Origin of the sequence: Arthrobacter sp. IK3, assembly GCF_051337705.1 — a bacterium.
GTDB lineage: Bacteria > Actinomycetota > Actinomycetes > Actinomycetales > Micrococcaceae > Arthrobacter_B > Arthrobacter_B koreensis.
This window is the reverse complement of the sequence record NZ_JBPPSW010000003.1, coordinates 216,894-320,830: the sequence shown is the minus strand read 5'-3', so window position 1 is coordinate 320,830 and position 103,937 is coordinate 216,894. Positions and strand designations below refer to the sequence as shown.

Here is a 103,937-nt window from a genome sequence, read left to right as displayed (position 1 = left end):
CCGGCCGGCCGGATGTGCCGCGCTTCCTACGCTATGACTTTGCCCAGCGATGTCGCGGCGTCCTGGACGTGGATGTTGCCCAGGTCCAGGGGCTCAACGGATTTCAGCGTGAGAGGAGCCGGATTACCGGGGGTCTCCCAGATGCCAAGGACCGCCCAGTGCGGCCGGTGAAACGACCACCACTTGACCCCGGCCCATTTCCTTTGGCCGGCGGTATCTCTCTGGTTGAAGACTCTCAGGGCCCAGGCCTGGCTGGCCGGACGGTTGCGCCCCACCACCTCGGTGGGCCTGATTCCCAGATCGAGAAGGTTTTGGGCACTGTCCAAATCCAGCAGGCCGAGTCCGTCCGGAACTTCGAAGGTTGCCAGGGCACGCCTGGATCCCGGAACGAACGGTGCATCAAACATGTCTGCCGTCCAGGTCCTGTGATCTCCGAATACCTCGGCAACGGCCCCGGAGGGGTTGAGGGCCAGATACCAGAGATCGTAGGCTCCCGGGTTGTCCAGGCGGCCCCTGCCCTGCGGCTTATGAAGGTAGAGGGGATGCCCCGGCTGTCCGGCCCTTGCAGAGGAAAGGTAGGGAAAGATCCTGTACGCGAGCATGCCTAGCCGAACGCACCGGACTGGGCGGCGTCGAGTGCATCTACGACTTCCGAGGAACCGCGGGTCCTGAGCACGTCAATGGGGCGGGCTCCGTCGAGGTAGGAGTTGGATCCCTGCAGCCATTCGATGGCGGCTTTAGGCTTCCACAGCATCAGGGCACGGGCCATCACATGGTCGAGATCAACCAGGGCCCTACCGGTTTCCGGGCCGGGAGTCTCAATCCCGTTCATCCACCGGGACGGTTGGCTGGAGCTGACCCCCAGAATGCGTGCGAGCTCCGCACCGCTGCCGAGGGCGTCAATCAGCAGCTTCGTGCGCAGCTGGGCATTGCCAAGCTTGGCGCTGTCCTTGAGCGCGGGCGCTGAACTCTTGCGGACCCTTGAAGTCTTGGGTTTCGGCAGCGTTGCTGAAGATGTCATGACTCAACTCTACGCCCAACAAAATTCTTGGGCAACGGCGTTGACGGTCATCCTGCCGGCACCTCTACGGCCTGACGTCCCGAAGCACTCTCTCCTGGACGGTGACTTCCCACGTTCCGCCCGGCGACTGGATCACCAGCGCGTACCCGCCGGCCGGGAGGACTGCAGTGATCTTGCCTGTGCACGCCTCGAAGCAGGCGAAGAGCGGTTTGGTCTCCTCCGGCACCAGGGCTGTGCCTTCCGGGACCAGATAGGCGAACCCCGGACCGCCGAGCGTGTAGTTGAACGTTACGCCGTCGCCGGTGACGGTGAATTCTCCGGTCATGGTCTCCCCGGCCTCGCCCGAGAATTCGGCCAGGTCCTCCCACACCTGCTGCTGGGGTGGCGGTGCGATGGTGGAGGTGATGTCTTCGGCTGCCTCCCGGGCAAGGGGAGCCGCGGCCAGAGCTGCACCCGCACCGGCGGATGACACGACGAGGAGTGACAGGGCTGCGGCGGCGGCACGGTGCGTGCGCTTTCCCGCCATGGCATGGCCGTCACGGTCCAGGGCACGGCCGAAGGCGATGCTGAACTGGTCAGCGGCCCACCAGATGCCGGCACCGCCGAGTGTGAGCGCTTTCAGGGCTCCGGTGGCGTACTTCCTGCGGTGGAAGCGGTCGGCGCCAAACGGCCCGAGCAGGACACTCAGCAGCCAGTTGGTCCGGAAGTCCTTCAGATCGGCCACAGGCACAGGGAATGGGCCGAACTCCGCGGCCATGGAGACCCGCTGCTTTGGCTTTGGTGGATTCGGGACGTTCGGGTGCGCCTCAGGGGCCTGTTCCAAGGCGATGGGCTTCCCGGCTGCCCGGGCCTCGCGCAGCTCCCGCCGTGTGGGCAGGTGAGCCTGGGCAGTGCCCCTGTCAGGCATGCTGATGCGCAGCGGCAGTGATGGAAGGGGTGGAAGGGGTGGCGCTTCGCAGCGGTTGCGCCCTCTGGGCCGCACAGGGACCGAGGTCACGTGCTGGCGCGGGGATGGTTCAAGTCTGTGTTGGGAGGTCATGTCCGGCCTGGGATGAGGGGGCCCTGTTGCCCGCGGGTCCCATGTGTGCGGCAGCCCCGGGGTTTGTCACCGGCCGGGCCTGCCGCACACCGCGGATGCCTACCTGTACGTCTCGCAGAATGACTTCATGGCAATGGGCGCTGCAGCAACGTCCGCGTGCCACTGCTGATAGCCGTCCAGGCTTCGTCGTCCTGCCATGAAATCGTTCTTGGTGTTAAGGATCGGCTGAATGACTTCCTGCAGCCCGTCCGTGACAGCCCAGTCGCCGGATTCCTCAATGAGCTCCATGCCCGGGGCCGGGCCTGACTGCCACTGCTGATTCCATGCCGATGCCAAGTCCATGTCGAAGTCGCCATAGCCCTCACTGTTCAGGGCCTTCATGAATTCTTCGAAGCGGGGGTCCGCCATGGCATCCAGCTGCCAGTCGTAATACTCCTCGACGCCCGGCTGCTGGCACGCTCCCACTGCCCACTTGATCCGCGGTGCGTCAGAGGGAGGTGCAGGATCTCCCCCTTCGTTCAGTTTCTCGGGAACAGTGTTCTCGTGGGTAATGAACCATTTCTGGCCTGTGCCCGAGGTAACGACGGCGAGGAAGCCTTTGCCTTCGTTAGTTGTGGTGACCTCCGTCTTCTCCGGCTCCACCCCTGAAAGGAGTCCGGCGCCCTCCAGCCCTTCGAGATCCTTGAACTTCTGCCCGTCCTTGGCGTAGGTGACGCCCTGGGCGGTGTTGATGGCCATGAGGTCCTGTTTTGCGGCATGGTCCTGGGCGAAGGGTATGACCCCAAAGATGGCCGTCAGGACGCCCGCCGCAAGAATTCCTACGACGACGACGCCGGTAATGATCGAAGGCAGGTCGAACGCGCCTGAGCTTGAGCGAAGCGCTGCGGGATACCGGGTGCTGATAGACGATGGCATGGGGTCCTTGGGAGGTGAGGCGGCGGCTTACCCTCTTCCATGCGCAGATAATTGATAAGTTGGCGCGCCGTGCCCTACAACGAACAACCGCAATGTCATCCGGACACAGAAACAGACCGCCTGCGCAGTGCAGACGGCCTGTTGGGGCTGCGTGATCGGGTGGCCTACTGCGGCGCAGGCTGCTGGGGTGCCGGGCGGTTCGGAGTGAAAGACAGGACGCTCAGCGCCCCGACCGTGATGGCCAGCATGAGGGAGATGAGGATGCCCGGCATCCAGTGAATGAACATGATGACAAAAGCAGCGAGCACGTTGATCCCCGCAGCTCCGAGCAGCATCATCGGCAGAGGTTTGGATGTTTCCCGGTGCTTGACGATAACCGTGATGGACAGAACCGTCATGGCCACTGAGCCGATAAAGGTCAGGAACAGCATCAACGCGAAAAGTGACCCGACAATGTCGTAGAGGCGGTCGATGATGACGATTAGCAGGAACAGGTTCCAGGCACTTCCGGCGATGCCCGTGGCCCCGGCTGCGATGCGCAGGCTCGAAGCTGGGCCTTTTGGCGGCCGGACGCTGTAGGGCTGCTGGTACTGCCACGGCGCACCTGGCGGCACCTGGGCATAAGGCTGCTGCTGCTGCTGCTGCTGCTGGCCGTAGCCGGGCTGTGGCTGGTACGGATAGGGCTGCTGGTAGGGGTAGGGCTGCTGCGGCTGCTGGTACTGGGGGTGCTGAGGCGCAGGGCTGGGCTGCATGCCCGGCTGAACGTACACGGCGCGCTGGCCAGGCTGCAGGTAGACGACGTCAGGATCCTGCTGAGGCTGCGGCGGTGGCGGTGGTTGTGCCGGCTGCTGCGGCTGGTCGTCGGCGCTGGTGTCCATGGTTGCCCCCTCGTGAATCAAAACGGCACACAGCCGTCGTTACGATCAGAGCTTACACAGCAGCTGCCCCCGTTCAGGCGCAGGTCAGGTCTGGACCGTCATATCCGAATTCCATGAGGTCGTTTCCGTCCGAGAAGACACAGGAGGCCGGCACTTCGGCGCTGATGACGGGCCAGTCATTGCCTTCGTTATCGTCCTGGATGGCGTGCTGCCGTGCGTACTGCTCCGACAGTGTCACCCAGTCGGACCGGTTGATCCTGTCCAGGCCTGCAGGCAGTGCACGGTACACGCGCACCGTGGCATTTGGCGTTTCCCTCGCAGCGGTCAGCTGGGCAAGGGTTTCCGCGTCCGTTTCACCGCTGCCGTACCACTCCGGGTGCTCGTACACGTCCTCCGGGAAGACTCTGGTCAGCTCCGAGATGGCCGAGCTGTACCCGTCATCGGCCGGCGCCCGGTGGGATCCCTGGTAGGAGAGGGATACTGCCGCCTCGGAATGGCTCGAAGCTGCGAACTGACCGCCGCTGCTGATTCCTGCAGGTATGCGGCTTGGTACTTGGGTGCTCATACCGCATCTGTGTGCGGCTGCCGGGTCAGGCCGCGCGCGGGACCCCAAACTGGCCCAGCACTTCATTCAGGCGCTGGACGCGGCCGGCATCCTGGATTTCATCGGCTGTTTCGAGCCACTGCGCCAGCTTCTTCTCCAGTCCTCCCGTGTATTCGAACTCGGGGAGCCGCCCTTCCTTGCCGATGAACTTCCGGAGGTCTTCGAACCACCCGTCCCACCGGCTTTCGGCCGCCTTGGGAAGCCCCTCGAGTGCGGAGACACAGGCAGCGATGTCGGACCCGTAGTGCCCCGGCTTGCCGCTGAAGGTGCCCTTGATCCATGACGCCTTCAGGTACATCAGAGAGTCACGGCGCCAGTTCGGCAGACGCCCCGAAGACTCGATGAATTCCAGGACTTCGCGTGCTTCAGCACTGGCCTTCACTGCGGACTGGGGCGGGTACTTCTCACGCAAAGCCAGGATGCGGCCGCGGATCATCCGGGTTTCGGCCGTCTCCCTGGGGTTGTGCCGGCGGTTCACATGCCGGTACGACCAGCAGCCGAGGTGGACTTCGAGCTTGTCTGCCTCCGTGGTTCCCCGGGGGATGTCCATGCGCGGCAGCCGGCGGTGCTCAGCGCACCAGGCTTCGAGCTTCTCCAGCTCCGGAAGCGGCGGCAGACGCACCACAGTGGTCGCCCCGGGAATGGATTCCAGGACAGTGAGCGCTTCATGGGACAGCTCTCCGACCTTGCGCTGGTGCCGCAGGTTGCGCAGGACGCCGTAGAGATCGCGTTCGTTGACGTTGCGGTTAAGGGGCAGGCGGCCGTGCCTGTCGTAGAACGCGCGGATCCTCCGGGCAGACATCAGGCCCTTTGGCTTGAAGCCTCTGCGGCGCGCCCCCTCTGCCCGGCGCCTGTTGTACGTTTCGGTGCGTGCCGCCTGCATGGAGGCAAACGCTGCTGCCTCCGCAGGGTTCCGGTCCTTGCGGCGCAGATACAGGTAGATGCCGTGCAGGCGCCGCTCCTCTTCGTCCGGAGTTACTGCGGAGGGCACCATGCCTGTCCTGTTGATCCAGGCAATGTAGGCGGCGGCGCGTTCGTCAGGCGTGAGTCGGGGCATGGTTGCCATGTGTGCGGCATCTGCCCGGTCTTTACCCGCCTTCAGCTATTCGCAGCCGATACCGTCACCGTCACGGTCCAGCTTTTTGGCGTAGCCGGGGTCCCCGACGCGGATGGGTGCAGCACCGGCGGCCCGCACGGCAGCGCAGTTCGCATAGGCGACGGCCCCGCTTTCCGGTGCCGGAGCCTGAATGGGCGCAGGGAGTACTTCGGCGGCTGCCGCGGTGCTGCGCGCGGGTCCGGCATGGGCGGCCGGCTCGTTCGGGCACCCGGCGAGAACACGGGCGATCGCATCGTGCTCAGCCTGGGTCATCCAGAGACCGTACTTGGCCTTGACCGAGGTCTGCCGTGCCACGTACTCGCACCGGAATCCCTTGTTGGGCGGAAGCCAGGTTGCTGCGTCGCTGTCCGACTTGGAGCCGTTGGCCGGGCCGTCGGCTGCCAGCAGGTTCAGTGGGTCGTTTGCCAGGGCCAGACGGTCTGCTGCACTGAGCTGCTGCGCGCCTTTCTGCCAGGCATCGGAAAGTGCGACGACGTGGTCGATCTGGACTGCGGAGCTGGTCTTGGTTCCGCGGATGAAGCTGATGGTCGTCCCGGTGTAGGGATCCGCAAGAGTGCCGGTGGCCACTACGCAGCGGCCGTCGCGGAAAGTGATGCCGGTCAGGTCACGCTGAAGGATCTCGTTTCGCTCATCGCAGCCGTCTCCGTCCATATCCGGCCATGCGGACCCGAACATGTCACGGGAGTACCCGGTCTTTGGGGCACGGCCCTTGATGGCGATCGTTTCCAGCTGGGCGAGGGCGCTACCTGCTGCTGCTGCTGCTGCTGCCGTGTCGCGGCTGGGAGCCTCCGGGGCAGGTGCTGGTGCCGGCGCTCCGGGAACCGGTGCAGCCTCGACGGGAGCTGGAGCTGCCGGTTCGGGGGCTGCGGGTGCAGGGGTCGCCTCCAGCGGTGCCGGAACCTGGCAGGCGGTGAGGGCGAAGGCCAGCAGCGGCAGGGTGATGCCGGATAGGATTCGGGTGCGCAGCATCTGCGGAGTCGTCATGACCCCTATGTATGCGGCAGGGTGCCTTACCAGCTTCGGGACCCGGCAGGCGCAGCTTTGTCTCTACTGCCCAGTAGGATGGGCGGGTCGCTGTCACTCGCGGCGGCACAAAACAAGTACGAGGATATGAAGAATGAAAAAGTGGGGGATGGCAGCAGCGGTTTTCGCCGCAAGCTCGCTGGTACTGACAGGCTGCGGCTCGTCCGCAGACACGACATCCGGACAGGCACCTGAACCGTCCGAAACGGCGCCTCCTGCCAACGGCGGCACGTACGCGACCGTGGAGGAACTGAAGGACGCCTTCGTCGAAGCCGGAGGATCCTGCCCGGAATTCAGCCAGAACAATGGGGTCACGCTCGCTGCCGAGTCGGCAGACTGCTCCGGCAGCGTCGTTCTTTCCACATTCCTGTCGAGCAGCTCCATTGACCAGCTCATCCAGAACAACAAGGAAATGTTCGCTGACATCGACATTGAGCTGAACTCCTGGCTGGTCGGAGAAAACTGGGTTATCAACGCCCCAGACGCCGAAGATCTGCGCGAGAAGCTCGGTGGGACGGTCGTCAGCTGGTAGCACCCTTGAACCTCAGGAAGGCCCCGTTCCGGCATCGTCCGGTGCGGGGTCTTCGCCGTTCCTAGGGCCGCTTCCAGCCTGTGGCTTCGTGGAACCTGTCGTCGAAGAACGGCAGTGTGGACCGGGTGAAGGCAGCGGTCAGGTGGTTGGTGTCCATGTAGACGTACACGTTGCCAATGACGGGCGGGCAGGTACTGTCCGGGCAGACCGTATCGGTCAGGTCCATGAAGGCCATGCCGGGAACCTGGGCGCCCAGCTCCTCGACCGGTGAAACCGCAGCCAGCTTGTCGGCCAGGAGCGTGTTGCACCCAGCACCGTCCACGCCCTCTTCCTTGATGCAGGTGATCATGTCGAAGGCGAAGCGCGGGGTGTCCCTGATGCCGACGACCTGGATCCCGGCCTCCTGCAGCTGTGATGCTGCATCCGCAAGACCGTGGACTGCGTGCTCTTCCGGGGCTTCCGGCTGGGCCGCGGTGGCAACAGTGAAGACCACATCGGGCTTCTGCTCGAGCGCATAGTTCAGGGCCGCGGTGTTGAAGTCGACGCAGTCCTGGGCCCTTCCTTCGCTGCCGGTGCCGAACTGGCAGGCGCCCTTGAAAAGGAAGACGACGTCGTATCCGTACTTTTCGGCCAATAGGGTCAGGGGGCCGCTCCACTGCTGGGTGTGCGAGTTGCCGATCGCAAGGATCCGCTTGGCACCGTCCCCGCCTTCCAGATGCTGGCAGTTCTCCGCAGCCGTCTCGTTGCCGACAGGCTTCAAGTCCTCTTCGCATTTGGGCCCCACCTGGACCCACTGGTCTCCAAGCTCATCCAGGGAGGGGGTCACCGGCGCTGCAGGGTCACCAGCCGGAGGAGCCTCCGGCAGCAGGGCGAGGGCGCCGGGATTGTCTTTCTGTTCCTGCGTGAATATGCCGCCGCGGGCCTTGGCTTCAGCAAGTTCACGGGCGTGCGCGGCGGCCGCTGCCTCAGCCTCGATGCGGTTCGCGTACTGCCATCCTGCAGCCGGCGCTGCGACGAGGGCGGCAAGGACCAGGATGGCCACGGCCTGCCCGGGCTTCTTCTTCATAAACCCGAGGCTGAGCACCGGCCGTTCAACCAGACGGGTGGTGAGCCAGGCCAGGATGAGCGAGAGGCCAATGACGGCGCTGCCGCCGGGAAGGCCCACTGCTTCGCGCCCCCTCCAGGCCATGTAGATGACCAGGACCGGCCAGTGCCAGAGATAGAGGGCGTAGGAGATGCCGCCGAGACCGACGACGGGCTTCCAGGAAAGGAACCTGTCGACACCGATGCGGCTCCCTGTGTTGCCGGCGATGATAATGAGTGCCGCAGCCAGCAGCGGCCACAGGGCGATGTAGCCGGGGAAGCTGCCTTCGACGTCGATGAGGAATCCCGCGCTGAGCATCGCAGCGACCCCTGTCCAGCCGGCGGCCACCGCTGCAGGCTTCGGGAGGCGGACGTAGGGCAGGACCACGGCAAGGAGGGTGCCGAGCGCGAATTCCCACAGCCGTGCCCGGGTGTCGAAGTAGGCGAAGGACTGGGTCGTTGCCGTTGCGTGAACTGAGTAGGCGAGGGACCCGGCGAAGACCAGCCCGAACGCGACGGTCACGGCGGTGCGGTAGCGGAGCCGGAAGATCCGGCCGGCCAGTGCGGCCACAGCAAAGAGCAGCGGCCAGAGAATGAACACCTGCCCCTGGACCGAAAGGGACCAGAAATGCTGAAGCGGGCTGGCCCCGGAGTGGTCGCTGGCGTAGTAGTCCACAGCTTCAGCGGCCAGGAACCAGTTCTGGAAGTACCCCAGGCTGGACCAGACCTGCTCCAGGACTGCGTCCCAGCGCTGCTTCGGAAGGAAGATCCAGGTGGCGGCCAGCGTCCCCAGCAGTGCCACCACTGCTGCCGGAAGAAGCCGGCTGAATGTGCGGGTCCAGTACGATCCCAGCTTCAGCCCGGTCCCGGCCTCGCCCTTTCGGAGGAAGGAGAGCGTCATGAGGAACGCGGAGATCAGCAGGAAGATGTCCACCCCGCCTGATACCCGGTCGAACCAGACGTGGTAGGCGACAACCATCAGAACGGCCAGGGCACGCAGCCCCTGCACTTCCGGACGGTGTCCGGTGGCCGCCGGAGCCCTGCGGCGCCCCCTTGCCTTGGACAGGTCAGAGGTCTTGGCCGTGGTCAGGTCGCTCACGCAGGGGGTCCTTCAGGTAGGTGCCGGCCGGGATTCGGGCCATTTGTTTCTATGCACCCGAACTTCCGACGGCGCCTTGGCCGCGCGCGTCCTTAAACGAAATAGCCCCGCCGGCTAGGGCAGGGCTATTTCAAAAAGAGGAAGATCTTCCCCGGGGTTTGCAGCTGAGGCCGGTTACTGCTCTGCGTCGGGGCCGGGCTGGGCTGCAGCCTTTCGACGCTTGGCGAGGAACGCTGCGCCGCCAGCCAGGATCAGGGCAACACCGGCAATCCAGAGGATCATCGGGGCCGCCCCCTGGCTTTCCTCCTCTGCGTCCTGGGCTTCCGGAGCTTCCGTGGCTGCCGGAGCCTGCGGGCCATTGCCTGCGGTCGTGCCTTGGGACGGGGATGCCTCAGGTGCCGGGGCTTCAGTCGCAAGGGTCTGTTCGTATGCGTCGGCGGTGAGCACCTCCTTGATGGATTCTGCCGGAACGAACATCGGCTCGAAGTCCATGCCGCCGCCTCCATTCATCCAGAACCGGTCCACTGCCCGCCATTCGCTTCCGTCGTCTGCAGTGAACGGCTCGGTGATCCGGAACATGATGTCATCGCCGTTCTCGTAGACGACCTCGCTGATGGTGTAGGTGTCCTCGGTGCGCAGCTCGGTGCCGGGGGCCGTGGCCGTGTAGACCGGAGCCTCCTTGAAGGAAGCGTAGGAGGTGAGGTCGCTGGCGCTGACCGGCGGCACCTCGATCTGGCCGGGGGCTGCAGCCGCAGCGCCGGCCGGGGCGAGCAGTGCAGCAGCCCCCAGTACGGAAGTTAGGAGAAAGCGGACTGTCGTTTTCATCGAGACTCATTTCAGACGGTGCGGTGGTGTCGCGGACCGCCCGCTGCCCAGTGCCTGCGGGCCGTCCAGCCTCACAGCTTATCTGCTGGCTTCCCGTGGCCGCGCGAGGCCGGCGTGGGGCGTGGCCGGACAGCTGCCGCACACATAGGGAATATGAACATCGACTCCCAGACCCAGCAGGATGAAGATCCCGGCTTCCGGCCGCTCCCGTCCACACCGGCGGAGATTCATGACGCCGCAGGTGTAGTGCGCGGCCTGCGCTTGAGGGGCATGACGTGGAAGGCAATCTCGGAGGAGACCGGGTTCAGCCGTGTCGATTCGATGCGCCTCGTACACGACCTGTTCACGCTGACCGACGCGGCCCGCGAAGCGAGCGGGCACAGCACTTCCGCCATGGGCTGGGGCGGCAGGCTCTCTGCATAGGCTGCCGACACCCCGGCCAACAGCCGCCGACATCCTGCCGACGAAAACCGGGGGTCATGTCGGCAGTGGAAATCCCCGGGAATAAAGGGGAGAAAGGGGGGGCCTCCATATATAACCAACTAAACCAACAAGTTAAGAGAGTTATATATATAAGGGCCCCATGTGTTTCTCCCTCTCTCCATTTACTTATATGGACATCCTCTATAGGCGTTCTCCCCCTGTCGTCAGCGTTGGTCTTGTCGGCGCTGAGCGCGAAATCCCCGGAATTCCGGGCCAAAACAGGGGTAGGACAGCACTGGGTATGTCGGCAGGAGGGGGTAAACCGGTCGCCGGATCGTCGGCAGAGAGCCCTCAAACGATGCAAATCGCTGGCTTTGCTGCCCCGAAACAGGTTTCCCGGCTCCCTAGCGCGCCTCCCGCTGGGCTTCGGCGTCCTCAGCCGTCAGCTCGTCCAGGACGCCCTTCAGCCTCCGTGCTTCGCTGCTCCAGCGCTCGGCTTCCTCCGTGTTGCCGCTCTTCGCCGCCTTCACGCTCCTGGCATCAGCCCTGACAGAGTCCCTTCGGGCATCCTGAATGGCGGTCTTCCGGCGCCTGGCAGCCTCCCACCTCGGCCGCTCGGCGGCAATGACCGCGTCCTTGTTCTCCCGGGCCCAGGCGACGGCACCGCTGGAGTCGGTGAAGACTCCGTCGTCCTGTGCTGCCAGCGAAGCCCTGATGATCCATCCCCATTCCTGCCCCCGCGGGATGCCGGCTGCGGCAAGGTCCTCGCCCCGCAGGATAGCCGGAGCAACGTTCAGGCCCTCGGCTACCTTGAGCCAGGGGCCTGAGACTGGTGCCTTGGCTCCCGGGCCACGGCCGGCAAGGTCAGCATCAACGACACGGGCCCAGTCCTGGATCCCCGGTCCGTCCCCCTTCTCCCCTGCCAGGTCCCGCATGAGACGCCGTACAGCAGACGGTGTAGGAGCTCCGTGGAAGGACGTGTGGCGCATGTGCTCACGGATCAGCGGCAGAACCTTGGCGCGCGTTTCGGCCGGGGCACCCACCGACTTGAGGAACTCTTCAGCCGGGGCCACGCCGCCTTCTGCATGGCCGTGGCTGGTGATGCCGCAGTCCGGGTGTTCCTGGTGGTTCCCGGGCTTGCCGACGTCGTGCAGCAGGGCAGCAAGGACCGCTGTCCGACGGTCCTCGGCATCCAGCCCATCCCGTTCCGCCGCTGCCGCTGCAGCGTCTGCTGTGAGCCCCAGATGCACATCAACCGGCCCTTCCGGATGCCAGAGCGGATCCTGCGGCCAGCCGCGGACGTCCGCCAGGGCGGGGAAGCTGTCGGCGATGCCCGTCTGGTAGAGCGCTTCCAGTCCTTTGGAGGGCCTGCGTCCAAGCGTGACCAGCTTGTTGAATTCCTTCCAGAGCCGTTCCCTGGGCAGCTGGGTAATGGTGTCTTTCATGGAGCGGCACAACTCGAGAGTCTCCGGGGCGATGTCCAGGTCGAACCGGGCACTGAACTGGGCAGCGCGCAGCGGCCTCAGCGGGTCGTCAGGGAAGGTCTCTGCCCGCGTGTGGCGCAGGACCCTCTCCTCCAGGTCCCGGCGCCCGCCAAACGGGTCAATGAGCTCACCGCTGTACGGATCCCAGCCCATGGAGTTCATGGTGTAGTCCCGGCGGGCGAAGGCTTCATCCAGGGTGATCCCGGGGTCGATTTCGATGCTGAAGCCGCGGTGCCCCTCCCCGGTTTTGGAGTCCCTGCGCGGCAGCGAGACATCGAACATCTGTCCGTTGATCCGGGTCGTCAGCACGCCGAACGAGGCGCCTACTTCGTGCACATCTCCCGGAACAGCCTCACGGAGGGCGTCCGCACTGATGCCGTGGACTTCGATGTCGACGTCCTTGAAGACGATCTCTTCGCCTGTTTCAGCAGAGAGGAGTGCATCGCGGACCGATCCTCCGACAATGAGCGGGCGTCCGCCGGCTGCGCGGCACGCGTCCAGAACTTCCCAGGTTTCAGGAGTCAGGTCCATGAGCCCGTGGATGAAGGTGCGGTGCAGGCTGAGCCCGGGTTCGGTGTGGGCCGCGGCCGCGTACTGGCCGCCGGCCGGTATCCCTGCTGGCTGCCGTCTGGGTGGTGTATTCACGCCCGTTCTGTGTGCGGCTGTGCCGTCCTGCGCCCAGATGCCGGGCGCTGCGCGGAATGGAGCCGCGCCGTACACAGGTAGGTCACCCCGGCCCCGCGGATGTAGAGCTCTCCGCCGGGCCGGGCCTTCAAGTCCAGGCTCACCCCAGTGCGCGGATGAAGGTGTTTGCTGTGAAGACCCAGCTAAGGGCTGTGACCGCGGCGAAGGCCAGGAGCCAGACGGGTGAGGGGATCATGGTCCGCCGGAACAGGATGTAGGCATCGGAGCTTTCCAGCTCTTCCCGGCGCCTGAAGTGCACGTTGATGACCTTGCCCAGGTCCCGCACGGCTCCGACCAGCATTGCTGTGCCCAGGACCAGGGTGGTGTGGCCGAGGAAGACAGGGCCGGCGAACAGGAGCAGGAGCACCGACGCTGCAAGTACGCCGCCGAGTATGAGCAGCCCTTCAGCGTTGCGAATGAGCAGGAGCGTCAGCATGAGCAGCACACAGCTCACCGACAGGGCTGCCTGGGACCACCCGTTGAGGGCTGCCCAGGTCAGGGCCGCACCCACGACGGCCGGCGCGGGGTAGCCCCAGAACGCTGACCAGACCGCACGGAGTCCGCCCGGGCCGTAGGTGGTGGTCGTGCCGCCGTGGTTGAGGTGGAGCTTGATTCCGGTGACGACCTGGAAGGTCATGAGGGCTGCTGCTGCGTGTCCCAGTTCGTGGATCACGGTGGTGAACATCCCGAAGTACTTCCAGGTGCGCTTTGGCACGGCCAGTGCGGCTGCCCCGAGCAGGACCAGGATCACCTCCAGCACCGTTACGTCCGGCACTGCCGAGCGCGCGAAGCCGGAGGTGATCCGGTCCGCAAGAAAGCTGAAGGTTTCGGTCATGCCCGAACGAGGCTGACATAGCCGCGGCGGTCCCGGTTGATGATGTATTCAGTGCCCCGGATGATGACGTGGTCTCCGTCCTCGACCCGGATCTCTTCGCGCGGGGTCTGCTTGTGCGCGGTCAGTGCGACGTCGTTGATGTTCATCCAGGCGACAGGGCCGTTGACGCGGGGGCCGCCTTCTGCGATGCGGTGGTAGCTGCCTTCTTCCCAGCCCCCAACACTGTAGGTGTGGAACAGATCCGTGCCGCGGTGGTTGCGGTAGAACATTGCCAGCTGCGGTCCCTGGAAGTGGTCCTGGCCGAAGATGGCCTGCGGAATCCCGGCGTTGGGCTCTCCGTCCTCGTAGGTGTAGGGCTCCTTGTCCTCGATGAGGAGCAGTTCATCCAGGTTCAGCGGTGTCTTGGAATCAGTCATCGTTCTCGTCCTTCGCAGTGTGCAGGGTGTGCGGGGTTCCGCTTCCGACCACTATGTGTGCGGCAGAACGTCGACCTGTGCGCACCTGCACCGTGCGTGTGCGGTGAGAAGGGACTGCTGATCCGTACACATGGGAGTACCTGACCGCTCATCCGAAGGAAGCCCCATGCCGCAAATACCCCCACTCCCCCAGCCGGCGAAGTCCGTGCCCGAGGAAGCCACGGTGGAGGAGCTTCGAGCCCGTGTCCTTGAGCTGGAGGAACTGGCCTTTCGCCGCGGCCGCGGCCTCCATGTCCTGCACCGGCATCTCGTCACAGGCGGGACGGACCACGCGATCCTTCTCGGCGTCGTGGAGAACACCCTGACCGGCACCAGTCCGGCAAGCGTCGCCGAGGCAGAGGCCCTGATCGGCGCGCACTGACGAGGACACGCAAAAAGCCCCGGAGTCCGTTCACTCCGGGGCTTTTGCCTTAGCCACCTCAACGATTGGGACCCTGCTTAGGGTCGTCGCGCAACCGCTTGCCCCCCAACAAGCGGTGACACGGGGGTGGGTGGTCCCGGGTCCGGTTTCCCGGGTCCGGGACCACCCGTACGGCTTGCTTTTCCCGGGGGTACTCAGCGTGCTGTGGTTTTCGATGTATGGCTTGCCGAGCTTTGAAGACTGCGGCGTGCTGTGGGTAAAACACTAGGTCTGCCGTCGGAAGGGCGGCAAGGCACGCAGGAAAGAAGCGGATTGTGACGCTACGGAATACCCAACAAGCCCCCGGACAGCTAATATCCGGGGGCTTTTGCTGGGGTTGTTGCCAGCTGCTCAGGCTGCAGCTGCTGTTTCGGCGGACTCTTCCCGCCCCCAGACGATAGGGCTGACGGCTTCGGCAGGTACCCGCTGGTGACGGCGTGCCATGAACGCCTCAAGGCCGCTGACGGTGTTCTTCAGGCGGACAGCCTCCGGCACACGGCGCCGGCGTGCTTCCGGATCCTCCTCGTAGAATCCGGTGAGGTCTTCGCCGTCGATTCCGTACTCCTGGTCCTTGGCATCGTGCATGGGGTGAACTGTCTTCCTTTCAAGCAGGTGGGGCCGACGGGCTGCGGTGGTGTTGGGCTGGATGCAGGACTTGCACTGGCCGGAGTGTCCCCAGGCGACGGTGCCGGGGGCATCCTTCTTCAGGACACCGCGGGCACGCATGGGGCGGGAGCAGTTGCTGCATTTCGCGCCGTTTTCGAGATTCTGGCTCATGAGCGGACTCCCTTCGTTTCGATAGCTGAGATGAGGGATGCGATGGGCATCCGTCCTGCCGGGATCCGCCCGGCTGCAGGAACTCCGCGGCTGCGGCGTCCGGATTCGATGTCGTTGCGCAGCCCGTTGAGGTAGGCGATGCGGCCCTGGCTGATGAACCGGTCTTCCGGGTCCTTCCCTGCGGCCTCGTAGTCACAGATCCGGCACAGGCAGTTGCCCCAGTTCGGTGCGGTGCCGGGGTACTGGGAGGCATCTGCTCCTTCAGGCCGCAGCGCACGCCCGCAGGAGCAGAAGGTGACTCCGGAGAATTCAGCGTCCTCCGTCTCCGCTTCGCTGTTCAGGCCGGCGCCTTCGATGAGGGAAAGGATGGTCATGGGGGTGTCCTAATGCTTCTCGGACCAGGGGGTGCTGGCCAGGATGGTGAGGGTGTTGCGGGCCAGCTCACCGAAGGTGTCCATGGCGTGAGCCTGCCGGCGAAGGCAGCTGCGGGCCGTACGGCACTTCTGGTCATGCAGTCCCGTTGCCAGCGAGAGGACAGTCGCATCATCGAGGGCGACATAGATGACGGCCGCTTCGGCGGTGATGTTCTGCGTCGTGTCTTCGGTGTGCATGGTGTTCTCCCTACTGGTTTGGCTGGGTTCTTATGTCCCCTATGTGTGCGGCCGGTACCGGGTTTCTCACCGCCGGGCAAAGAAGAGCAGCCTGCCCGGAAAACCGGACAGGCTGCCTTGGTAACGGTCAGGTGCTAGTCGTCGCTGCGGAGGATCGACAGGAGGCGGAGGATCTCCATGTACAGCCAGACGAGGGTGACCATCAGACCGAACGCGGACGTCCAGGAGTGCTTCTCGTCTGCGCCGCTGCTGATGGCGTGCTCCACCTCTGTGAAGTCGACGATGAGGGCGAAGCCGGCCATTGCGATCGCTACGGCGCCGATGACCGCGCCCAGGGGTATGCCCAGGACTTCGATGCCGTCCAGGCCCCACTGGTTCTGCAGGACCCCTGTGGCCATCAGGATGAGGTTGATCAGACTGTAGACGATGAGCCCGATCATGGCGTAGATCAGGAAGCGAACTGATTTCGGGGTGGCGCGCACTGTGCCGGAACGGAACAGGAACAGGGCCACCATGAACACTGCAAGGGTGCCGATGACAGCCTGAACGGCGACGCCGGGGTACCGTGCATCAAGCGTTCCCGAGATGGCGCCGAGCGCAAGCCCCTGGAAGCCGGAATAGGCCAGGACGAGGGGCGGGGACACCTTCTTCTTGAAGATGTTGACCAGGCCAAGGGCGAAGCCGACCAGTGTCCCGACAAGGTAGAGGCCCGGGTTCAGCCAGCCGAAGACCGCGCCGACGGCCAGGATGGCCAGGCAGGCCAGGGTCTTCCTGAAGACGTCGTCATAGGTCATGGTGCGGCCGGGTGCACTGCCTGCGGCAGTCCCGAAGTCGGCGGTGCGGAAGACGGGGTTTCCGCCTGTTTTGCTCAAGGTTTCTCCAGTGGATCAAGTCGGCATCCGGCCGCCGGGCCAGGGCGTGAGTGCCCGGGCACTTTATATGTGTGCGGCGGCCGGTTCCGACGTCACCGGGCTAGATGGGACCCGGGATCGAAAACGTCGTCGTAGTAGATCTCGAATTTCAGGTCCGGGTCATGGAATCCTTCGACGGCCTGCGTCCCGACGGGCCCGGTCCTGTTGGTGGTCCTTACGCGGGATCCTTCCTGCAGGATGTCCGGCAGCTCGGATTCGAATTCTTCCAGGCCCTGGCCGAGGTCATCGCGCCGGGACTTGGTCATGTCAGCATCCACGATGAACGAGTACGGGGTATCCGGGTGAGGGTGGCCAATGGATTCACCCCTGATGGTTGAGGCGTAGGTGTAGCCAACCAAGCTGGCGAACCTGTGCCGGTCATCCTCGGTGAGCGGGCGGTTAGCCTGGATGCGCATGGCGTACGGGGTGCCGGCAAAGACTCCGTCCCGGCGCCGGTGGAAGACGGTCCCCGCCTCGTCCATAACCTTGTCGAATACCTCCCCGGCCTGCAGCCGCGGGTCAGCGCTGCTCACCGGAGTGTCGACTCCGTCGGGAAGCAAGCGGGAGGCCAGTTCTGCCAGTTCCTCATCCGTGGCGAAGGTGCCGTCGCCTTCGTTGAGGTAGTCCATCGGGCGGGCGGCAGCCACCCGGGCCAGGGCATTGGCTTCCTCGGTCCTGCCAGCGTCACGCAGCTCCTTTTCCAGGGTGGTGACTGTCCTGGCGTCCTCTGCCCCGTAGCCGCGGTCGCGGTGCAGGATCCTGTCGGCGGCCTTTTCGATGCTTCGGTCGGTGAAGTCCAGGTCAGCGTTGAGGACGTCGATGAGTTCATCGGTCTGCTCGACGCTTAGCCGGCCGTTGAGGCCGTAAACGCGGAGCCTCTCCCGGACATACGCGGGGTTGACCGTTGGCCGGCCGAGTGCGACCGGTGATTCGGAGTGGGAGGTGCCGGCGAACTGGCCTCCGGCGGGGATGCCTTCAGGCTGCCGCTTCTGGGTAATGGGTGTCATGCATGTTCTGTGTGCGGCTGGGTGCACGAAAAGACGCCCTGCTCGAAAGCAGGGCGTCTTGGGCTGGGTTGCGTGGCTCGGCTACTGCTCGCCGGTGCCGCTGCTGAAGATCAGCGAGGTCAGGCTGCCGAACACCAGGTCAAGGCCGGTGATGATCAGGATCATGATCACCACGAAGGCGAGCACGATGCCGGTCATCTTGAAGAGCTCACCGCGGGTGGGCTTGACCACCTTGCGGAGCTCTGCGATGACCTGCCGGATGTAGAGGATGACTGCACCGAAGAATCCGCGCTTCTTCCCGCCGGACGGTGCACCAATCCGGGCGGGCTGTTCGTCGGCTGTCAGGGTCTGGGTCATGCGGGAACAGTTCCTTGCTTTCGGGGCTTGCCGGCGCGCCGGTTGGCTGCGCAGGCCTCTCGGGACCTATGTGTACGGCAGCGCGGGTGTTTCTCTCCGGCTGGCCGAGCTCCTATGCTGCGCGGAGTCCGTCGCTGTGTCCGAGTTCAGGGAGTTCGAAGCAGACGAAGCGGAGCCACGGATCTGTCTCGCTCTCGGGCCGGAGTGCCTCCACCAGGTCGAGGCTGCAGCGTTCCAGGAACGACACGTAACGGAACCACGCGTCTGATCCGGCCTCGGGCGCCACCGCTTCCAGGAGTCCGGTGATGGACTCGTCCAGGGGGTTCTCGCTGTCACCTTCGAAGGAGCGCAGCAGTTTCCCTGAGCTGTCGAAGACGGCTGCACTGTGGGCACGGACGCCTTCTTCAAACTCCTCGGGCACCATGTCCAGGCGGACGGCCGCAGGCTCCAGTGCCAGCACCTTGCGGGCGAGGAGGGCCCGGGTGATGGCACGGACCATTTTCTGGGCTTCCAGCAGGGCCGCGCTGTTCTGTTCGAGCAGCACGGTCAGAGCATTAATGACTGGGTCGTTCATGGTGTTCACGCGAGCCCCTCCTTCTGCATTGCGATGAGGGCGCGCTCCGCCTTCGTCAGGATGGCGGTGAGCTCTTCAGGGTCCGGACCGGGGTGTTCACCGGAGGCAGCCTTCGCGGCTCGGGCGCTGATCAGGTCTGCTGCAGCCTTCATGGCGGCATGGATCTCTGCCTCCATTCCGAGGTGGCGTGCCGAGCCCCAGGTAACAACCTGTTCCATGGTGTCCTCGTCGACCTCCTCGAACTCACCGACGAACTGCTCGTAGTCGCAGCGTCCAGTCGAGGGGTTGTCCGTGAAGATGCTGATAGTCCCGGCGCCTTCAACCGACAGATCGGTCGTGACGGCGCAGTCATCGCTGATTCTGAGCTTCAGCCGGGGTTCGGGGAGAGAGGCGGGCCAGCCGTCGGGAGCCGGGCTGGCTGCGGAGGTGGTCTTCTGCTGGTCTGTCATGGGTTCCATGTGTACGGCAGTGCCCCCGGCGCTCTACACGGCAGGCAGCTGCATTGTGGGTCGATTGATAATGTATGAATTGCCGATTCCTATAAATCCTCAGCAAACTGATAGCGTTGAACTCATGGCTCAGAAGACGATTGTTACCCTGATTGATGACATCGACGGATCCTCAGCGGATGAAACAGTTCATTTCTCCCTTGATGACGTCAAATACGAGATCGACCTGACCTCCGGACATGCACAGGAACTCCGGGATTCGCTGGCTCAATACGTCAGCGCAGCACGTAAAAAGCACTCCAGGGTCGGCCGGCCTCCGAAGCCGAAGCCTGTCCAGACTGGCCCAACCGCCTCAGAAGTCAGGGCATGGGCCCAGAAGAAGAACATTGATGTCAATCCGTTTGGGCGTGTCTCCAAGGACGTTATTGACGCCTACAATGCTGCCCACTAGCCGGCACACCGGATTGACCGGATACGGCCGGCAAATGGAATCTATTCACTGGCCGTATTCACGTATCAAGGCATTTTGAGAATAAATCAACAAGCCCTGGGAATCGCAGGGGCGGCATGAGTTTCGACAGATTCAGGGCCGCGTTTTCAGCAGCTCCGTCAGCCGGGTGATAAGCAGTTCAGCTGCATCCGGATGCTCTTCGGGGTCCCTCAGCGTGGGTGCCACATTCAACTGGATGCCGTCACCGCCGCGGCTCTGGATGTAGGAACGGATGGTCTGCGGCGAGGGCGGGTTGAACCGTCCGCCCGCAACCACACGGAAGTCGGGGAAGGCATCTCCAATGGCTTCGGCCAGCCCCATGGCTGCTTCCGAGGGCCTGGGGCTAAACCCGATGAAGATGTCCGCTTTCGCGTCCTGCGGCGCCGCGCGCAGGTCGATGACGAACTGGTGCAGGTCCAGGCCGGCGTCCAGGGCCTTGCGGAACCGGTCGTGCCTGTTCTCCCACGCTGTCCATTCAGAGATGACACCGTCTGCTGCCAGCCAGCTCTGCCCGGCCTTTGTTGCCAGCATCTGGGCCATCGCTCCGGTGTAGCGGTCTGCACCCCGCGGACGCCCGTCGATCATCCTGTTCGAGGAGTGCGGCGCTGCCAGGAGATACCGGCCGCGGCCGGCATGCTGGCGGATCCTGTCCGGCATGTCGCCGTTGTAGAAATGCCGTGCGAACTTCATTTCCATGCGGGCGTATTCCTCGATCAGTTTCATACCCGGGAGCATGCGTAGAGAATCCGCTGACCGCGGTATGGGACTTCCGCCAACAGAGAAGGGGCCGCCCGGATGAACAGCCCCTTCTCTGAATTCAGGTCACGCGGCCGCTTCTGCTGACCGCTCGGCGGTAGACGCCAGGTAATGCTCCACGTCCTGGGCCGCAACGCAGCCTGAGGCTGCTGCTGTGATCGCCTGGCGGTAGATGGGATCCACGACGTCGCCGGCAGCGAATACACCCGGCAGCGATGTCAGGGAGCTGCGCCCCTGCACGGCGATCGTTCCGGTCCGCGGGTCGATGCCGAGCTGGTCTGCAACCAGGGCCGTACGCGGGTTGTTGCCGATCGCCACGAAGAGCCCCTGGGCATCAAGAGTCTTTCTCTCGCCGGAGACCATGATCGACAGGTCGGTGACGGTCCGCGCACCGTGGACTTCCAGGACCTCTGCGTCGTAGATGAAGGTGATGGCGGGGTGGCTCTTTGCGCGGGCGGCCATGACCTTCGACGCCTTCAGGGCTCCTCCCCGCACAAGGACGGTGACCGAGGAGGCGAACTTGGTCAGGAAGAGCGCCTCTTCCATTGCCGAGTCTCCGCCTCCGACGACAACGACGTCCTTGCCGCTGAAGAATGACCCGTCGCAGGTGGCGCAGTAGCTGACACCGCGGCCGGAGAGTTCAGTCTCTCCCGGCACGCCCAGAGTGCGGTAAGCGGACCCGGTAGCCAGGATGACGGTCCGGGCTTCATAGGCTGCCCCGTCCTCGGCGATGACCTTCTTGATGTCACCGGACAGGTCCACCGACTCGACATCCTCAAAGAGGATCTGTGCACCAAAGCGCTCTGCCTGGGCCTCCATCTTCTCCATGAGGTCCGGTCCCATGATCCCTGCGGGGAAGCCGGGGAAGTTTTCGACCTCAGTCGTCTTCATGAGTTCGCCGCCGGCTTCAAGCAAACCTGCCAGTACCAGGGGCCTGAGGTTCGCACGTGCGGCGTAGATCGCTGCCGTGTATCCGGCCGGTCCGGAGCCGATGATGATGACGTCATGGATTGTGTTCATACTGCTGCTTTCGAAGTGGTGTGGGGCTGGCCGGTCGTTGGCGGTCAGCGGTGGGTGTTGATCCAGGACCGGCTCATGGGCGGCAGCTCATAGTCCTCTTCCGGCTGCAGTTCCGGGTGCGGGTAATCAGCCCCTGTATCGTCGGGATCCAGCGCTCCGAGGACTTCCAGGGCGTTGTCCGCCTCGCTGTCGGGGATGCCGCCGTCCAGGAGGCGGGTGCTGATGTGGACTTTCGTCGCTTCTGTCTGGTCGTTCCGGGCCATGGGGGCTCCCTGGAGGTCGCAGCTGGGGGCAGCCGGAGGGAACTTCCCTCTCTACCTTCTATGCGTCCGGGGCGCTGACGGCAGACCGGCCGGCCGGGGAGCTTTCGGACCGGCCGGTTGCCGGACTAGTCGTTCCAGAATTTGCCGGTGCTGTAGCGCGGTTCAGGTTCTACGCCGCGGTGCAGGAGCCTGCGCGCCAGACGCCGGACAGCACGGTGTGTGAACCGTTCTGATGCGTACCGGATTACATACCGCTTGCGTTTGCTTTTCATCGCCGGAGCCTGTCCACGGCTGCCAGTATCTCCTCCGCAGCTGCTGCGGCGCTTTTCCCGGCAAATGTCACGACGGCCACATCACGTACCGGCATGATTTCAATGCCGTCAGCGGTGACGCAGGCAGCCAGGTCGGGGTGTGTCCCTTTGCCGATGCGGTCCCCCAGGGGGGATGACGCGTCGCCGGTTTCTGCTTCGGCGTAGGTAAGTCCGAGGCGTGAGAGTTCGGGGATGATGTCGTTGAAGCTTGCCATGAGTGGCCTTTCCTGATGGGCGGTAGCTAGGTTCCTGTGGGTTCCGGTTTGTCTGCGTACTTCCAGATCAGCTCTGACTCGTCGGGGATGGTCTCCCACCATGATTCGATCGTTCCGTCCCGCAGTTCGCCGCGGCCCTGGTGTAAATACTGGAGCATTCCGTCTCCGACGAGGGTGTCCTTATCGCAGAACGCTTCGTCCGGATCCTGGGGGTGGCGGCAGATCATCTCCGGAGCGAACCAGCCGTCGTCAAGGTAGAAGCGGACTTCGTGCAGGTGCCGCGGCCGGCGGTCTGCGGCTATGTCGCCGAAGAGACCGGTGAGGCGCACCGGTGCCGACGACGGGGCATCGGGGACCGGCGGCAGTGCGGCTGCCGGCGCCGGAGCATCTGCATAGTCCCACCAGAGCTGCGCAGCGCCTGGCTCCCCGGCCCACCAGGACTTGACGGTTCCGGAGCGCAGGGGAACTTTTCCGCCCAGGTGGGTTTCCATGAACTCGTCCGCCTTCAGGGATTCGAAGAGCGGCTTGTCGCAGGGAACGGCGGCATCCGCGGCGTGCAGGCACTCCAGTTCGATCGTGAGCCCCTTGTCGAACATCCAGGTGACACGGTGCAGCTGGATGTTCGTTTCAGGGCCGGAGGGGGTTTCCGGCATTTCGGAAGGCGGTGTGGCCTGCATGGCGCTAGGCGTTCAGGCGCAGCGGCTGGTGGACAGGATTTGTACTGAAGCGCCGGAGGGTTTCGCGGTGAACGGCTTCCCAGTCGATTTCGGGTTCCTCGTCCATGAGGTCCCACAGCAGTTCCGCGTCCTCAGCGTCGCTGCGCGGCCAGGATTCGATAACACCGGTCTGCCGGTGGTCCGGGTTCCGTTCGCCCTGGAACCCGGAAGGGAGGATGGCGGCGTCCGCTTCCACGTAGGTCTTGAAGCAGCCGAACGGGTCTTTCACCGGACCGTGCATGCATGTCAGGACCGGCTGAGCGACGTCGCGGGCATCGTTGAACCAGACAAGGACGTGGTGTTCGCGCAGTTCAGGGGACGGACGCTCTGACCTGGGCTGAATTGTGGCTTCCATGCTCCCTATGTGTGCGGAGCAGGGCAGGGATCTCACCGCGCGCTGGATCCCGCAGGCAAAGAGAAAGCCCGGGCCCTTCGGCATGGAGCCAGGGTCCCGGGCCTGCCGTGCCTATTCTCCGACTGCGTCCTGGAAGAAGTGACGGTTGGCGCCGGCCACCTCCAGGAGCTGGGCACCGGTGAGGTAGGGGCGGGTGAACTCTTCCCATTCACCGACGTACATCGTCCACTCTCCGTCGACCAGTACCGGCCAGGCGCGGCGCACCCGGTTCAGCTTGGTGCCGGTCTCCCCGGTTACCGGATTGACCGAGGTGTAGTGCAGGACGGTGCAGTTGTGAATGGTCTCGGACTTATCTTCATCGCGGCGCAGGAACTCTTCGTCGCTCCAGCGTTCCAGCACCAGGCGGGTGGCCCACATGAACTCTCCGTGGGTGACCATCAGGACGTTCTCCGCGGCATTCTCGCGGTGCAGGGTGCTCAGGATGTTCCGTACCCGGTTCTCTGCCACGTTGGCGATGGACTCACCGGCCGGCGGCGCCCAGTAGAGGGGGTCACTGTCGCGGTATGCCTTGTTCTGCGCGTAGCGGCGGGCGAACTCCTGCTTGGACATGGAACCGATCTCGCCCCAGGAACGCTCCCGGATGACGCGGTTCTCCTCCCACAGCCGGTCCGGGTCGATATGTCCGGCCGTTTCGCGTGTACGGGTGTAGGTGGAAGTGATGGCACGGTCGAATTCGATGCCCTGCCCGGCGAGCCAGGCACCTGCTGTCCGGGCCTGCTGCACACCCTGTGCAGTGAGGCGCCATGAGCGGTCCGGAACCGTTGTGGTCTCCTCTGTGTAGAGGCTCTGGTCTCCTGCCTTGGAAGCCTTCTGCATGATGTTGGCTTCGCTCTGTCCGTGGCGGACGAGGACGAGGTTCCGTGGCATGACCATGAGTTGCTCCTTGGTGAGGTAACGCAGCGTTTTCGCTGTCACATTCTATGTGTGCGGCAGGCGGTGACTCCCTGCCCAGCCGGCTACCCCCAGGTGACTGCGCGGCCGCGCTCCGCGGCGAACAGGGCGATGGCTTCCAGCTGCGGAAGGCGTTCGCGCACGTACCGGGCACGGCTGTCCTGCCTGCTGGAGACAGCTGCTGTCCTGACGGCCCGAAGGAATTCACCGGCATCGGCCGAGCCGCACTCTTCACGCGGCAGTCCGGCGGCGCCAAGGATGGCGTAGGCGCTGGAGCCGGAGACTTTCAGCGCCGGAGCGTCCTCTCCGGTGACCGGGGCCGGGGACATGGTTCCAGCCCCGGAGGTGCAGTACTCGTCACCGCAGACGGCAAGAGAACCTGCATGCCCGCGCTGTGAAACCACGGAGCACAGTTCCGAGTAAGCCTCTTCACCGGTGGCGAAGATGTGGGCAGTTACGCCGTTGGGGTGGCCGCAGGTGAAGGCGAACCGCTCGATGTCGCTGGCCTTGAATTCAGGCTGGAAGCTGATGCCCATGGTGACTGTCCCTTCTACATGCAGCCCCTGGCGGTCTGCGCTCAGGTCCTATGTGTGCGGACGCAGGACGGGGTCTCACCGGGGCTTCAGCCGATCCAGATGGCCCGGGCGGGTCTGAGCTGCAGGAGGCTGTAGGGTGCAAGGAACGAGCCCAGGTGCCGGACCAGTCCGGTGACCTGAGGCGGCACGGCGGGGACGATCCTGCTGGCGGCTTCCTCGACGGATGCGTATGCCGGGGTGGTTTCCCCCTCGAACTTCACCCGCAGGGATGCCTGGTTCGCGCGCTCGGAGCCGCGGCGGGTCACTGCGTCGCCTGCGGGCCCTGTCAGCGTCCTGCCTGTCACGGCGTCCATCCAGAGATGGGAGAAGCCGTAGGGATTCGAACGGGTGTAGGTGATGGTGCTCTCGACGTCGTCTTCGGCGAACGCACAGTCCAGGTCGTCGTCCATGCGGCACCAGTCTTTGAGGTAGGCCGGCGGGATGAGCAGCAGGGTGCCTCCGTTCAGCTGCGGTACGTGGCGGACACAGCTCTCCAGGCGAAGGTGCCTGAAGGTGTCCATGGAGTCCGCCTCGTACAGCAGGTCATCAGCGGCTCGCTCGTCGTGGGTTCTCCCTGCGAGGCTGCGAAGCCAGCCTGCGTGGTCCCCGAGTGTGAGCCTGCTCAGATCGGAGTCCCGGTCCAGCGGGTCGGCAGTCAGGGGCAGGGCCCAGCCGATGGCTTTATGCAGGTGGTCACCCACGGTATCTCTCCATTCCGGGGCTGCCTTTTGCCGCCCTCCGTTCCCTATGTGTGCGGACCAGGGGCTTTTTATCCCCGGCGCAGGGCAGGGCGCACATGAAACTGCCCCGTCCGCTTGGACGGGGCAGTTTGGTTGAGGCACTGAGGGGACTTGAACCCCCAAACTCCGGTTTTGCAGACCGACGGCTTTGCCAATTCGCCTACAGTGCCAGGTTCCACTGCTTCCGCGGTGGGTTGTGGAGATGGGGGGAGTTGAACCCCCGTCCATCCTCCGGCTCCAGACTCTTCTACGGGTGTAGTCCGCCTTGTGCTTATCGACCCGGCTGCGTCACGGCGGACAGCGGCGTAACCCGGTCTAGCTGCTGGTACGAACGGCTGCCCGCAGCGCTGCAGCCGTTCAGGACTCCTTTTGCTGATGCCTATCCTGCGGCCGAGTTCCGGTTGCCTGGTGCAGGATGAGACAGACCACGCTTAGGTCCCGGCCGGGTTAAACGGCGAGGGCGTAGTCGGAGCGAGTTGCGGACTTGGCATCTCTTGGGTGCCCGGACTGTTTAGCCAGATGACCGTGCGTTTCTGGACCCGCTTCTTTCTGAATGCACCGGAGGATGTCGAAACCCGTCATCCCCTGGTTGCCCAGCCCCGAAGGGTCAGGCGGTGAACGTCTACCAACCCGGATGACACATGGCGCACCCCTTTCTGTAGCCGATCGCAGGCCCAGCGGGAGTCGAACCCGCATCTCATCCCTTTCGGGTGACGGCATACCGTTAGCCTCATGAGCCTTGGCGGCCGCTTCCGCCCCGAACAGCAGTCACAGCCTGTACCGCGTTGATGTCCCGGAACGGCACCGGGCTTCAATCTCGAACTACGCACCCCGCGGGGCCGTTCGACGGGCGAAGAACCCGGCCGGGCTCCGCTCGGGAAGCACCTGCACTACCCATGTGTGCGGCAACTGGTGAGAATGTCTCCGCGGCCGGCTGTGTACCGTCAGTCCCGAGACGGGCCTGCCCTACCGGTCCTTCAGCTGGGGGACCGGCACCTGCACGGTAGTCGACTTTCCGGACGGCTTGTAAGTGATAGTCACGCCCTGCCTGTGCCCGGGTGCCTGCAGCCGCACACAGAGGTGCATGATCAACTCCAACGAAAAGCAGGCCCGGGACCGTATCGGCCGGTTCGCTGAAACTGTCCACGCCGAGTCGCCCGTCAACCTCATTCCCCTTCCCAACCCTCTGCGTGACGCGGACGGCACCGAGTGGGACACCGACGGCGATGAGTACACCAACAAGCTTGTCTCGATGGCTGACGGGGTCCGTATCGAGATCTCCAAGGACATCCGCAGCGAGGACTACAACCTGGACGTTGTGGACTACCGCGGCAGCCGGCCGGTGAGCCTGGCCCGGGACGTTGTCGACTCTGCCGAAGCCGGCAAGGAACGCGGCAAGCAGCTGCGCACCCGTGCCCTGCAGTACGAGCACAACAAGCTGGAGATCGGCGCCCAGTCCCCGTGGGGCACCATCGAGAACCATGACGTGCTGGCCCCGGGCATTGATGACGTGTGGACGGCCGGCCACGGCGGTTACAAGCTCTCCCGGAAGCGCCAGGCAGAGGTTCATCCGGCATGGAGGAGGGCCGATTCTTGGTACGAGCAGGACTGTGCTTGGAGCGTGGCTGCGGTCACCCACTACAAGGACCTTTCCCGGCTGAAGTTCGAGGACGCCCACAGTGAAGCCCGGCGCTACTTTCCCGACGAGTACACCGCGGTCGTCGGCAAGGATCCGGAGCGTTACGGGCTCACCGAGTTCAGACCCATCACTGCCGAAGAGTCAGACATCATCGCCGCACGTGAATTCCTGGCACCGCGCGCTGAGACCCATGACCGGATGCTTCGTCTGGACCTCGAGCCGGAGGGGTACCCGGGAATGGTGGCAGTCGACCTGTCGGACATCCCCGCGGACGGCAAGGTCAACGACGAGAACCCCCTGAACCCGCGCACCGTGCTGGTCCCTGAAGATGACTGGAAGGACATGGCCCCGGCCTGGACGGAGCGCCGGACGCTCCCGAAGGTGGAAGGCCTGCAGGTCCTCAAGAAGGCGTCCTAGGGTATGCAAAAGGGGCGGGAAGTCATCTTCCGGCCCCTTTTTGTTCCCCACGGAGGTGCGCTAGTAGCGCCTCCCCCGCCCCGGCACGAACCGTACGCTCTCATGGAGTTCGACGGCATCGGTTATCGCCTGGAGGATCTCCCCGCCCAGGGCCGCTCCGGCATCGCCGTAGCGCTCCTCTGCCGCAGCTACAACGGCTTCGACTGCTTCCAGGGCCCGCGCCAGGTCCACCGTGTCGCTGTAGAGCGTCCGGCGGGAAGGATCGTTAGGGTCGCTGCAGGTCACCCGATGGGAGCGCTCCCCCGCGGCAAGCATCTCCCGGACGCGGTCCATGCCCTTCACCTCAGTGGCTGCACTCTCACCCTGCATGGCTACCTGGTGCCGGTATGCCCGAAGCCGCCTTCGCCGCGGACGGACTCGCTGAAGGAGGCCACCTCCGTGAAAGTCGGCTCCAGGTATTCCTGGACGACAAGCTGGGCGATGCGCTCCCCCGCTTCGTACTCGAAGTCCTCGTCAGAGGTGTTCAGCAGCAGAACCTTCACTTCGCCGCGGTACCCGGAGTCGATCGTGCCCGGGGCGTTCAGGACGGTGATGCCCTTCTTCGCAGCCAGTCCCGACCGCGGGTGGACGAGGCCGACCGTGCCGGCCTCCAGCTCAATGGCGATGCCGGTCCCCACAGCTGCGCGGGAACGGGCCGGGATAACACCGGATTCCAGGGCGCGAAGGTCGGCACCGGCGTCACCGGGTGTTGCCACCTCCGGAACCTGGGCGTTCGGGTTCAGCTTCTTTATGCCAATTTTCGTGTTCTTCATAGCTCTCTTCTTTGCCCGGCAATGCCCCCGGGCTAGCTGGTGGTAGTGCTGCAGGTGCCGGCTTCAGCTTTCCGGAACTCCGCCGAGTTCATTGAGCTCTTCGGCAGAGAACCCGGTCATCATGGAGATTACGGAGGAACTGGTTCCATCGAGATTGCTCATCACGTCCAGGATTTCCTCAGCCGTGGGGGCAGGTTCCGGAAACGCAACAGGAGCATTTGCCATGGCAGTACCTTTCGTCGTGACCGGAAGTCACCGGCATTGTCTATGTGTGCGGCAGCGTGAGGACTTCTCCACGGTCTAGGCGAGCTGCAGGTAGACGTATCCGCCTTCCATGCCAGCGCCGGTGATCGCCCAGGAATCAGCGCTGAACTCGTTGCGCTCCCGGATCCGCACGGGCAGCCCCGCTCGAAGGATGAGGGGCTCTTCCGGCTCGCGGTTCACGTGGGAGTACGAGGACAGCATGTCCAGGAACTCTCCCACGGTCTGGCGCAGGACACCGATGCCCAGGGACACCTCATTGCCGGTCCCAGCCGAGTGGAAGGGACGCCCCGGGGTACTCAGGAAACCGTCGACGCGCATCCGCAGCACCGCATCCTGGTCGAAGGCAAGCAGCAGGCCCTGCAGGGCCCCGAGGGTGAGTGTCTCTCCTTCGTAGTTGAAGGATGGAGTTCCGCCGGGAACATACACGAGCTCCACGCGTTCGGAGCCCAGCAATCCCTCCCAGACCTTCGGTCCGGCCAAGTGCCGGCCCAGCAGTCCGTCCGTTTCCTCATCGACCTTCATAACGGTCCGCGTGCTGCCGAAGCTGTGAATGATCGCGGTCGTGGTTTCAGGCAGTGCATTCCACTGCTCAAGTGTTGGCTGCTTCATGCTTTCAATGTGTGCGGATCCTGCCGGAGGTCTGCACAGGCGTCCTGCGGCGCCTTCTAGGGTGGATGACGGGATTCGAACCCGCGACCTCCCGGACCACAACCGGGCGCTCTGCCACTGAGCTACAAACACCAGGGGTGCAGGCCGTCAGGCCTGCACCAGAGCGGGAGACGGGATTCGAACCCGCGACAACCTGGATGGAAGCCAGGAGCTCTGGCCATCTGAGCTACTCCCGCATATTGGCCGCCGTTGCACGTCGACCTCGAGCCTGGTGCGGGGATTGAACCCGCGGCCTCGTCCTTACCAAGGACGCGCTCTGCCACTGAGCTAACCGGGCGAAACCACCCTAGGGGGTGGGTGCCTGCCGAAGCAGGACATCGAGCGGAAGACGGGGCTTGAACCCGCGGCCTCCACCTTGGCAAGGTGGCGCTCTACCAGCTGAGCTACTTCCGCGAAGTGTGCAGGTGCACACAGTGCCAACGGCCGGGATTGAACCGGCGACCTCTCGATTTTCAGTCGAGCGCTCTACCAACTGAGCTACATCGGCGGGGCGGCCCGGACAGTGCCCGGGCCAGGGCGGCGGGTGTGGGATTCGAACCCACGACCGGGATCAACCGGTGCCGGCTTTCCAGTCCGGTGCAATAGGCCGCTAATGCGAACCCGCCATTGGAGGGACGCGGGCAGTATGGGCTGCCCGCGCCCTTTGTCGGAGTGACAGGATTTGAACCTGCGGCCTCGTCGTCCCGAACGACGCGCGCTGCCAAACTGCGCCACACTCCGGAACCGGAACGTTGATGTCCCGGGTACTGCAAGCGGAGGATAAGGGATTCGAACCCTTGACCGGGGGTTACCCGGTGACGGTTTTCAAGACCGCTGCCTAGGCCGCTTGGCTAATCCTCCTGGTAACGCCCTAGTTCCGACCCAAAGCCCGGTCCTCAAGGCGAACTTCCTCCGGCGTGAGATAGTCACCGGCTCTGGCTTCCTGGAGCAGCTCGCTGGCTGCCACGTACGTCCAGTACCCGTCTACGACTCCGAACAGGCCCGTCTTCCGGACCTGGCGAAGCAGTTCCGGTTCAACCGCCTGGCGGAACTGGGGGTAGAGAACGACCTTCTGTGACAAAGTCAGGCCGGGTGAGCACCGATCGAACAGCTGCTCGAAGATGCCTTCGTACGGCAGGATGTCCATCCCGCGCAGTATGTGCAGCGCTGTGCTGACCGCCTCGCTGACGTATCGAGAACTCACTGTGATGCCTCTCTTGGGGTGAAGTTGGTGCACTGCCGGCCGCGGATCCTCACCGCGACCTCCACGCTGCACGCGCGGTGTAACTGTTACACCAGCCGGCAGTTGTCCGCTGGAAGATCCTGCGAACAGCGAGCCCCATGCCGGATTTGAACCGGCGACCTGCCGCTTACGAAACGGCTGCTCTACCAACTGAGCTAACAGGGCGTGACGACGGGCCCGCTAAAGCCCGCCGGGCAGTTGTGCGCGTCAGGCCAAGGTTCTGCCGCCCCCGGACGTTAGCGCGTCCAGGCTTGCCTTTCCCTTGGCTTCACCGCTGGGGGACATGGCCAGCCCCCTCGAGCCCCCTGCCGGATTCGAACCGGCGACCCCCGTATTACAAGTACGGTGCTCTGGCCAACTGAGCTAAGGAGGCACCGCCGGCACCCGGTCGCCCGGGGCAGGCAGCATACGGATTACTTGTCGAAGCTTGGCTCCGCCAAGCGGTACAGCTCCCTGGAACCGGTGTTGACCAGCTCCAGCTCGCCGTTTTCGACCAGGTTCCGCAGGGCCTTGTCGATTGCACGGTCCTCAACCCTCGGGTGAAGGCAGGAACGGATCCATGCCCGGTCGATAAGCCCCGAGCGCGGGTGGTACCCGTCGAGGCTGCGGCCGGATGTAACCAGCTCCTGATCCTTGTCCCACGCCCAGCGGGCAAGGTTGCGGACCTTCTGCAGTGCAGACATCGGTTCCTCTTCCTGGGGGCACCATTCGTAGGGGATGTTGCGTACCTGACCGGGGTGCCGACCCCCGTGCCTCCCGCGTGTCGGGCGGGCGCTCTGCCGGTGAGCTAGTCAGGCTGGGCGGATGCCCCGGTTGGGGCCAGGGCATCCCTTGTGCTTCGGGAGGTCTCAGATCCCGGGGCGCAGCTGAACCCCTGTGCCTGTACGAGGTGCCGACCCTCGGACCTCCCGCGTGTGAAGCGGGCGCTCTGCCGCTGAGCTATACAGGCTTGGCGCCGCAGCGCTTTGGTTGGCAGGCTAGGTAGCCACCTCGTAGACCATGTGCCTGCAGGGCTTGCCCTCTTCGATGTACTTGACGTCCGCCGCAACCGGAGTCCTGCCGTCCCGGCTGCCCCATTCAGTGAACATCAGCTTCTCCCCGTACATGCCTTCTGTGTCGGACAGAGATGACCAGGTCTTCGGGTCCGCGCTTTCGAAGGCTGCGTCGCGCTCCTCGCAGGTCGCCTCCCGCCACGAGCCTTTGGCTATGCGGTGGTTGCTGGCGTCTTCGTCGGTGTCGTGCTCGGAAAGTGGGCATCCGCCAAAGTACGTCATGAGGGTCTCGCTTCCTGGAAGGAAAAGTGAGCTGGTTGCTCTACCCCCATGTGTGCGGATCAGCGTCGAACTCTCACCAGTCGGTAAGACTCACTGCGCTGGCCGCATCCTGTGCCTGGATCTCCGGCTTACTTCTCGCCGGCGGTGTAGGTGCCGCCCATTTTCGCCGCCGTTGCTTCGCCGGCATCAATATCATCTACGAACTGGCTGGTGTTGATGATCCAGTTCTCGCCCGAGAGGTACGTGACTTCCATGAGGTCAAAGAACGAAAGCTGCTCCTTCATGTCCTCCATGTCGTCGAAGAAGCTGAGGGCTGCTTCCTCCCCGCACCTTCCCGATTCGGTGGACAGGATGCCTTCGTTGTGCTGTTCCCAGTCCTCGCAGATTCCGCCGGCGCTGACATACGCGTCCCGCAGGGATTCAGCCCCGGTGATTTCAGCCGGCGCCCCCACGAGAGCTGAGCATCCGGTTAGCGCAGCGCCTGCGGCCAGTACGGTCATTGCGGCAGCAAGGTTGCGCAGCATGGTGTCCCCCAAAAAGCGTTCATTCGATCTCCAGCAGAGATCATTCATACACGCTTTTGGGCCTGCGGCCTATTGTGTCGCCGTGCCCGCCCCGGGACTCGAACCCGGACCTTCCGGCTTTTGAGGCCGGCACCTCTTCCATTGGGTCAGGCGGGCAGTGCCCCGAGTCCCTCCAGCTGGATTTGAACCAGCGGCCTTCGAATTATGAGTTCGCTGCTCTGCCAGGCTGAGCTATGGAGGATTGGTGTTGCGTGCCCTGAGCAGGGATCGAACCTGCGGCTTCCTGATCCGTAGTCAGGCGCTCTATCCGCTGAGCTACCAGGGCGGGTCTTGCTGCGTACCCCCAACGGGATTCGAACCCGTGTCTCCGCCTTGAGAGGGCGGTGTCCTAGGCCGCTGGACGATGGGGGCGTGTTCCGGGGCTGAAAACCCGGGATGCCCTTATCTTGCTGCGTACCCCCAACGGGATTCGAACCCGTGTCGCTGCCTTGAAAGGGCAGTGTCCTAGGCCGCTAGACGATGGGGGCCTGGTGCTTCATGGTGCGTGCCCGTGGCAGGACTTGAACCTGCGGCCTCCTGCTCCGGAGGCAGGCGCTCTATCCGCTGAGCTACACAGGCAGGTTTTGTGACCTGCAGTGTTGAAATGCGTTCCCGATCAAGGACTCGAACCTCAATCTCCGGCTCCAGAGGCCGGCGTCACTGCCAATTGGACGAATCGGGACTATCCGGACTCTCACCGGGACCAAGCGGGGCCGTATTGCTGCGGAAATGACGGGATTCGAACCCGCGGTCTCCCGCGTGACAGGCGGGTGCTCTAGGCCATCTGAGCCACATCTCCAGGTCCGGACTTTTACCGGGCATATCCGCGGCGGCGGGAAACCGCCCGTCAATGCGCGTCTACGGCTGTACCGCATCGCTCCCCCGCCTGGCCTCGATCCAGGAACCTGCCGATTAACAGTCAGCCGCTCTGCCAGTTGAGCTACAGGGGACTACGGCCGGTTACCCGGCCCTGGAAACACTGAACTGAACCACCGCACCAACCGCTGCTGCATAAAGGCGCAGGAAGGATGCCGTGGCTTTGCCGTGACGCTCAAAGGCGAGCACCTCCCCGACCTCTGCGCTGCAGCGCCGGGACACCTCTTCGAGGGTCAGGCCGTGCTCGTGCCGCAGGGCAGTGAGCTGGTCAACCATAAGGTTCTGGCTTGCCAGGTTCGCATCTGCGAGCTGCTGGCCAGTTCGTGTTTCCATGTGGCCGATCAGGGAGTTGAACCCCGGACCCCCGCCTTATCAGGGCGGTGCTCTAACCGTCTGAGCTAATCGACCTCTCGCAGCCGCCACAGGCTTGGATTCCCTTGCGGGTTCTTGCATCGGCGGCCGGGTTTGCGGCCCGGACTTCAGCGCCTGTGGTTCTGCGGCCAGGTTTGCGGTTCCTCGGCGGGTTTGGCCGCTCCTACCGGTGATCGGACCACCATTTCAGGTGCCTGGCTTCCGGGGTGCAACCCCCTTCGCCGTCAACAGCGGATTACGGCCAGGTTCGCGGATTCTTCCGACAGGGATGGCACCCCGTTTGGCACAGTGTCAGTTCCCGGCATTCATGTTTGGTTCGTCCTGCCGCGGTTCTTTACTGCTGCGTGCCCCCACCTGGATTCGAACCAGGGGCCCTCCGATTAAGAGTCGGATGCTCTGACCAGCTGAGCTATAGGGGCAGATGCCGTCTTTCCGGCTGTCATTTTCCGTGCCCCCACCTGGATTCGAACCAGGGACCTTCGGATTAAAAGTCCGCAGCTCTGGCCAACTGAGCTATAGGGGCAGTGCCGGTTTCCCGGCTGTCTTTCCTTCGGCTGTGCCCGTCGTCTGCGGGCGTTCATTCCCTATGTGTGCGGAGACTGGCCGAAATCTCACCGATAAACGCCTCGATCTCCGCAGTGTGGCCCCTGGTCACGCCGACAGCGGTCTTCGGGGAGATAACCAGATGCGGTATCGGCACGGTCTGCAGCCACTGGATGGCCTTCGGGTCAAAGGGGACGTCGTCCTCAATCCAGATGAAGGCATCCGGCTCTGTGGCTGCCAGGTCATTCTTCAGGGCTGCGAGCTTCCACCACTGCCAGTTCATGGGATCGTCGTATTCGACGCCGGTAATGACGGGCCAGATGGCGCCGCCGGCAATGGACAGCGCCGGCACCAGCTGCTCCGGAGCCCCCTCTTCCCAGGTGGTGAGCCACCGGGGTGACACCAGCGGATGGCCGATGAGACGGTCTGTTTCCTGCACCATCTCTTCTGACCACCAGCCGGGGAACGCCCCGCCGATTTCCATCGGATTCCAGTTACCGTCCCAGCCGGACGCCGACCGGGGCGCGGGGTCAAACCTGTGGTCGGTGTACGCGTTGTAGACGCCGTCAACGTCTGAGTACCAGTTGATCACCGCTGCTCTCCTTTCTCATCCGGGTTGGTACCGGAATGCCCTGTGCAGGCATTCCGTCGTGGAAACTGCGGGGCTCGAACCCGCGACCTCCTGTGTGCAAGACAGGCGCTCTACCAGCTGAGCTAAGCCCCCGTATTTGTTGTGTGGAGATACCGGGGCTCGAACCCGGGACCTTCTGCATGCCATGCAGACGCGCTACCAGCTGCGCCATACCCCCAGTTGGAAGCTTTGCCCGGCTATACCGGGAGGGGCTTTCCGGCCCTGTCCTGCACGGTGTCACCCGTGCAGCCGTCGGGGAGACAGGATTCGAACCTGCGGCCCCCTGGTCCCAAACCAGGTGCTCTGCCAAGCTGAGCTACACCCCGTCATGCGCTGTTTACTGCCCGTCCGGGCACCCGGGCCATCACCGGGAGGGGCGCGAACCTGGGGCAGATCGGGTTGCCCAGCCTCGTCGGGATGACAGGATTTGAACCTGCGGCCCCCTGGCCCCCAGCCAGGTGCGCTGCCAAGCTGCGCCACATCCCGGAACCGGACCGGAGCCCGGGTCATGCAAGCGGAGAGCCCGGGATTTGAACCCGGACGACAGGTCACCCCGTCTTGGCCGATTAGCAGTCGGCCCGCTGGCCACTCGCTTACTCTCCAGGTGCTGCCAAGCGGAGACCGGGAGGGTCGAACTCCCACGCGTTTTACCGCAACCGGGGTTCGAAGCCGGCGCCGCCGCCATCTCTCGGCTGGGGTCTCCATTGATACTGCGTGCCTGTCCCGGGACTTGAACCCGGACGTCCTAAGACACCGGAACCTAAACCCGGCGCGTCTGCCATTCCGCCAGACAGGCGTGGCGGCCGCCGGGATCTTCCCGGCGGCCTTCGTTGCACGGGCGGGATTTGAACCCGCGGCCTCCTGGTTATGAGCCAGGCGAGCTGCCGAACTGCTCTACCGTGCGAGTGGGAGGTGAGGGATTCGAACCCCCGAAGGACAATGCCAGGCAATTTACAGTCGCCCCCTTTTGGCCGCTCAGGTAACCTCCCGGGACCTTCCGGTGTCTCCGCCCGGCACCTCTGTGGGTACCCGGGGAGATCACCGGAAGGCTCGGTATTTCTCACGGATTCGTACTGCATGCTCCGGGTTTGGCATCCCGGGGCCCGATCCGCGTTCATTCACGTTCACTATGGAGTTCTCAATTTTCAGGTGCATCACCGGTGGTGTGCGTTGCGGGGCTGACAGGGCTCGAACCTGCGGCCTTCGGTTTTGGAGACCGATGCTCTATCCATCTGAGCTACATCCCCAGTGCCGGTCGTTTTCCGGCTGGAGGCGGTGGATTCAGAATGCCGTTTCCGGGCAAAAAGAAAGCCGCCTCGGTGTGGACTTACCCGAAGCGGCTGTCACTGCGCAGCAGTGAAAGAAACTAGCTTCGGTGCCTCTGGTGCGCCGTCCAGGCCTGGTCCTGTCCATAAGCTTTCGGAGCGACGAGGGCTGACGGCTTTTCGGAGGACAGGGTATTCACGGGCAGGGCAAAGCCACGGCCGCAGGCGGTCGAAATGCTGGGCATGAATGCTGCTGACATGGCTTTCCTTTCGTGAAAGTGCTGGTGCCCGGAGGCGTTGTTGGAAAAGACTGTACGTGAGAGAAATGGATTTTGTACACCCCTGGCATTTTGGGGTTGGACTAACCGGATTTATACGGCACTTTCCATGTGTGCGGCAGCGACATAGTCTCTCCCCACCCGTGTGCAGCTCAGCCGGCGGCCGCCCTCATGCGCCGGTCGATGGTTTCGGCCGTGGCCCGGTCGCAGTCCATAATGCCCGCCCAGGTGTTCATCTCTGCCTGCCAGTCTTCGGTTCCGGGGGTCACGTACTGGGCAGCGTCCTGGAATAGCTCGATGTCCTCGGCAAGGACCCCCGTCTAGCGGGAAAGCAGGCCGGCCTCGTCCTTCAACCGTGCTGACCGGATCTCCTGCGGCGACTTCACGGCAACACTGGCAGCCGCATCAAAAATCTCACCCATCGCCTCGTAGTACCCTTCGGTGCAGTCGGCGTCGTAGGTTCCGGTCAGTTCCCTGGCCCAGGCGACCCTTGAGGCAGTCAGCGCCGGTGCTTCGGCCTCTGCGGCAAAACCTGCAGCCGCATCGAAGACCTGTGTCATCGCTTCGTAGTACCCCTCGGTGCAGTCGGCGTCGTGAGTTCCGGTCAGCTTCCTGGCCCACTCCACCGTGGATGAAGCCAGCGGAGGTGTGGCGTCGAGGACAACGTCGGACTCCGCATGCTCTTCCGTGGCGAAGCGCCCTGCTGTCCCAGTGCCGGTCTCGCGGCGGCGGCCGGATACGTCAGTCATGGGTCTGTTCCTTATTCAGGCAGCGCTGCTGCGGTTGAGGTCGAGGGCTTTGTCGATGTTGAGGGTGAAGGTGCAGCCGCCGGCGTAGACACCGAAGTTTCCTCTCCGGGGCGTGGAGGTGAGCGTTACCGCTTCTCCGAGGTTTCCGGCCTGCCCGGCAATGTCTGAGATGAGTGAGGGGATTGGGTGCTCCGCATCTTGCGCAGAAGCCCACCGGGAATACGCTTCCGAGGGTGTGGTGGATGACCCGCCGCGGCCGGCCAGGGGTTTGTCCCCGGTGCCCCGGATCGCGGTGACCCTGGCTCCGTTGCCGTCGACATCATCTGCGGTGATTTCCAGGTACTGGGCGTCAGGGAAAACGTCGCGGGTATGGGAAGCGATGGCTGCAGCGGATTCCGCGGCGAGACGTGTGCGCAGCGCCTGCATCTGGGTATGCAGTTCGTCCCTGCGTTCAAGCGACTTGGAAGTCTGGGCGGAGGCATCCGGCCGGAAGAGCCGCACGTCGGCTTCTGGGTGGTTGACCGTGTCGAACCGGCCGCCCCGGTCGCGTCCCTGGTGTGGATTCAGGCTCATGCCACCATGTGTGCGGCAGGCAGCGAACGCAGCGGCCCGGGCCTTTACCGCTGCTTTTGTTACTGCCTTCGACGCCGGATACTAGGCGGCCTCAGCCCGGGGAAGTCCGAGGCCGGTGTCCTCGTTCGCTGCGATTCGGTCCGCTGCTTCCTGCAGGCTCCTGCTGACGGTCAGGCGCTGGCGCTCACATTCGTCGGCCAGTTCCGGGAAGAGGCGTGCGATCTCGGCCAGGCATTTGATCTTCAGCTCCACGTTGTAGGAGTGGCGGAGATCGTAGGTGTTCAGGCCGTTCATGATGAGGGTGTGCTCGTACATGGTCCGGTTGTGCCGGATGTAGTTCACGGTGACCCGGTCCAGGTTCTCGGGGCGCATCCGCTCGATGTCCGGGACGCGGCGGCCGTCTTCCCAGGCCAGTTCGGCGTAGGAGTTGTAGGCCAGGACCCTGAGGTCTTCGAGTGTCTCGTCGCAGGACATGGTGATTTTCAGGCTGCGTGCTGCCCGGCGGACCTTGTTCAGTTCGCTGCGTGAGGTGAGTCGCACGGCCTTGCGGACGACGGGGTTGGAGGACCGGTAGGCAGCGAGACGGCCGCGGCCCTTCCTGAGCCGTTCCATGGGTTCCTGGTCGCTGTCGACGTATGCCTGGTAGCGCGGTGGGATGTGCATCCGGCAGGTCCCCTTTCTGGAATGGCGTGAAGTGCTCTTACTTCTCTCTATGCGTCCCGGACGCCGACGGGGAGTTTTGGGGCGGGGAGGCCGTCATGCAGCGGCGGCCAGATCCTCCGTACCGGGGGTAGCTAAACCCTGGATTTCACAGAGCGCGCAGACGGTATGGGCGCCGTTCGCATCCATGCCTCCACCGCTGCAGATGATGCACATGAGCTCCGGTCGGGATTTCTTTGCTGCCATGGTGTCCATGTGTGCGGACATGGATGGATTAGTGAACAGGCGTGGTGCCGGCGGAGGCGACGCGGAGCATGGCGCGCACGGCGCGGTGGACCCGCCATCCGTCGGTCCTGCGTTCCAGGGCCAGCTGCAGCACCTGGGTCTGGATGTAGTCCCTGTCCGGGTCAGCGCCGCGGCCTCCCTGGATGGCCATGGCGAAGTCCGTCACGTCCCACAGCGCCTCATGCATCTGCCATGCTGTGCGGAACCGGAAGGTGGTCAGTGCGGCCAGGCGCCGGCGGTCGATCGTGCGGCGAAGAGCACCGGCCATGCAGAGCAGCACCCTGAAGCGGATGAAGTCCTCGGTGTGGGGCGCGGAGTGGGCGATGACGGCGTTCATGGTCCGGACAAGGTCCAGCTCTGTCGTCTCGTCCGCCCGCAGCTGCCCGTAGAGGGTCCCTGCAAGGCCGGTGCCTTCGCCGCTCATCACCGGAGCAGGCTGGCGTAGTTGCGCTGGTCGACCTGCGAGCTGATCTGCTTGATGGTGTCCAGGCCTACACCGACGACGATCAGGATCGCTGCGCCGCCGAACGGGAAGTTCTGGTTGGCGTTGATCAGGACCAGGGCGATAAGCGGGATCAGCGACAGGACGCCGATGTAGAGCGCTCCGAAGGCGGTGATGCGGTTGGAGACGTATGCCAGCAGGTCGCGGGTCTGCTTCCCGGCACGGTAGCCGGGAATGAACCCGCCGTACTTGCGCATGTTCTCGCTGATCTCGTCCGGCTCGAAGGTGATGGAGACGTAGAAGAACGTGAACCCGACGATGAGCAGGAAGTAGATGGCCATGTACAGCGGGTGGTCACCGATGGTGAGGTGCTGGGTGATCCAGACTGCCCATTCCGGCATTGAGCCGTCGTCGCGGGTAGCGAACTGTGCTGCCATGCCGGGCAGCGCGAGCATTGCTGAGGTGAAGATGACCGGGACGATGCCTGCCATGTTGACCTTGATGGGCAGGAAGGTGGAGTTGCCTCCGTATGTCTTGCCGGCCACGACGCGCTTGGAGTAGACGACCGTCAGGCGGCGCTGGGACTGCTCGACCAGGACCACGAGGGTCATGGTCACCAGGCCAATGGCGAGGACACCGGCGAACACGGTCCATCCCTGGGTCTGGCCGATGGTGCCCAGTGCGGTGGGGAAACCTGCAGCGATGGAGGTGAAGATCAGCAGGGAAAGGCCGTTGCCAACGCCGTGCTCGGTGATGCGTTCACCCATCCACATGACCAGCATTGCACCGGCGGTGAGGGCAATGATCATCACGAGGGCCGTGATGACGCTGTCGTCACGGACGATCGGCAGCGGGCAGCCGCCCATGAGGGATCCGTTGCGGGCCATGGTTACGACCGTTACGGCGTTCACCGCGGACAGGCCGACGGCGAGGTAGCGGGTGTACTGGGTGGTGACCGCGGTACCCGATGCTCCTTCCTTGTGCAGTTCCTGGAGGCGGGGAACGATGACGCGCAGCAGCTGCATCAGGATGGATGCCGTGATGTAGGGCATGACGCCCAGGGCGAGGATGGATACCGAGAGCAGGGCGCCGCCGGAGAACATGTTCACCAGGTCGTAGACGCCGCCGGAGGTGGTTCCTCCGTCCAGGCACTGCTTGACGTTGGAGGAGTTGATGCCCGGGGCGGGGATGAATGATCCCAGACGGTAGAGCGCAAGCATGGCGAGGGTGAAGAGAATTTTGATGCGCAGGTCAGGGGTCTGCACTACGCGCTTAATTGTTTCCAGCACTGGCTGGTCCTCCTTTTGAGGATGTGAGGTGGGGAGGGAGGAGGATCAGCTGCCGAAGCGTACGAGGACGCCGGACGCGGAGATCGAGAGGGTCCAGAGCACAGCGATGGTGACGGTGACGCGGAGCATGTTCTTCTCTGCGACGCCGGTGGAGGCGAGGCTGCTCGTCATGCCGCCGCCGAAGATGTCCGTGGCGCCGCCGCCCTTGGACTTATGGAGCAGGACCATCCCAATCAGGGCGATACTGAGCGCCACAGTCAGGACCTGCAGGGCGATAGTCAAGAAAGTCATTAGGGGTGGGAATCCTTCGTGATGGTGCCGGGGTCGGGTTTTTCCGGCATATGTTCTCTATGCGTTCCGGCGTCTGACGGCGCGCGGGATAACTCAGGCGACGCTCAGTGCAGGCACGGCGGGCGCCTCTTCAGACGGTGCTCCCGCGGCCTTTGTCGGGGTCGGCTGGGCTTCTGCGGCCTCCGCGGGTTTCCGGGCGGCTGACCTCTTTGCGGCAGGCTTCTTAACGGGCTTCGCAGCGGATTTCTGGACGAGGATCACGGTCAGGTGGGTGATGGCCAGGAGAACAACCGGCGGCATGGCGGCAACGATGGCCGAAACGGCCGGCGGCACCGCACCTTCACCGCCGACGGCGAGGATGGCATGGACGGCGTTCGCGGCCGTGCTGACGACGGCCCCGAAGAACAGGAGCATCCACGGGTAGGCGAGGACTTTCCGTTCGTGCCCGGCCAGGGCGACGATCGCAACGGTGGAGGCGACGATGAGGCCGTCTACGATGATGGGCCAGATCCAGGCCAGGCTGGGGTTGAGGCCGGACATGACCGCGAGGTCGGTCAGTGCGGCGAACGAGAGGATGAAGGCGCCGGCCGCGATGATGACAGTGGTGGCGAAGCCGGTCATGACGATGGGACGGGACAGGGGTGCGGCGTTCTTGCTCATGGGGTTCAGGTGCTCCGGTTGGTTCTGGTGCAGGGGGCGTCAGCGGGTTTCGAGGCCGTCCTGCCCGCGGGCGATCTCCGCGGCGGTTCCGAGAATGAGGCGGACGGTGCCGGCGAGCTTGGCCGGGTCCACCTCCATGCCGGAGCTGATGATGCGCTCTACGATCTCCCGGGTGTCGCAGGAAAGGCGCTGGATGCGGCGGGAATCATCGAACTGGTCGGCGAGGATCAGTGCGTCAGCTGCGGCGGCAGGACCGATGTGGCCTCCGTTGCCGTCGTCTGCCAGGGCAGCCTTGCTGAAGCGCGGGTCGCTCTTGGTTTCTGCGGGTGTTCCGGCGGCGACGATCTCTTCGGTGATTTTCGCGGCTGCACGGTCAACGCATCCGACATGGGTTTCTGCGTTGAAGGCCTCGCGGTAGAGCCGGAAGCGCATCGGGACTTCAAAGAGGTAGTCGAAGAGCGGGCGCTTGTCTTCCAGCCCGAGTTTGTCCGTCAGGACCTGGTAGGCGTCCAGGATTGTGCCCGTGGTGAGGTGCTCAAGTCGGCGCACAAGCTGGCTGACGGTTCCGGCTGAGGCCAGGATCTCATAGTCCGGGGAGGATTCCCGTTCTGCCTGCGCTGCGGCGGCCATGGCAGAGAGAAGGGCTTCGACGTCGGGTGTCTTGTCACCGGTGTTGTCCGGGGCGGGGCTGGTGGTCATGGTTTCCATGTGTGCGGCAGCTGCGTTACTGCTCTCCGGACATGGAAAGGGCCGCTGCAGGGGATCTGCAGCGGCCCAGTGTTTCCGTCGGGAGGTTAGGCGGAGGCCTCAGTCAGCACGTCTTCGAGGTCACCCGTCAGGTCCCACATTTTCCCGTTGACGAAGACCGTGGGTGTGCCCGTGATGCCGTGCTCGGCGGCGGCCGCGGTCGTGAACTTCACGAAGGGGCGGAAGGCGCCGTCCTTGATGCAGTCGTCGATGCCGGTGACACCCTGGTCGGCGGCCAGGTCGATGAGCCCCTGGTTGGGCAGCTCACCCGAGGAGTACCGGGCAAACAGCGCAGCGGTGAAATCGAGGTACCTGGCCGGCTCGGCATCGGCGACACAGGCCATGGCGTTGGCTGCGCGCGAGGAGTAGTTCGTCGGCGAGTTCCGGTCCAGGATAGCGATGGCCCGGGTCTCCAGGGTGATCTCGCCGGCTTCGGCCTTCTGCTTCAGCACCTCACCGTAGGCGCCCTCAAATTCGGCACAGTGGACGCAGTTGGCATCCAGGTAGACCACGACGCTCGCGGGGTCCTCAGGTCCCGGGACGGTGATGCCCGCGGGTGCTTCCCCGTCGGATTCGGGGATCGCGCCAACGTCGACGGTCTTCGCGGTGGTCTCCGCTGATTCGGTGTTCACTCCGCCGTAAACATTTCCGGCCGCCGGTACCGGGCCGGTGGAGGGGATCTCAACCGGTTTGCCGGTGATCATCAGTGCAGCGACGGCTGCGGCGACGGCGACGGCTGCCAGCACCACTGAGATGCGGATCAGCCGGCCGCGGCGGCGCGCGCGGGCCTTCTCGGCGTTGATGCGCGCGGTTGCCTTGGCACGGCGCTGCTCGGTTTTTTCCTTCTTGCTCAGCTCTTCGGAGGTCATTCCGGGCCTTTCCTGGGCGCTCTGCCCGCGGCTGAAGTGCTGCGCGGGTCCTTCTTGTGTCTATGCGTTCCGTAAGCGGACGGCTGTCCCCGGCACTCCCAGCGGGCGGCCTGAGCGGCGAGCTGCAAGCCGGGATGAGATCACGTAGTCGTTGCTGGCGGCGAGTGTCCTTGTGGCGTCGTCGAAGGCGGCGGTGGCAGCGAAGCGGTAGGCAGCTGCGACGTCAGCCGGTGGCATGAGTGCGATGGGCTCGGGTTCCAGCAGTGCTTTCAGCCGCGGGGCCGAGGGCCGGCGGGCCTTGGGTATTCCGGTGGCTTCGACGCTGTCCCACGGCTCTCCGGCGGGCACCGCCCCTTCCCTGCCGAATGTCGCATAGGTGAGGTCGGCTTTCCCTGCCAGCGATCTGGTGACCAGTGTGTGCACCGGACGCCCGGCCGTCGTCCGCACCAGCGGGCCGCCAAGCATCAGGCGCCGGGAGGCGGTGTACGGCGCCTCGCGCAGCGGCACCGGCATCGGACCTGCCACGGACGCAAGCACCTTGGCCATGGAGCCGGCATCCATGAATGCTGCACCTTTCACTTCCAGCCAGGTCTCATGCTCTGGAAGGTAGAAGTCCGGCAGGTACCAGAGGTGCGGTCCGACCTGGTAGTGGCTGGGTTCGTAGTCCCAGTTGATCTCGAGCAGGTCCATGAGGATCGCCCAGCGTGCTTCCAGCCGGGAGCGGAAGACCTTGCCGGAGTAGAGCGCTTCCATGGCACCCGGCTTGGGTGCCCGTGATGTCCTGGTCCGTGCCTTGGGTCTTGATGCCGGAGCTTTGCGGGGTGCCGGCACCGGCTGGGCGCTGGCCTTCTTGGCGGCAGGGGCTGCTGCCTTCCGTGGCTTTCGTGCGGGCGCCGCTGGTGTCTTCTTTCTGGACGCAGGCTTGGGTGCGGTGCCCGGGGTCCGTTTCGTTCTCTTCGCCGGGGCTGCCGGGCGTGCGGTCTTCTTCTGCGGCATGTGGTTCCTCCTGGCTGAGGACATGCGCAGAGGAATACCGCCAGGCGGTGAGCCGACATGACGGCCAACCACGGCCAACAGGCTGCCGACGAAAACAGGGGGCCATGTCGGCAGTGAATCTCCCCGGAAATAAAGGGAAAAAGAGGGGGCCTCCATATACAACCAACTAAACCAACAAGTTAAGAGAGTTATATATATAAGGGCCCTATCTGTTTCTCCCTCTCTCCATTTACTTATATGGACACCCTCTATAGGCGTCCTCCCCCTGTCGTCAGCGTTGGTCTTGTCGGCCCTGGGCGCACAATCCCCGGAATTCCGGGCCAAAACAGGGCAGGGCACCACGGGGCATGTCGGCAGGAGGGGGTAAACCGGTCGCCGGATCGTCGGCAGAGGAGTCGAAATTGCACGCTTCGGGTGCATCAGGCCGGTGCCTTGGGCGCTAAGAAGCCCCGCAAGTGGGGGGACATCTGCGGGGCTTCAGTGGTCCACTCTACCTTGACCGAAATCTACGCGCGGACACTTTTCGGACGTGAGCAACGTGACTACCGGCCAAACATAGTCGCCAGCTCCACCCCTAGGCCGCGCTCCAGCGCTGGAAGCGGTACCGGGTGCCGTCCGCCGAGATGCCGGTTCCGGCTGCAGGCTGTTCTTCCTCCAGAGACCATTCCGAGCCCAGTTCGGGGGCATAGGCATCACCCTCGACGTCGAGGTCCACGCGGGTCATGACAACAGTGTCGGCCAGGCCGAGAGCCTCCCGGTACAGGCTCGCCCCGCCGATGATCCAGATCTGGTTCGAGCCCGAGCCGGAAAGACTGGCTTCGATGAGCGCTGCGTGGAGGTTCGCAGCCCGGGTGGTCCCGGGTGCCTCGAACCCGGGGTTGGAGGTGACCACGATGTTGGTGCGCCCGGGCAGGGGCCGGACGGCCTCCGGAAGGGATTCCCAGGTCTTGCGCCCCATGATGACCGGGTGCCCTGCTGTGATGGAGCGGAAGAGGGCGAGGTCCTCAGGAAGGTGCCAGGGGATGGCGCCGCCGGCGCCGATGACCCCGGAGGTTCCCTGGGCCCAGATCATGCCGATCACTGCGCTGTCGGCACGCAGCTGCGGTGCCGCAGTCTTGGTCTGTTCAATGGAGGCTGCTGTCATATCCCCCATGTGTGCGGCAGCCCTCCGTTCTGCACCCATCTGCCCGGACTCGCCCTCCGGACCGCGTCAGGATGTCTTCGCAGGTCAGCTTCGGAGTCAGTCCGAATCCCATGTGTGTGGCAAACGTGGTAAAGCTACCGACTGAGGTTCACCGGACAGACCTGTCCGAGGAAGGCGCCCGGCGCCGCTGAACCCGCCACAGACCAAGTGCCCGAAGGCACCGCAAGCACCAGGCCGGACACGCCGGCAGCACCACAGGGGGAACAATGTCTCGCACCGGATCCGCATCAGAGAACCTGAAATGCTCGTTCTGCGGCAAGGGCCGTGATGAGGTCCGCAAGCTCGTCTCAGGTCCGGGCGTCTGCGTCTGCGATGAATGCATCGTGCTGTGCAATGAGATTCTCGAAGAGGACCAGCAGGAGCAGGCAGTGGCAGGCACGACGGAGCAGGGCGCCTTCCAGCTCCCCCGCCCGCGGGAGATCTTCGACCACCTTCAGGAATTCGTCGTTGGCCAGGAGCCGGCCAAGCGTGCCCTCGCGGTGGCCGTCTACAACCACTACAAGCGCATTGGACTGGGACCTGCAGGAGATGACGCCGGCGCCTTCCAGGACGTGGAGGTCGGCAAGTCCAACGTCCTGCTCGTCGGTCCGACCGGCTGCGGAAAGACTTACTTAGCCCAGACCCTGGCCAAGCGCCTGGACGTCCCGTTCGCCGTAGCTGATGCCACCTCACTGACCGAGGCCGGGTATGTGGGTGAGGATGTCGAGACGATTCTGCTGAAGCTCATCCAGGCCGCCGACGGCGATATTGAGCGGGCCCAGCGCGGAATCATCTACATTGACGAGATCGACAAGATCGCCCGTAAGTCCGAGAACCCCTCCATTACGCGGGATGTCTCCGGCGAAGGTGTCCAGCAGGCGCTGCTGAAGATCATCGAAGGCACCGTTGCCAGCGTGCCCCCTCAGGGCGGGCGGAAGCACCCCAACCAGGACCTGATCCAGATCGACACCTCGAACGTACTGTTCATCGTCGCCGGCGCATTCGCAGGACTCGAGGGGGTGATCGCAGAACGCTCCGGGCGCAAGGGAATCGGCTTCGGTGCCAGCCTCTCCTCGGGCAGCCCAGCCTCCACACACGCTGACGTACGCCCCGAGGACCTGGTGAAGTTCGGCCTCATTCCTGAGTTCATCGGCCGGCTGCCCATCATCACCGCGGTGAGCCCGCTGGACGGGGATGCCCTCATCGACATTCTGACCGGTCCCCGGAACGCGCTCGTGAAGCAGTACGCAAAGATGTTCCACCAGGACGGGGTCGAGCTGGTATTCGAAGAGGAGGCCCTTGCCGCCGTTGCTGCAACAGCCCTCGAGCGCGGCACCGGAGCGCGCGGGCTGCGGGCAATTATGGAGGAGATCCTCATGCCCCTCATGTTCGACCTTCCCGGCCGGGAGGACGTGGCCTCCGTCCTGGTCACCGAGGCGCTCGTGAACGGCACCGGCAGTGCTGTCGTGAAGGGCCACTCCGCCGCCGCGGCCGCGGCGGCTTAGTCCCAGTCCAGGTCGTAGGGATCCCGCCAGGAGGATTCGGAGGCCGGGATCCTCACGGCGTCCCGGGCCGGAATCCACAGGACAACCGTCACATTGTCCCGGCTCTCGTCGAGGAAAGTGACGTTCAGATGCGCTGAATCACCCGTCCTGGCTGTGACTTTTACGTCCCGCGTTTCGCTTCCGCCGTCGACCAGGTGCAGCAGCGCCCGGGCATATGGCTCGCGCCGGTACGGGAAACGGACAACACCGGAGCTGAAGTCAGGAATGAGGCTCTCATCCCGGTATTTTCCAGGCTTATGACCGGGTTGTTTTCCTGGGCCGCGGGATTGCATTTGCCCATCCTCGCAGGCTGGTCAGGGTTTGGCTCGTGTCCAGACTTACCTGTTTGCCGTGCAGATGGGAACCCCTGCACGCCGTTGGGGCTCTCGTTTGAGCAAAATGACCCGATCTCGGTTGACGCCGAGTGCAGTGCCGTTACCGTCCAGTACGTCAAGAGGCATCATGAAAAACAACCAGAAACGGGGAACGACCATGATCCGCAAGACCGTGAAATGTTCAGTAGCACTGGCCGCCGCCCTTGGCCTGGCAGCAAGCGCCGCCCCCGCAGTGGCTGCCCCCGCATCGGTACCGGCTGAGGCCACACCGGCCGCAGGCTCCGCCGCCGCCATGGCCCAGGACGCCAGGACGTTCCTTGCCGAATACGGCGTGGACCAGCCGACGATCGACGCCCTGATCGCTTCCTTCGAGGCGGGCCAGACCTGGGACTCCCTCTCAGGGGCAGAGCCGGTGAGCACGGAGGCAATCAGTGAGGCCGGGGCGGATAAGACCGTTGCGCGCTATGCCGACGGCTCCGTGGCTGTCACCTCCATCCAGAAGCCTGCCGCCGTACAGGGCGGGGTCGCACCGCAGGGCGTTTCGGACTGCAAGTACGCACGCATCGGCGCCGAAGAGCACTACGACGACTGCCTGGTCGACTTCTGGGCAGGACTGATCTACATGGGCTTCCGGGCAGATTACATCGCCCGGGATAACACCACCGATTCGATCACCGCCGCCTACTCACCGGACTACATCATGGGCGGGGCCACGAGTGCCGACGAAACCTACTTCGGGGTCAGCCGTCCCGATGAGACAGTAAGCGGCGCACCGGCCACCGCACGGCTCTCCGTGCAGGCCTTCCCTGCCGGAGTTCCTATCCCGTTTCAGTTCTGGGTCCAGCTGAACGTCGGCTACGGTGGTGCCTACATGACTTACTCCAGCTAGACGGAAGGGGGATGAAATGGGCGTCATCACCGGATGGCACGTCACGATCATCCTGGTCGTCCTGGTCGTAGCCGCGCTGATCGCCGGCGTCATCTACATCGCACGCAAGGGAGTCCCCCGGTGGTTCGTCCGCAGGGCCTCCCGCCGCGACGACGAATGAAAAAAGCCCCGGAGTCCGTTCCGGGGCTTTTTCATGACCATGCTTGAGCACCAGCGCTTTCAGCTGACTCTGCACCGGCTTGTCCCACTGCGGGAGGGGCGGTGCTAACCTGAGTTAGTTCGAAGATATGTTCTATGCGAGGTGTGTCGTGACAGCAGTAACGGACGTCGGCCCGCTTCTGGGTATCTGCCCAATTCTCGAGGTGCCGGTCAGTCCAAGCTCGGTCCCGGCGGGTTTCCCCTCCCCTGCCCAGGATTACTACGACGGCGGACTGGACCTGAACAAACACCTGATCTCCGACGAAACCTCCACCTTTATCGTGCGGGTCAGCGGAGATTCCATGACCGGCGCCGGCATCAGCGACGGAGACGAGCTGATCGTTGACCGGTCCCTGAAGCCGCGAGACGGCAGTGTCGTCGTGGCCATCCTTGACGGTGAGCTCACTGTGAAGCGGCTGCAGGTGACGGCCCGCGGTGTCGTCCTGCGCCCGGAGAACGGTGAGTACCCCGACATCGAAGTGCCGGAGCTGAGCGATCTGGTCATTTGGGGAGTCGCCACCCGCTGTCTTCACCGGCTTTAGCGCCAGCAATGGGTGATACGCCAGCGACGTCCCCTTACCCGCAGGGACCGCGCATTGCACTGGTGGACGTGAACAGTGCCTACGTGTCCATGGAGCGCGCTTTCGACCCCAGGCTGGCCGGGGTCCCGGTCGTTGTGCTGTCCAATAATGACGGCTGCGTGGTCGCCCGGTCGGACGAAGCCAAGGCTCTGGGCATTGAAAACGGGACTCCTTGGTTCAAGCTCTCTGAGGCCGCACCGCGCATGGGACTTGTCCAGCGCAGCAGCAACTACGAGCTGTACGGTGACATGTCTGCCAGGGTCATGAAGCTGCTTGCCCGGTACTCGGTGGCCGTCGAGGTGTATTCAGTCGATGAAGCATTTTTGCATCTCAGAGGCCTTCCGGAAGAGCTCCACACACGGGGCCATGAGATCAGGGCAGCGGTCCTGCGCAACATAGGCCTGCCGGTGTGCGTGGGCATCGCCCCGACAAAAACCCTGGCCAAGTTCGCCAACCGGGTCGCCAAGCAGAACCGGCACATGGGCGGCGTCTGCAACCTGGACACCCTGCCTGCCGGCACCGTCGACACCATCATGTCCAAGGTCCCGGTCACCGGACTCTGGGGGGTAGCATCGCGCATCGGCAAGAAGCTGAACTCCATGGGCATCTACACGATTGCCGACCTGCGCGGCGCCGACCCCGTCATGATCCGCAGCCGGTTCTCTGTCGTTCTGCAGCGCACCGTGCTGGAGCTGAACGGAATCCCCTGTGTGCCCATGGAGACTGAACGCGCGGACAAGAAGCAGATGATCTTCTCCCGATCCTTTTCAACGCCGGTGACCAGCCGCGAGGAAATGCACCAGGTCATGAGCGTGTACGCCCAAAAAGCGGCGGTTCGGCTCGCCAGGGATAATCAGCTTGCCCGGATCCTGACCGTCTTCGCCGGGACTTCGCATTTCAACGACCGGGAGTCCTCCTTCCCCTCGGCGACCGTGCATCTGGAGGTGCCTACCGCGGATCCCGTCATCCTCACCCGTGCTGCCGTCGAAGCTATGGATAAGCAGATGGTGGAAGGGATTCGCTACGCCCGGGCCGGAGTCATGCTCACGGACCTCTCCCCCGCCGGCGCTCAGCCGGTTTTCGATGAGTTCGTCAGCGTCCATGAAAAGCGGGCCATCGGGGAACTTCTGGGGAAGGTGACCGACAAGTACGGCGCCAACTCCATTGGTCTTGGCCTGGCCGGGCTGTCTTCTGCGCGGCCGGACTGGACGATGACCAGGAAGTTCTCCTCCCCGCGCTACACCACGGAATGGGACGAGCTGCCCGTCGTTAGGGCCTGACACAGCCTCTGTGGGCGGGATTTTCCGTTGTCTGTGTCACACATTCGGCGTTTTTTGCGCGCTCAGGCACTTCAAGTGGGGTTGGAGGCGGGGAGGACCACAGCCGCCAGGCCGTACGGTCCCACTTCAGTTCGCAGGTAAAACCGTGACGCTGAAGATCGAGAAACTGGGAATCTCCAACTTCGGCGACCTGGCATTCGAATAGGTTACGGAGCGGCGGCGGGGATCATGCTCGTCGCCGCCCCCTAGGCTTGGATCCGGCCGACCCCTCTTCATCGACTAGTCACTCAACTGACCCCGGAGAACGGCGGCAGTCCTCCGTGGGGTGCCGCCGTTCTCAATCTGCGCCGTCTCTAGGCGGCCCGCGTCAACCCGACCGCGGCGGCCTGGGCGGCGCGCAGCGCCTCCGTCATGGCCGCTTTCAGGGCCGGGTACGGCACGTCCAGATCTGCGCCGAGCGTGCGCTGGAAAGCGGACAGGGCTTCAAAAACAGGCGTGCCGGCTTCCTCGTCGGTGTGGCCTTCGGCCGTAAGGCGGGTCTTAACGTCGACCGCGATGTCTTCGGCCTGGATGCCGAGCTGTGCCAGGGCTTTTGAGGCTACTCCTGTGGTTTCGCCGGCGAGCATCGTGCCGAGCAGGAGGTGGTCTTCAGTGACGCTGTGCCCCAGTTCGAGCGCTTCCTTCACGGCCTGGTTCAGGGCCTCGCGGGCGCGCGGAGTGAACGGGATGTGGCCGCTCTGCTCGCTCTGCCCGAGCCCGATGATGTCCTGGACGGCGGTGCGCACGGCTTCAATGTCGGCTCCGCGGCGGTTCAGTGTCTGGGCGGCGGAATTCTTTCCATCATGGAGGATACCGAGCAGCAGGTGTTCGGTGCCGATGTAGTTGTGGTTGAGCATCCGTGCCTCTTCCTGGGCAAGGACGACGATCCGGCGGGACGTCGGGGTGAAGCGTTCGAACATGTCACTCCTCGAAGAAGGGAAGGGGACCCCGGCTTACTGCGCCGGGGTTCCCTTGGGTTTGTTATGACAGGGCGGCGCGGACGATGTCGCTGACGGCCTTGCCGTCGAAGCGTCCGGCAACCTCAGCTGTCACGGGTTTCATGACCATGCCCATGGAGCGCATGGACAGTTCCGTGCCCTGCGCTTTCAGCTCGTCAATAACCTTGGCGACGATGGCCTCGACGTCGGAGCGGGTGAGCGGCTCGGGCAGGTACGCCTCGATGATCACGGCCTCGGCGATCTCAGCCGCGGCACGGTCGTCCTGGCCTGCCTCGGTGTAGATGCGGGCGGTGTCCCGGCGCTTTGCCGCTTCCTTCTGCAGCAGTGCGGTCACCTGGGCGTCATCCAGTTCGACGGGCGTCTTGCCAGCCTTCTCGCGGGTGCCGATCTCTCCCAGTACGTTGCGGACGGTCGTCAGTTCAAGCTTGCGCCCGGCCTTCATATGGGCGGTAACGTCTGCCTGCAGTTTCTCTTTCAGGGTCATGGTTCTAACTTTCGTGTTCAGGCCCCCGGAAGGGCGGTCCAGCTGAATGCCTTTGGCAGCAGCTCTGCCGGCTGCGGGAAGGTGCGCGCTCAGAGAACGCATGCCGCTGGATTGCATCTGGAAAATCATGTCACTCCTCATCGGGGCACCGGAGGTACCGGCAGTCCCCATGTGTGCGGACAGGTCCACCCCTCTCCCCGGCACCGCCGGCCGCCAGACACTGCGGTGGTGCAGTTCAGGTTCGCACCGGCAGTTCAATGACGGCAGTGACCGGCGCGCATCGTTCAGTAGCGCCGGACCGTGTCCGGGCGCGCTTCCTGATTCTGAGGTCCAGCGCCGGCAGGCTGTAACGGACGGCTGCTGCACCAGAATGTGCCAGGGACAGGCAAATGAGCAGATAGGCAGCCATAGCAGCCTTCCCGTGGTTCAGGAGCCCTCCTGCAACCAGGACGGCAAGAGCCTCCGCTGCGTACCCCGTGATCTGCAGGTCCCGTCCGAGGTAGCCGTTGGCGGAAAAGGACATCAGGGCCACCAGAGCCCCCAGCGTCAGCAGTCCCGCTGCTTCGATTGCGGTGTTGGTGCTGGCCGGCGCAGACGCTGCAAGAAATGCAAGGAGCAGGACCACACCTGCGGCCAGCAGTGCAGGACGCAGGCGTGGGAGGTTCCCTGGGACTGGGAAGAGTGATGTCATGGGTTTGCTTTCCGGAGAGCTGACCGGTCAAACCCGGTGATGGAGCCCGCGATGGGATTCGAACCCATGACCTTCCCCTTAGGAGGGGGACGCTCTATCCGCTGAGCTACGCAGGCAGGTGCCCGGCCGGAAATCCGGCCGGGACGCGGCTAACAGCTCCTATGTGTGCGGCGGCAGCCGGGAATGTCACCGCATTAGCTCCAGGTGCCGGTGCGCACCCTCACCAGGAGGCGGCTGAGTCCGTTCCCGGCGTTGCGGGCAGCAACCGCGTCTGCACTGCGGCGGTATCCGTCCCAGCCGGCCAGGGAGCCGTGGCGCCGGGCGTAACGCATCCTCAGCACGGAGGGGATGCTGCGGGTGTAGACGACCATGAAGATCGCGGCGACGGCGAAGATGACGGCGGCCAGTGACCACCACGCAGCAACGATGCTGCCTGCCGGTGCTTCTCCGGTGCCGTGGCTCTCTCCCGCAATGCTCCAGGCCATGAGCAGGGCGCCTGCTGCGAGGGCTGTCAGTCCGCGGCGGTAGTAGACACCTTCCGGTGTGGGGTTCGCTTTACGTTTCATGTTCCATATGAGTGCGGCACCACACCCGCTGCTGCCCGTTGCCGATCACCAGGTGTCCTGCCGCAGCCGGATCAGCCAGGAGGTGACCGGGTTGCCGGTACGCGCCAGCGCATCTCCGTCCGTCCGGGCACGGTATTCCCGGTATTCAGCTTCCGTGCCTGCCCGGTGCTTGAGAGCCCACCGGGCCTTGGCAGCCGCCGGCACCACCATCAGGTAGGTCACCGGGATCATGGCTACCATCGAGACGGGCATCAGGACCTGCGACAGGTTGGCGGCCGCCTCCCGTCCCGGCAGCGGAAGCTGCAGCCAGACTGAGGTCAGCATGAAGGCAACGACTGCGCCCAGGGCCGCCCACAGGACGGCTTTTCCGGGGGCCGGACGCATCAGACCGACACCTCGGCCCGGATCGCAGGGTGGGGGTCATAGCCGGCAATGCTGAAGTCCTCGATGACGTAGTCGAAGATGCTCTCCGGCACACGGTTCAGGATCAGCTGCGGGTAGGGCCTGGCCTCGCGGGAGAGCTGCTCCTTCACCTGGTCAACGTGGTTGAGGTAGATGTGGGCATCACCGAAGGTGTGGATGAATTCTCCCGGCACCAAGCCGGTCTGCGCGGCGAGCATATGGGTGAGGACCGCGTACGAAGCGATGTTGAAGGGCACGCCCAGGAACAGGTCACCGGAGCGCTGGTAGAGCTGGCAGTTGAGCTTCCAGGGGTTTCCGTCGGCATCCGGGGTTACGTGCAGCTGGAACATCGTATGGCAGGGAGGCAGGGCCATCTCGGAAAGCTTGCCGACATTCCAGGCGCTGACGATGTGCCGGCGGCTGAACGGGTCGTTATTCAGCCCGTCAACCAGTGCGCTGATCTGGTCAATGAACCCGCCGCCTTCGGACTCCGGGATGTCCCAGTGGCGCCACTGGTGTGAGTAGCCGGGGCCGATGGTGCCGTCCTCCAGAACCCATTCGTCCCAGATGTGGACGTTCCGGTCCTGCAGTGTCGAGACCCGGGTGTCACCGGCCAGGAACCAGAGGAGCTCTTCGATAATCCCGCGGGTGAAGACCTTCTTCGTGGTCAGCAGCGGGAAACCTGCAGAAAGGTCGAAGCGGATCTGGCGTCCGAACACACCGATTGTCCCGGTGCCGGTCCTGTCGCTGCGCGGGGTCCCATTGGCGAGTACATCGCGCAGGAGGTCTTCGTACGGAGTGGGTACAGGCATGTGCCGGCCTTTCGGGTTGGAGGGGCCGCGGGAAGGGGGCCTGTTGTTTCTATGCGCTCTGTCCCGTGACGGCCCGTCCCCGCCTGATTCGCAGTACGGCCGAGCACGCCCTTCGCAGGTGGGGGCCTCAGCCGGCGGCCGGCAGTGAGGTGTTTCTGTGGTGGAGCCCCCAGCGGGATTCGAACCCGCGGCACCCGGATTAGAAGGCCGGTGCTCTATCCATCTGAGCTATGGAGGCGTTCGGTGCAGCCTTGCGGCCGCACCTTGTCAGGCTGCAGCTTTGGCGGCGGCTGCGTCGGCACGTTCGTCGTTGATGGTCCACACCCAGCAGGGGGTGTCAGGGCCCATGTGGCCGTCACCGCTGAAGTCGTAGGTCTTGGGGTGGATCTTCCCCTGGATCAGAACGAGCTTGCCGGGTTCGATGCTGCGGATCTGTCCCTGCGGCGTGAACTTCAGGTACGGGAAGGTCACGCGCATGAAGGAGCGGTTCTTGGGCTTGAGCTCATCGTGGCGTGCGGCGAGCTCACCGAGTGTCATGGCGACGGCGCCTGTCGGGGCGCATTCCGGGCGCGGCATCGTTGCAGTCATAGGGGGCCTCCTTGCGGGACGGGATGTTCATTGCCCCCTATGTGTGCGGCAGGGCCCCGGTTTCTGCGCGTAGCGTGATGGGCTACCAGATTGCTGCCGACTCCAGGAAGGCATCCGAGCGGCTCCTGGCCATCATGAGGCCGCCGCCGACGTGGCCGAATCCATACTTCTCCCAGTGCTTTCCCAGCGCTTCTCGGCCGGCAGCATATTGGGCGTCTGCCTCCGGCCCGGTGCCTTCCAGTTCCGGGGATGCATTGATGGCGATCAGCGAACTGCCCCGGCCCCAGACTAGCCGGATGGAGTCCATGATCGGGTAGCTGAGCTTCTGGCCACGGAACTCAGGAACGATGTTCATGCTCGAAACAACGACCAGGTTGTTGTTCTCGTTGTCTTCCTGATACTTAACCAGGGTTTCCAACGGTGACCCGTAAAGCATGTAGGCAAAGTCGTTCAGCTCCGGATGGTCAAAGACGCTCACGGGCACCTGGCTGACGTCGGGGATGAAGAATAGTTCCGCGTGCCCAACGCGTTTCCGTGCGGGCAGGAGCATCCCGGTGGACGGGCCTGTGGTGACGTCCAGGCTGCAGCGCATGGCGGCGGGCGTCTCGTCAGGTCCCCGGAACGGGTCTCCCTGAAACTGGGTCCGGTAGTCGTACGCGAGCTGCTGCGGGTCGATGATGCTAATGGCTAATCACCTGATCCAAGAGTGGGGAACTGCTGGCATTGAGGCGTGTCGATTAAGCAGAGTGACCAATATACAGCCAATATAAGGGTGCTGAGTAATATTTCGCGACAGTCGGACGTTTACCCATGCCGTCTGGACCTCCGGGTAGGATGCGGAGCATTCACCTGAGGAGGGGCATGCCACACGGACGAGATGACTCAGACTGGGAGCAGCTGGTGCACGCCGGCCTGATCGTGCTGCAGGGGCACGCAGCCAGGAGGAAGGACCTCACCTATACGGACTTCTCGCGGGCTCTGAGTGCCGATACAGGATTGCCCGCCTTCGTCTTCCCCCAGGACAGACAGGCCATTGGAACGCTGCTGGCCGACATCTCCAAGCGCGGGCTTGAAGATCACCCGAAGCTGCTGCTGTCCGCGCTGGTCATATCCAGCACCACCAAGATGCCAGGCGGCGGATTCTTTGATCTGGCCAGGAGCACAGGGCTCCTTTCCGAGGGCGCCGGGCGGGATGAGCAGATGATCTTCTTCGGGAGGCAGCTCGAGGGCCTGCACTCCGAATACAGCCGACCACGAGCACGGAGATAACCGCCAATGCAGAAGGTCCGGCCCGCCGAAGCGGACCGGACCCTGTACGCGGCCTGCCGAGCATCAGTCCCTATGCCGGGTCCCGGCGCTCAGGTACTCTTCCGTGGCCTTTGGGAGAGTACGGCAATGCTGCTTCGGACTTTCACCGATACGGTGCATGACTCCGGTTTGCAGCCGGTGCACTCTTGAGGACCTCGGTACCGCCCTCCTCACCGAATCGCCTATACGCCCTGGCCCGTAACCCTTGCAGCGCACATCCGGTTTCCAGTTCAGCCTACGTAGCCGCCCATCACTGGCAGGGACCCGATTTTCTCCGGCATCGGGCTACCGCCGGGACCCAGTTCCGCGGTGCAACCCGCTTCTGTCCCGGTGACGCAGTGCCAGCGGCGGGTCTTGCCCCCGCATTGCCCGTAGGCGAACCCCGGATCTACCGGGCACTGACTGGTGGAGCGGCCGGAGTTCTACCGGCAAACGGCACTGTTCCCAGCCCGTATTTACTCCCCGTTGCCAACGGGCAGTCCATGTCCCGGAGAGTTCACCGCGCTGGCGAAACGCGCCACCTCTCCTGGTCACCCCTGAAGCTCCCCGGGCGGTCTGTCCGGTTCGCAGAGGAGCAGGTGGGTTGCGACCCCACTTCTCACGGTTGATCAGTATCCGCTAGCGATCCACTCGCATCTGCCCCGTGCCCGGCTGAACTCCTCCAGCCGGGACAGTCGTTGTTGTCCTTGCTTCTCCTATGTGTGCGGCACCGTTGCGGTCTCTCACCACCTCACCCAGCAGTACGGAGAACGGACTCTTCAGCCATCCTTTCGCGGAAGTATTCCTCCATTGCCTGGGACGTCGTCAGCTCGGTGCCCTCGGACAGGGCCAGAAGGTATGCCATGACCCGCTGCCTGGGTGTTGCCTGCGGGTAGTCCGGGTTCTTGCCGTCGTTGATGGGGTAGATCTTGTACGTGGTTGCCCATTTGTCCTCGAACCAGTCCCACAGTGCGGATCCGCGGTCATCGCTGCCACCCATGTTGAACAGGTGCCCGAAGAAGCAGTTGGTGGTGCCGTCAGCGGAGCGGACTGTGCCAACGCGCCAGGAGTCTTCGCTCGTAGCGTCCATGTAGGCGATGACGCTGTCCAGGGTTGCAAGCTCTGCCTGGGCCCATTTGCTCGGGGTGAGGCCGGGGCCGGTCACTCCACTCCTTTGCGCCCGATGCGCCCGTTGGCGTCGAGCCACCAGGTGATGCGCAGCTTGGAACTGAACGGGACTTTCAGGACGGCAAGCATGTAGCCTTCCGGCACGATTTTCTGGATGTCAGCGGCGGGTACGACCATGTACCAGCGTGATTTTCTGCGGGGCATGAGGCGCTCTCTTCCTTATTGGGTGCGGGTTCCACCCCCTATGTGTGCGGCATGACTGCTGCTTCTGCCCCGGGCACCCCGCAGCGAAAAACCATGAATAGTTCCACCACTATTCAGGTTTATGCCCTAAGATCTGAATAACTCACCAGCAATTCAGGTTTAGGAGCAGCTCATGGGGGCATGGCCCGCGCACAGATACGTGACCGTCCCGTACAAGCCCGCAGGCCGGGTCCCGCGGGAAGACCGCATGCTGACGGAGATCAGTGCGTCCGTTCCGCCCCTGATCTCCGGCGTTCATTACTACCCAGAGCGCGAAACTATGGTGCTCCTGGAGGAAGCAGCCGTGGCCATGGCCGGGCTGGACGCAGTGGCAGGCCCGCAGATGACGGCGATCAGCGGCTTCCTGCTGCGCAGTGAGGCAGTCTCCTCTTCCAAGATCGAGCATGTAGACGCCGCCCGTGACGACGTCGCCCGGGCCATCGCCGGAGTGAAGGCCAGTGAGAACGCCCGGTCCGTAGTCGCTGCCACCGATGCCATCTCGTCCATGATCACCGACGCAGGCACCACCGGATCCATCCGCAGTGAAGCGCTGCTCAAAGCCCACCACACGCTCATGAAAGACGACCCGGTCGACTTTCAGTACGCCGGGAAGTACCGCGACGTGCAGAACTGGATTGGAGGCAGTGACTACACACCCCGGGACGCCATCCACATTCCGCCGGTCCCCGGAAATGTGCCGGCGCTGATGGAGGACCTGTTCGGGTTCTGCAACCGCACCGACATGCCTGTCCTGGCGCAGGCCGCCATCGCCCACGCCCAGTTTGAGTCAATCCACCCCTTCACTGACGGCAACGGCCGCATCGGGCGCGCCCTCATCGGTTCCATCACCCGCCGGAGGAATCTCACCAAGAGAACTGTCACGCCCATCGCCACCGCCATGGTCGCCGACGTCGAACGCTACTTCGCGCTCGTCAACGCCTACCGCACCGGCGACCTCGAGCCGTTCGTGGCATACCTCGCCTCATCCGCAGTACTGGCCGTGGAGGCATCACGTGAGTCGATCCGCCGGCTGGAAGAGCTCCCCGCCGAATGGACCGAGACGGCGAGGCCGCGGCGCGGCAGCGCCGACGAGAAGCTCATCGCCAAACTGCTGGAAGTCCCCGTTTTCGAGGCAGAGACGGCCGCGGCCATCGCAGGTGTGGCGACCCCGTCGATCTACGCGGCCCTGGACAGGCTGACAGACGCCGGTGTCCTGCACCTGCTGACCCAGAGCAAGCGGCACCGGGCGTGGGCAGCGACGGAAGTCCTTGATGAGGTCGACCGCCTGGGCAAACGGCTGAATACCCCGGCAGGACCCTAGCCTGCCGCCCCGCTGCAGAAACCGGAAACGACCGGCCCGTAGGTAGTTGCCGGCGCGCCGCGCCCGCATTAGGTTTCCTTGCAGCGCCACACCGGTGGCGGACTTCCGAGCAGCCGACGGCCCTGTGCGCCACAGCAGCGAAGAGGACAAGGTTCTTCGAATCCCGGTCTGCAGGACCATCCCTCTGTACTCCACAGGCGATGGGCACAGGACATCTCCGCGTGTTGAAGGACAGATCCCATGGTCAAGAACCGTGCGGCCAAAGAAGCGGCCCGCAACCTCAAAGCAGAAACCGGCATCACCTACCCCCGCGCCCTGGACCTCGTCCGCGCTGCAGGCAGGGAATTCAGCTATCCCGCGCTGACTATCGGCATCACCGCCGGCGCACCACTCACCTGGCAGCCGCGGGCGGCAGCCCGCCTGGAAATTTCAGGCGGGACCGGAACCGGTAAATCCCAGCTGATGGCGTCCATGGCAAGTCAGGCCGCAGCCGCCGGCATCGAGGTCCACATCCTTGATCTCGACAAGCACGGCGCAGGCTACTCGAACCTCGAGAACGCGCATATTGCCGCCGACGTCGATGCGGCTCGGGCTTCGTTCCGCGACCTGGCCGGGAATCCGCGGCCTGCCCTTGTCTTCTTCGAGGGCATTTCCACCCTGGTCTCCGGCATGGACTCAGTCCGCCTCGAAATGGAAGCTGCTGCAGGAAGCCTCGCCGACGCCGGATACCCGGTCATTGCCGTCTGGCAGTCCGGACCGGCGCACTGGACGGATTCCGCGCGGATCCTCCTCGGCCGCACGGCTCTGCAGCAGCGCACAGCGTTCCTGGATTGCCTGGCGTCCGACAGTGCAGGCCCCCTGGAGGGGCACTACCGTGCAGCCGGCTCTGCGCTGACGGTCCTGCTCCAGCTGACCTCCGCACCGGTGCCGGCTGTTCCACCTGCCGCCGCCAGGGCGCCTCGGCTCGATGACCTCAATCTGCCCGCTGCCGTGCGTGACTTCGCATCGGTGGGTCCTGGACTGTACGTCTTTGCCGGCCTCACCGGATCCGGAAAGTCCACCTCCATGGCTGCTGTTCTGAGCCTCATCATGGAGAAGTACGCCCGCCGGGTAACCATCATCGAGGACACGCTGGAGCTGCTCGTCAGCGAAGGCCTGTCCGAGGTGCGTCGCCGGGTCCTCCATGACGGCGAAACGGCAGGCCGGGCCATCCTTGAAGCTGTCCGGGAGGTCCGCGACATCATCGTCGTTGGGGACGCCCGCACCCCTGAGGACTTCCAGGCTGCCATCAAGGCGGCGAAGGCCGGCCACACCGTCTTCCTGGCTATGCACATGGATTCGGCTGCTGCAGTCCCCTTCCGGATCCTTGATGATGTCATGGGCCACGGCTGGCCGATCTCCGGGGCAGACGTGGCCGGGACCCTTAAGGGGGTGCTTTTCCAGAAGCTGCTCCGCGCTGCGGATGCAAAGCATGCACGGATACCTGCCGTTGAGATGCTGGACGTGACCCGCCGTGCCAGCGAGCTGATCCGGGAAGATGCGCGTGATGATCTGGCCTCCCTGGTGAGGAATGGCGGTGAGCCCGGATCGATCCCTCTCGCAACGTCGCTGAGCCAGCTCGTACTGGATGGTCTCATTGCCGAGGACACAGCTGAGAAAGCCATAGACACACCGATGGAGTTCCGGCGTGCGCTTCTTGCGGGCAGGCGCCACAGCGCCCAGTCGCTGACCCTGGGCAAGGACGCGCTGGGCGACCACATCCGGCACAGTCTGGGGATGCAGCGGAACCTGATCGTTGTCTGCCCCGACAGCCGCCGGCGCAGGGAGGCCATGGCTGCAGTTGCAGGGCTCTTCCCGGGAACGGTGAAGCATATTGATGCCCTGAATGCCGGCGCCGAGCTGGCAGATGTACTCTCCGACATGAAGGATGTCCTCCGCGAAGTTTCCAGGCGGGGTGAGCCGTACTTCGCTCTCCCGTCTGAGGTGCGCCCCGCGCGCCGCTGCATTGTCCTGGACGTGCCTGAGGCACCTGGCGACGGGGAAGCCGCCGTTGAATGGCAGGCTGGACTCTCCAAGCTCCACCGAAAAGCCTCCAATGCCGGAGTCACGCTCCTGCTCGGCCTTGAGTCCGAGGCTCAGCGGAACCTTCTAAGTGACGAGCTGATACTCACTGCCGGCTACCTTGACCTGGACAATTCCGGGGCGTCCTACAGGTTCAGCCCCAGCGGCGAGCAGATCCCCTTCGCGCCCGTCTGGGAACCGTCAGCCGCATAGGAGAGCTGGTGCAGGAAAGCCCCGCTGCGGACATACCGCGGCGGGGCTTCTTGGTGGCACTGGCAGGATTTGAACCTGCATCCTCCGGGGGTGCCATACCGGCGCTCGGCCAGACTTGAGCTTCAGTGCCGCCCGGCGTCCCGGGCCCGTGCCTGCTAACCAGATTCCCCGGACGGCTGCGGACCCGGCAGGACTCTCACCTGCACATGGTCGGCTTCCTGCTCTCGTTCTTAAGCTACGGGTTCCCGCAGCCGCACCCCGGGGTATCGGAGTACAGACAAAGTGGTGGGCTGGCCAGCCGTGAGGCTGAAATCCCCTATGCCTATTACACGCGGTTCCTAGGACACGTGCTTTTACTCGTCGGGTTCAACGCCGATGATTTCCCGCCCGGTTTCGAGGGGCCCGCCTAGCGCTATATTCGGGCCTTGCTCGTCCGTCTCGGCATCGCCGTTCCAGTCGGTGGGCTTACCGGTAACGATCCGGCCCCGCTGCAGCGGTTCCATGAGCCCTGCCGGTTCCTATCCGGCGTTCCATACCTCCCATGTGTCCGGCACCCGGGGGATCTCTCACCACCACCGGTGACGCCGGGTGCCCCGCTCTTTTTCGAAGCCGCCGCACACAGGCGTGTGTGAATGAAACTCTCGCATCAACGGTCAGCGGCATCATCCACGCGGGAACTACCGCACGCTTCACGGGTACTGTGCTCCCAGTCCGTGACCCGGGATCCTGGGATGCACTCCGGGAAGGACGGCTTCGGGAGATGTCCGCAGCCGCTGCGTCGAGCGGAGTCATGTTCACGGACGATAACGCCCTCGCAGTCGCTTCTGCTTCCCTGGGCACTGACGGCATCTGGGATCTGGCTCCTGCCCTGACGACCTACCACCGGTGGGCCGCTTCGAGCGGAAGCCTTGACCGCGCGCTGACCGACAGCGAGCAGCAGAGCGTTCCGGGTACGGGGTCGACCCTGCGTGAGCGCTGGAACGCGGTATTCGACAGCCCCGCGGACATCGCCGGACTCCCGGCCCCTGCCAAGGCCGGATGCGGCGTCGTCCCGGTGACGAGAGACGGATTCCTCGTCATGGGTGTACGGCGCCGGGCGTTCGTGGCCGCAGGCCATCCGGGAGAGTACCGGGAGAACGTCCACGTCGTAGCTGAAGGCATGCTGCCCCAGGACACCGGGGCTGACGGGGTCATCGAAGCTTCAGCCGCTGCAGCGCGGGGGCTCGCCGAAGAGCTGGACGTCCACGAGGCGCAGATCATTCCCACCGGCTTCTTCCTCGACGCGCAGCGCTGGCAGCCGGTGTTCTCATTCCTGGCCTACCTTCCGCTGAGCTACAACCAGGTATGGGACTCAGCCGCGGGCGCGGACGACAGCTGGGAGTCGGACCGCCTGATGGCCCTGCCGTTCGCCGATGGCCCCGAGCTGCGTGCCCTGGTGGAGGGCACCCACCCCGAACTGCTGATGGCTTCGAACCATGCCCAGGCCTATCTGGCCTGCGCGATGGACCATGCTTTCGGCGCCGGAAACTAACCGCCGGCAGCAGCCATAGCCCTTGCCATGATGGCCTCGGACTCCTTCAGCGCCCGGGCCACCTTGTCATCGAGCTCATCGAGGATCTCGGTGAGGTCCTGCATACTGCTGCGCTGGAAGTCCGGACGCTCTTCCCGTGCCGGTGAGGAGGTCTGCTCCGCCGGCCAGCGGGACTCGTCCTGGCGGTAGGCCAGCACCGCTGAAATACTGCGTGCCGACAGCGGCTCCCAGTCTGAGAGCCACCCGTGCCGGTCAATGCCCGGAAGCAGCGTGTGCACACCGTCTCCGACCGGCCCGGCCGGCTCCCGGCACTCGTGCTCTCCGGTGGGCCTGTATCCGGCGATGCGGGAGCGTACGGAATGCTTGCCGCGGTCATCCCAGATGCGGAGCACCTCCATCCAGCGGGCAACTGCGCAGGACGGGCAGGGCCCGGGCTCCGGGGTACAGGCAACGCGGTGCCGGCCAATGAGCCACGTCCCGTCAAGGTCCTGGCGGACGCTGCTGGCCGGAACCTCCCTGGCCTGTTCACGGCTGAACCCGCATTCCCCGATGAGTACCGCCAGGAACATATCCCGCCGTGCTGCAAGGCCTCCGGGCCATCCGGCCAGCGGCGCCCGGCGGAGCGTCTCACTCAGGTCCAGCCACCCGGGGCCCAACCGCCACGGCTTATCGGGCTCATAGACAGGAAGCGCCAGCGCAGCACCTGCCTCGGCATGGACCCGGCGGATGGCCTGAAGCCGTCTCCGGCGCGTTGAGCTGGCAGCAGGAACGTCCCTGAAGAACTCGGCTACTGTCTCGGCGGCTGCGGGCAGCGGTGAAACGTCCGCTGCAGTGCACCAGTCCATAAACAGGGACCACTCCGGCGATGAGGTGCACCGGCGCACAGCTGTGGCTGTCACAGCCCAATATTCCTGACAGCGTTGCCCTCCAGCGGTGCGTTCTCCCGGTCATAGACAGCCAGGATGGCATCGCCGGTGTGCCCGGTCTGCCTGCGGACCGAGCGCGAGTCGGCCCCCGATTTGAAGGCCTGGGTGACGAAGCCGGCCCGAAGGGAGTGCCCGGCGTATTGGGTCGGTTCCAGTCCTGCCGCGGCGGCCCGGCGTTTGATGACCTCACTGACGGCATGGCCGGTCATGCCCTTGGGCTTGATGACACCGCCTCCGGCCAGGGAGCGGAACAGTGGACTCTCGTCATCAGGGCGCCGCTGGTGCCGGCCGTCCCTGCAGATGTGGGCGGTTGGCTGCCCGGCCCTGCGAAGCGCGCGCATGAGCCCAGGGCGGCCGTCGGGGCCGTCTGCGGCGTCGAGGATGTCCAGCCACCGGTAGATGGCGCAGGGGGCGCAGGTCAGCGGGTGGACTCCGTACGGCAGGCCCTTGATCTGCCCCTGTCCCTCCTGGTCGGTCTTGGACCGGCGCACCCGCAGGTAGACACCGTCGGCCAGGTCGGGGAGGACGTCGGAGATCTTCAGTGCCGCCAGTTCGGAGCGGCGGAAGGCGCCGGCGAACCCGGCAAGGAGCAGTGCTGCGTCCCTGACTGCGCCGACGCCGTCGGGCCAGGTGCGGTCCCGGGTGCCTTCAAGCAGGAGGCGGAGATCATTGGTCAGCAGCGGCGCCACCCGCCTCTGGGGTTGCGTCCTGGAGCGCCTGATGGCCTTCAGGGCCCTGGTCACGCGGCCGTCTGCGCCGGGAGGTGCCATACCGGCGGCAACGTGCTGGGCGTTGATGGATGAGGCCCGGCGAACGATAGTGGACTGCGCATAGGCATGTTTGCCGTCCGGGCGGACAGCTGACGCCATGAAGGTCAGGTAGGCGATGACTGTTTCGGCTGTGGCCGGCATGGCCCGGTACCCGCTGGTGGAGCACCAGCCGGTGAAGGAACGCCAGTCGGAGGCGTAGGCAGTCTTGGTCGCATCGGAAATGGAGTTGTCCAGGGCTTCCTGAACGCGCACGGCATCGGCGATGCTCAGTGAATGGCCAGCGGTTTCGGCTATGGCGGTCATTGGTCCTCCGTCCTTCCCAGAGACACAGTCCTATCGGGTGCCACGGACATTCCGGGCCGGGGCTGTAGAGTCGCGCCATGCCGATCGACTCTGATGCGCCGCTGCCGTCCTACGTATCCGGATCCCTGCCTGGTGTGGAGACCGTCATGAACCACTCGATAAAGGTGGACGGGGACCGGTGGCAGAAGGCCCTGGCCGACCGGGGCCTTCCCGCACTGGAGGGGGCACTGGCAGATCCAGGCCTGACGTTGGTATCCCGGGGCGACGTCTTCGAGCTCGGCGCCAGAGAGATTACTCCAGAGAACGCCTTCCAGCTCCTCTACTACTCCCTGGCCTGGGGGCTTGGCAGGAAGGCCCGGAACCTGCCCAAACGGCTCGACGGACTGGCCAAGAACCAGCAGAGGGCAGCTGAGCTGCTCGTGGACGCATGGACGGCCGTCCGCAGCTGTGAGCCGCCGGAGGACGTCTACAGTGTCCTGACCACATCCAAGGGCAGGGCCCGGATCACCTGGTTCGGTCCGGCGTTCTCGACCAAGTTCCTCTACTTCGCACAGGGCCCGGACCTACCGCCCCGCTGCGTCATCCTGGACGAAGTCGTTTCGACGAATCTGGCAGACGTCTGGCCCGGTGTCCGAAAGGACAGCTGGTACCCGGACACGTACGAGCGGTACTGCACCTTCATGAGCCGCTGGGCCGATCTGGCTACCGACGAGCTGAACGGTGAGCGCAAGGTCCGCGCCGATGAGATTGAGTACGCCGTCTTCCACCGGGACTAGGGGTCGCGGCCATGGGGACAGCCGTCCAAGCCAGACGGGGTAAGACCTTGCTGGAGCGTGCCCGGACCTGGGCGGCCTCAAGCACTGCTTTGCCAAAGATAGGGATAGGGCTGGCGTTCGCTGGAATCCTTGCCGTCTTTCCCGGGTTCCTGGGTCTCCTGATCGTTGTCGGTGACCGGTTCATCCCGTGGTGGATGGCCGGCGGCATCCTTCTGACTGCTGCCCTCCTGGTAAAGACCGTGCAAGCTGCTGCGCGCAGGTCCTTCCCGGATGAAGAAGAGTTCGGGTGGTCTGAGCTCCAAAGCAGGTGGCTTAGGGGGTCGGCGTCGCTGGCTGCCGTCTTCTGCCTGTTCGGCTCCGGTCTCGATGCTTTCAACGGCACCCGGTACGTGGTGGTCACCGAAAACTCTGCAGGCTGCAAACTCGTCGCGCGTGAGAGCACTTTCCTGCGCGCAGGCAGCGGAACCATGTTCATGGCTGAGCCTTTCGGCTTGGCCTTCAGGTACAGCAGCTGGAAGGTCAATGAGCCGGGCCGGCCTGCCCGTGAAGGGGATGTGGAAGCCCGCTGGCGGGGTACAACCGTCACGTACGCTGTCTGGGGAAGCTACGGCAGCGAAGAGGAGTTCTTTCAGTCGGCCCGATGCTGGACCGAAGCTGTCCTCGACCGTGCCGACGGGAACTAACAGGCAGTCCCTCTCCTGCCCATCTGAGCCGCCGCGCGCCTTCTTTTCCGCTCAAACTCGGCGCGGTAATCCCAAAACAGGCTACCGACGATAATCTTCATTATCGTCGGTGAAAATCCGACCCCTTGAAGTGAGATGTGCCAGACATATAAAGGGGACAGTGGGAGGCCGGAACGGCCGGAACTATGCTGGGGGCACTGTTCAGCGAAGGAGCACATCGTGGGAAATAAGCCCGGCCGCGAAGCCAAGGCACGCAGCAAGCACGGCATACCGGAGGACACGAGGATCTGGACAGCGGAGAACGGCTGGGTCACCTACAAGGACGGGCTCATCACCGTGAAGATGAGCATCACCCCGTCAGCACACATCCCGGTCCAGGACATCGTGGAGCTCAAGTTCAGGGAGCCGACGAGGATGGTCCGCGGAAGCCTGAAGTTCCTCCGCGCTTCGGACACCTTTGGTTCCACCCAGGAAATGATCTTCGCTAAGGACGACCGCGACGCATTCGCTGCCCTGCGGGATGAACTGGGAAAGGACAGGGCGGCCGGGGTTACGGGCACAGTTCCCGAGGTGCCGGCCGGGGTTCCTGAATCAGGTACCAACAGGGAGTCTCGCAACCCGTCGCAGCCCACGGCAGACGAGAAAGCTGAGCTTTCCGACCTCCACTTCCGCGCCAAATACAACATCCCTGCTGAAGCGGTCCTCGCGCGCTCCCCGGGTGCGGGATATGTGTCCTTCGACGGGCATTACGTGACGATCCAGCACCTTGGCCTCGGCCGCTTCACGATCGGCAAGGGGGTCAAGCGGATCCCGGTGACGGCGATCTCCAGCATCCAGGTCAAGCCCTCAGGAGTCGCCGTCGCTGGATTCATTCAGTTCTCATTGCCTGGAGGAGTCGAGAAGCAGAGTTCCTTTGGAAGTCAGACCCGGGATGCAGGGCGAGATGAAAACTCAATGGTCATCTACGGCAACGACGCTGATTACCTCGCGCTCCGTGATGCCGTCGAGAAGGCGCAGCGCGCACTCCATCAGTCCCAGGCAGCACCGCCTGCACCGCCTGCACCGATGGACGATGTGTATGCCCAGCTGGAGAAACTGGGGAAGCTCCGGGATGCCGGGATTCTGACCGAGTCTGAGTTTGAGACGAAGAAGGCTGACCTGCTTGCCCGGATGTAGCTGAGCACGCGCAGGGCCCCGCTCCTTTTTCAGTGCGGGGCCCTCGTTATCCGGCATGCCCGTCCGCAGCCAGGATGCTGACTCTAGTGCCTGGACCGCGATGCGCAAGAGTAACCGGCGTGACATGCGAAGCTTTGGCGCCTCTGCCGCACACATAGGGAGTAAGAGATCCCCATCCCGAGAGCAAGGCAGATCAAACATGTCCGGTACGTCCAACGGAGCCCTTCCGCGCAAGAACCCGTGCGCGTCTTGCCCATACCGGACCAACGTCGCCTCCGGCATCTGGGATGAGAGTGAATACTCCAAACTTCCCGCCTATGACGGTGAAATGCATGAGCAGACTTCGGCTGCCGTCTTCATGTGCCACCAGGGCTCCAGCGAGGCGTGCTCGGGCTGGCTCGGGCACCGCGACCCCACCGATATGCTCGCTGTCCGCCTGGGCCTGATGCGCGGGGATCTGGATCCCTCCTGTGCGGATTACGCCACCACCGTCCCGCTCTTTGAGAGCGGTGCGGATGCCGCAGCGCACGGCATGGAGAAGATCAGCGAGCCCGGTGAAGACGCCAGGGCCGTCATCGGCAAGATCATCCGCAGCAAGGCTGTGAGGGCCGAACATGCCTAAGAAGAAGCCCGTAAAGAAGCACACCTGGGCCAACCCGGAGCTGGCTGCCGCCATGCGCGAGCTCAGGCGTTCCAGCGCCGCCCAGAGACACACCCCCAGGCCCCGGAAAGGGTCGCGGCCCGTCAGGCTTCAGTCAGCTATCCGCGACCAGGAAATACGATAGATCCGGCCGGGCACCCGCACCTGGGGATTCCGGCCACAGAAGGTCGGTCATCGGGGGATGAAAAGGACGGTATCAAGACATTCTCTGCTTTGGGGCGTCTGCTCTCGGAAGCCGAACACGTCCGGGACTCCCAGGAACACGATGCGGCTAGACTCCTGCCCATGGAATATCAGGAAGAGGGCATTTTCTCCGGGCCGCCCCGCCCGGCATCACGCATCGAGGAGCTGCTCGCCCTGCTGGCAGAGGACTGGAAGCGCTCCGGTTCCGACCAGCGGTTCTTCCAGTACGTCGATAATCTGCGTCAGCGGCTCGGCGTTGACTTCGACACTTACTACCTTGAGGACGATGCTCTCGATGCCTTCCTCCGGGGGCCGGCAGGCCGCCGGGAGTAGGCCTACAGCAGACCTGCCCTCAGCCCTGTGTCGATGCCGTACCCGCCGCGGCCAAGAGGCAGATCCCTGGCCGGAATAAGCCCAGCTCCCCTGGCCCACCGCTTGAGCGAGCCCATGGTGTGGTTGCCGGTCCAGAAGAAGTACCAGTCAGGGACGCCGGCATCCCGGTGCGGGTTGCTGTACCCGTTGGCGATGAATGCCCCCTTGCTGTCGAAACGGACGAGCGTCTCCTCCAGGCGCGGAGCCCTCGGGCAGATGACGGCAGCACCGGCCCATTCGGCGTAGTTCTCCAGCGTGAAGTACGCATGCCAGGCCACAGCATCGGGATCCTGACAGTCCTCGTAGACCAGATTCCCGCCGTCAAGGTGCCAGATGTCCGGATACAGGCGTCCGTTGCGGAACACCGAGTTCCCTACGTGCTGCCATGCCTCGTCAGGGATGGTGCGGGTGCTGTCTCTGGTCATTGCGTCTCCTTGGGCTGGTGGTGGGTCTCATGTGCTCCCGGTAGTAGTCGGGGTAGCCGGTGTTCAGGTAAGGCAAAGGGCCCGCACCGGATGGGACGGGCCCTCCTGGCTACTTGTCGACTTCGACGGCGCTGAACCTGCGTGTCGGGATGCTGTTGCCGTTGCTCCGGGCTGTCTTGTCAGCGTTCGACGCTGATCCTGAGAAACCCCATACGGCCCATCCCCCGGCGTTGTAGGTTCCGTTGTCCACGGCGTCGATGGTGTTCTGTGCCTTCTCGACGAAAGACCGGACGATCGACCGGCGGTTCTTCAGGTGTCCCGGCATGGCTGCAAACACCTTCTCGATGCGGTCGCTGTCATACACGCCGTTCTCGTCGTAGCAGCCCTTCACTTCACGCTTCGAGTTGCCCCACACCGTCTTCAGGAGACGCTTGCCGTCAGTGGAGTAAGCCCGGTATTCGAAGCCGTTGTAGACAGGGTTCCCGCGGTAGTCGACGTCAGGGTCGCTGGAGCTCCTGGACCGCGGCTTTGACCGAATCTTCAGCGGCTCGGCCAGTGCGGCGTCGATGTCGTCGATCTCTTTCTGGTGCTCTTCGATCTCCACCTCGGCCAGCCGGCGGACCAGAACGGTGTCCTCCGGGGAGGCAACGATGGCATGGGTGTAGTGCTTGGACTGGGAGGTCCTGTCGACCACAGTGCCGTCGGGCAGCGTTACGAAGACAGTGCGGCCTTTCGAACCGATCTTCGGTGAGGTGGCGGAGAGCGCCTCGGGGTCCCACTTCCTTGCCTCAGCGAGACCGACAGGCGTGTGGATGTATTCGACGCAGGATTCACGCAGGTGCTTCACGATGTACTCGCGGTCATCCTCACCGAGCTGGTAACCGCGGGAGTCCCAGGCGCCGGCGACGACGTATCCGCCCTCAGCTTTGTCCAGGGTGAAACTAGCTGCTTCGGGGAGCCCTTCATGGATGAGGCGGGCGGCGGCGGCCAGCCGTGCCTGGTTGGCGCGGCCCCTGCCTTCAGCGGAGGAGGACTGGGAATTGGCGAACTCGTGGAGCCGCTGAATCTCATCATGCGCCCCTGATGCCGGCAGTGTCAGCGGAGCTTCGCCGTGGGTCTTGAAGCTGTACTGGCCGGCGGGGTCGCGCGGCTGAGGTGCGTTGCTCATGAGTCCTGGTCCTGTTCGTAGTAGCTGGCAGACCGCGTGATCGCATCATCAAAGCTGAAACCGTTCTTGCGGGCGTAGTGGCGCAAGTCAGAGAGCATCCCGGCTACCCGGACTTTCGGGTCGATGGAGTCCAGCTCGGCTGCGTTCATAGCCACGAGTGCGCGCCGCGCGCCCTTCTCGGATTCGTCATCACGGTCCAGATCCGGGTTGAAGTCATCCGGGATCCACTGGCTCATGTGCTGGACGTCGATGCCGCCGTAATAGAAACGGTGGTCGTAGGGGACCTGGGCCTGTCGCAGTGCGTCTTGGGCGGCTATGCGCTTGTGCGGGCCCAGCGGTTTGCCGTCGGCGTCCATGGCTTCGATGACAGTGGCGCCGCCGAGGGCATCCTTCGGGCGGAGGAAGACGGTTGCGATGTCCGGGTCGGTCTTCTGGATGGCACGTGCAGCGATGGCTACCCGGGCATCCGTTGCGGCACGCTTCGCTGCGATAGCCGTGTCGTTCTTCTCTTCTGCGTAGCTGGCCAGGCGGGAGCCGAGCATGTTCATGTCACCGGTCAGCGCCACCGGCGATTCGCTGTGGAGCGTCTCAGTGAACCGGCCGATCATGTCGCGGGGCTGCCGGCCCGTGTTTGGTACTGGAGTTGTCGTCATGCCTGACTGTGTGCGGCTGCCCGCCCCGGGCGCAGGACGGGAAGCGACCGGGCCGGTGCCGGACACATGGGAGATATGACGACTTCTGACGATTCACTTTTCAAAGCGCTGGAGGCTATCCGCGGCGATGCCGGCATTGTGAGGGCGCTGTCCCTGTACAACCTTCAGCACGAGTCGGACTTCCGCGAGATCGGAGGTGAGCTGGTCCTGGAATTTGTGCGGGAAGCCGCTAATCCGGCGTGGGATGCTGGCCGCCTTGCTGAAGCGGACCGTATTGTCCGGGAGGAGGAGCCCGCCGTGTACGGAATGGGTTTCCACAACATGGTGGTCAACCTCAACGGCTACGGCCTGGACCTCGGGGAGGAATTCCCGTCAGCTGCAGCGCGGCAGCTCGTCCTCAATGTCGTATCCCAGCATCCCTGGCTTTCAGCTCAGGTCCTCGCCCTTGAGCCCAGGTTTCCGTTCTAGGACCGGGCACCTGCCCGGCAGGTGCCGCACACATAGAGCCTATGAGACGAGACTTCGCTGCAAATTACCTGGAATCAATTCGGAAGAGCATGGACGAGGAGCCGGTTCTGGCACTGGCGCTGTCCCTGGGCCAGGCTGAGGCGCTGAAGGAACCGAGGATCGACAAGGTTCGGCAGTTCGTGCGCCAGGTGGAAGACCCGAACGGCGATGTTGCTTCCCTCGCGGCGGCAGACCGTATGGTCCGCGGTGAAGAGGCGGCGCTGAACGGCACGGAGTTCTACAACCTGATGGTCAACATCCGCAGCCTCAACGGTGTCGAAATCCTGGGGCTCTCAGGCGGCCATGCCATGGAAGTCATTGACCGCATCTGGGCTGCCATGAGCTAGGTCAGGACCGCTTCCCGTGCCCGGGGAGGCCTCCGGCTACGACCTTCTGGATCTCCACCGGCCGGTAGCCGTACCTGGTGTTCGTGCCGTACTGGCTCCGGTCTTTGAAGACCCATGCCGGTGCCACCCAGTGGATCGTTGATTTGAACCGCAGCAGATGGATTGCGTCCGCTTTGTCGGCCAGCTTCAGTTCGGCTTCGATGTCGGCCATGAGTGTTCTGGCGAAGTCCCAGAACTCCCTGTTGTCCGGGCGTGCCAGGAGCAGCAGTTCGGTCCGCCGGCGGCAGCTGGCCAGCAGTTCGTCCTTCGTGCGCGCCTTCTCGCGCTCCTGCTTGATGTCCCGGACCGTTTCCGGGGTGGGCCGGGTGAAGCTGCGTGACCATTCACGCAGGAATTCCAGGGCCCGCTGATTGCCGGTCAGCCTGCCTGCCAGCTCGTCCCTGTCTATCTTCCTGAGCCTTGGCGCGGCCTTCAGTTCAGCCTTGAGGGCGGTGACGGAACGCAGTTCCCGCATGACGTCCGCCATTGGTATCGCCAGGCTCCGGCGTACCCCGGCAAGAATTTGCCGAAGTGCCATGGCACGCTCCTGGATCTGTTCGTCCAAAGGCACCCAGGTGCTGTCGTACGCGTCCCAGTCGGTTATCATCCGGACATCCTAGCGGGCGCGGGGATCGACCTCGCCGAAGGGCTTGGGCTGCCATTCAAGGTCACGGTCGATGACTACCCCGCCGGGCGTGCTGACGCCTTCGAGGGACATGATGTCGATGTAGCCCATTTCGGCCATCTCAGTGTCACCGTTCAGTACGACGAATCCGAAGCCTTCTCCGGTCTGCTTGTCCGTTTCGAAGATCATCCAGACAGACTCTCCCAGGAAATAGCGGGCATAGACCAGCTTCTCCTCTGTCGGCACTTCTTCGGTGGCGTACAGATCCGGTGCCGCGGAGAGCTCGGGGCCGTAGAACGGGTACCCGCGGCGGTCGCGGTGCAGTTCAGGGAATGTCGGGTATGCCATGTGCTCTCTCCTTGTTCAGCCCGGCCTGGTCGGCCGCGGCAGGGATTCAAACCGCGGGGTGTGCAGGTTTCGAACCTGCGTCTCCGGCGCAATGGGCCGGCGTATTCGGCCATCGCGGTATTGCTCCCGTGCACCAAGCTGCCCCTCGATGGGCGGCGGGGCGGCCGCTGCCTCCCTGGCTCCTGGCCGTCATGCACGGGGTTCCGCTCATACGAACACCCCCGGAACCCCGACTGGGGATCCGCTGTTCCCTATGTGTGCGGCAGCGGGCCAGTCTCTCGTCGCTCCGGAATCTGCGCATGGAAGAAGGGGACGGCAGGGAATGCCTGCGTCAGAAAGGCTTCCCCTTGTCACCCGGACACTCAACACGCACTCTTGTGCAGCGCGCACGGTCCCAAGCCGGCGCCTTCGACCTGCCCTCCATCATCACGGGAGTGGTCGTGGTCGGGATCCTGACCGCCGGCGTCCTGGCAGCCATCTTCGGCATCATCCCGTTCGCCCAGGACAAGGCAGCCAAGCAGGACCTGGCAGCCATCAACACCGCCCAGGGCGTCGGCTACGCCAAGGACGGCCAGAAGTATAGGGACCTCGATGCACTCAATGAGTCCGGGCTCATCAAGCTGGACTCCACGAAGACCGAAGTCTTCACAGGCAGCGCCGGCAAGGCCTTCACCGCCATCGTGGATTCAGGTTCCGGCAAGCGCTGGTACATCACCCATGACAACACCGAACCGCGCCTCTGGGTCCCCGGCGGCAATCCCGGCGAGCCCCTGAGTGCCGTCGGCTTCTGCACCTCCCCGATCGTTGAGGTCTTTGAGAAGTCGCTTAGCCAGTACCCGTCCTCCGTCTTCCTTGGATGGAAGCGCACCATCGAAGGGATTCCGGGCTATCAGGCCGAGTTCGATGCCTACTACGCGAATGCCAGCCCGCTGCCCGAGCTGACGGCAGAAGAGACTGGGACGTTCCAGCAGATCAGCATTGACGGGGCAGTCTGGCCGTCCGATCACCTCAAGTGGGAAGCTTTCGCAGCAGAAGCCGCAGCAGAAGAACGGGAACAGTACCGGGAAGCCTGCCGTGAATTCGCCGGCCCCATCCCCTACGTAGCCCAGCACCCTTCCATTTCCTCATTCGGCAGCTACCAGGGTGTCCTTGGCTCCAACGACCCGATCCTCGTCCAGTTCACCCTCGCCTACGGCGGCGCTGATTCCTTCGAGTTCAAGGCATCGGATGCCCTCCCCGGTTACGCCCGCACCGAGACACGCTTTGAAATGCGCGACGGCAAACCGCTCTGGACAGCAGCTCTGCACCCCGTGGCGGAAGGCTGGGGCTACCAGGGCGCTGATGCGTACAGCCGGTCCCGGGGCGGAAACAGCAACTTCTGGGTCATGAGGAAGGGCGAAGAACCCGGAAACAGCGTGTGGGGGCTGAACATCACCCTCACGTCGCCCGCCATGGCCGAGCACCCCTCCGGTGAAGCCTGGGAAAAGGATGCATTCGGTACAGTCGTTCTCCGCGGCAAGTCAGGTTCCACGGACCCGATCGTTTTCAGCTACGCGGTGCCTTCTATCAGCAAGGCTGAGCACCTCACTCTCAGCCGCACCAACCCGCCGTCCCCGCTCACGTGCCCGTACCCCGACATCTGGAGTGCGAACACATTCGTGGACGCCTGCAGCATTCCCGGTTTCAGCCACGGTGAACTCAAAGCCCACGGAACGGTCGACGGCAAGCTGTACTGGACCTACACGATGTGGCCCGGCAGCGCAGGATGGGGTCCGGCCGGCGAAACTTACACCAGCGCTGTCCGCGGATCAGGACCAATGATGGACGGAACCAACGTCCAGCTGAAGATCATCCTGGAGTAGCCGGTCAGCTCCGGTCCGTCACTACGCGGGCCGGAGCTGACGCATTCAGTTCAGCGTCCACCGCACATGCTAGATTTTTCCTCGGCCACAGGGCCGAATATCCGGCAAATGGTGCCGGCGAGTAATGGGGGAAACTGAATTGAAGAAAATGATGGCGATGCCTGTATCGCTGGCCATTGCAGCACTGATTCTGTCCGGCTGCGGTTCATCGGCAGCCGAGAGCGTTGACACGAGCCCTTCCGCGGCGACGTCCCAGACCGTCGAGGCAGCTCCGGCGCCCACCACACCGGCGGTTTCACCGGAAGAATCCACCTTTGTCGACGGAGTCCTCAGCACTCCTGACGTGAAGATCGCTATCACAGAGCACCGGGTCATCCCGGTCGGCCAGCCCGGAAACGAATACGGCTCAAAGCCCGTGATCGCTTTCTGGTACGACATCACGAATGTCTCCGGCAAGAGCACGACACCCCTTAACTGGATGTTCATGATCAAGGCGATCCAGGACAACGACCCGAACGCGGTCAACACACTGAACATAGGCAGCCTGCCCGATGACCAGTTCCTGGAATCGCAGACGCAGGAAATCAAGCAGGGCGGAACCGTTCAGAACGCCGTCGCGTATGAGCTGGACGACGAAACCACTCCTGTTGAGCTTGTCGCCTCGGATGACGTGGGCATGACCGAACTTGGCCGCATCACCTACAACCTGCAGTAGCAGCCGCCTCCTCCCCGGCCCGTAGCCATCACCGCGGGCCGGGGAGAGCGCGCACCATTGCCATACACATAGATGGCATGGAGAACCCGACGCTCGACTACGAGTTTGACCTCACCCGCAGCCTTTCAGCCCATTCCTACGGGGACGAAGGAGAAGGCTATAGCGGTGAGCAGCAGCGCAGCCAGCTCGAACGCAAATACCTGATTGTCCGCCGCCCGGCAGAGGAGGTGGTCCACCCGGAGAACCGCGCTGAGTTCGTCGCTGCCGTGCAGCTGTACCGCCCTGGGATGGGTGAGGACGAGTCCCTGGCCCATCTTCTCGATACGACCGAATACCCCTTTGCAAGCGTGGACTGGATCCGGGCTGCCCTGCGCAGCGCGTGGTTCGAATCACTGGACATGGTGCCCTTCCTCGAAGCTGCAGCCAGGCATTTCCCGGGGCGCTCGGTGGCGGCACTGTCTGATGTCCTCATGCGCAGCACCCTCATGCCGGACACTGTGGACGTCGACGGGGTGCTGGCTGCCATGGCGGAGAAGGAAGCTGCCATCGCTGAACGCCGTGCAGCCAACGAGGCCCGCCTCGATGAGATAGACCGGCAGCGTGAGCGGCAGTGGGAGGCCGAGCGCGAAGACAGGGAGACCCGCCGTGCTGCCTACCGCATCAGGGCAGCGTACGACCGTAAGGCGAGGGCGGAAGACGATCTGGCCCGGGCTACCGCGCGCATTGCTGAACTCGAAGCATCGCAGGGCTGACTGTTAGGAGGATGCTTTCGCTGCCGCAGCGGGCTTCGTCTTCTTCTTCCGCCGTCGGCGCTTCCCCTGGCCGGTGAAGGGAGGCCTCGGCGCCCCGGCCTTCGGCCCAACCCAGTACCGGCCGCCGATAAGGGTGCCGGCCATGAACCCAAGAATCCCGATGCCGGGGGCTGCACCGGCCCCGAAGCTGCCTGCAATAATCATTGCCGGGATCAACGCCAGGAAGACGCACAGCAGAGTGATAAAGCGTGCCTGCAGGGACTTCACGTACCGGAACAGAAACCAGCCGCCGAGAAATCCCGCGGCCAGCGAAACGATGATCGTTTCCACAGTCACGTCGTCAAGAAGGTAGATGGCCGGAAAGCTGAGCAGGAACGCCGCACAGGAGGCATTGATCAGCGCGGGCTTCAGACCGCCTGGATAGCTGCCGTCCGAGTTTCTAGTGCGTTTGAGCTTCATTCCGCTGCCGGCACGCGGCCCGGTCCAGCGGTACGCCCCGATGATGGATCCTGAGGCAAACCCCATGAATACCGGTCCAGCCATGGGAGCGTCCAGGATGCCTTCGACGCGCAGGAGCGTTGCGAAGATCAGGGTGAAGGCCCACATCATGACGAAGGACGCCCGGGCTGAGGCTGAGACGACACGGAACAGCAGCAGCCCATAGGCTGCACCGGCGGCGAAGAACACGGCTGCCGGAAGCGGAGCACCTCCGAACAGGAACAGTGTCACCAGTGCCGGGAATACAGCGGTTAGTCCGCGCAGGAACCACGCCTCCCGCATCCACTTGAACACGTCAGATACCTCCAGGGTCGCCATTGAGCATATGCAGTGCCTGGGTGCCTGCCTAACCGGTGGCGTGGGCCGTGCAGAAGTCCGCCCATTCGAGGATGACGGCGTCGGCTTCTTCCTGGCTTGGCGGCTCTTCGCCGTACGAGGCGATGATCATGTCGGCGGCTTTGGCGCTCTGCGGGTAACCATGCTCCGAGAGGTTCGTCAGGATCACGAGAAGCTCTTCCACGTTGCCGGTGTCCAGCTCGTAGTCACCTGTGAGGAGCCCTGCAATCACTTCGCATTCGCCCGTGGCGCGTGCCGTGTCGATGGCCGGGCCTGCATCTGCACGCTCTGCCGCGCATCCGGTGCCGGACAGAAGGGCGATCATGGCCAGTGCAGCAGCTGTCGTCCTGAGCTTCTTCATTGCTCTCTTTCATTGAATGGAGAAATGACCAGGCGGCCGGGAAGTTCTTATCCCGGCCGCCGGCCATCAAGCACTATGTCGGCAATACACGCAGTCGGGGAGTTGAACCCCACCTGCCCGGTTTCCCGTCAGGTACCGCCCTGCGCCCAGCCTCACCGGTCAGCTATCCTCCGGGGACCTCTCCGGCCCTTCGACCATCTGCCGGGGAATCGAACGCCCGGGCCCCGGTTAAGGGGGTGACAATCATGGTCCAGGCGAACGGATGCCATCCGTCTGCCTGTCCGTCCTCCGGGGCGCGCTTTCCCTGTTCTTCGGATTCCCGGTCGCCCGGGCTTGATTCCTATGTGTGCGGATCCAGCGGAGTCTCTCCCCAGGCGCTGCTGCCCTGGCTTAGCTGCCCTGGCTTAGCTGCGCTTCCGGCGTCCGCGGAGCGCCAGGAACGCCCCGGCCAGCAAGGTAAGGACTCCAGCTCCGGGGAGGATCAGGGTTGCCGGGTTGAATTCGTCGGTGGCAATGCGCGCTTCAAGAGGGTTCTCCCGGTCGAAGGCGATTTTCATTTCCTGGCCAAGAGGCCACTCGCAGTTCTCGGTGAGCTCTCCGGGAACCATGTTGTACTGCTGTCCGTCCACTTCGTAGCCGATGACCGGCGCGCACCGCGGGGAGGCGGCGTCATCTCCTTCCGCCGGAGATTCCTGTCCTTCCGGCATCTCGAGGCGGACGTCAATAACGGTCCCGGTGACGCTCGGACTGTCCCTCACTGCTGCAGAAACCTCACCGGCCAGAGGTAAAGCACCTGCGCCCGTCAGAATGAGCCCGGCCCCCAGGACGATGAGTGTCTTCTTGGATCGTGCAGCGGACCTGGACGCCCTGCGGCCCGCCGATGTCCCTGCGTGCCGCTCTAGGCTTGACTGGTGGTCCTGGTCATGGAGGGTCATGAGAATGCCTTTCAGGCTGGTGGGTGTTCCGTGCAGCAGATCGCTGCCTTCCAGGGACATGCGTAGGCAGTCGAACCCCGGCAGCCGGCGCTGCCTGTGCATTGCCGCACACAGGAGGGCATGACTACCTTCGATAACGCGGCCCAGCCGCGCGTACCGGCCGGCCTCGACGGCGCCGGACAGTTCTCGTCCACCCACCACGCTGAATCACCGGTCTCGGTTAGCCCATCCCCTGTATCACCTGAAGACGCCTACCGTGCGTCGCAGGAGAACGCCTCAGCGGTTCTGGGCCAGATCCGCGCGGTTGACCTGCATCGGGACGCCATGGAACTCGACCTGGAACGCGCCTCTCTCAAGAGCATCAGCCTCGGCATCAAGGACGCGTACCCTGACGCCCGGTATCTGCGCCTGGAAGAGGACGACAACCGCTACTGGGCCTCAGGGCTGACTGACGCTGACGGGAATGCCGTCCAGGGCAGCGACGACCTCGATGAATTCGAACTGTTCGGTGAAGACGAACTCTCCAACGAAGTCCACGCCCTCAGCTGCACCAACACGCAGTGGACCGATGAGGTGAGCCCCGACGATGAAGCAGCTGCCGGCCACGACATACGGATGGGCACGGTTGTCATCGACCTGGATAAGGCCGCCGAGCTCGAGCTTGCTCCGGCGCGCACAGGGCTGGAAGCCGCGGTCGTCACGGAGGAGGCACGTGATGTCCTCCTGGGCGCGGCAGACGATGCGCTCAGCCACCTTGATGACATCATTTCTGAGCGGTCTGCGGACTACACGGAGGACGATCTGGCCGATATTCGGCAGCGCATCGCAGACCTGCAGCGCCTGGTCGGCGGCTAACGGCTGAATCACAGAAGGGGCTGGCATCCGCCGGCCCCTTTCTTGTTGTGCTGCCACCCCATGACCAGGGATCCCCGGTTCCCTATATGCCGGTGACGTTCGGGACGCTAGAATGGACCGTATGAAACGTCATCTGCTGCGACCTCAAACAGCCGCACCTAAGATCAAACGGCTGTCCGTCGGTGACCGGCTTCAGCACCGCGAGATCGTTCTGACCAAGTCCATCAACGCTCTCTCAGCACTGGCCGAGAAACTCCCCGAAGACGTTGAAGCAAGCCCCCAGGTAGCCCGTTCCGTAGTGGCACAGGAGAACCGCTGGCGCAGCATGGAGAACGAGTTCGGGATGCTGGACAGCACCGGGGTGGCGGAGGAACTCGGCAACAGTGCCACGAACCGCAACAAGGCGTCCCAGCTGGTCAAGGAAGGCAAGCTGCTGGGCGTCAAGCGGGGCAACAAGACCCTCTTCCCGAAGTTCGAATTCGATCTGGCTGCCGGAAAGGTCCGTCCGGTCATCAGTGACGTCGTGCAGATTGCCGGGGACCGGTGGAGCGGTGAGAGCCTGCTGCAGTGGTTCTGCGCCCCCAACGGGTACCTTGACGGCCGCCGCCCGGTGGATGTCATCGACGACCAGGAAACGCTGATCAGCACCGCCCGGAAGTCCCTGGCGGAAGAGTGGTGACACCCGGTTCGCCTGTCGCGCCCGTCCCGGCGCCCTTCAACCCCCAGAGCGTGACGCTTCCGGCCGGATCAGTCCTTCACCGTGTCTTCGGAAACGCCAGGGAAGTCACTGACTTCAACCCGGGCATAGGAAAGCCAACAAGGTTTGCATTCTTTGGCCACCCTCCGGTTTCTGTCCTCTATGCGGCCGGAGACCTCAAAACGGCGGTCTGCGAAAGCATGCTGCACGAGATCCCGTATGCGGGAGGGGTGCTTTTCAAAGCAGATTACGAAGACAGGCTTTCGGCCGGCCTCAGAACCGACCGGGACCTGCGCCTAGCGTCTTTCAAGGGCGAGGGGCTGCGCGCCCTCGGCGTCGAACCCCACGAGATCACGACCTGCGAAGCAGCCTGGTACGAAGACACCGTGAAGTGGGCCCAGGCCGCTTACGATGCGGGTCTGGACGGCTGTGTGTGGATGTCCAGGCGTCTGAACGACGGGCTCGCCTACGTCTTCTTCGACCGGGCCGAAGACGCTTTCTCCACTGACACCTCTGTGCCGGCGGGTGCGTACCTGAACGGGCCCGACCTGGACTGGCTCATTGATTTCTGTGCGGGCATCAACATCGACGTCGAGGTGTAGCACGCCCCTGACCTGGCCCCTTCCGTGTGCTGCAGAGCGGTCATACCCGTGCCGCACACATACGGCAGACACTTCCCAGCCGGTCGAAATCAAGGACTTCAACCCCGGGGTAACCGCGATTCAGGAAGTGGTTGGCGGGTACTTCCAGGTCCTCACCCTGGCTGACCTCGGCGTCTCGATGTACATGGACGAAGAGGGCAAGTTCAAGCACGGTGCCGTGCTCAACTCCCGGGCCACGGCGCTGGCTGCAGCGATCCTGCGTGAAGAGGACTTCATTGTGGGCGGCGTCCTGCTGCTGGGTGCCCCCGACGAGCACGGCAATGACACCGATCTGCCGGAGGCCGTCACGAAACTCCTGGCGGTCATGGCCGTGTAGCCACTGGTAGGACCAAAAAAGAGGGGGCCGGCATCAGCCGGCCCCCTCTTCGTGTGGATTGCGCTACTGGGGAGTGATGGTCCAGTTGCCGGAGGACGTCACCTGCACGAAGGCAGGTGCTTCCAGGCGAACCGTTCCTTCGTAGGATCCGATGGTATTGACGGCCAGATCGTTGCGGTCGCCGTAGACCTGGATGACGAAGTTCCGCTCGCCCTGGTAGGAGATTGCGGCCTTCGTCGTGTTGCCGGTCAGGAGGACTACTGAATCGCCGGTTCCGGTCGCAGGGCCGGAGGTGGGCTCGATGGTCGTGACGTCTTCAACGGTCAGGGTCCAGTCACCTACGGCTGTGATCTCAAATTCGCTGGTCACGGAGCCGGTGCGCGTATCGACCAGGTGCTTGCCGGAGTACGCGCCGATGGTGTTCACGAGCAGGGAGTCACGGCCGTTGGTCTTCAGGACGACATTGCGGGTGCACAGGTCGCAGTTGAAGGTGACGATGGCCGGGCGTCCGCCGAGGTCCGCGGTGATGATGTCGTCTCCGGTGCCGGTGAAGGTCTGCGTAGGGGTAACCGGGTCAGGTTCCGGGGTCGGCTCAGGAGTGGGCTCGGGCTCAGGTGCCTCGACAGGTGCCGCGGCAGCAGAGGACGCTGTGGCCTTCGGTGTGTGGTCGGCGCTGGAGACACGGGTCTTGGCAGGCTCGCCGGATCCGCTGAAGGGGCCGGTGGTGATGTTGAAGATCATCGAGAGCAGCAGGACTGCGATCGTGACGATCAGTGCCATCTTCTTGTGGCGGTCATAGCCTTCGAGCGGCCGGCGGGCCTTATCGGTCTGCTTACCGGCCAGCAGGAGGATGAGGTCAACGAGGTACCAGATTCCGGCGCCGCCGAAGGTGATCAGCTTCAGGACACCGGTGCCGATCTTACCCAGATAGAACCGGTCAACGCCGAGAACACCGAGGAGCAGTGCGAGGAGCCAGGCTGTCAGGAAGGACTTCTGGGGCTGCTGCTGCCCGGGGTAAGCGCCCTGGTACGGCTGCTGCTGATATGGCTGCTGCTGTCCCGGATACGCGCCCTGGTAAGGCTGCTGGGGCTGCTGAGGGTAAGGGTCGGGTCCGCCCTGCGGTGCAGGCTGTCCCGTCGAGTTCTGAGGTTCGTTGTTGTAGCTGGACATAGCTGTTCCTTCAGTGAGAAGGCGGTGGGGACGCCGTGCGTGATGATCCGGGCAGCAGATGGTGACCACGGCGGGTGTCGGCGGCGACGCTCAACTTCTCCCCCCAGGAGCTCCGTGCGGTCTAGCCGTCCGAGAATCTGGATACTACATACGGTGCGGGTCCGAGTCCATTTGTGGTGATCCCGGACTTACGCGGCGATGAGAGCCTCGTCTTCGCTTTCGGGCTCGTCGGTCACAAGGATGGCCTCAAGGACGTCGATTACGGCGTCCCGGTCGGTGTTCCGCCCGGGCCACCCCGTGGCCGTGAGGACGTCTGCGACGTCAGAAGTTGCGTCCCACAGGACCTCGTCGTGCTCGTCGAGGAGCTTGACGGTGATGGTCCGGGCAGGGTGTCCCTTCATCATCCTGCGGGTCAGCAGGTCCACGAGGGCGGTACCTGCCTTCCGGGCAGTGGAATGGAACGCTGCACACTGGCCTTCGTAGGAAATCTCCCACAGGCGCCGGTGTACTTTGGCAGGTCCGGTAGCGATGTGCGTCACTCTCATGATCCCTATGTGTGCGGCATGGATGCTTCCCGGCTCCGCTGGGGTCAGCCGGCCTCGATGAGCGTCACTTCGATTCCCTTGGAGCGGGCGTACCGGGCGCACTGGCTTGCTCCGCCGGACTTCGCCCGGATGAAGGCGATGCAGTGGTCAGGGCTGGTGTCGACCATGGCCTTGTTCCGGTCGTAGCCCGCGGCGCGGTTGAAGACCCCGCCGGGACGCCAGTTGGCCGGGTGTCGCTCGACGGTCAGGCCGTTGTGTTCCCAGATTTCCTCGCAGATCAGGTCGGCACCCTTCGGACAGTTGCCGGATACCAGGACGGCGTTCGGGTCCCGGCCCGTGGTCTCCCACCAGGTGCGCAGGGCGTCCCTGATCGCCTTGCGGTCATTCCAGGTCCGGGAACCGGTGATCAGCAGACGCGGCGGGGTGCGCCCAACAGTATCCTCCTGGCCCTCAGGGTTCCCTGCCTGCGACGTCATTTTCCGCGCTCCGCGTCGTAGGCCGCATTCTCGGCTTCGATTCGGCGGAGTCTTTCATCTTCGGCGGCGTCGGCCGCGGCAGTCTCCGCGACCCAGGCGGCAAGACGCGCTTCGGTGGACCAGCCCGGACCGAATCCGTTCTCGTTGCCTCGGCGGTACCGGTACAGGGTGGGGAGGGCTTTCTCCCCGTCGCCGGTGTCCCGGACCAGGGTGTGAAGATACAGGGTTGTGGTGCAGGTCTTGCCTGAGCAGCACCGCCGCTGCAGTGTCCTGGGCGGGTCGGGTTCTTCGCTCACGTTTCCTCCGTAGCAGGTTTCGAGTGGTTGGGGCCGCGCCGCAGGATTATGAGTCCCCGGCGCTGAGGGCACAATCCGCATCCCCTACCGCTATGGCGATCTCGTCGGCCAGCTTGGCGGGCACGGGCTTGCCCTGGGACAGGAGGATGTTCACGTAGGTGAGCTGGTTGGAGATGCGGGCGATCCTGTTGGCGTTGTGCTGCATCTGGGCTGCTTTGTTGATTGCCTCAGTGAGCCGGAAATCGAGGGGCATGGCGCTCCAATCCTGGAAGTGGTTGATCTACAGTTCGGTGCCTTCCATGTGTGCGGAGGATGGCGCCGCGGTCACCGCCACCGGGGGCTCGTTGGCGTAGGGTCTGGCGGGCAGCTGAAGCCTGCCGCGTTTTTCTCGGCTGTGCCGCACACATTTGGGCACAGGAGCGGCCGCTGCCGCTGAACCGACGGCACTGGTGGGGAGATCCCAGGATTGCCTTCACCGCCCTGCACGGAAGGACCGTATGAAACCCCTCACGAAGTACCTGCTCTTTATCGCCACGGTCGGGGCTGTGATTGCTGCAGCCGTTTTTTACTCCGGCCAGGCCCGTGCTGTCGATGAACGGCTCCCTGCTCCCGCACAGTTCGCGAACTCCGAGCACAGGGTCAGGGAAGTCGCGCCGGACCACGGAACGAAGAAGGACTGGGAGTATGAGGATTCTTCCGGCAACAGCATGAAGATGTCGAAATGCGAGGATTCCGGGATTCTCTCGACTAAGACCTGCTTCGAAACAGAAGACCGACTGGTTCGGTTCGAATATAAACACCGCAGAAAGGGCGGCTACACCCAGGAAGTGATCACCTACGACGGCGTTGAGCACAAAGTTGAATGTGTCCGGAACGGCAGTTTCTGGGACTGGCACGTCAAGCTTTACTGCGGATCAGAGCCTCGCTGAGAATCCCATCGCGGCAGCTTGATGTTTGGCCTGCACCAATTTCGCCTCTCCAGGAAGGCCATGCCGTTCACCCCATTCCGGGCGGGGTGACCGCACCGCGGCGCAGCGGCTTCCTTCTGTCCTGCTGCGCCGCGGTCCTGTTTTCAGGGTGTAACATGAGGCGATAGCCTTATAGGCCGTGCGGAGGAAAACTGCTGTTTCTGCTTCTGCCGCATGTGCGGCCTTTCTAGAAGTCCCAGTCCGCATCTTCGGTGTTGACCGCCTTGCCGATAACGTAGCTGGAGCCCGACCCTGAGAAGAAGTCGTGGTTCTCGTCCGCGTTCGGGGACAGGGCCGAGAGGATCGCCGGGTTCACGTCCGTGACGCTGCTCGGGAACATTGCTTCGTAGCCCAGGTTCATCAGAGCCTTGTTGGCGTTGTAGTGCAGGAACTTTTTGACGTCCTCTGCCAGTCCGACGCTGTCGTAGAGGTCGTGGGTGTACTGGACTTCGTTTTCGTACAGTTCGTAGAGCAGCTCGTAGGTGTAGTCCTTGAGCTCTGCCTGGCGCTCGGCGCTCTCCTTGGCAAGGCCGATCTGGTACTTGTAGCCGATGTAGTAGCCGTGCACGGCCTCATCGCGGATGATCAGGCGGACCAGGTCGGCGGTGTTGGTCAGCTTGGCATGCGATGACCAGTACATCGGCAGGTAGAAGCCGGAGTAGAAGAGGAATGACTCCAGGAGGGTGGAGGCGATCTTCTTCTTCAGGGGGTCATCACCGTGGTAGTACTCGGTGACGATGGCGGCCTTCTTCTGAAGGTTTTCGTTTTCGACCGACCAGCGGAAGGCGTCGTCGATTTCCTTCGTGGAGGCCAGCGTCGAGAAGATCGAGGAGTAGCTCTTGGCGTGCACGGACTCCATGAACGCGATGTTCGTGTAGACGGCTTCTTCGTGCGGGGTCACAGCGTCCGGGATCAGCGAGACGGCGCCGACGGTTCCCTGGATGGTGTCCAGGAGGGTCAGGCCGGTGAAAACGCGCATGGTGAGCAGCTTCTCTGCCTCGGAGAGGGAGGCCCAGGACTGCACGTCATTGGACAGCGGGATCTTCTCCGGCAGCCAGAAGTTGTTCACGAGACGGTTCCAGACCTCGACGTCCTTGTCGTCCTGGATGCGATTCCAGTTGATGGCCTGGACGTGGTCGATGAGTTTCATTGCTTCCGGCACGGCGGGATTCCTTATTTCTGGGTGGTGGGGTGAAGAAAGGGCGGAGCCGGCCTGGGTCGACTCCGCCCTGAGGTGCTTATGGCCTGTCTATCTCTATGCGTTCCAGACGCTGACGGCAGTTCGCCGGCCCGGCTAGCGGGTCGAGCTCTTGTGGTATTCGTCGGTGATGCGGCGGATTCCCTTGACGATCAGGGCCGGGGCAAGCCTGGGATGCTTGGCCCGGGAGACGGCCAGGACTGCGACCATACGGCCCATCTTGAGCATCAGGGCGCCGTCAGGATCCGTCAGGAACTCCTCGGATGCCTGGCCCTCGCGCTCGTTCAGGGCCACGGACACGGCGTCGATGACGGTGCGGATGTCGCGGGACTGATCCGGCGTCGCGGACAGCGGAACGAGAATCGAGCTGAGCTCTTCCGGGGTGCGGGTGAGCCAGGTGCCGGGGCGGACACCGAAGCTGTCTGCGGTGGCCACGACGGCGAAGTTCAGATAGTCCCAGAACAGCGGGGCGTGCTCTTCCATGTGCTGCTTCAGGGCGGCGAATGCTTCGTCGTTCTCACCTGAACCGGCACTCAGGACCGAGGCCTGCAGCAGGGCAGTCTCGAGCATCTTCTCGTCGACGGTCAGCGCGCGGCGCTTGTCCTGCGATGCGAGGAGCTTCTGGGCGTACTTGGAATTTGTGATCATGGTTCTTCTGCGCCCGGGATCGGCGCGCTCCTTCGTGAAGTCTTCCCGCATGGGTCCTGCAGTGGGGTCCGCCCTGGGACATGCGTAGACGCAGTATCCAGGGCGGACATGAAAGGGGCCTGCCGTTTCATGCGGCAGACCCCCCGGCGCTTTGGCTGCTAGACGTCCGCGGCCAGCGCCGCACTGACTTCTTCGCGGGCGGTCTCCAGGAACCGGTCCCAGTGCTCCGCGTAGCGGCGGGAGCGCTCAAAGGTGGTGTCCATCGAGGCTTCGATCCCTGCGGTTCCCAGCACGGCCACCAGTGCCTCAGCAGCCGCCTGGGTGTTCATGCAGCAGTCGGGGCCGCAGTAGTCCAGCTGGACGAGGACGGTGTCCTGCCAGCCGGTCACTGAGTCGACCGTTACCGGCATGACGCCGGCGGCCAGCGCGGTGGCCAGCGTCGATGCAACGCCAGCAGCTTCGGTGACGGTGCCGTCCGGACCGTCGAGGGTGATGAGGACTGACCCCTGGATCAGGGAGAGGCGTGCGGTTGTTCCGGTCATGGCTTCCTTTGTTCGGAGGGGGCACAGGGGCCCGGGATGATGCCCGGACCCCTGTGTGGGTGTTACAGCATGCAGGAGACGCAGTTCTCCACTTCGGTGCCTTCCAGGGCGACCTGGCGCAGGCGGATGTAGTAGAGGGTCTTGATGCCCTTACGCCATGCGTAGATCTGCGCCCGGTTGATGTCCCGCGTGGTGGCGGTGTCCTTGAAGAACAGAGTCAGGGACAGACCCTGGTCCACGTGCTGGGTCGCAGCGGCGTAGGTGTCAATGATCTTCTCGTAGCCGATTTCGTACGCGTCCTGGTAGTACTCCAGGTTGTCGTTCGTCAGGTACGGGGCCGGGAAGTAAACGCGCCCGAGCTTGCCTTCCTTGCGGATTTCAATCTTGGCGGCAATCGGGTGGATCGAGGCCGTGGAGTTGTTGATGTAGGAAATCGAGCCGGTCGGCGGGACAGCCTGCAGGTTCTGGTTGTAGATGCCGTACGCCATGATGGAGGCCTTGAGCTCTTCCCAGTCGCCCTGGGTCGGGATGTGGATCCCGGCCTCGCGGAAGATCGCTGCCACGTGCTCGGTCTCGGGGACCCAGGCCTTCTTGGTGTACTTCTCGAAGAACTCGCCGGAAGCGTACTTGGAGCGCTCGAACCCGTCGAAGACCTCGCTGCGTTCGATGGCCAGCTTGTTTGAAGCCCGCAGGGCGTGGAACAGCACCGTGTAGAAGTAGATGTTGGTGAAGTCGATGCCCTCTTCGGAGCCGTAGAAGATCCGCTCACGGGCAAGGTAGCCGTGGAGGTTCATCTGGCCCAGGCCGATGGCGTGGGTGCGGGCGTTGCCGGCGGCAATGGAGCGGACCGCGGTGATGTTGGACTGGTCGGACACGGCAGTCAGTCCGCGGATCGCCGTTTCAACGGTGAGCCCGAAGTCGGGCGAGTCCATGGCGTTGGCGATGTTCAGTGAACCCAGGTTGCAGGAGATGTCCTTGCCGATTTCGTCGTAGGACAGGTCATCGTTGTACGTGGTCGGGGAGGAAACCTGCAGGATCTCCGAGCACAGGTTGCTCATGATGATCTTGCCCTCGATCGGGTTGGCCTTGTTCACCGTGTCCTCGAACATGATGTACGGGTAGCCGGACTCGAACTGGATCTCGGCCAGGGTCTGGAAAAAGTCCCGTGCCTTGATCTTGGTCTTCTTGATGCGCGCATCGTCGACCATCTCGTAGTACTTCTCGGTGACGTTGATGTCGGAGAACGGGATGCCGTAGACCTTCTCGACGTCGTACGGGGAGAAGAGGTACATGTCCTCGTTGCGCTTGGCCAGCTCGAAGGTGATGTCCGGTACCACGACGCCGAGGGAGAGGGTCTTGATGCGGATCTTCTCGTCTGCGTTCTCGCGCTTGGTGTCCAGGAACCGGTTGATGTCCGGGTGGTGGGCGTGCAGGTAGACGGCGCCGGCGCCCTGGCGGGCACCGAGCTGGTTGGCGTAGGAGAAGGAGTCTTCAAGCAGCTTCATGATGGGGATGATGCCGGAGGACTGGTTCTCGATCTGCTTGATCGGAGCACCGACTTCGCGGATGTTGGTCAGTGCGAAAGCGACGCCGCCGCCGCGCTTGGAGAGCTGCAGGGCGGAGTTGATGGAGCGCGCGATGGACTCCATGTTGTCTTCGATGCGCAGCAGGAAGCAGGAGACCAGCTCGCCGCGCTGCTTCTTGCCCATGTTCAGGAACGTGGGGGTGGCCGGCTGGAAGCGGCCGCTGATGATTTCGTCCAGGGTCTGGGTGGCAACTGCTTCGTTACCGTCGCCGAGGCCAAGGGAGACCATGGTGACGCGGTCTTCGAAGCGCTCCAGGTAGCGCTTGCCGTCGAACGTCTTCAGCGGGTAGGTCGTGTAGAACTTGAACGCACCGAGGAAGGTTTCGAAGCGGAACTTGTGGGCGTAGGCGCGCTTGAAGAGGCCCTTGATGAACTCGGGGCTGTACTTGGCGAGCAGCTCGGGCTCGTAGTAGTTCTCCTCCACGAGGAATTCGAGCTTTTCCTCCAGAGAGTGGAAGAACCAGGTGTTGCCGTTGATCTCGTACTTGCAGTACTGCTTCGCAGCGGCACGGTCAGCTTCGAACTGGATCCGGCCGTCTGCGCCGTAGAGGTTCAGCATGGCGTTCAGCTCGTGGTAGCCCAGTCCCTTCCAGGACTCGGGGACGGCGTCTGCCTTCTCTACGGTGTTAGTGGGGATGGTGCTTGATTCCAAAATGTCTCCAGTCCAGTTCGGACAGCCTCGACGTCGTCGGGGGTGCCCATGATTTCAAAGCGGTAAAGAACCTGTGTGCGGCTCGGGGCCGCGGCGTCATCATTGGCCAGCTTGGCTGCGATGACGTCTCCTGCCAGGCAGTAGGAGTCATGGAAGTTGGTGTTGCCGGCCGCGATAATGCCCCTGATGAGGGCCCGGTTGGACTCAACATTGAGGAACTTGATCACCTGTTTCGGTACCGCACCCTTTGCTCCCCCGCCCCCGTAGGTGGGGACGACGAGGACGTAGGGCTCAGTGGCAATGACGGTGTCGTCCTTGGTTTTGAGCGGCAGCCGGATGGCCGGTATTCCGAGTTTCCGGACGAACCGGTGGGTGTTCTCGGAGGTTGATGAGAAGTAGATGAGGTTGGGCACGGCTGCACTTTTCCTTCGGGGTACTGCCGCGATTCGTGGCTTATTGTCTTCTATGCGTGCTCCGGCGTGACGGCGTTTCCGGAGGTGCCGGTTCGGGTCATCCGGCGGATCAGAATGCCTGCCAGAAGCGGATTGAAGTGGATGTTCATCCCGATCCCCCAGGCTTCCGAATAGAGGGCGACAGAGGCCGCCCCGGGCCCCTGAAGGTGTGGCAGGTCCTCGGCAAAACGGGCGATGAAGGCTGTGGCCTCGCTGGCCAGGTCGAAATGCAGGACCGCGCTGTACCGGGCGTTGTCGAGTTTGCCGCTGTAGTCGTAGAGGTCCGTGTTTCCACGGGAGACAGTGATGACAGAGTTCCCTTCGTCCCTCAGCAGCTGCACGAGCAGGGCAACATCCGCGGATCCGTCAGGGGTCCTTGGCCGGCCCTGCCACGAGAGGCCGGCAGCGTGTGCGGCGCGGCGCAGGACGAGCTTTCTGATCATGATGTCCTTCAACTAAAAGTGGGGGCTGCCCTGTCCGTTTCCGGTTTGCGGCAGCCCCCACTATGTGTGCGGCAGGTTCAGGATCTCTCTTCAGGCGATGCCAAGGCCCCGGTAAAGGCCGCGGATGCTGGCGGCACCTTCGCGGGCTGCGATGGCCAGGACGATCCGTGCACTGGTCAGGGCATCCGCTTCGGCGCTGTGTTCCTCGAACTCATCCAGTCCCAGGGCTTCTGCCACCAGGGACAGGCGGGTTTTGGGCAGACGCAGTGCGGTGCGGGACAGCACTTCGCTGCAGCGCATCTCGTTCACTGGCACGGGCAGCTGGAGTGCCTGGCACGCGCGGTTGATGACGGCACGCTCGTACTTCATGTTGTGGGCAATGACCGGGTCCCCGCCGAAAATCCGGAACAGGCGCTCCATCGAATCTTTGAGAGGGTCGCCGGCGGCGGCCATGGCCGGGGTTATTTTGTGGATGCGCATGGCATAAGCATCAAAGGAGTCCAAGCCCGTCTCCGGGAAAATCAGCCAGGACCCGGTGGACGTGACCACGCCGTCGCGCACTGAGGCGAAACCTGCCTCAATGACCGAGAGCCTGTCGGAGTTGGCAGCCTCAAAGTCGACGGCGGTGAAGTTCAGTCCAGGGGTCTTTTCCATATTCCCTATGTGTGCGGATGCGCATCGCTTGCTCCCCATCGGCAGAAACCTACTGATGACCGTCTGTACCGGTTCCGCACACATAGCTCCTGAGACACACACACTCATCAGTGAAAGCAGGAGCTCCATGGACCTCACCGTTCCCACCATCACCCATGTCAAAGCCGAAGTGGTCGATGAAGCAGTCAGTATTTCGGCTGCCGCCAGGCTGACCGGCATGTCCCGGCACTCCGTGGAGAAGATCGTCGGCGGCGGATACATCAGGCTGGTGCGCTCGGACATCACTGCCCTTGCCCGCGAACCGTTCATCTCTGCCGGCGGCGCCCTGCCCGTAGTCCAGACCGATGTCGCAGAGACAGACGGAACGTGGAGGCCCTACACCGGGGACGCCAGCTGGCTTACGGACGCAGACTGGCTGCTGGCCCAGGCCGGAGACTGGACAGGTGTCAGCTCCCGGGCAATCGTGGACGCCGGATACCTCGCTGTGGGCCTGGGCGGCATGGTCACCGGCATTGTGCGCGTTGAAGGCCGGGCGCCGGGCGCCCCCGCAGGCCGGATCCGCTGGAGAATAAGCCTCGTGGGACGCCTGACCAGCAGCCTCAGGGCCGGGGGGCTCAGCTTTGGGGACGACGTCAGCGCTCAGGAGCGCGAGCTCGTACTGCAGACCCTGGGGATGCGCTATCCGGTCAGGCGCGGCGGCGCGTTCACCTGGGTCTGACACTCCGAGAGCCCCTGGAATCCACCACATCTATGCGGCGGAAACAGGGGCTCTCTTGCTGCCCGGAAATGTTACGCAACAGGCAGTATTTGTTACGCGGCGGCGCTGGTTTCCATCATTTATGCGGCCAGTAAATTGTCTGCCACGCAGGCCGAACGGTAGGCGTCGGCCCAGGCCTCCAGAGGAGCTATCAGCGCGGGGTACCCGGGACCGCCGAGGCGCCCGATGCGCTCCCTGCGCCGCCAGGCACGGTATCCGGCCGGTCCTTCGTCGTCGCGGACCCAGGTGAGGGCCCTGGAGACCAAGGCGAAGTCGACGACCGGCTCAATTCCCCCGGGCCATGCGTCCACTGCCGTGCATGCCAGCCACCGCACCTGATGCGCCCGGGTTCCAAGGATAGGAACCATGCCCAGCGCATAGGGCATCTGGCCGTTTCCGGCCTGCTTGACCGAGTCCTCTGCAGAGGTGCGGATCGCCTGCCCCATATCCTTCTTGGCGCGCACCTGAATGGCCACGTCAGGGAAGACCGAGAGGTCCCCGACATCGTCCTTGCGCCCGGCGCCCAGCATGCGCATCGGGTTGTTCACCGTGAATTCAGGCAGCAGCTCCACCAGGGCAGTGACGGCCTCCCGCTCGAAGCGGTCGCCTTTGTTTTTTGCAGAGTTTCCCATGCTCTTCTCTATGCCTGTCGAAGCTCGACGGCGCTTGTGGCATTGTCTACGCATGTTGGTTGGCAGAGGCCATCACGACTACAAATCAGGGGTAAATCCACCAATGGACATCAAACGCCGGCAGCTGCTCACCGAACCCGGTGAAGGACTGCTGCTTTCGAAATCAGCCCTCGACGCTGTCGAGCGCTTCTCGGACTGGCAGCTTGCCACCGGCCTGCATCCGACCCGTTTCGTCTTCGGCGAGCTGTGCTCCGTGCCCCTGCCTATCTACACCGCGGTAGCTCCCGGGAAACGGCAGTTCGCCGAGGTCAAGCCCGAAGCCATGTGGCACCCGCTCTTCTGGCTGCCGCCGACCATCGCCGGCCGCTACAACCTGCCCACCGGCCCCAACGGTGAGCTGGAACCTGAGTCCAATGCCGTCTGGTCCCTGCGCGTGGCCCTGGAGCTGACAGCCTCCGGCCTCTACAGCCAGGAAGAGGGATGGGTCGACATCCTCGACACCGTCAACATCGACGTCGACAACGAAGCTGACCTGGCACGCATCCGCGAATGGCAGGCCGGCGGGATCGACGATCTGCTGGACTCCATCGACCTGGGCCCGTACCTGCACCTGGACCAGAACCCGAACTGGGCGCTGCAGTCCGCGATGGCGCTGGAAGAGCCCGCAACCCAGGCGCAGTGGGCCATCGTCGCCGACTCGCTCATGGAAATGATCTGGGATGCCCGCAGCTCCGATACCAGCATCCTCCCCGAGTACCGCAGCGCCCTGCAGCTGATCGCCGAGCTGGCTGAAGTGCAGCTCGTGGATGTCCCGACCGAAGGCCACACCGCCGAAGAATTCTGGGCAACCATCAGCGCTGAAATCCGCAGTGAAGAATACGCGACCAAGCAGGCTCTGACTGAAGGGCCCGTCATTGCCGCCGAAGAATGGCTGCGCATGACCCGCGACACCTTCTGGGAGGCAGTCACCGACCTGCAGAACCTTCCGGCCGCCGCATGACAGCCGCCGCGTACATCCCCTTCGACGCCCGGCTGAACATCGACGGCACGGTCAATATCTTTGCCGACGGGATTCCGCTGCCCGGCGGTCAGGGCCTGGGAACAGCTGACGCCGTCCGGGTGCTCTCACGCTACGCCCGTGAAAACGGCACAGTGCTGATGTCGACCGTCCAGCTCAACGGGACAGTCACACGGGACATCATCGACGGCACAGGCACCGCAGTCCCCTACTACGACCCGACCCTGGACGCGGCTGAGGCTGCAGACGAAGAAGCCGGGCAGCTGGAAGGCGAAGAGGTGCTCATGGCTGCGCTCAAGACGCGCGGTGCAGTACCCGGTGCACCTCCTGCCGCCGAGTACACGCCCCGGGCACGCAGCACCCGCAGGGTCCAGCCGCTGGAAGCCGCCGAAGCCATTCCTGACTTCGACGTCGAAGGAGACCTCCGGAAAGCCCTGGCTGCACGGAAGAACCCCGTCAACGTGCGCGCAGTCATCCTCCTCGTCATCGGTGTGATCATCGCTGCCGCGGCGGCCGCCGCCTTCTACGCGGTCTCCGGATCACTGTTCGCAGCGGATCTTCACCTGCCGGAGGTATCCCCTCCCGGCCTGCAGGTCTGAGCTCCCAGCTCCTGATTTCCCGGACCCGTCCGGCCGCTCACCCGGCCGGGCGGGTCCTTTCTTGTTCCTGTCCGCACACATGACACATGCCGGAGTACCGGCAACAGGGACCGGCCCACTCCGCCGGTCCGCCTTTCGGGCACGTGGGCAGCAGGCCCGCCCCACAACAAAAGGAACGTCATGAGCAGATTCATCAACCTCCGCGGATACGGTGAACACACCAAGGGAAGCCTCACAGTAACCGGCGACGTCATTGCACGCGCCGCAGATTACGGGCAGGATGCCCTTGCGATCACCGATGCCAGGACACTGGCCGGCGTGCCCGACTTCGTGGGGAAGGCAAAAGCAGCAGGTATCAAACCGATCATCGGCATGGAAGTCTCCCTGGCAACCTCCGGGGACCGCCTTTATGTCCACCGCCCCACCCCGGATTCACCCCTCTTCCACGACGTAACCCTTCTGGCCCGCACCGCGCGCGGATGGGCGAACCTCGTGGCCATCAACAATGCCACCCAGGACCCGGCCCATGCCCGGCCCGTCGTCGACCTGCCCCTGCTGGCCCGCCACGCAGAAGGACTCATCCTCCTCACCGGAGGCATGGGAGGTCCCATCGCTGAACCGCTGGTCCGCGGCGAGCAGGCCCTGGCCGAGCAGAATATGGCTGCCCTCACCGGGGTCTTCGGGCCCGGCAGCATCTACGCCGAGGTCACGAGGCAGGGACTGCCCGGTGAAGATCTCTTCGCTTCCGAGATGCACCGCATCGCAGGACTGTTCGCGGTGCCCGTGGTGGCCACCAGTGCCTACTCCTACGCGGACAAGTCCTCTGCCCGGGCCCATGCTGCACTCAAGGCCGCAGGAGCCTCCCTGAACGGGCCCTGGTCCGAACCCGACTCCCTGCCCGACCGGAGCCTTCGCTCGGAAGAGCAGATGCGTGCACTCAGCCCCGAGGACCGCCTCTGGCAGGATGCGGTCGATATGACCTCTGTCGTTGCTGACACGATCGACGACACTGTCTTCCCCGAGCCCGTGCTCCCCCGGATGCCGCGCCACCGCCTTCCCAACGGGTATCGGGATCCCATCACGCTGCTCCGTGACCTTGCCGTCGAAGGCCTCAACCACCGGGACGGATGCACGACTCCGGAAGGCATGTGGCGCCTGAACGCAGAGCTGAACCTGATCGCCGAGGCCGAAGCAGCCAAATACTTCCTGCTGCTGCACGGACTTGTCAGCCACCTGCGCTCACGCGGCATCACTATGGGTCCGGGGCGCGGCAACGCCTCCTCCAGCCTCGTCCTGTACGGGCTGGGCGTCACCGACGTCGACCCCATCGAATCCGGACTTCACTTCGAAACCTTCCTGGTACCGGGGCGCGGGCTGCCCGTCTTCGACCTGGATCTTGAGCGCAGCGGCGTCGAGGCTGCCATCAGCTACCTGGCCGGAAGGTACGGGAAGGACCATGTCGGCATCGTCTCCGCCTACCTCCGGCGCAGCGGGCAGAAGGCCGAACGCCTCGCGCAGCAGATCATGGACCGCCGGGACAGCCTCGTACCCGGCAGCGGGGAATTTGAGCTGGCCGGACTGCTCACCGGCCGCATCAGTTCCGTGACCAACCACCCGGCGGCCGTCATTCTCTCCGCTGAGCCGCTCTCCCGGGCGTTCCCGCTGCGGGCACCGCGCAGCTATGAGAACCCGGCAGTGCCGGTGATCGCCTGGACCCGCAGGGAGATCGAGTTCAGCGGGGCCCTGGTCATCAACCTCCTCGGGCTTCACTCCCTGACACCCATGGGGGCCGCCCTGAAAGCAGCTGCAGACGCACCGCGGGCCGCAGGACAGGCCTGGAGCATTCCGCGGGCATCCCGCCTGGACCTCCCCTCGGTCAGGGCCGCATGGCGCCTGCTGTATGAGCGCGATCTTCCCGGTCTGAAACTCAGCACCCGGGAGGTGAAGGAAATGCTCGACTCCGGCCGGACAAAGAACCTCTCCGAGCTCACCAGCCTCATGGCAGTCTCCCTGAACGGAACCGGCACCACCCGGGCTTACCTGGCCTCTTCTGCGGACCCCATCCGCGGCACCGGCACTGCGCTGGCCGTCCTGTCCCGGGTCACCGCCGATACCCGCGGGATCCTGCTCTTCCGTGAACAGATTGCCGAAGCAGCCGTCCGGACAGCCGGGTACACAACAGCTGAAGGCCTTGAGCTTCTGGAAACACTGAGGGAAGCGTCCCCTGAACGCCTCGCAGCAGAGCGGGCCCGTTTCACTTCGGCCGTCCACGGGCACCTGCCGCCCGAAGCCCGCCGCCCGGGAGAAGCAGAGGCCCTGTTCTCCGTCCTGGCCGCATCAGCCCCGGCGGTGCGTTCCAAGGCACACTCTGCAGGAATGGCCCTGAGGGCCTTCAACCAGGCATGGCTGATGTCCTCCTTCCCCGGCGAGTACGGCTCCGACGCCTGACCTCCAGGGCGTGCTTCTGATGGCCGGCGGGTCGGGGCACAACCGCATAGCACCCGCAGCAGGGGGCAACACGTCTGAATTCTAGAGGCCGCCGCCATGCTCCGGTCGGGAGACCTGTGGGAGGGTGGCCACGAGCACGTCCGCGGGGCTCGTCTCCTTAAGGGCGGCGAGCCGTGTCTCACCTAGGTACCCTGCGTGCTTTTCGAAGGCCGCCTGCGCCGCCTGCGGGTCTCCGGCCTCAATGGCATGGAAGATCGACTCATGCTGGTCGGTGACCGTTCTGCGGTCCAGATGCTCCACGAAAACCGAGTTGGTTGCCGGCCGCGCGAGGTGGACGGCGGTCATCGCCAGCTCCAAGATCCGGTTCTTCGCCGCTTTGGTGATTGCCGTGTGGAAGAGCAGGTCCAGATCGAGCCAGGACGCCATGTCCAGACCCATGTCCCGCGATGCCTCCACGGGCCGCCGGATTGCTTCGAGATCCTCTGCGGTGCGGCGCCGGGCAGCGAGCTCAACGCACTGCAGCTCGAGCATCCGGCGGGCTTCGTCAACGTCATGGACTGAGACGTTTCCTGCCCGGTACCAGAGCTGGATAGCATCGCTGAGCTGCGCAGCCACGTCTTCAGCGTCCGGAACAGCAACGAACGTCCCGCCGTTGCTTCCCCTGGAGGAGACGACGAGTCCGGTGGCCGAGAGCAGCTTCAGTCCTTCTCTGGCCGTGGCACGGGCCACGTCGAATGCGTCCGCGAGTTCCTGCTCGGTCGGAAGCCGCTCCCCCGGCTGCCAAATGCCCTCGGATATTGCATTGCGCAGCTGCCTGGCAATCTGTCCGGATGCATCTTTGCGCCCCAGCGTCTCCGGCACGAATTTCGGCACGTGTCACTCCTTCATTTCCGTCCTTCGAAGCACACCACACACGCCGTCACAGAGCAAGGTCATTGATTCAACGTTGAATGTTAGACATCTGGATGGTTACCATCGTCACACCCGCCTCCCTGGCTGGCGATCCAAGCAAGTCCCTGACAAGACACGACTTAGGAACAGTGACCGTATGGCCCTCAACCGCCCCCTCGAAGAGCTAACAATCAACGAAGTGCATCAGGCATACCTCAGCGGTGAATTCACCGCCGAGGATCTGGTGGAGGCCTATCTCGAACGAATCGAGCAGATCGACCGCTCAGGCCCGGAACTGAATTCGCTCATCTCTGTCTCTCCCCATGCTCTGGAAAGGGCCCGTGAGCTCGATACCCAGCTCGCTGAGAAGGGCGAGCTCTCCGGTCCGCTCCACGGAGTGCCCATCGTGGTGAAGGACCAGATAGAGACAGCAGACCTTCCGACGACGTTTGGGAGCATCGCTACCGGGGAGTTCCAGCCCCAAGAGGATGCCACCGCCATCGCAAAGCTTCGTGATGCCGGCGCCATCATCCTGGCCAAGTCGACTCTTCCGGACTTCGCCACCTCCTGGTTCTCCACCTCTTCGCGCAGCGGCACGACAAAGAACCCCTATGACCTGAGCAGGGATCCCGGTGGATCTTCCTCGGGCACCGCTGCCGCCGTCGCCGCCAACCTGTCCCTCGTCGGAATCGGCGAGGACACAGGCGGGTCGATCCGCCTGCCCGCGTCATTTTGTGGCCTCGTGGGTTTGCGCGTAACCCCGGGATTGATCAGCCGCGCCGGCATGTCCCCCCTCGTAAAACCCCAGGACACCGCCGGACCGATGACCCGTACCGTTGAAGACGCAGTCCGTATCCTCGACGTAATGGTCGGCTATGACGAGCGGGACGACTACACCTCCGCAGCGGTAATTGCAGAACAAGGCCGCCCGTACGCGGACGCACTGAAGGACGCGGATCTCCGCGGCAGGCGCATCGGCGTTCTCCGCCAGGCCTTCGGCGACGATTCGGACCCGGACGGCGCGGAAGTGAACAAAGCCATTGAAGCTGCACTGATTCGGCTGCGGGACGGCGGCGCCGAACTGGTGGACATCGAGATCGAGAACCTCGACGATCAGGTTGGCTTTACCTCGCTCTACACCACCCGGTCCCAGTCGGACATGAACGATTTCGTCCAGGCGCGGCCTGACGCCGGGGTGCCCTCTATGCGCCACCTGATCGAAACCAGCCAGTACCACGAGAAGCTGGACCTGCTCGAGGCAATTGTCGCCGGGCCGGAGGATCCGACTGAGGACTCCCAGTACGCCGCACGTGTGCTTGCCCAGACTGCCTTCCAGCGGCAGGTCATCAGCATCATGGCGTCGAACGGGCTGGAGGCCATCGCCTTCCCTGACGCCAAGCTGCCCGCCCCGTCCAGGGACGACATATTCGCCGACCGGTGGACCTGCCTGACCTACCCGACCAACACCGTCATTGCCTCCCAACTGCTGTTCCCGGCCATCACCATTCCCGCAGGGCAAACATCTCAGGGACTGCCCGTGGGTCTGGAACTGATGGGCATCCCCTACGGCGACCGCAGGCTGATCTCCCTGGCGGCAGCCTCGGAGGGCGTGCTGCAGGCCCGCACCGCGCCGGAGCTCTAGATATGTCCGTCACCATCAACTCGGACCTTGGCGAGGACATCGGGATCCACTCCTTCGGCAACGACCCCGCAATCCTCCAGCTTGTGGACACCGCGAACGTTGCCTGCGGAATGCATGCCGGTGACCCAGGAGCGATGGAACGTACAGTCCGGGCAGCGGCGCAGGCCGGGGTAACCGTAGGAGCACACCCTGGCCTGCCGGACATCGCTGGCTTTGGCAGGCGGGCTATGGCCATCACCGCCGAGGAGGCCAGGGATCTGGTGCGCTACCAGGTCGGGGCACTCGTTGGCTTTCTGGATGCCCACAGCCTGCCCCTTGACCACATCAAGCCGCACGGCTCCCTGTTCGGCATGACTGCGTCAGATGAAGCCCTCATGGCTGCTGTATGTGAGGTTGCCCGGCAGTACGGCGTCCCGGTTTTCGGTCTAGCCGGGACGGCCCACGAGTCAGCTGCCGCGGCGGCAGGGGTCGGATTCGTCCCGGAGTTCTATGTAGACCTGGAGTACGGCGAGGACGGCAACCTGATCGTGGAGCGCCGCCCCAGGGAGCGTCCGCTGGCCTCGGTACGTGAGAGGACCCTGCAGGCCCTCCGTGAGGGGACCGTCACCAGTTCATCCGGCACGTTACTGCCTGTGACAGTCGAGTCGATATGCGTTCACTCTGATCTGCCCAACGCGCCGGAGGTGGCACGCACAGTCCGGGAGGCGATCATGGAGGCCCGAACCGGCTGAGCTGAAACATCCGGGCCATCAGTGCCACGCGGCGGGGTCTGGCCTACGTCTGATCCCCGCCCATTCGCCGGCGAAACTGCCCGAACAGGCGTGCGCTGCCTGTCCCGGTCCAGGCCGCCCGACAAAGAACCCACCCTGCCCCTCGCGGAGCAGGGTGGGTTCTTTTCTGTCTTCTGCCGCACACATAGAAGTCATGAAGCCTCCTTCGCCGGCCGCACCGCGACGCCCGTCAGGGGCCGGCACGCATAGGAACTACTAGGGCATTTGCCCGCCCACACGCACTTTGATCGCGGGTCACCGGACCCAATTTCAGGCTAGAAACGCAGGAGAAACGTGACTGATGAACCACAGCCGGACGGCAGCGGCTTCGTACACCTTCACAACCACACCGAGAACTCATCGCTTGACGGCCTGACCCGCGTCAAGTCAGCTCCGCGTACCGCTGCAGCCCTGGGCCAGAAAGCCCTGGCCATTACCGACCACGGCTCCCTCGCTGCTGCCTGGAAGTTCCAGAAGTACTGCCTCGAAGCCGGTATCAAGCCGATCATCGGCAACGAAATGTACATGGCCATCGGCAACCGCCACGAGCGCAACTTCGAGACCGTCATCAATGATGATGACAACGCCTCCGATGCCGATGAAGGCAAGGAGAAGGTCAAGCGCTACATGCACCTGACCGTCCTGGCCCGCAACGAAGCCGGATGGAAGTCCCTCCTCGCCCTGCACAACAAGGCCGAAGCCTCCTACTGGTACAAGCCCCGGATCGACTTCGACCTGCTGGACGAGCACGGCGACGGCCTGATCATCCTCACCGGCTGCCTCGGCGGGCCCGTAGCAGGACCCCTGGCCCGTGCCGGCGCCATCGACAAGGGCTTCACCGCCGCACGCACCGAGATCGCAGGACTGCTCGACGCCGAAAACACCGAAGAGCTCACTGCCGCCCTCGCCGCCGATGTCTCCGCCTACGCCGCGAAGAAAAGGAAGCTCGCAGATGCCGTCACTGAAGGCGTAACAGGCCCCCTGCGCACCAACCTCGAAGAGTCCGTGAAGAATTTTGTCCCGGAGATGGCCTCCGGCCAGGCAGAGGAACTGACTGCCGAACTCACCAGGATCATCACCCGCCTTCCCGGCATTCCGGAGGACGCCGCACGCGCCCGCGCCGATGCCCGCTCCAACCTGGACCGCCTCGTTGGTGCCGTCGGCCGGGAGCACGTCTTCCTCGAGGTCATGCACCACGGCATCAAGGCTGAAACCCATGCCTTCCGTGAGCTGCGGGCCCTCTCCGAAGAGACCGGTATTCCGCTGGTGGCTACGAACGACTGCCACTACGAGCACGCCGAAGATGCCCGCGCCCATGACGGCTTCCTGGCCGTTGGCGTCAAGCGCTCCCTCGATGACCCCAAGCGGTTCAAGTTCAACGGCACCCCGGACTACTACCTGAAGTCCGAAGCCGAAATGATCGACGTCCTTGGCAACCTGAAGAACAAGGCTGCTGCTGCCGCATGGCGCGAGGCCGTGGCCAACTCCGTCATGGTCGCAGACCTGTGCGACGACAAGGTCATCCCCGACCCGCGCATCCGCCTGCCCAAGTTCCCCGTGCCCGCCGGATTCGACTCCGAGCGCGCCTACCTGCACCACCTTGTGAAAGAAGGCGCCGTCGAGCGCTACGGCACCGACCCCGAAACCGGTAAGCGCCGCCCGCTGTCCGCCGAGGTCAAGGAACGGCTGCGGATGGAAGAGAACATCATCTGCGATATGGGCTTCCCGGCCTACTTCCTCATTGTCTGGGACATGATCGCCTGGGCGCGGTCCGACTACACCCCGCAGGACTGGGTGGACCTGCACGCCGGCAAGCCCGTTGATGACGCGACCCGGACCCGGAAGAAGCCCATCGTGGTCGGTGTCGGCCGCGGTTCTGCTGCCGGTGCCGCCACCTCCTACTGCCTGAAGATCGTCGGCGTGGATCCGCTGGAGAACCACCTGCTCTTCGAGCGGTTCCTGGAGCCTGGCCGCGCCGGCCTGCCCGACGTTGACGTCGACTTCGAGGCTGCCCGCCGCAACGAGGTCTTCGGCTTCGTCGGCGTGCGCTGGGGCGATGACATGGTTGCCCACATCGGCACGTTCGGCATGGCACTGTCCAAGGCCGCCGTGAAGGACGCTGCACGCATCCTGAAGCCCTCCGAGCCGTCCCCTGAGGTATTCGCAGCAGCGAAGGCCGCCCGCGCCGCAGGGGACTCCAAGAAGGCTGCCTCCATTACCGCGGAAGCGTACGCGAAGATCAACCGCCGGGCTGCAGACATCCAGCGCCTGGGCAACAAGCTCTCGGACCTGATCCCCTCCAACGGCGGCAAGGCCTACTCCTTCGCCCAGCTCGATGACACCTCGGACAACTCAGCGGAAGCATTCCGGAGCCTCGTCCAGGAGTCCGGTCAGGACGCACAGGACATCCTGGAACTCGCCCGCGCCTTTGAAGGCGTCACCAAGACCGAATCCATCCACGCCTGCGGGTTCATCATCTCGCCGGAACCGCTGGACGAGATTGTGCCCATGCGCTGGAAGTCCCACGCCGCCAATGCAGATCCCAACGCCCCTCGCGTTATCTGCTGGGACGGCCCGGACTGCGAGGAAATCGGACTGCTCAAGATGGACATCCTGGGCCTGACCAACCTGGACATCGCTTCCACGGCGCTGGACTTCACGGCCCGCTCAACCGGCAACCGCTTCACCATGGAAGAGATCCCGCACCCCAACACCAAGGACCACCCGATCGTCCAGGGTGCCTACAACCTGCTCGCGCAGGGGCGCACCGGCGGTGTCTTCCAGATGGAATCCGGCGGCATGATCCGCACCGCCCAGGAAGTGGAGCCGGAAACCCTCGATGACATCTCCGCCATCGTGGCCCTGTTCCGGCCCGGCCCCCTGAAAGCCGGCATGCACACCTCCTACGCCCGCCGCAAAGCCGGGCTGGAGCCGGTAACCTACACCGACTTCACCCACGACCCGGTGGAAACCGAATGGATCGACGGGGTGCTCGGCGCCACCTACGGCATGGCCATCTATCAGGAGACGATCATGCGTCTCTCCACGATTGTCGCCGGCTTCGACGCCTCCCAGCGTTCCCGCCTGCGCAAGGCCATGGGCAAGAAGAAGCAGTCCGAAATGGACGCCTGCCTCACCATGTGGACTGAGGGTGCGCCGAAGGAATTCCGGGACGAGGACGGCAACGTCATCTCCCCGGTGTTCTCCCCGGCAACCGCCCAGAAGCTCTGGGACTTCATCTCCGGTGCCGCCTCCTACCTGTTCAACGCCTCCCACTCGGCCGCCTACGGAATGCTGGCGTACTACACCGCCTACCTGAAGGCCGGCTGGCCGGTGGAATACTCCGCGGCGATCCTGGCCGTAGCCGACAAGGATGACAAGCGCCAGACCGCCCTGACGTCCCTGCGCGCGGACGGCATCGAAGTCATGGCCCCGGACGTGAACCTTGCCATGGCACGCACAGCTCCCGTCAACGGGGCTGTGGCCATCGGCCTCAGCGAGGTCAAGGGAGTCGGCGACGCGGGTCAGTACATTGTGGCCGAGCGTGAAGCGAACGGACCGTTCAAGGACATGGCAGACCTGCTTCGCCGTGTGCGCGTCCCGGCCGACAACGGCACCGGGCTCAGCCGCATCCCGGTCAGTGCCGTACAGGCCCTCATCGAAGCCGGAGCCCTGGACAGCTTTGGCCCCCGCCTTGGCCAGATCATGGTCCTGCGCACTGCGCGTACAGGCGGCCAGAAGGCCCTGGACGCCGAATGGTCCGATGTTGAACGCTCTGCACGGCAGCGCGCACGCATCGGAACCAGCCTGGGCATCCACCCGCTGAACTCGATGAAGGACGTGCTGTCTTCCTGGCGTGCCCCCGGCGGCGGCCGTGTCACACCGCTGCACCGTATCGCTGACGGCAATGGCGAGTCCGTGCAGACAGTCGGCGTTATCTCCTCCTGGGAGGAGAAGGGATACTCCGGCGGACGCCGGGCCAACTTCTCCCTCGAGTCATCCAAGACAACCCTGAACGGGGTCATCTGGGACTTCTCGCTCTCCCGGCTCCGGCGTCAGGGAATCGTGCCCAAGGTAGGCGACGTCGTTGCCGTCTCAGGCAGGGTCAACGTCCGGGTCACCATCATCGGCGACGAGGAAAGCGAAAACCAGGAAACCATCACCACCAAGGAGCTCTCCATCAACGAGGTATGGCCCATCGACTCGGGCACCGAACCGGAAATCAACCTGCCCGCACCGGTCATCGACTTCGCTGCCAAGTACCGCGAGCTGCGCTCCGGCCCTGCCCCGGAGCCTGAACCCCGCCGCAAGACAGAGCCGAAGGAGAAGGTACCGGCCAAGGCCGCCGATTCCGCTTCCTCGTCCACAGCCGAGGCCCCTGCCGAATCCCGGGTCCTGGCACCGGTGGTCTCCATCCGGGAGCACCGCGAACGCAAGGGCGGCGACGTCGTGGCCATCCTGTGCGAAGAGTTCGAATCCTCCATGATCGGCGAGATCATCTTCGGCAGCCCCGCGGTACTCAAGGCCCATGCAGCAGAGGGTCTCCCCGGGGACAGTGCCACCGAAGCCGGCGTGGTCTACCGCTGCCAGCCCGCGTCCGGGGAAACGATCTTCCTGGTCACCAGCGGAGGCACCGTCGAGCCCGGCGAGGCCGCTGAGTACGCCCGCAGCGCCGAGGAGTCGGAGTGGGTGCCGATCCGCAACGACAAGACCAAGCACAAGTACGCATGGTCCCGCCTCAGGGAAGTGGCAGCCGGTTCCGGCCGGGCCGAAGGGGAGCACCGCCTGGCCGGCTAGAAGGCCACGGGGAGAGACCTCGAAACTGCCGCACACATGGGGGCTGAGCGGTCCGGATGACACCGGACCGGAACCCACCAGATGTGAAGGACGCGGGCCGGGAGATCCGGTCCGCAGTCCGGCACCGGCACACGAAGGAACACCTCCCGATGAGCACCACCGACGGATCCCAGCAGGCACCCGAAGCCATCCAGCCGCAGGCAGACACCCTCCTTGCAGCACTGGCCGCTATGGAGTCATTCCAGCAGCGCGACTTCGCAGCCATGGACGTCATTGTCGACTACACCGATCCGCGCGAACTCGTCATGGGTCTGCTGGATGTCTCCCTGATCCTCACCAGGCTCCTCGCCGAGGCCTCGCAGGTGGACAAGGAAGACATCGTGGCCAAGGTCCGCGAAGACGTGCTCAGCCTCGTGAACTCGGGAAGCCTCGGCGCCGGCGTCACCCGCATCTGACCCAAGGATTTCCTAGCAGGTGTGGAGAGATCGACCCTCTGCCGCACACATAGGAAGTAACGGATGGAAGCCCCCGTTCGGGCCCCGTCCAGAGCAGTAGCCACCGTGCTG

124 protein-coding genes, 38 tRNA genes and 1 other RNA gene are annotated in these 103,937 nt (G+C 64.1%); 37 read left to right on the top strand and 126 right to left on the bottom strand.

Annotated features, from left to right (window positions below; genetic code table 11):
• Positions 1 to 26 precede the first annotated feature (26 nt).
• The 8 genes from ACSLGO_RS06390 to ACSLGO_RS06355 all read right to left on the bottom strand — a co-directional run bounded on the left by ACSLGO_RS06390 (position 27) and on the right by ACSLGO_RS06355 (position 6,558).
• Positions 27 to 602: an RES family NAD+ phosphorylase gene (locus ACSLGO_RS06390; protein ID WP_436400653.1), complete on the bottom strand. Its 576-nt coding sequence runs from the start codon at positions 600 to 602 to the stop codon at positions 27 to 29.
• Between the two features lie 2 nt (positions 603 to 604).
• Positions 605 to 1,021, bottom strand: a complete 417-nt coding sequence (locus ACSLGO_RS06385; protein WP_436400652.1) for an antitoxin Xre/MbcA/ParS toxin-binding domain-containing protein — start codon at positions 1,019 to 1,021, stop codon at positions 605 to 607.
• Positions 1,022 to 1,085: 64 nt separating this feature from the next.
• Positions 1,086 to 1,745, bottom strand: coding sequence for a TM2 domain-containing protein (locus ACSLGO_RS06380; protein WP_436400651.1), 660 nt, complete (start codon positions 1,743 to 1,745; stop codon positions 1,086 to 1,088).
• Between the two features lie 414 nt (positions 1,746 to 2,159).
• Positions 2,160 to 2,975 carry a hypothetical protein gene (locus tag ACSLGO_RS06375; RefSeq protein WP_436400650.1) on the bottom strand — a complete coding sequence of 272 codons (816 nt, stop codon included), beginning with the start codon at positions 2,973 to 2,975 and terminating at the stop codon, positions 2,160 to 2,162.
• Positions 2,976 to 3,139: 164 nt separating this feature from the next.
• The gene (locus ACSLGO_RS06370; protein ID WP_436400649.1) at positions 3,140 to 3,853 is read right to left on the bottom strand and encodes a hypothetical protein; all 714 of its coding nucleotides are present in this window, start codon (positions 3,851 to 3,853) and stop codon (positions 3,140 to 3,142) included.
• Positions 3,854 to 3,926: 73 nt separating this feature from the next.
• Positions 3,927 to 4,418 (bottom strand): hypothetical protein, encoded by a 492-nt coding sequence (locus tag ACSLGO_RS06365; RefSeq protein WP_436400648.1) that lies wholly within the window; start codon positions 4,416 to 4,418, stop codon positions 3,927 to 3,929.
• A 25-nt stretch (positions 4,419 to 4,443) separates the two neighbouring features.
• Positions 4,444 to 5,514, bottom strand: coding sequence for a hypothetical protein (locus ACSLGO_RS06360; RefSeq protein WP_436400646.1), 1,071 nt, complete (start codon positions 5,512 to 5,514; stop codon positions 4,444 to 4,446).
• Between the two features lie 45 nt (positions 5,515 to 5,559).
• Positions 5,560 to 6,558 (bottom strand): GmrSD restriction endonuclease domain-containing protein, encoded by a 999-nt coding sequence (locus ACSLGO_RS06355; RefSeq protein WP_436400645.1) that lies wholly within the window; start codon positions 6,556 to 6,558, stop codon positions 5,560 to 5,562.
• Between the two features lie 133 nt (positions 6,559 to 6,691).
• On the opposite strand from ACSLGO_RS06355, the gene ACSLGO_RS06350 reads away from it, so the two are divergent.
• The gene (locus ACSLGO_RS06350) at positions 6,692 to 7,129 is read left to right on the top strand and encodes a hypothetical protein (RefSeq protein WP_436400644.1); all 438 of its coding nucleotides are present in this window, start codon (positions 6,692 to 6,694) and stop codon (positions 7,127 to 7,129) included.
• Between the two features lie 61 nt (positions 7,130 to 7,190).
• Here ACSLGO_RS06350 and ACSLGO_RS06345 read toward each other — a convergent pair whose 3' ends face one another.
• Positions 7,191 to 9,311, bottom strand: coding sequence for an acyltransferase family protein (locus tag ACSLGO_RS06345; RefSeq protein WP_436400643.1), 2,121 nt, complete (start codon positions 9,309 to 9,311; stop codon positions 7,191 to 7,193).
• 174 nt (positions 9,312 to 9,485) lie between these two features.
• Positions 9,486 to 10,136 carry a hypothetical protein gene (locus ACSLGO_RS06340; RefSeq protein WP_436400641.1) on the bottom strand — a complete coding sequence of 217 codons (651 nt, stop codon included), beginning with the start codon at positions 10,134 to 10,136 and terminating at the stop codon, positions 9,486 to 9,488.
• Between the two features lie 153 nt (positions 10,137 to 10,289).
• Between ACSLGO_RS06340 and ACSLGO_RS06335 the strand changes: the two genes are divergently transcribed.
• A complete protein-coding gene (locus ACSLGO_RS06335; protein WP_436400640.1) occupies positions 10,290 to 10,559 on the top strand; it encodes a hypothetical protein in 270 nt (89 codons plus the stop codon).
• 404 nt (positions 10,560 to 10,963) lie between these two features.
• On the opposite strand, the gene ACSLGO_RS06330 is transcribed toward ACSLGO_RS06335, so the two are convergent.
• The 3 genes from ACSLGO_RS06330 to ACSLGO_RS06320 all read right to left on the bottom strand — a co-directional run bounded on the left by ACSLGO_RS06330 (position 10,964) and on the right by ACSLGO_RS06320 (position 13,978).
• The gene (locus tag ACSLGO_RS06330; RefSeq protein WP_436400639.1) at positions 10,964 to 12,688 is read right to left on the bottom strand and encodes a CCA tRNA nucleotidyltransferase; all 1,725 of its coding nucleotides are present in this window, start codon (positions 12,686 to 12,688) and stop codon (positions 10,964 to 10,966) included.
• A gap of 139 nt (positions 12,689 to 12,827) precedes the next feature.
• The gene (locus ACSLGO_RS06325) at positions 12,828 to 13,562 is read right to left on the bottom strand and encodes a M50 family metallopeptidase (RefSeq protein ID WP_436400638.1); all 735 of its coding nucleotides are present in this window, start codon (positions 13,560 to 13,562) and stop codon (positions 12,828 to 12,830) included.
• Positions 13,559 to 13,978 (bottom strand): hypothetical protein, encoded by a 420-nt coding sequence (locus ACSLGO_RS06320; RefSeq protein WP_436400637.1) that lies wholly within the window; start codon positions 13,976 to 13,978, stop codon positions 13,559 to 13,561. Before ACSLGO_RS06320 ends, ACSLGO_RS06325 begins: the two co-directional genes overlap by 4 nt.
• 166 nt (positions 13,979 to 14,144) lie before the next feature.
• Between ACSLGO_RS06320 and ACSLGO_RS06315 the strand changes: the two genes are divergently transcribed.
• On the top strand, positions 14,145 to 14,399 hold the full coding sequence (locus tag ACSLGO_RS06315; protein WP_436400636.1) for a hypothetical protein: 255 nt from the start codon (positions 14,145 to 14,147) through the stop codon (positions 14,397 to 14,399).
• A gap of 390 nt (positions 14,400 to 14,789) precedes the next feature.
• On the opposite strand, the gene ACSLGO_RS06310 is transcribed toward ACSLGO_RS06315, so the two are convergent.
• From ACSLGO_RS06310 to ACSLGO_RS06275, 8 genes are all read right to left on the bottom strand, one after another.
• The gene (locus ACSLGO_RS06310; protein ID WP_436400635.1) at positions 14,790 to 15,215 is read right to left on the bottom strand and encodes a hypothetical protein; all 426 of its coding nucleotides are present in this window, start codon (positions 15,213 to 15,215) and stop codon (positions 14,790 to 14,792) included.
• Complete coding sequence (locus tag ACSLGO_RS06305) at positions 15,212 to 15,589, bottom strand: hypothetical protein (protein ID WP_436400634.1); 378 nt, start codon at positions 15,587 to 15,589, stop codon at positions 15,212 to 15,214. Before ACSLGO_RS06305 ends, ACSLGO_RS06310 begins: the two co-directional genes overlap by 4 nt.
• A gap of 9 nt (positions 15,590 to 15,598) precedes the next feature.
• Entirely contained in the window at positions 15,599 to 15,826 is a 228-nt protein-coding gene (locus tag ACSLGO_RS06300) for a hypothetical protein (RefSeq protein ID WP_436400633.1), read from the bottom strand.
• A 134-nt stretch (positions 15,827 to 15,960) separates the two neighbouring features.
• Positions 15,961 to 16,698: a Bax inhibitor-1/YccA family protein gene (locus ACSLGO_RS06295; RefSeq protein ID WP_436400631.1), complete on the bottom strand. Its 738-nt coding sequence runs from the start codon at positions 16,696 to 16,698 to the stop codon at positions 15,961 to 15,963.
• Between the two features lie 92 nt (positions 16,699 to 16,790).
• On the bottom strand, positions 16,791 to 17,744 hold the full coding sequence (locus ACSLGO_RS06290; RefSeq protein ID WP_436400630.1) for a hypothetical protein: 954 nt from the start codon (positions 17,742 to 17,744) through the stop codon (positions 16,791 to 16,793).
• Positions 17,745 to 17,825: 81 nt separating this feature from the next.
• A complete protein-coding gene (secE, locus tag ACSLGO_RS06285; protein ID WP_436400629.1) occupies positions 17,826 to 18,101 on the bottom strand; it encodes a preprotein translocase subunit SecE in 276 nt (91 codons plus the stop codon).
• Positions 18,102 to 18,213: 112 nt separating this feature from the next.
• On the bottom strand, positions 18,214 to 18,684 hold the full coding sequence (locus ACSLGO_RS06280) for a hypothetical protein (protein ID WP_436400627.1): 471 nt from the start codon (positions 18,682 to 18,684) through the stop codon (positions 18,214 to 18,216).
• The gene (locus tag ACSLGO_RS06275) at positions 18,681 to 19,124 is read right to left on the bottom strand and encodes a hypothetical protein (protein WP_436400626.1); all 444 of its coding nucleotides are present in this window, start codon (positions 19,122 to 19,124) and stop codon (positions 18,681 to 18,683) included. Before ACSLGO_RS06275 ends, ACSLGO_RS06280 begins: the two co-directional genes overlap by 4 nt.
• A gap of 124 nt (positions 19,125 to 19,248) precedes the next feature.
• On the opposite strand from ACSLGO_RS06275, the gene ACSLGO_RS06270 reads away from it, so the two are divergent.
• On the top strand, positions 19,249 to 19,575 hold the full coding sequence (locus ACSLGO_RS06270; RefSeq protein WP_436400625.1) for a histone-like nucleoid-structuring protein Lsr2: 327 nt from the start codon (positions 19,249 to 19,251) through the stop codon (positions 19,573 to 19,575).
• A 132-nt stretch (positions 19,576 to 19,707) separates the two neighbouring features.
• Here ACSLGO_RS06270 and ACSLGO_RS06265 read toward each other — a convergent pair whose 3' ends face one another.
• The 12 genes from ACSLGO_RS06265 to ACSLGO_RS06210 all read right to left on the bottom strand — a co-directional run bounded on the left by ACSLGO_RS06265 (position 19,708) and on the right by ACSLGO_RS06210 (position 26,256).
• The gene (locus ACSLGO_RS06265; protein ID WP_436400623.1) at positions 19,708 to 20,337 is read right to left on the bottom strand and encodes a hypothetical protein; all 630 of its coding nucleotides are present in this window, start codon (positions 20,335 to 20,337) and stop codon (positions 19,708 to 19,710) included.
• 99 nt (positions 20,338 to 20,436) lie between these two features.
• Positions 20,437 to 21,390: a thioredoxin-disulfide reductase gene (gene trxB / locus ACSLGO_RS06260; RefSeq protein WP_436400622.1), complete on the bottom strand. Its 954-nt coding sequence runs from the start codon at positions 21,388 to 21,390 to the stop codon at positions 20,437 to 20,439.
• Positions 21,391 to 21,434: 44 nt separating this feature from the next.
• Positions 21,435 to 21,653, bottom strand: coding sequence for a hypothetical protein (locus ACSLGO_RS06255; protein ID WP_436400621.1), 219 nt, complete (start codon positions 21,651 to 21,653; stop codon positions 21,435 to 21,437).
• Between the two features lie 268 nt (positions 21,654 to 21,921).
• Positions 21,922 to 22,179 (bottom strand): hypothetical protein, encoded by a 258-nt coding sequence (locus tag ACSLGO_RS06250; protein ID WP_436400619.1) that lies wholly within the window; start codon positions 22,177 to 22,179, stop codon positions 21,922 to 21,924.
• A gap of 26 nt (positions 22,180 to 22,205) precedes the next feature.
• Positions 22,206 to 22,832, bottom strand: a complete 627-nt coding sequence (locus ACSLGO_RS06245) for a hypothetical protein (protein ID WP_436400618.1) — start codon at positions 22,830 to 22,832, stop codon at positions 22,206 to 22,208.
• A 28-nt stretch (positions 22,833 to 22,860) separates the two neighbouring features.
• Entirely contained in the window at positions 22,861 to 23,250 is a 390-nt protein-coding gene (locus tag ACSLGO_RS06240) for a hypothetical protein (RefSeq protein WP_436400617.1), read from the bottom strand.
• Between the two features lie 111 nt (positions 23,251 to 23,361).
• Positions 23,362 to 24,225 carry a histidine phosphatase family protein gene (locus ACSLGO_RS06235; protein ID WP_436400616.1) on the bottom strand — a complete coding sequence of 288 codons (864 nt, stop codon included), beginning with the start codon at positions 24,223 to 24,225 and terminating at the stop codon, positions 23,362 to 23,364.
• Between the two features lie 41 nt (positions 24,226 to 24,266).
• Positions 24,267 to 24,737, bottom strand: coding sequence for a hypothetical protein (locus ACSLGO_RS06230; protein WP_436400615.1), 471 nt, complete (start codon positions 24,735 to 24,737; stop codon positions 24,267 to 24,269).
• A gap of 86 nt (positions 24,738 to 24,823) precedes the next feature.
• Positions 24,824 to 25,477 (bottom strand): hypothetical protein, encoded by a 654-nt coding sequence (locus ACSLGO_RS06225; RefSeq protein WP_436400613.1) that lies wholly within the window; start codon positions 25,475 to 25,477, stop codon positions 24,824 to 24,826.
• Positions 25,478 to 25,612: 135 nt separating this feature from the next.
• Positions 25,613 to 25,686: transfer RNA gene (locus ACSLGO_RS06220), tRNA-Cys, on the bottom strand.
• Positions 25,687 to 25,710: 24 nt separating this feature from the next.
• Positions 25,711 to 26,102, bottom strand: a transfer-messenger RNA (tmRNA) gene (gene ssrA / locus ACSLGO_RS06215).
• Between the two features lie 83 nt (positions 26,103 to 26,185).
• Positions 26,186 to 26,256, bottom strand: a tRNA-Phe gene (locus ACSLGO_RS06210).
• A 344-nt stretch (positions 26,257 to 26,600) separates the two neighbouring features.
• On the opposite strand from ACSLGO_RS06210, the gene ACSLGO_RS06205 reads away from it, so the two are divergent.
• Entirely contained in the window at positions 26,601 to 27,572 is a 972-nt protein-coding gene (locus ACSLGO_RS06205; protein WP_436400612.1) for a DUF7007 domain-containing protein, read from the top strand.
• Positions 27,573 to 27,632: 60 nt separating this feature from the next.
• Here ACSLGO_RS06205 and ACSLGO_RS06200 read toward each other — a convergent pair whose 3' ends face one another.
• The 54 genes from ACSLGO_RS06200 to ACSLGO_RS05935 form a co-directional block, all read right to left on the bottom strand.
• Positions 27,633 to 27,941 (bottom strand): hypothetical protein, encoded by a 309-nt coding sequence (locus tag ACSLGO_RS06200; protein WP_436400611.1) that lies wholly within the window; start codon positions 27,939 to 27,941, stop codon positions 27,633 to 27,635.
• Between the two features lie 2 nt (positions 27,942 to 27,943).
• Positions 27,944 to 28,384: a dUTP diphosphatase gene (gene dut, locus ACSLGO_RS06195; protein ID WP_436400610.1), complete on the bottom strand. Its 441-nt coding sequence runs from the start codon at positions 28,382 to 28,384 to the stop codon at positions 27,944 to 27,946.
• A gap of 63 nt (positions 28,385 to 28,447) precedes the next feature.
• Positions 28,448 to 28,609 (bottom strand): hypothetical protein, encoded by a 162-nt coding sequence (locus ACSLGO_RS06190; RefSeq protein WP_436400609.1) that lies wholly within the window; start codon positions 28,607 to 28,609, stop codon positions 28,448 to 28,450.
• 75 nt (positions 28,610 to 28,684) lie between these two features.
• Positions 28,685 to 29,257 (bottom strand): hypothetical protein, encoded by a 573-nt coding sequence (locus ACSLGO_RS06185; protein ID WP_436400608.1) that lies wholly within the window; start codon positions 29,255 to 29,257, stop codon positions 28,685 to 28,687.
• A gap of 60 nt (positions 29,258 to 29,317) precedes the next feature.
• Positions 29,318 to 29,389, bottom strand: a tRNA-His gene (locus ACSLGO_RS06180).
• 30 nt (positions 29,390 to 29,419) lie between these two features.
• Positions 29,420 to 29,493 (bottom strand) — tRNA-Gly (locus ACSLGO_RS06175).
• Positions 29,494 to 29,522: 29 nt separating this feature from the next.
• Positions 29,523 to 29,594, bottom strand: a tRNA-Thr gene (locus tag ACSLGO_RS06170).
• Between the two features lie 43 nt (positions 29,595 to 29,637).
• Positions 29,638 to 29,710, bottom strand: a tRNA-Gly gene (locus ACSLGO_RS06165).
• Between the two features lie 21 nt (positions 29,711 to 29,731).
• A tRNA-Phe gene (locus tag ACSLGO_RS06160) sits at positions 29,732 to 29,804 on the bottom strand.
• A 30-nt stretch (positions 29,805 to 29,834) separates the two neighbouring features.
• A tRNA-Ser gene (locus ACSLGO_RS06155) sits at positions 29,835 to 29,922 on the bottom strand.
• Between the two features lie 41 nt (positions 29,923 to 29,963).
• Positions 29,964 to 30,037, bottom strand: a tRNA-Pro gene (locus tag ACSLGO_RS06150).
• A 33-nt stretch (positions 30,038 to 30,070) separates the two neighbouring features.
• A tRNA-Ser gene (locus ACSLGO_RS06145) sits at positions 30,071 to 30,157 on the bottom strand.
• Between the two features lie 10 nt (positions 30,158 to 30,167).
• Positions 30,168 to 30,500 (bottom strand): hypothetical protein, encoded by a 333-nt coding sequence (locus tag ACSLGO_RS06140; protein ID WP_436400607.1) that lies wholly within the window; start codon positions 30,498 to 30,500, stop codon positions 30,168 to 30,170.
• A 131-nt stretch (positions 30,501 to 30,631) separates the two neighbouring features.
• Positions 30,632 to 30,704, bottom strand: a tRNA-Thr gene (locus tag ACSLGO_RS06135).
• 134 nt (positions 30,705 to 30,838) lie between these two features.
• Positions 30,839 to 30,912, bottom strand: a tRNA-Thr gene (locus ACSLGO_RS06130).
• A gap of 40 nt (positions 30,913 to 30,952) precedes the next feature.
• A complete protein-coding gene (locus ACSLGO_RS06125) occupies positions 30,953 to 31,222 on the bottom strand; it encodes a hypothetical protein (RefSeq protein WP_436400606.1) in 270 nt (89 codons plus the stop codon).
• A gap of 194 nt (positions 31,223 to 31,416) precedes the next feature.
• A tRNA-Val gene (locus ACSLGO_RS06120) sits at positions 31,417 to 31,488 on the bottom strand.
• A gap of 28 nt (positions 31,489 to 31,516) precedes the next feature.
• Entirely contained in the window at positions 31,517 to 31,813 is a 297-nt protein-coding gene (locus ACSLGO_RS06115) for a hypothetical protein (RefSeq protein WP_436400604.1), read from the bottom strand.
• Positions 31,814 to 31,941: 128 nt separating this feature from the next.
• Positions 31,942 to 32,349, bottom strand: a complete 408-nt coding sequence (locus ACSLGO_RS06110) for a hypothetical protein (protein ID WP_436400603.1) — start codon at positions 32,347 to 32,349, stop codon at positions 31,942 to 31,944.
• A 71-nt stretch (positions 32,350 to 32,420) separates the two neighbouring features.
• Positions 32,421 to 32,493: transfer RNA gene (locus tag ACSLGO_RS06105), tRNA-Leu, on the bottom strand.
• A gap of 11 nt (positions 32,494 to 32,504) precedes the next feature.
• Positions 32,505 to 32,578: transfer RNA gene (locus ACSLGO_RS06100), tRNA-Ile, on the bottom strand.
• An 11-nt stretch (positions 32,579 to 32,589) separates the two neighbouring features.
• A tRNA-Arg gene (locus ACSLGO_RS06095) sits at positions 32,590 to 32,662 on the bottom strand.
• A gap of 13 nt (positions 32,663 to 32,675) precedes the next feature.
• A tRNA-Glu gene (locus ACSLGO_RS06090) sits at positions 32,676 to 32,748 on the bottom strand.
• Positions 32,749 to 32,791: 43 nt separating this feature from the next.
• Positions 32,792 to 32,864, bottom strand: a tRNA-Glu gene (locus tag ACSLGO_RS06085).
• Positions 32,865 to 32,882: 18 nt separating this feature from the next.
• Positions 32,883 to 32,955, bottom strand: a tRNA-Arg gene (locus ACSLGO_RS06080).
• Positions 32,956 to 32,985: 30 nt separating this feature from the next.
• Positions 32,986 to 33,058, bottom strand: a tRNA-Gln gene (locus ACSLGO_RS06075).
• Positions 33,059 to 33,100: 42 nt separating this feature from the next.
• Positions 33,101 to 33,175, bottom strand: a tRNA-Asp gene (locus ACSLGO_RS06070).
• 78 nt (positions 33,176 to 33,253) lie between these two features.
• Positions 33,254 to 33,326 (bottom strand) — tRNA-Asn (locus ACSLGO_RS06065).
• 10 nt (positions 33,327 to 33,336) lie between these two features.
• Entirely contained in the window at positions 33,337 to 33,585 is a 249-nt protein-coding gene (locus tag ACSLGO_RS06060; RefSeq protein WP_436400602.1) for a hypothetical protein, read from the bottom strand.
• Position 33,586: 1 nt separating this feature from the next.
• Positions 33,587 to 33,660: transfer RNA gene (locus tag ACSLGO_RS06055), tRNA-Ile, on the bottom strand.
• Between the two features lie 309 nt (positions 33,661 to 33,969).
• Positions 33,970 to 34,043, bottom strand: a tRNA-Lys gene (locus tag ACSLGO_RS06050).
• Positions 34,044 to 34,073: 30 nt separating this feature from the next.
• Positions 34,074 to 34,147, bottom strand: a tRNA-Lys gene (locus tag ACSLGO_RS06045).
• A 54-nt stretch (positions 34,148 to 34,201) separates the two neighbouring features.
• Positions 34,202 to 34,759, bottom strand: a complete 558-nt coding sequence (locus ACSLGO_RS06040; RefSeq protein WP_436400601.1) for an HAD domain-containing protein — start codon at positions 34,757 to 34,759, stop codon at positions 34,202 to 34,204.
• Positions 34,760 to 34,818: 59 nt separating this feature from the next.
• Positions 34,819 to 34,891: transfer RNA gene (locus ACSLGO_RS06035), tRNA-Ala, on the bottom strand.
• A 12-nt stretch (positions 34,892 to 34,903) separates the two neighbouring features.
• Positions 34,904 to 34,976 (bottom strand) — tRNA-Ala (locus ACSLGO_RS06030).
• A 74-nt stretch (positions 34,977 to 35,050) separates the two neighbouring features.
• Positions 35,051 to 35,124 (bottom strand) — tRNA-Pro (locus ACSLGO_RS06025).
• Between the two features lie 86 nt (positions 35,125 to 35,210).
• Positions 35,211 to 35,284, bottom strand: a tRNA-Pro gene (locus ACSLGO_RS06020).
• Between the two features lie 29 nt (positions 35,285 to 35,313).
• Positions 35,314 to 35,400: transfer RNA gene (locus ACSLGO_RS06015), tRNA-Ser, on the bottom strand.
• 13 nt (positions 35,401 to 35,413) lie between these two features.
• Positions 35,414 to 35,501, bottom strand: a tRNA-Ser gene (locus ACSLGO_RS06010).
• Positions 35,502 to 35,513: 12 nt separating this feature from the next.
• Positions 35,514 to 35,594, bottom strand: a tRNA-Leu gene (locus ACSLGO_RS06005).
• 34 nt (positions 35,595 to 35,628) lie between these two features.
• Positions 35,629 to 35,702, bottom strand: a tRNA-Met gene (locus ACSLGO_RS06000).
• Positions 35,703 to 35,704: 2 nt separating this feature from the next.
• Positions 35,705 to 35,787, bottom strand: a tRNA-Tyr gene (locus tag ACSLGO_RS05995).
• 184 nt (positions 35,788 to 35,971) lie between these two features.
• Positions 35,972 to 36,045: transfer RNA gene (locus ACSLGO_RS05990), tRNA-Trp, on the bottom strand.
• Positions 36,046 to 36,661: 616 nt separating this feature from the next.
• A complete protein-coding gene (locus tag ACSLGO_RS05985) occupies positions 36,662 to 37,090 on the bottom strand; it encodes a hypothetical protein (RefSeq protein WP_436400600.1) in 429 nt (142 codons plus the stop codon).
• A 15-nt stretch (positions 37,091 to 37,105) separates the two neighbouring features.
• Positions 37,106 to 37,663 (bottom strand): hypothetical protein, encoded by a 558-nt coding sequence (locus ACSLGO_RS05980; RefSeq protein WP_436400599.1) that lies wholly within the window; start codon positions 37,661 to 37,663, stop codon positions 37,106 to 37,108.
• Positions 37,664 to 37,744: 81 nt separating this feature from the next.
• Entirely contained in the window at positions 37,745 to 38,326 is a 582-nt protein-coding gene (locus ACSLGO_RS05975) for a hypothetical protein (RefSeq protein WP_436400598.1), read from the bottom strand.
• Positions 38,327 to 38,597: 271 nt separating this feature from the next.
• Positions 38,598 to 39,032: a hypothetical protein gene (locus tag ACSLGO_RS05970; protein ID WP_436400596.1), complete on the bottom strand. Its 435-nt coding sequence runs from the start codon at positions 39,030 to 39,032 to the stop codon at positions 38,598 to 38,600.
• Positions 39,032 to 40,339, bottom strand: coding sequence for a preprotein translocase subunit SecY (gene secY / locus ACSLGO_RS05965; RefSeq protein WP_436400595.1), 1,308 nt, complete (start codon positions 40,337 to 40,339; stop codon positions 39,032 to 39,034). Before secY ends, ACSLGO_RS05970 begins: the two co-directional genes overlap by 1 nt.
• 45 nt (positions 40,340 to 40,384) lie before the next feature.
• Positions 40,385 to 40,630 carry a preprotein translocase subunit SecG gene (gene secG, locus ACSLGO_RS05960; RefSeq protein ID WP_436400594.1) on the bottom strand — a complete coding sequence of 82 codons (246 nt, stop codon included), beginning with the start codon at positions 40,628 to 40,630 and terminating at the stop codon, positions 40,385 to 40,387.
• Positions 40,631 to 40,723: 93 nt separating this feature from the next.
• Positions 40,724 to 41,290: a DUF2637 domain-containing protein gene (locus ACSLGO_RS05955; RefSeq protein ID WP_436400593.1), complete on the bottom strand. Its 567-nt coding sequence runs from the start codon at positions 41,288 to 41,290 to the stop codon at positions 40,724 to 40,726.
• A 39-nt stretch (positions 41,291 to 41,329) separates the two neighbouring features.
• On the bottom strand, positions 41,330 to 41,989 hold the full coding sequence (locus tag ACSLGO_RS05950; RefSeq protein WP_436400591.1) for a hypothetical protein: 660 nt from the start codon (positions 41,987 to 41,989) through the stop codon (positions 41,330 to 41,332).
• 95 nt (positions 41,990 to 42,084) lie between these two features.
• Entirely contained in the window at positions 42,085 to 42,906 is an 822-nt protein-coding gene (locus ACSLGO_RS05945) for a DsbA family protein (RefSeq protein ID WP_436400590.1), read from the bottom strand.
• Between the two features lie 60 nt (positions 42,907 to 42,966).
• On the bottom strand, positions 42,967 to 43,659 hold the full coding sequence (locus ACSLGO_RS05940; protein WP_436400589.1) for a hypothetical protein: 693 nt from the start codon (positions 43,657 to 43,659) through the stop codon (positions 42,967 to 42,969).
• A gap of 817 nt (positions 43,660 to 44,476) precedes the next feature.
• Entirely contained in the window at positions 44,477 to 45,046 is a 570-nt protein-coding gene (locus ACSLGO_RS05935) for a dihydrofolate reductase (RefSeq protein ID WP_436400588.1), read from the bottom strand.
• A gap of 266 nt (positions 45,047 to 45,312) precedes the next feature.
• Here ACSLGO_RS05935 and clpX point away from each other — a divergent pair, with 266 nt between their 5' ends.
• The gene (clpX, locus tag ACSLGO_RS05930; protein WP_436400587.1) at positions 45,313 to 46,590 is read left to right on the top strand and encodes an ATP-dependent Clp protease ATP-binding subunit ClpX; all 1,278 of its coding nucleotides are present in this window, start codon (positions 45,313 to 45,315) and stop codon (positions 46,588 to 46,590) included.
• Here clpX and ACSLGO_RS05925 read toward each other — a convergent pair.
• Positions 46,587 to 46,922 (bottom strand): hypothetical protein, encoded by a 336-nt coding sequence (locus ACSLGO_RS05925; RefSeq protein ID WP_436400586.1) that lies wholly within the window; start codon positions 46,920 to 46,922, stop codon positions 46,587 to 46,589. The genes clpX and ACSLGO_RS05925 overlap by 4 nt on opposite strands.
• 169 nt (positions 46,923 to 47,091) lie before the next feature.
• On the opposite strand from ACSLGO_RS05925, the gene ACSLGO_RS05920 reads away from it, so the two are divergent.
• From ACSLGO_RS05920 to ACSLGO_RS05905, 4 genes are all read left to right on the top strand, one after another.
• A complete protein-coding gene (locus tag ACSLGO_RS05920; protein ID WP_436400585.1) occupies positions 47,092 to 47,853 on the top strand; it encodes a hypothetical protein in 762 nt (253 codons plus the stop codon).
• A gap of 16 nt (positions 47,854 to 47,869) precedes the next feature.
• A complete protein-coding gene (locus ACSLGO_RS05915; protein ID WP_436400584.1) occupies positions 47,870 to 48,013 on the top strand; it encodes a hypothetical protein in 144 nt (47 codons plus the stop codon).
• A 178-nt stretch (positions 48,014 to 48,191) separates the two neighbouring features.
• The gene (locus ACSLGO_RS05910) at positions 48,192 to 48,593 is read left to right on the top strand and encodes a LexA family protein (protein ID WP_436400664.1); all 402 of its coding nucleotides are present in this window, start codon (positions 48,192 to 48,194) and stop codon (positions 48,591 to 48,593) included.
• 8 nt (positions 48,594 to 48,601) lie between these two features.
• Entirely contained in the window at positions 48,602 to 49,912 is a 1,311-nt protein-coding gene (locus ACSLGO_RS05905) for a Y-family DNA polymerase (RefSeq protein WP_436400583.1), read from the top strand.
• 353 nt (positions 49,913 to 50,265) lie between these two features.
• Here ACSLGO_RS05905 and ACSLGO_RS05900 read toward each other — a convergent pair whose 3' ends face one another.
• The 10 genes from ACSLGO_RS05900 to ACSLGO_RS05855 all read right to left on the bottom strand — a co-directional run bounded on the left by ACSLGO_RS05900 (position 50,266) and on the right by ACSLGO_RS05855 (position 55,045).
• Positions 50,266 to 50,871: a Clp protease N-terminal domain-containing protein gene (locus ACSLGO_RS05900; RefSeq protein ID WP_436400582.1), complete on the bottom strand. Its 606-nt coding sequence runs from the start codon at positions 50,869 to 50,871 to the stop codon at positions 50,266 to 50,268.
• Positions 50,872 to 50,932: 61 nt separating this feature from the next.
• Positions 50,933 to 51,394, bottom strand: a complete 462-nt coding sequence (locus tag ACSLGO_RS05895) for a GatB/YqeY domain-containing protein (protein WP_436400581.1) — start codon at positions 51,392 to 51,394, stop codon at positions 50,933 to 50,935.
• A gap of 235 nt (positions 51,395 to 51,629) precedes the next feature.
• Positions 51,630 to 52,085, bottom strand: a complete 456-nt coding sequence (locus tag ACSLGO_RS05890) for a hypothetical protein (RefSeq protein ID WP_436400580.1) — start codon at positions 52,083 to 52,085, stop codon at positions 51,630 to 51,632.
• A 40-nt stretch (positions 52,086 to 52,125) separates the two neighbouring features.
• A tRNA-Arg gene (locus ACSLGO_RS05885) sits at positions 52,126 to 52,201 on the bottom strand.
• Positions 52,202 to 52,279: 78 nt separating this feature from the next.
• On the bottom strand, positions 52,280 to 52,651 hold the full coding sequence (locus tag ACSLGO_RS05880; protein WP_436400579.1) for a hypothetical protein: 372 nt from the start codon (positions 52,649 to 52,651) through the stop codon (positions 52,280 to 52,282).
• Positions 52,652 to 52,696: 45 nt separating this feature from the next.
• Positions 52,697 to 53,035 carry a hypothetical protein gene (locus ACSLGO_RS05875; RefSeq protein WP_436400578.1) on the bottom strand — a complete coding sequence of 113 codons (339 nt, stop codon included), beginning with the start codon at positions 53,033 to 53,035 and terminating at the stop codon, positions 52,697 to 52,699.
• Positions 53,035 to 53,865, bottom strand: coding sequence for a thymidylate synthase (locus ACSLGO_RS05870; RefSeq protein WP_436400577.1), 831 nt, complete (start codon positions 53,863 to 53,865; stop codon positions 53,035 to 53,037). Before ACSLGO_RS05870 ends, ACSLGO_RS05875 begins: the two co-directional genes overlap by 1 nt.
• Positions 53,866 to 54,026: 161 nt before the next feature.
• Positions 54,027 to 54,103 (bottom strand) — tRNA-Arg (locus tag ACSLGO_RS05865).
• A 29-nt stretch (positions 54,104 to 54,132) separates the two neighbouring features.
• Positions 54,133 to 54,453, bottom strand: a complete 321-nt coding sequence (locus ACSLGO_RS05860; RefSeq protein ID WP_436400576.1) for a hypothetical protein — start codon at positions 54,451 to 54,453, stop codon at positions 54,133 to 54,135.
• An 82-nt stretch (positions 54,454 to 54,535) separates the two neighbouring features.
• Complete coding sequence (locus ACSLGO_RS05855) at positions 54,536 to 55,045, bottom strand: hypothetical protein (protein WP_436400575.1); 510 nt, start codon at positions 55,043 to 55,045, stop codon at positions 54,536 to 54,538.
• A 269-nt stretch (positions 55,046 to 55,314) separates the two neighbouring features.
• On the opposite strand from ACSLGO_RS05855, the gene ACSLGO_RS05850 reads away from it, so the two are divergent.
• Positions 55,315 to 55,722: a hypothetical protein gene (locus ACSLGO_RS05850; RefSeq protein WP_436400574.1), complete on the top strand. Its 408-nt coding sequence runs from the start codon at positions 55,315 to 55,317 to the stop codon at positions 55,720 to 55,722.
• 769 nt (positions 55,723 to 56,491) lie between these two features.
• Here ACSLGO_RS05850 and ACSLGO_RS05845 read toward each other — a convergent pair.
• Together ACSLGO_RS05845 and ACSLGO_RS05840 are read right to left on the bottom strand one after the other, a co-directional pair.
• Positions 56,492 to 56,905, bottom strand: coding sequence for a hypothetical protein (locus ACSLGO_RS05845; RefSeq protein ID WP_436400573.1), 414 nt, complete (start codon positions 56,903 to 56,905; stop codon positions 56,492 to 56,494).
• On the bottom strand, positions 56,902 to 57,072 hold the full coding sequence (locus tag ACSLGO_RS05840) for a hypothetical protein (RefSeq protein ID WP_436400572.1): 171 nt from the start codon (positions 57,070 to 57,072) through the stop codon (positions 56,902 to 56,904). The genes ACSLGO_RS05845 and ACSLGO_RS05840 overlap by 4 nt, the downstream gene beginning before the upstream one ends.
• Positions 57,073 to 57,244: 172 nt before the next feature.
• Between ACSLGO_RS05840 and ACSLGO_RS05835 the strand changes: the two genes are divergently transcribed.
• Positions 57,245 to 58,432 (top strand): Fic family protein, encoded by a 1,188-nt coding sequence (locus ACSLGO_RS05835; RefSeq protein WP_436400571.1) that lies wholly within the window; start codon positions 57,245 to 57,247, stop codon positions 58,430 to 58,432.
• A gap of 240 nt (positions 58,433 to 58,672) precedes the next feature.
• Positions 58,673 to 60,706 carry an ATPase, T2SS/T4P/T4SS family gene (locus ACSLGO_RS05830; protein WP_436400570.1) on the top strand — a complete coding sequence of 678 codons (2,034 nt, stop codon included), beginning with the start codon at positions 58,673 to 58,675 and terminating at the stop codon, positions 60,704 to 60,706.
• 51 nt (positions 60,707 to 60,757) lie between these two features.
• Here ACSLGO_RS05830 and ACSLGO_RS05825 read toward each other — a convergent pair.
• Both ACSLGO_RS05825 and ACSLGO_RS05820 read right to left on the bottom strand, forming a co-directional pair.
• Positions 60,758 to 60,836: transfer RNA gene (locus tag ACSLGO_RS05825), tRNA-OTHER, on the bottom strand.
• 223 nt (positions 60,837 to 61,059) lie between these two features.
• Positions 61,060 to 61,209, bottom strand: a complete 150-nt coding sequence (locus ACSLGO_RS05820; protein WP_436400569.1) for a hypothetical protein — start codon at positions 61,207 to 61,209, stop codon at positions 61,060 to 61,062.
• A 125-nt stretch (positions 61,210 to 61,334) separates the two neighbouring features.
• On the opposite strand from ACSLGO_RS05820, the gene ACSLGO_RS05815 reads away from it, so the two are divergent.
• Positions 61,335 to 62,237, top strand: a complete 903-nt coding sequence (locus ACSLGO_RS05815; protein ID WP_436400568.1) for a hypothetical protein — start codon at positions 61,335 to 61,337, stop codon at positions 62,235 to 62,237.
• Here ACSLGO_RS05815 and ACSLGO_RS05810 read toward each other — a convergent pair.
• On the bottom strand, positions 62,234 to 63,136 hold the full coding sequence (locus ACSLGO_RS05810; RefSeq protein ID WP_436400567.1) for a hypothetical protein: 903 nt from the start codon (positions 63,134 to 63,136) through the stop codon (positions 62,234 to 62,236). The two genes, ACSLGO_RS05815 and ACSLGO_RS05810, sit on opposite strands and share 4 nt — an antisense overlap.
• A complete protein-coding gene (locus ACSLGO_RS05805) occupies positions 63,133 to 64,236 on the bottom strand; it encodes a site-specific integrase (RefSeq protein WP_436400566.1) in 1,104 nt (367 codons plus the stop codon). Before ACSLGO_RS05805 ends, ACSLGO_RS05810 begins: the two co-directional genes overlap by 4 nt.
• Positions 64,237 to 64,313: 77 nt before the next feature.
• Here ACSLGO_RS05805 and ACSLGO_RS05800 point away from each other — a divergent pair, with 77 nt between their 5' ends.
• From ACSLGO_RS05800 to ACSLGO_RS05780, 5 genes are all read left to right on the top strand, one after another.
• The gene (locus ACSLGO_RS05800) at positions 64,314 to 65,012 is read left to right on the top strand and encodes a hypothetical protein (protein ID WP_436400565.1); all 699 of its coding nucleotides are present in this window, start codon (positions 64,314 to 64,316) and stop codon (positions 65,010 to 65,012) included.
• Positions 65,013 to 65,101: 89 nt separating this feature from the next.
• A complete protein-coding gene (locus tag ACSLGO_RS05795) occupies positions 65,102 to 65,695 on the top strand; it encodes a hypothetical protein (RefSeq protein WP_436400564.1) in 594 nt (197 codons plus the stop codon).
• Positions 65,696 to 65,914: 219 nt separating this feature from the next.
• Positions 65,915 to 66,871, top strand: a complete 957-nt coding sequence (locus tag ACSLGO_RS05790; protein ID WP_436400563.1) for a DUF4429 domain-containing protein — start codon at positions 65,915 to 65,917, stop codon at positions 66,869 to 66,871.
• Between the two features lie 199 nt (positions 66,872 to 67,070).
• Positions 67,071 to 67,493, top strand: a complete 423-nt coding sequence (locus tag ACSLGO_RS05785) for a DUF6283 family protein (RefSeq protein ID WP_436400562.1) — start codon at positions 67,071 to 67,073, stop codon at positions 67,491 to 67,493.
• 324 nt (positions 67,494 to 67,817) lie between these two features.
• Positions 67,818 to 68,048, top strand: a complete 231-nt coding sequence (locus tag ACSLGO_RS05780; protein WP_436400561.1) for a hypothetical protein — start codon at positions 67,818 to 67,820, stop codon at positions 68,046 to 68,048.
• 2 nt (positions 68,049 to 68,050) lie between these two features.
• On the opposite strand, the gene ACSLGO_RS05775 is transcribed toward ACSLGO_RS05780, so the two are convergent.
• The 3 genes from ACSLGO_RS05775 to ACSLGO_RS05765 form a co-directional block, all read right to left on the bottom strand.
• Positions 68,051 to 68,512 (bottom strand): hypothetical protein, encoded by a 462-nt coding sequence (locus ACSLGO_RS05775; RefSeq protein WP_436400560.1) that lies wholly within the window; start codon positions 68,510 to 68,512, stop codon positions 68,051 to 68,053.
• Positions 68,513 to 68,621: 109 nt separating this feature from the next.
• On the bottom strand, positions 68,622 to 69,680 hold the full coding sequence (locus ACSLGO_RS05770) for a hypothetical protein (protein ID WP_436400558.1): 1,059 nt from the start codon (positions 69,678 to 69,680) through the stop codon (positions 68,622 to 68,624).
• On the bottom strand, positions 69,677 to 70,333 hold the full coding sequence (locus ACSLGO_RS05765; RefSeq protein WP_436400557.1) for a hypothetical protein: 657 nt from the start codon (positions 70,331 to 70,333) through the stop codon (positions 69,677 to 69,679). The genes ACSLGO_RS05770 and ACSLGO_RS05765 overlap by 4 nt, the downstream gene beginning before the upstream one ends.
• Before the next feature lie 75 nt (positions 70,334 to 70,408).
• Between ACSLGO_RS05765 and ACSLGO_RS05760 the strand changes: the two genes are divergently transcribed.
• Both ACSLGO_RS05760 and ACSLGO_RS05755 read left to right on the top strand, forming a co-directional pair.
• The gene (locus tag ACSLGO_RS05760) at positions 70,409 to 70,801 is read left to right on the top strand and encodes a hypothetical protein (RefSeq protein ID WP_436400556.1); all 393 of its coding nucleotides are present in this window, start codon (positions 70,409 to 70,411) and stop codon (positions 70,799 to 70,801) included.
• 41 nt (positions 70,802 to 70,842) lie between these two features.
• Entirely contained in the window at positions 70,843 to 71,187 is a 345-nt protein-coding gene (locus ACSLGO_RS05755) for a hypothetical protein (protein ID WP_436400555.1), read from the top strand.
• 1 nt (position 71,188) lies between these two features.
• On the opposite strand, the gene ACSLGO_RS05750 is transcribed toward ACSLGO_RS05755, so the two are convergent.
• Positions 71,189 to 71,833 carry a hypothetical protein gene (locus ACSLGO_RS05750; protein ID WP_436400554.1) on the bottom strand — a complete coding sequence of 215 codons (645 nt, stop codon included), beginning with the start codon at positions 71,831 to 71,833 and terminating at the stop codon, positions 71,189 to 71,191.
• A 9-nt stretch (positions 71,834 to 71,842) separates the two neighbouring features.
• Positions 71,843 to 72,199: a DUF2958 domain-containing protein gene (locus tag ACSLGO_RS05745; RefSeq protein WP_436400553.1), complete on the bottom strand. Its 357-nt coding sequence runs from the start codon at positions 72,197 to 72,199 to the stop codon at positions 71,843 to 71,845.
• Positions 72,200 to 72,546: 347 nt separating this feature from the next.
• Between ACSLGO_RS05745 and ACSLGO_RS05740 the strand changes: the two genes are divergently transcribed.
• The 3 genes from ACSLGO_RS05740 to ACSLGO_RS05730 all read left to right on the top strand — a co-directional run bounded on the left by ACSLGO_RS05740 (position 72,547) and on the right by ACSLGO_RS05730 (position 75,528).
• On the top strand, positions 72,547 to 74,061 hold the full coding sequence (locus ACSLGO_RS05740; protein WP_436400551.1) for a hypothetical protein: 1,515 nt from the start codon (positions 72,547 to 72,549) through the stop codon (positions 74,059 to 74,061).
• A 124-nt stretch (positions 74,062 to 74,185) separates the two neighbouring features.
• On the top strand, positions 74,186 to 74,776 hold the full coding sequence (locus tag ACSLGO_RS05735; protein ID WP_436400550.1) for a DUF5067 domain-containing protein: 591 nt from the start codon (positions 74,186 to 74,188) through the stop codon (positions 74,774 to 74,776).
• Positions 74,777 to 74,853: 77 nt separating this feature from the next.
• On the top strand, positions 74,854 to 75,528 hold the full coding sequence (locus ACSLGO_RS05730; RefSeq protein ID WP_436400549.1) for a hypothetical protein: 675 nt from the start codon (positions 74,854 to 74,856) through the stop codon (positions 75,526 to 75,528).
• 3 nt (positions 75,529 to 75,531) lie between these two features.
• Here the strand turns inward: ACSLGO_RS05730 and ACSLGO_RS05725 are convergent, their stop codons facing one another.
• The 3 genes from ACSLGO_RS05725 to ACSLGO_RS05715 all read right to left on the bottom strand — a co-directional run bounded on the left by ACSLGO_RS05725 (position 75,532) and on the right by ACSLGO_RS05715 (position 77,718).
• Positions 75,532 to 76,344, bottom strand: a complete 813-nt coding sequence (locus ACSLGO_RS05725) for a hypothetical protein (protein WP_436400548.1) — start codon at positions 76,342 to 76,344, stop codon at positions 75,532 to 75,534.
• 28 nt (positions 76,345 to 76,372) lie between these two features.
• Positions 76,373 to 76,723, bottom strand: a complete 351-nt coding sequence (locus tag ACSLGO_RS05720) for a hypothetical protein (RefSeq protein ID WP_436400547.1) — start codon at positions 76,721 to 76,723, stop codon at positions 76,373 to 76,375.
• Positions 76,724 to 77,127: 404 nt separating this feature from the next.
• Entirely contained in the window at positions 77,128 to 77,718 is a 591-nt protein-coding gene (locus ACSLGO_RS05715) for a DUF3592 domain-containing protein (RefSeq protein ID WP_436400545.1), read from the bottom strand.
• Positions 77,719 to 77,778: 60 nt separating this feature from the next.
• On the opposite strand from ACSLGO_RS05715, the gene ACSLGO_RS05710 reads away from it, so the two are divergent.
• The 4 genes from ACSLGO_RS05710 (at position 77,779) to ACSLGO_RS05695 (ending at position 80,188) form a co-directional block, all read left to right on the top strand.
• Positions 77,779 to 78,513, top strand: a complete 735-nt coding sequence (locus ACSLGO_RS05710) for a hypothetical protein (RefSeq protein WP_436400544.1) — start codon at positions 77,779 to 77,781, stop codon at positions 78,511 to 78,513.
• Positions 78,514 to 78,634: 121 nt separating this feature from the next.
• A complete protein-coding gene (locus ACSLGO_RS05705; protein ID WP_436400543.1) occupies positions 78,635 to 79,192 on the top strand; it encodes a hypothetical protein in 558 nt (185 codons plus the stop codon).
• On the top strand, positions 79,186 to 79,812 hold the full coding sequence (locus ACSLGO_RS05700; RefSeq protein WP_436400541.1) for an RES family NAD+ phosphorylase: 627 nt from the start codon (positions 79,186 to 79,188) through the stop codon (positions 79,810 to 79,812). Before ACSLGO_RS05705 ends, ACSLGO_RS05700 begins: the two co-directional genes overlap by 7 nt.
• Positions 79,781 to 80,188, top strand: coding sequence for a DUF3846 domain-containing protein (locus ACSLGO_RS05695; RefSeq protein ID WP_436400540.1), 408 nt, complete (start codon positions 79,781 to 79,783; stop codon positions 80,186 to 80,188). The genes ACSLGO_RS05700 and ACSLGO_RS05695 overlap by 32 nt, the downstream gene beginning before the upstream one ends.
• Before the next feature lie 63 nt (positions 80,189 to 80,251).
• On the opposite strand, the gene ACSLGO_RS05690 is transcribed toward ACSLGO_RS05695, so the two are convergent.
• From ACSLGO_RS05690 to ACSLGO_RS05670, 5 genes are all read right to left on the bottom strand, one after another.
• Positions 80,252 to 81,358, bottom strand: coding sequence for a TM2 domain-containing protein (locus tag ACSLGO_RS05690; RefSeq protein ID WP_436400538.1), 1,107 nt, complete (start codon positions 81,356 to 81,358; stop codon positions 80,252 to 80,254).
• Positions 81,359 to 81,546: 188 nt separating this feature from the next.
• Positions 81,547 to 81,903: a hypothetical protein gene (locus tag ACSLGO_RS05685; RefSeq protein WP_436400537.1), complete on the bottom strand. Its 357-nt coding sequence runs from the start codon at positions 81,901 to 81,903 to the stop codon at positions 81,547 to 81,549.
• Between the two features lie 44 nt (positions 81,904 to 81,947).
• Complete coding sequence (locus ACSLGO_RS05680) at positions 81,948 to 82,379, bottom strand: DUF2493 domain-containing protein (protein ID WP_436400536.1); 432 nt, start codon at positions 82,377 to 82,379, stop codon at positions 81,948 to 81,950.
• Positions 82,376 to 82,675, bottom strand: coding sequence for a hypothetical protein (locus tag ACSLGO_RS05675; protein ID WP_436400535.1), 300 nt, complete (start codon positions 82,673 to 82,675; stop codon positions 82,376 to 82,378). The genes ACSLGO_RS05680 and ACSLGO_RS05675 overlap by 4 nt, the downstream gene beginning before the upstream one ends.
• A 46-nt stretch (positions 82,676 to 82,721) precedes the next feature.
• The gene (locus ACSLGO_RS05670) at positions 82,722 to 82,928 is read right to left on the bottom strand and encodes a hypothetical protein (RefSeq protein ID WP_436400534.1); all 207 of its coding nucleotides are present in this window, start codon (positions 82,926 to 82,928) and stop codon (positions 82,722 to 82,724) included.
• A gap of 244 nt (positions 82,929 to 83,172) precedes the next feature.
• Here ACSLGO_RS05670 and ACSLGO_RS05665 point away from each other — a divergent pair, with 244 nt between their 5' ends.
• Positions 83,173 to 83,604, top strand: a complete 432-nt coding sequence (locus tag ACSLGO_RS05665; RefSeq protein ID WP_436400533.1) for a hypothetical protein — start codon at positions 83,173 to 83,175, stop codon at positions 83,602 to 83,604.
• A gap of 226 nt (positions 83,605 to 83,830) precedes the next feature.
• Here the strand turns inward: ACSLGO_RS05665 and nrdF are convergent, their stop codons facing one another.
• From nrdF to ACSLGO_RS05630, 7 genes are all read right to left on the bottom strand, one after another.
• Positions 83,831 to 84,793, bottom strand: a complete 963-nt coding sequence (gene nrdF / locus ACSLGO_RS05660; protein ID WP_436400663.1) for a class 1b ribonucleoside-diphosphate reductase subunit beta — start codon at positions 84,791 to 84,793, stop codon at positions 83,831 to 83,833.
• A 144-nt stretch (positions 84,794 to 84,937) separates the two neighbouring features.
• Positions 84,938 to 85,489: a hypothetical protein gene (locus ACSLGO_RS05655; RefSeq protein ID WP_436400531.1), complete on the bottom strand. Its 552-nt coding sequence runs from the start codon at positions 85,487 to 85,489 to the stop codon at positions 84,938 to 84,940.
• Between the two features lie 158 nt (positions 85,490 to 85,647).
• Positions 85,648 to 86,031 carry a hypothetical protein gene (locus ACSLGO_RS05650; RefSeq protein ID WP_436400530.1) on the bottom strand — a complete coding sequence of 128 codons (384 nt, stop codon included), beginning with the start codon at positions 86,029 to 86,031 and terminating at the stop codon, positions 85,648 to 85,650.
• Positions 86,032 to 86,093: 62 nt separating this feature from the next.
• Positions 86,094 to 88,268, bottom strand: coding sequence for a class 1b ribonucleoside-diphosphate reductase subunit alpha (gene nrdE / locus ACSLGO_RS05645; protein WP_436400529.1), 2,175 nt, complete (start codon positions 88,266 to 88,268; stop codon positions 86,094 to 86,096).
• Positions 88,235 to 88,681, bottom strand: a complete 447-nt coding sequence (gene nrdI / locus ACSLGO_RS05640) for a class Ib ribonucleoside-diphosphate reductase assembly flavoprotein NrdI (protein ID WP_436400528.1) — start codon at positions 88,679 to 88,681, stop codon at positions 88,235 to 88,237. Before nrdI ends, nrdE begins: the two co-directional genes overlap by 34 nt.
• Positions 88,682 to 88,731: 50 nt before the next feature.
• A complete protein-coding gene (locus ACSLGO_RS05635; protein WP_436400527.1) occupies positions 88,732 to 89,163 on the bottom strand; it encodes a hypothetical protein in 432 nt (143 codons plus the stop codon).
• 90 nt (positions 89,164 to 89,253) lie between these two features.
• Complete coding sequence (locus ACSLGO_RS05630; RefSeq protein ID WP_436400525.1) at positions 89,254 to 89,817, bottom strand: exonuclease domain-containing protein; 564 nt, start codon at positions 89,815 to 89,817, stop codon at positions 89,254 to 89,256.
• Positions 89,818 to 89,944: 127 nt separating this feature from the next.
• Here ACSLGO_RS05630 and ACSLGO_RS05625 point away from each other — a divergent pair, with 127 nt between their 5' ends.
• Complete coding sequence (locus ACSLGO_RS05625; RefSeq protein WP_436400524.1) at positions 89,945 to 90,535, top strand: hypothetical protein; 591 nt, start codon at positions 89,945 to 89,947, stop codon at positions 90,533 to 90,535.
• A gap of 119 nt (positions 90,536 to 90,654) precedes the next feature.
• On the opposite strand, the gene ACSLGO_RS05620 is transcribed toward ACSLGO_RS05625, so the two are convergent.
• Positions 90,655 to 91,206: a hypothetical protein gene (locus ACSLGO_RS05620; RefSeq protein ID WP_436400523.1), complete on the bottom strand. Its 552-nt coding sequence runs from the start codon at positions 91,204 to 91,206 to the stop codon at positions 90,655 to 90,657.
• A 103-nt stretch (positions 91,207 to 91,309) separates the two neighbouring features.
• On the opposite strand from ACSLGO_RS05620, the gene ACSLGO_RS05615 reads away from it, so the two are divergent.
• The 3 genes from ACSLGO_RS05615 to ACSLGO_RS05605 all read left to right on the top strand — a co-directional run bounded on the left by ACSLGO_RS05615 (position 91,310) and on the right by ACSLGO_RS05605 (position 95,271).
• Complete coding sequence (locus ACSLGO_RS05615; RefSeq protein WP_436400522.1) at positions 91,310 to 92,206, top strand: hypothetical protein; 897 nt, start codon at positions 91,310 to 91,312, stop codon at positions 92,204 to 92,206.
• Positions 92,203 to 92,823, top strand: coding sequence for a hypothetical protein (locus tag ACSLGO_RS05610; protein WP_436400521.1), 621 nt, complete (start codon positions 92,203 to 92,205; stop codon positions 92,821 to 92,823). The genes ACSLGO_RS05615 and ACSLGO_RS05610 overlap by 4 nt, the downstream gene beginning before the upstream one ends.
• Before the next feature lie 180 nt (positions 92,824 to 93,003).
• Complete coding sequence (locus ACSLGO_RS05605; RefSeq protein WP_436400519.1) at positions 93,004 to 95,271, top strand: PHP domain-containing protein; 2,268 nt, start codon at positions 93,004 to 93,006, stop codon at positions 95,269 to 95,271.
• A gap of 81 nt (positions 95,272 to 95,352) precedes the next feature.
• On the opposite strand, the gene ACSLGO_RS05600 is transcribed toward ACSLGO_RS05605, so the two are convergent.
• A complete protein-coding gene (locus ACSLGO_RS05600) occupies positions 95,353 to 96,144 on the bottom strand; it encodes a FadR/GntR family transcriptional regulator (protein WP_436400518.1) in 792 nt (263 codons plus the stop codon).
• Positions 96,145 to 96,319: 175 nt separating this feature from the next.
• Between ACSLGO_RS05600 and ACSLGO_RS05595 the strand changes: the two genes are divergently transcribed.
• The 4 genes from ACSLGO_RS05595 to ACSLGO_RS05580 all read left to right on the top strand — a co-directional run bounded on the left by ACSLGO_RS05595 (position 96,320) and on the right by ACSLGO_RS05580 (position 103,826).
• A complete protein-coding gene (locus ACSLGO_RS05595; RefSeq protein WP_436400516.1) occupies positions 96,320 to 97,804 on the top strand; it encodes an amidase in 1,485 nt (494 codons plus the stop codon).
• A gap of 2 nt (positions 97,805 to 97,806) precedes the next feature.
• Complete coding sequence (pxpA, locus tag ACSLGO_RS05590; RefSeq protein WP_436400515.1) at positions 97,807 to 98,535, top strand: 5-oxoprolinase subunit PxpA; 729 nt, start codon at positions 97,807 to 97,809, stop codon at positions 98,533 to 98,535.
• 333 nt (positions 98,536 to 98,868) lie between these two features.
• Positions 98,869 to 103,371: a DNA polymerase III subunit alpha gene (gene dnaE, locus ACSLGO_RS05585; RefSeq protein ID WP_436400513.1), complete on the top strand. Its 4,503-nt coding sequence runs from the start codon at positions 98,869 to 98,871 to the stop codon at positions 103,369 to 103,371.
• Between the two features lie 149 nt (positions 103,372 to 103,520).
• Positions 103,521 to 103,826 (top strand): hypothetical protein, encoded by a 306-nt coding sequence (locus tag ACSLGO_RS05580; RefSeq protein ID WP_436400511.1) that lies wholly within the window; start codon positions 103,521 to 103,523, stop codon positions 103,824 to 103,826.
• Positions 103,827 to 103,937 lie beyond the last annotated feature (111 nt).

Excerpts from the sequence above, each read along its gene's own strand:
- ACSLGO_RS06390 (WP_436400653.1), bottom strand. The coding sequence starts at position 602 with ATGCTCGCGTACAGGATCTTTCCCTACCTTTCCTCTGCAAGGGCCGGA.
- ACSLGO_RS06385 (WP_436400652.1), bottom strand. The coding sequence starts at position 1,021 with ATGACATCTTCAGCAACGCTGCCGAAACCCAAGACTTCAAGGGTCCGC.
- ACSLGO_RS06375 (WP_436400650.1), bottom strand. The coding sequence starts at position 2,975 with ATGCCATCGTCTATCAGCACCCGGTATCCCGCAGCGCTTCGCTCAAGC.
- ACSLGO_RS06370 (WP_436400649.1), bottom strand. The coding sequence starts at position 3,853 with ATGGACACCAGCGCCGACGACCAGCCGCAGCAGCCGGCACAACCACCG.
- ACSLGO_RS06365 (WP_436400648.1), bottom strand. The coding sequence starts at position 4,418 with ATGAGCACCCAAGTACCAAGCCGCATACCTGCAGGAATCAGCAGCGGC.
- ACSLGO_RS06360 (WP_436400646.1), bottom strand. The coding sequence starts at position 5,514 with ATGCCCCGACTCACGCCTGACGAACGCGCCGCCGCCTACATTGCCTGG.
- ACSLGO_RS06355 (WP_436400645.1), bottom strand. The coding sequence starts at position 6,558 with ATGACGACTCCGCAGATGCTGCGCACCCGAATCCTATCCGGCATCACC.
- ACSLGO_RS06350 (WP_436400644.1), top strand. The coding sequence starts at position 6,692 with ATGAAAAAGTGGGGGATGGCAGCAGCGGTTTTCGCCGCAAGCTCGCTG.
- ACSLGO_RS06340 (WP_436400641.1), bottom strand. The coding sequence starts at position 10,136 with ATGAAAACGACAGTCCGCTTTCTCCTAACTTCCGTACTGGGGGCTGCT.
- ACSLGO_RS06335 (WP_436400640.1), top strand. The coding sequence starts at position 10,290 with ATGAACATCGACTCCCAGACCCAGCAGGATGAAGATCCCGGCTTCCGG.
- ACSLGO_RS06325 (WP_436400638.1), bottom strand. The coding sequence starts at position 13,562 with ATGACCGAAACCTTCAGCTTTCTTGCGGACCGGATCACCTCCGGCTTC.
- ACSLGO_RS06320 (WP_436400637.1), bottom strand. The coding sequence starts at position 13,978 with ATGACTGATTCCAAGACACCGCTGAACCTGGATGAACTGCTCCTCATC.
- ACSLGO_RS06315 (WP_436400636.1), top strand. The coding sequence starts at position 14,145 with ATGCCGCAAATACCCCCACTCCCCCAGCCGGCGAAGTCCGTGCCCGAG.
- ACSLGO_RS06310 (WP_436400635.1), bottom strand. The coding sequence starts at position 15,215 with ATGAGCCAGAATCTCGAAAACGGCGCGAAATGCAGCAACTGCTCCCGC.
- ACSLGO_RS06305 (WP_436400634.1), bottom strand. The coding sequence starts at position 15,589 with ATGACCATCCTTTCCCTCATCGAAGGCGCCGGCCTGAACAGCGAAGCG.
- ACSLGO_RS06300 (WP_436400633.1), bottom strand. The coding sequence starts at position 15,826 with ATGCACACCGAAGACACGACGCAGAACATCACCGCCGAAGCGGCCGTC.
- ACSLGO_RS06290 (WP_436400630.1), bottom strand. The coding sequence starts at position 17,744 with ATGACACCCATTACCCAGAAGCGGCAGCCTGAAGGCATCCCCGCCGGA.
- secE (WP_436400629.1), bottom strand. The coding sequence starts at position 18,101 with ATGACCCAGACCCTGACAGCCGACGAACAGCCCGCCCGGATTGGTGCA.
- ACSLGO_RS06275 (WP_436400626.1), bottom strand. The coding sequence starts at position 19,124 with ATGACAGACCAGCAGAAGACCACCTCCGCAGCCAGCCCGGCTCCCGAC.
- ACSLGO_RS06270 (WP_436400625.1), top strand. The coding sequence starts at position 19,249 with ATGGCTCAGAAGACGATTGTTACCCTGATTGATGACATCGACGGATCC.
- ACSLGO_RS06265 (WP_436400623.1), bottom strand. The coding sequence starts at position 20,337 with ATGAAACTGATCGAGGAATACGCCCGCATGGAAATGAAGTTCGCACGG.
- trxB (WP_436400622.1), bottom strand. The coding sequence starts at position 21,390 with ATGAACACAATCCATGACGTCATCATCATCGGCTCCGGACCGGCCGGA.
- ACSLGO_RS06255 (WP_436400621.1), bottom strand. The coding sequence starts at position 21,653 with ATGGCCCGGAACGACCAGACAGAAGCGACGAAAGTCCACATCAGCACC.
- ACSLGO_RS06250 (WP_436400619.1), bottom strand. The coding sequence starts at position 22,179 with ATGGCAAGCTTCAACGACATCATCCCCGAACTCTCACGCCTCGGACTT.
- ACSLGO_RS06245 (WP_436400618.1), bottom strand. The coding sequence starts at position 22,832 with ATGCCGGAAACCCCCTCCGGCCCTGAAACGAACATCCAGCTGCACCGT.
- ACSLGO_RS06240 (WP_436400617.1), bottom strand. The coding sequence starts at position 23,250 with ATGGAAGCCACAATTCAGCCCAGGTCAGAGCGTCCGTCCCCTGAACTG.
- ACSLGO_RS06230 (WP_436400615.1), bottom strand. The coding sequence starts at position 24,737 with ATGGGCATCAGCTTCCAGCCTGAATTCAAGGCCAGCGACATCGAGCGG.
- ACSLGO_RS06205 (WP_436400612.1), top strand. The coding sequence starts at position 26,601 with ATGATCAACTCCAACGAAAAGCAGGCCCGGGACCGTATCGGCCGGTTC.
- ACSLGO_RS06200 (WP_436400611.1), bottom strand. The coding sequence starts at position 27,941 with ATGCAGGGTGAGAGTGCAGCCACTGAGGTGAAGGGCATGGACCGCGTC.
- dut (WP_436400610.1), bottom strand. The coding sequence starts at position 28,384 with ATGAAGAACACGAAAATTGGCATAAAGAAGCTGAACCCGAACGCCCAG.
- ACSLGO_RS06190 (WP_436400609.1), bottom strand. The coding sequence starts at position 28,609 with ATGGCAAATGCTCCTGTTGCGTTTCCGGAACCTGCCCCCACGGCTGAG.
- ACSLGO_RS06185 (WP_436400608.1), bottom strand. The coding sequence starts at position 29,257 with ATGAAGCAGCCAACACTTGAGCAGTGGAATGCACTGCCTGAAACCACG.
- ACSLGO_RS06125 (WP_436400606.1), bottom strand. The coding sequence starts at position 31,222 with ATGTCTGCACTGCAGAAGGTCCGCAACCTTGCCCGCTGGGCGTGGGAC.
- ACSLGO_RS06115 (WP_436400604.1), bottom strand. The coding sequence starts at position 31,813 with ATGACGTACTTTGGCGGATGCCCACTTTCCGAGCACGACACCGACGAA.
- ACSLGO_RS06060 (WP_436400602.1), bottom strand. The coding sequence starts at position 33,585 with ATGGAAACACGAACTGGCCAGCAGCTCGCAGATGCGAACCTGGCAAGC.
- ACSLGO_RS05985 (WP_436400600.1), bottom strand. The coding sequence starts at position 37,090 with ATGACTGACGTATCCGGCCGCCGCCGCGAGACCGGCACTGGGACAGCA.
- ACSLGO_RS05980 (WP_436400599.1), bottom strand. The coding sequence starts at position 37,663 with ATGAGCCTGAATCCACACCAGGGACGCGACCGGGGCGGCCGGTTCGAC.
- ACSLGO_RS05975 (WP_436400598.1), bottom strand. The coding sequence starts at position 38,326 with ATGCACATCCCACCGCGCTACCAGGCATACGTCGACAGCGACCAGGAA.
- ACSLGO_RS05970 (WP_436400596.1), bottom strand. The coding sequence starts at position 39,032 with ATGAGCGGCGAAGGCACCGGCCTTGCAGGGACCCTCTACGGGCAGCTG.
- secG (WP_436400594.1), bottom strand. The coding sequence starts at position 40,630 with ATGACTTTCTTGACTATCGCCCTGCAGGTCCTGACTGTGGCGCTCAGT.
- ACSLGO_RS05955 (WP_436400593.1), bottom strand. The coding sequence starts at position 41,290 with ATGAGCAAGAACGCCGCACCCCTGTCCCGTCCCATCGTCATGACCGGC.
- ACSLGO_RS05950 (WP_436400591.1), bottom strand. The coding sequence starts at position 41,989 with ATGACCACCAGCCCCGCCCCGGACAACACCGGTGACAAGACACCCGAC.
- ACSLGO_RS05945 (WP_436400590.1), bottom strand. The coding sequence starts at position 42,906 with ATGACCTCCGAAGAGCTGAGCAAGAAGGAAAAAACCGAGCAGCGCCGT.
- ACSLGO_RS05940 (WP_436400589.1), bottom strand. The coding sequence starts at position 43,659 with ATGGAAGCGCTCTACTCCGGCAAGGTCTTCCGCTCCCGGCTGGAAGCA.
- ACSLGO_RS05935 (WP_436400588.1), bottom strand. The coding sequence starts at position 45,046 with ATGACAGCAGCCTCCATTGAACAGACCAAGACTGCGGCACCGCAGCTG.
- clpX (WP_436400587.1), top strand. The coding sequence starts at position 45,313 with ATGTCTCGCACCGGATCCGCATCAGAGAACCTGAAATGCTCGTTCTGC.
- ACSLGO_RS05925 (WP_436400586.1), bottom strand. The coding sequence starts at position 46,922 with ATGCAATCCCGCGGCCCAGGAAAACAACCCGGTCATAAGCCTGGAAAA.
- ACSLGO_RS05920 (WP_436400585.1), top strand. The coding sequence starts at position 47,092 with ATGAAAAACAACCAGAAACGGGGAACGACCATGATCCGCAAGACCGTG.
- ACSLGO_RS05915 (WP_436400584.1), top strand. The coding sequence starts at position 47,870 with ATGGGCGTCATCACCGGATGGCACGTCACGATCATCCTGGTCGTCCTG.
- ACSLGO_RS05905 (WP_436400583.1), top strand. The coding sequence starts at position 48,602 with ATGGGTGATACGCCAGCGACGTCCCCTTACCCGCAGGGACCGCGCATT.
- ACSLGO_RS05900 (WP_436400582.1), bottom strand. The coding sequence starts at position 50,871 with ATGTTCGAACGCTTCACCCCGACGTCCCGCCGGATCGTCGTCCTTGCC.
- ACSLGO_RS05895 (WP_436400581.1), bottom strand. The coding sequence starts at position 51,394 with ATGACCCTGAAAGAGAAACTGCAGGCAGACGTTACCGCCCATATGAAG.
- ACSLGO_RS05890 (WP_436400580.1), bottom strand. The coding sequence starts at position 52,085 with ATGACATCACTCTTCCCAGTCCCAGGGAACCTCCCACGCCTGCGTCCT.
- ACSLGO_RS05880 (WP_436400579.1), bottom strand. The coding sequence starts at position 52,651 with ATGAAACGTAAAGCGAACCCCACACCGGAAGGTGTCTACTACCGCCGC.
- ACSLGO_RS05875 (WP_436400578.1), bottom strand. The coding sequence starts at position 53,035 with ATGCGTCCGGCCCCCGGAAAAGCCGTCCTGTGGGCGGCCCTGGGCGCA.
- ACSLGO_RS05870 (WP_436400577.1), bottom strand. The coding sequence starts at position 53,865 with ATGCCTGTACCCACTCCGTACGAAGACCTCCTGCGCGATGTACTCGCC.
- ACSLGO_RS05860 (WP_436400576.1), bottom strand. The coding sequence starts at position 54,453 with ATGACTGCAACGATGCCGCGCCCGGAATGCGCCCCGACAGGCGCCGTC.
- ACSLGO_RS05855 (WP_436400575.1), bottom strand. The coding sequence starts at position 55,045 with ATGCGCTGCAGCCTGGACGTCACCACAGGCCCGTCCACCGGGATGCTC.
- ACSLGO_RS05850 (WP_436400574.1), top strand. The coding sequence starts at position 55,315 with ATGCCACACGGACGAGATGACTCAGACTGGGAGCAGCTGGTGCACGCC.
- ACSLGO_RS05840 (WP_436400572.1), bottom strand. The coding sequence starts at position 57,072 with ATGCCCCGCAGAAAATCACGCTGGTACATGGTCGTACCCGCCGCTGAC.
- ACSLGO_RS05835 (WP_436400571.1), top strand. The coding sequence starts at position 57,245 with ATGGGGGCATGGCCCGCGCACAGATACGTGACCGTCCCGTACAAGCCC.
- ACSLGO_RS05830 (WP_436400570.1), top strand. The coding sequence starts at position 58,673 with ATGGTCAAGAACCGTGCGGCCAAAGAAGCGGCCCGCAACCTCAAAGCA.
- ACSLGO_RS05820 (WP_436400569.1), bottom strand. The coding sequence starts at position 61,209 with ATGGAACCGCTGCAGCGGGGCCGGATCGTTACCGGTAAGCCCACCGAC.
- ACSLGO_RS05805 (WP_436400566.1), bottom strand. The coding sequence starts at position 64,236 with ATGACCGCCATAGCCGAAACCGCTGGCCATTCACTGAGCATCGCCGAT.
- ACSLGO_RS05800 (WP_436400565.1), top strand. The coding sequence starts at position 64,314 with ATGCCGATCGACTCTGATGCGCCGCTGCCGTCCTACGTATCCGGATCC.
- ACSLGO_RS05785 (WP_436400562.1), top strand. The coding sequence starts at position 67,071 with ATGTCCGGTACGTCCAACGGAGCCCTTCCGCGCAAGAACCCGTGCGCG.
- ACSLGO_RS05780 (WP_436400561.1), top strand. The coding sequence starts at position 67,818 with ATGGAATATCAGGAAGAGGGCATTTTCTCCGGGCCGCCCCGCCCGGCA.
- ACSLGO_RS05775 (WP_436400560.1), bottom strand. The coding sequence starts at position 68,512 with ATGACCAGAGACAGCACCCGCACCATCCCTGACGAGGCATGGCAGCAC.
- ACSLGO_RS05770 (WP_436400558.1), bottom strand. The coding sequence starts at position 69,680 with ATGAGCAACGCACCTCAGCCGCGCGACCCCGCCGGCCAGTACAGCTTC.
- ACSLGO_RS05765 (WP_436400557.1), bottom strand. The coding sequence starts at position 70,333 with ATGACGACAACTCCAGTACCAAACACGGGCCGGCAGCCCCGCGACATG.
- ACSLGO_RS05760 (WP_436400556.1), top strand. The coding sequence starts at position 70,409 with ATGACGACTTCTGACGATTCACTTTTCAAAGCGCTGGAGGCTATCCGC.
- ACSLGO_RS05755 (WP_436400555.1), top strand. The coding sequence starts at position 70,843 with ATGAGACGAGACTTCGCTGCAAATTACCTGGAATCAATTCGGAAGAGC.
- ACSLGO_RS05750 (WP_436400554.1), bottom strand. The coding sequence starts at position 71,833 with ATGATAACCGACTGGGACGCGTACGACAGCACCTGGGTGCCTTTGGAC.
- ACSLGO_RS05745 (WP_436400553.1), bottom strand. The coding sequence starts at position 72,199 with ATGGCATACCCGACATTCCCTGAACTGCACCGCGACCGCCGCGGGTAC.
- ACSLGO_RS05735 (WP_436400550.1), top strand. The coding sequence starts at position 74,186 with ATGGGGGAAACTGAATTGAAGAAAATGATGGCGATGCCTGTATCGCTG.
- ACSLGO_RS05730 (WP_436400549.1), top strand. The coding sequence starts at position 74,854 with ATGGAGAACCCGACGCTCGACTACGAGTTTGACCTCACCCGCAGCCTT.
- ACSLGO_RS05725 (WP_436400548.1), bottom strand. The coding sequence starts at position 76,344 with ATGGCGACCCTGGAGGTATCTGACGTGTTCAAGTGGATGCGGGAGGCG.
- ACSLGO_RS05720 (WP_436400547.1), bottom strand. The coding sequence starts at position 76,723 with ATGAAGAAGCTCAGGACGACAGCTGCTGCACTGGCCATGATCGCCCTT.
- ACSLGO_RS05715 (WP_436400545.1), bottom strand. The coding sequence starts at position 77,718 with ATGTCCCTGGAAGGCAGCGATCTGCTGCACGGAACACCCACCAGCCTG.
- ACSLGO_RS05710 (WP_436400544.1), top strand. The coding sequence starts at position 77,779 with ATGACTACCTTCGATAACGCGGCCCAGCCGCGCGTACCGGCCGGCCTC.
- ACSLGO_RS05705 (WP_436400543.1), top strand. The coding sequence starts at position 78,635 with ATGAAACGTCATCTGCTGCGACCTCAAACAGCCGCACCTAAGATCAAA.
- ACSLGO_RS05690 (WP_436400538.1), bottom strand. The coding sequence starts at position 81,358 with ATGTCCAGCTACAACAACGAACCTCAGAACTCGACGGGACAGCCTGCA.
- ACSLGO_RS05685 (WP_436400537.1), bottom strand. The coding sequence starts at position 81,903 with ATGAGAGTGACGCACATCGCTACCGGACCTGCCAAAGTACACCGGCGC.
- ACSLGO_RS05680 (WP_436400536.1), bottom strand. The coding sequence starts at position 82,379 with ATGACGTCGCAGGCAGGGAACCCTGAGGGCCAGGAGGATACTGTTGGG.
- ACSLGO_RS05670 (WP_436400534.1), bottom strand. The coding sequence starts at position 82,928 with ATGCCCCTCGATTTCCGGCTCACTGAGGCAATCAACAAAGCAGCCCAG.
- ACSLGO_RS05665 (WP_436400533.1), top strand. The coding sequence starts at position 83,173 with ATGAAACCCCTCACGAAGTACCTGCTCTTTATCGCCACGGTCGGGGCT.
- nrdF (WP_436400663.1), bottom strand. The coding sequence starts at position 84,793 with ATGAAACTCATCGACCACGTCCAGGCCATCAACTGGAATCGCATCCAG.
- ACSLGO_RS05655 (WP_436400531.1), bottom strand. The coding sequence starts at position 85,489 with ATGATCACAAATTCCAAGTACGCCCAGAAGCTCCTCGCATCGCAGGAC.
- ACSLGO_RS05650 (WP_436400530.1), bottom strand. The coding sequence starts at position 86,031 with ATGACCGGAACAACCGCACGCCTCTCCCTGATCCAGGGGTCAGTCCTC.
- ACSLGO_RS05635 (WP_436400527.1), bottom strand. The coding sequence starts at position 89,163 with ATGATCAGAAAGCTCGTCCTGCGCCGCGCCGCACACGCTGCCGGCCTC.
- ACSLGO_RS05630 (WP_436400525.1), bottom strand. The coding sequence starts at position 89,817 with ATGGAAAAGACCCCTGGACTGAACTTCACCGCCGTCGACTTTGAGGCT.
- ACSLGO_RS05625 (WP_436400524.1), top strand. The coding sequence starts at position 89,945 with ATGGACCTCACCGTTCCCACCATCACCCATGTCAAAGCCGAAGTGGTC.
- ACSLGO_RS05620 (WP_436400523.1), bottom strand. The coding sequence starts at position 91,206 with ATGGGAAACTCTGCAAAAAACAAAGGCGACCGCTTCGAGCGGGAGGCC.
- ACSLGO_RS05615 (WP_436400522.1), top strand. The coding sequence starts at position 91,310 with ATGGACATCAAACGCCGGCAGCTGCTCACCGAACCCGGTGAAGGACTG.
- ACSLGO_RS05610 (WP_436400521.1), top strand. The coding sequence starts at position 92,203 with ATGACAGCCGCCGCGTACATCCCCTTCGACGCCCGGCTGAACATCGAC.
- ACSLGO_RS05605 (WP_436400519.1), top strand. The coding sequence starts at position 93,004 with ATGAGCAGATTCATCAACCTCCGCGGATACGGTGAACACACCAAGGGA.
- ACSLGO_RS05595 (WP_436400516.1), top strand. The coding sequence starts at position 96,320 with ATGGCCCTCAACCGCCCCCTCGAAGAGCTAACAATCAACGAAGTGCAT.
- pxpA (WP_436400515.1), top strand. The coding sequence starts at position 97,807 with ATGTCCGTCACCATCAACTCGGACCTTGGCGAGGACATCGGGATCCAC.
- ACSLGO_RS05580 (WP_436400511.1), top strand. The coding sequence starts at position 103,521 with ATGAGCACCACCGACGGATCCCAGCAGGCACCCGAAGCCATCCAGCCG.